This window comes from Chryseomicrobium palamuruense (genome assembly GCF_042649045.1).
Lineage (GTDB): Bacteria > Bacillota > Bacilli > Bacillales_A > Planococcaceae > Chryseomicrobium > Chryseomicrobium palamuruense.
Genome location: NZ_JBHSEF010000010.1, coordinates 1 through 115,343 on the forward strand (window position 1 = coordinate 1; position 115,343 = coordinate 115,343).

At 41.8% G+C, this 115,343-nt stretch carries 109 protein-coding genes and 1 pseudogene (1 of these 110 running past the window's edge); 93 read left to right on the forward strand and 17 right to left on the reverse strand.

Annotated elements, in window-relative coordinates; all coding sequences use genetic code 11:
* The first annotated feature begins 92 nt into the window (after window positions 1–92).
* The 6 genes from istB to ACFO0S_RS03930 all read left to right on the forward strand — a co-directional run bounded on the left by istB (window position 93) and on the right by ACFO0S_RS03930 (window position 5,219).
* On the forward strand, window positions 93–812 hold the full coding sequence (gene istB / locus ACFO0S_RS03905; protein WP_378140420.1) for an IS21-like element helper ATPase IstB: 720 nt from the start codon (window positions 93–95) through the stop codon (window positions 810–812).
* A gap of 763 nt (window positions 813–1,575) precedes the next feature.
* On the forward strand, window positions 1,576–2,202 hold the full coding sequence (gene darT / locus ACFO0S_RS03910; RefSeq protein ID WP_378140422.1) for a type II toxin-antitoxin system toxin DNA ADP-ribosyl transferase DarT: 627 nt from the start codon (window positions 1,576–1,578) through the stop codon (window positions 2,200–2,202).
* 14 nt (window positions 2,203–2,216) lie between these two features.
* On the forward strand, window positions 2,217–2,684 hold the full coding sequence (gene darG / locus ACFO0S_RS03915; protein ID WP_378140425.1) for a type II toxin-antitoxin system antitoxin DNA ADP-ribosyl glycohydrolase DarG: 468 nt from the start codon (window positions 2,217–2,219) through the stop codon (window positions 2,682–2,684).
* The gene (locus ACFO0S_RS03920) at window positions 2,653–3,249 is read left to right on the forward strand and encodes a hypothetical protein (RefSeq protein WP_378140427.1); all 597 of its coding nucleotides are present in this window, start codon (window positions 2,653–2,655) and stop codon (window positions 3,247–3,249) included. Before darG ends, ACFO0S_RS03920 begins: the two co-directional genes overlap by 32 nt.
* Before the next feature lie 579 nt (window positions 3,250–3,828).
* Entirely contained in the window at window positions 3,829–4,971 is a 1,143-nt protein-coding gene (locus ACFO0S_RS03925) for an AAA family ATPase (RefSeq protein ID WP_378140429.1), read from the forward strand.
* The gene (locus tag ACFO0S_RS03930; RefSeq protein ID WP_378140431.1) at window positions 4,968–5,219 is read left to right on the forward strand and encodes a hypothetical protein; all 252 of its coding nucleotides are present in this window, start codon (window positions 4,968–4,970) and stop codon (window positions 5,217–5,219) included. Before ACFO0S_RS03925 ends, ACFO0S_RS03930 begins: the two co-directional genes overlap by 4 nt.
* 663 nt (window positions 5,220–5,882) lie before the next feature.
* On the opposite strand, the gene ACFO0S_RS03935 is transcribed toward ACFO0S_RS03930, so the two are convergent.
* Window positions 5,883–6,569: a transposase gene (locus ACFO0S_RS03935; RefSeq protein WP_378140433.1), complete on the reverse strand. Its 687-nt coding sequence runs from the start codon at window positions 6,567–6,569 to the stop codon at window positions 5,883–5,885.
* Window positions 6,570–6,883: 314 nt separating this feature from the next.
* Here ACFO0S_RS03935 and ACFO0S_RS03940 point away from each other — a divergent pair, with 314 nt between their 5' ends.
* Together ACFO0S_RS03940 and ACFO0S_RS03945 are read left to right on the forward strand one after the other, a co-directional pair.
* Entirely contained in the window at window positions 6,884–8,434 is a 1,551-nt protein-coding gene (locus tag ACFO0S_RS03940; protein WP_378140435.1) for a YifB family Mg chelatase-like AAA ATPase, read from the forward strand.
* A gap of 51 nt (window positions 8,435–8,485) precedes the next feature.
* Complete coding sequence (locus tag ACFO0S_RS03945; protein WP_378140437.1) at window positions 8,486–9,946, forward strand: RNA-binding domain-containing protein; 1,461 nt, start codon at window positions 8,486–8,488, stop codon at window positions 9,944–9,946.
* Window positions 9,947–10,125: 179 nt separating this feature from the next.
* Here ACFO0S_RS03945 and ACFO0S_RS03950 read toward each other — a convergent pair whose 3' ends face one another.
* Together ACFO0S_RS03950 and ACFO0S_RS03955 are read right to left on the reverse strand one after the other, a co-directional pair.
* Window positions 10,126–10,551, reverse strand: a complete 426-nt coding sequence (locus ACFO0S_RS03950; RefSeq protein WP_378140440.1) for a hypothetical protein — start codon at window positions 10,549–10,551, stop codon at window positions 10,126–10,128.
* 14 nt (window positions 10,552–10,565) lie between these two features.
* Window positions 10,566–10,970 (reverse strand): hypothetical protein, encoded by a 405-nt coding sequence (locus ACFO0S_RS03955; RefSeq protein ID WP_378140442.1) that lies wholly within the window; start codon window positions 10,968–10,970, stop codon window positions 10,566–10,568.
* A 136-nt stretch (window positions 10,971–11,106) separates the two neighbouring features.
* Here ACFO0S_RS03955 and ACFO0S_RS03960 point away from each other — a divergent pair, with 136 nt between their 5' ends.
* Genes ACFO0S_RS03960 through ACFO0S_RS03980 form a run of 5 tightly spaced genes read left to right on the forward strand, consistent with a single transcriptional unit; the run spans window position 11,107 to window position 16,700 of the window.
* Complete coding sequence (locus tag ACFO0S_RS03960) at window positions 11,107–11,778, forward strand: hypothetical protein (protein WP_378140444.1); 672 nt, start codon at window positions 11,107–11,109, stop codon at window positions 11,776–11,778.
* 38 nt (window positions 11,779–11,816) lie between these two features.
* Window positions 11,817–12,107, forward strand: a complete 291-nt coding sequence (locus ACFO0S_RS03965; RefSeq protein WP_378140446.1) for a hypothetical protein — start codon at window positions 11,817–11,819, stop codon at window positions 12,105–12,107.
* A gap of 17 nt (window positions 12,108–12,124) precedes the next feature.
* On the forward strand, window positions 12,125–12,427 hold the full coding sequence (locus ACFO0S_RS03970) for a hypothetical protein (RefSeq protein WP_378140448.1): 303 nt from the start codon (window positions 12,125–12,127) through the stop codon (window positions 12,425–12,427).
* Window positions 12,424–16,089, forward strand: coding sequence for a multicopper oxidase domain-containing protein (locus ACFO0S_RS03975; protein WP_378140450.1), 3,666 nt, complete (start codon window positions 12,424–12,426; stop codon window positions 16,087–16,089). Before ACFO0S_RS03970 ends, ACFO0S_RS03975 begins: the two co-directional genes overlap by 4 nt.
* Entirely contained in the window at window positions 16,086–16,700 is a 615-nt protein-coding gene (locus ACFO0S_RS03980; protein ID WP_378140452.1) for an SCO family protein, read from the forward strand. Before ACFO0S_RS03975 ends, ACFO0S_RS03980 begins: the two co-directional genes overlap by 4 nt.
* Window positions 16,701–16,712: 12 nt before the next feature.
* Here the strand turns inward: ACFO0S_RS03980 and ACFO0S_RS03985 are convergent, their stop codons facing one another.
* The 3 genes and pseudogenes from ACFO0S_RS03985 to ACFO0S_RS03995 form a co-directional block, all read right to left on the reverse strand.
* A complete protein-coding gene (locus ACFO0S_RS03985) occupies window positions 16,713–17,729 on the reverse strand; it encodes an LCP family glycopolymer transferase (protein ID WP_378140454.1) in 1,017 nt (338 codons plus the stop codon).
* Between the two features lie 554 nt (window positions 17,730–18,283).
* Window positions 18,284–18,412: pseudogene (locus ACFO0S_RS03990) on the reverse strand (superoxide dismutase); the annotation flags it as partial.
* Window positions 18,413–19,724: 1,312 nt separating this feature from the next.
* Complete coding sequence (locus tag ACFO0S_RS03995) at window positions 19,725–20,447, reverse strand: leucine-rich repeat domain-containing protein (protein ID WP_378140456.1); 723 nt, start codon at window positions 20,445–20,447, stop codon at window positions 19,725–19,727.
* 241 nt (window positions 20,448–20,688) lie between these two features.
* Here ACFO0S_RS03995 and ACFO0S_RS04000 point away from each other — a divergent pair, with 241 nt between their 5' ends.
* The 15 genes from ACFO0S_RS04000 (at window position 20,689) to ACFO0S_RS04070 (ending at window position 33,749) form a co-directional block, all read left to right on the forward strand.
* Window positions 20,689–21,696, forward strand: coding sequence for a LacI family DNA-binding transcriptional regulator (locus ACFO0S_RS04000; RefSeq protein WP_378140458.1), 1,008 nt, complete (start codon window positions 20,689–20,691; stop codon window positions 21,694–21,696).
* Window positions 21,697–22,656, forward strand: coding sequence for a nucleoside hydrolase (locus tag ACFO0S_RS04005; protein WP_378140461.1), 960 nt, complete (start codon window positions 21,697–21,699; stop codon window positions 22,654–22,656). It begins immediately after the preceding gene.
* A gap of 25 nt (window positions 22,657–22,681) precedes the next feature.
* Window positions 22,682–23,281 (forward strand): ECF transporter S component, encoded by a 600-nt coding sequence (locus ACFO0S_RS04010; protein ID WP_378140464.1) that lies wholly within the window; start codon window positions 22,682–22,684, stop codon window positions 23,279–23,281.
* 113 nt (window positions 23,282–23,394) lie between these two features.
* Window positions 23,395–24,144, forward strand: a complete 750-nt coding sequence (locus ACFO0S_RS04015; RefSeq protein ID WP_378140466.1) for an energy-coupling factor transporter transmembrane component T — start codon at window positions 23,395–23,397, stop codon at window positions 24,142–24,144.
* Window positions 24,141–25,004 carry an energy-coupling factor ABC transporter ATP-binding protein gene (locus tag ACFO0S_RS04020; protein WP_378140468.1) on the forward strand — a complete coding sequence of 288 codons (864 nt, stop codon included), beginning with the start codon at window positions 24,141–24,143 and terminating at the stop codon, window positions 25,002–25,004. Before ACFO0S_RS04015 ends, ACFO0S_RS04020 begins: the two co-directional genes overlap by 4 nt.
* Complete coding sequence (locus tag ACFO0S_RS04025; protein ID WP_378140470.1) at window positions 24,997–25,809, forward strand: energy-coupling factor ABC transporter ATP-binding protein; 813 nt, start codon at window positions 24,997–24,999, stop codon at window positions 25,807–25,809. Before ACFO0S_RS04020 ends, ACFO0S_RS04025 begins: the two co-directional genes overlap by 8 nt.
* Window positions 25,806–26,705, forward strand: a complete 900-nt coding sequence (rbsK, locus tag ACFO0S_RS04030; protein ID WP_378140472.1) for a ribokinase — start codon at window positions 25,806–25,808, stop codon at window positions 26,703–26,705. Before ACFO0S_RS04025 ends, rbsK begins: the two co-directional genes overlap by 4 nt.
* Window positions 26,706–27,599 carry a DMT family transporter gene (locus tag ACFO0S_RS04035; RefSeq protein WP_378140475.1) on the forward strand — a complete coding sequence of 298 codons (894 nt, stop codon included), beginning with the start codon at window positions 26,706–26,708 and terminating at the stop codon, window positions 27,597–27,599.
* 386 nt (window positions 27,600–27,985) lie between these two features.
* Complete coding sequence (gene pdxS / locus ACFO0S_RS04040; RefSeq protein WP_378140477.1) at window positions 27,986–28,876, forward strand: pyridoxal 5'-phosphate synthase lyase subunit PdxS; 891 nt, start codon at window positions 27,986–27,988, stop codon at window positions 28,874–28,876.
* A gap of 4 nt (window positions 28,877–28,880) precedes the next feature.
* Entirely contained in the window at window positions 28,881–29,462 is a 582-nt protein-coding gene (pdxT, locus tag ACFO0S_RS04045) for a pyridoxal 5'-phosphate synthase glutaminase subunit PdxT (protein WP_378140614.1), read from the forward strand.
* 298 nt (window positions 29,463–29,760) lie between these two features.
* Complete coding sequence (locus tag ACFO0S_RS04050; protein WP_378140479.1) at window positions 29,761–30,135, forward strand: hypothetical protein; 375 nt, start codon at window positions 29,761–29,763, stop codon at window positions 30,133–30,135.
* A 111-nt stretch (window positions 30,136–30,246) separates the two neighbouring features.
* On the forward strand, window positions 30,247–32,484 hold the full coding sequence (locus tag ACFO0S_RS04055) for a TOTE conflict system archaeo-eukaryotic primase domain-containing protein (RefSeq protein ID WP_378140480.1): 2,238 nt from the start codon (window positions 30,247–30,249) through the stop codon (window positions 32,482–32,484).
* A gap of 196 nt (window positions 32,485–32,680) precedes the next feature.
* Window positions 32,681–33,016: a hypothetical protein gene (locus tag ACFO0S_RS04060; RefSeq protein ID WP_378140481.1), complete on the forward strand. Its 336-nt coding sequence runs from the start codon at window positions 32,681–32,683 to the stop codon at window positions 33,014–33,016.
* 333 nt (window positions 33,017–33,349) lie between these two features.
* Window positions 33,350–33,700 carry a hypothetical protein gene (locus ACFO0S_RS04065; protein WP_378140483.1) on the forward strand — a complete coding sequence of 117 codons (351 nt, stop codon included), beginning with the start codon at window positions 33,350–33,352 and terminating at the stop codon, window positions 33,698–33,700.
* The gene (locus tag ACFO0S_RS04070; RefSeq protein ID WP_378140615.1) at window positions 33,687–33,749 is read left to right on the forward strand and encodes an SEC-C metal-binding domain-containing protein; all 63 of its coding nucleotides are present in this window, start codon (window positions 33,687–33,689) and stop codon (window positions 33,747–33,749) included. Before ACFO0S_RS04065 ends, ACFO0S_RS04070 begins: the two co-directional genes overlap by 14 nt.
* A 113-nt stretch (window positions 33,750–33,862) precedes the next feature.
* Here the strand turns inward: ACFO0S_RS04070 and ACFO0S_RS04075 are convergent, their stop codons facing one another.
* Entirely contained in the window at window positions 33,863–34,363 is a 501-nt protein-coding gene (locus tag ACFO0S_RS04075) for a hypothetical protein (protein WP_378140485.1), read from the reverse strand.
* Between the two features lie 49 nt (window positions 34,364–34,412).
* The gene (locus ACFO0S_RS04080; protein ID WP_378140487.1) at window positions 34,413–35,651 is read right to left on the reverse strand and encodes an AAA family ATPase; all 1,239 of its coding nucleotides are present in this window, start codon (window positions 35,649–35,651) and stop codon (window positions 34,413–34,415) included.
* A 373-nt stretch (window positions 35,652–36,024) separates the two neighbouring features.
* On the opposite strand from ACFO0S_RS04080, the gene ACFO0S_RS04085 reads away from it, so the two are divergent.
* From ACFO0S_RS04085 to ACFO0S_RS04165, 17 genes are all read left to right on the forward strand, one after another.
* Window positions 36,025–37,329 (forward strand): toprim domain-containing protein, encoded by a 1,305-nt coding sequence (locus ACFO0S_RS04085; protein WP_378140489.1) that lies wholly within the window; start codon window positions 36,025–36,027, stop codon window positions 37,327–37,329.
* Window positions 37,305–38,726, forward strand: coding sequence for a hypothetical protein (locus ACFO0S_RS04090; protein ID WP_378140491.1), 1,422 nt, complete (start codon window positions 37,305–37,307; stop codon window positions 38,724–38,726). The genes ACFO0S_RS04085 and ACFO0S_RS04090 overlap by 25 nt, the downstream gene beginning before the upstream one ends.
* Window positions 38,704–39,402, forward strand: a complete 699-nt coding sequence (locus tag ACFO0S_RS04095) for a hypothetical protein (RefSeq protein ID WP_378140616.1) — start codon at window positions 38,704–38,706, stop codon at window positions 39,400–39,402. Before ACFO0S_RS04090 ends, ACFO0S_RS04095 begins: the two co-directional genes overlap by 23 nt.
* Entirely contained in the window at window positions 39,399–42,599 is a 3,201-nt protein-coding gene (locus tag ACFO0S_RS04100) for an AAA family ATPase (protein ID WP_378140493.1), read from the forward strand. Before ACFO0S_RS04095 ends, ACFO0S_RS04100 begins: the two co-directional genes overlap by 4 nt.
* 149 nt (window positions 42,600–42,748) lie before the next feature.
* The gene (locus ACFO0S_RS04105; RefSeq protein WP_378140495.1) at window positions 42,749–42,892 is read left to right on the forward strand and encodes a hypothetical protein; all 144 of its coding nucleotides are present in this window, start codon (window positions 42,749–42,751) and stop codon (window positions 42,890–42,892) included.
* Between the two features lie 974 nt (window positions 42,893–43,866).
* Window positions 43,867–45,105, forward strand: coding sequence for a ribulose-bisphosphate carboxylase large subunit family protein (locus tag ACFO0S_RS04110; RefSeq protein ID WP_378140497.1), 1,239 nt, complete (start codon window positions 43,867–43,869; stop codon window positions 45,103–45,105).
* Window positions 45,106–45,114: 9 nt separating this feature from the next.
* Window positions 45,115–46,455 carry a four-carbon acid sugar kinase family protein gene (locus tag ACFO0S_RS04115; RefSeq protein ID WP_378140499.1) on the forward strand — a complete coding sequence of 447 codons (1,341 nt, stop codon included), beginning with the start codon at window positions 45,115–45,117 and terminating at the stop codon, window positions 46,453–46,455.
* A gap of 6 nt (window positions 46,456–46,461) precedes the next feature.
* A complete protein-coding gene (locus tag ACFO0S_RS04120; protein WP_378140501.1) occupies window positions 46,462–47,106 on the forward strand; it encodes a GntR family transcriptional regulator in 645 nt (214 codons plus the stop codon).
* 16 nt (window positions 47,107–47,122) lie between these two features.
* Window positions 47,123–48,148: a zinc-dependent alcohol dehydrogenase gene (locus ACFO0S_RS04125; protein ID WP_378140503.1), complete on the forward strand. Its 1,026-nt coding sequence runs from the start codon at window positions 47,123–47,125 to the stop codon at window positions 48,146–48,148.
* A 23-nt stretch (window positions 48,149–48,171) separates the two neighbouring features.
* Entirely contained in the window at window positions 48,172–49,194 is a 1,023-nt protein-coding gene (locus ACFO0S_RS04130; RefSeq protein WP_378140505.1) for a TRAP transporter substrate-binding protein, read from the forward strand.
* A gap of 48 nt (window positions 49,195–49,242) precedes the next feature.
* Complete coding sequence (locus ACFO0S_RS04135) at window positions 49,243–49,749, forward strand: TRAP transporter small permease (RefSeq protein ID WP_378140507.1); 507 nt, start codon at window positions 49,243–49,245, stop codon at window positions 49,747–49,749.
* Entirely contained in the window at window positions 49,740–51,014 is a 1,275-nt protein-coding gene (locus ACFO0S_RS04140) for a TRAP transporter large permease (protein ID WP_378140509.1), read from the forward strand. The genes ACFO0S_RS04135 and ACFO0S_RS04140 overlap by 10 nt, the downstream gene beginning before the upstream one ends.
* 10 nt (window positions 51,015–51,024) lie before the next feature.
* Entirely contained in the window at window positions 51,025–51,672 is a 648-nt protein-coding gene (locus tag ACFO0S_RS04145; RefSeq protein ID WP_378140511.1) for a class II aldolase/adducin family protein, read from the forward strand.
* Between the two features lie 288 nt (window positions 51,673–51,960).
* Complete coding sequence (locus tag ACFO0S_RS04150; RefSeq protein WP_378140513.1) at window positions 51,961–52,416, forward strand: HEAT repeat domain-containing protein; 456 nt, start codon at window positions 51,961–51,963, stop codon at window positions 52,414–52,416.
* A gap of 177 nt (window positions 52,417–52,593) precedes the next feature.
* Window positions 52,594–56,256 (forward strand): S8 family serine peptidase, encoded by a 3,663-nt coding sequence (locus tag ACFO0S_RS04155; protein WP_378140515.1) that lies wholly within the window; start codon window positions 52,594–52,596, stop codon window positions 56,254–56,256.
* Window positions 56,257–57,035: 779 nt separating this feature from the next.
* On the forward strand, window positions 57,036–57,242 hold the full coding sequence (locus tag ACFO0S_RS04160) for a helix-turn-helix transcriptional regulator (protein WP_378140517.1): 207 nt from the start codon (window positions 57,036–57,038) through the stop codon (window positions 57,240–57,242).
* Window positions 57,239–57,934, forward strand: a complete 696-nt coding sequence (locus ACFO0S_RS04165; RefSeq protein WP_378140519.1) for a DUF3169 family protein — start codon at window positions 57,239–57,241, stop codon at window positions 57,932–57,934. The genes ACFO0S_RS04160 and ACFO0S_RS04165 overlap by 4 nt, the downstream gene beginning before the upstream one ends.
* Window positions 57,935–58,114: 180 nt before the next feature.
* On the opposite strand, the gene ACFO0S_RS04170 is transcribed toward ACFO0S_RS04165, so the two are convergent.
* Both ACFO0S_RS04170 and ACFO0S_RS04175 read right to left on the reverse strand, forming a co-directional pair.
* Window positions 58,115–59,023: an HD domain-containing phosphohydrolase gene (locus ACFO0S_RS04170; protein ID WP_378140521.1), complete on the reverse strand. Its 909-nt coding sequence runs from the start codon at window positions 59,021–59,023 to the stop codon at window positions 58,115–58,117.
* A gap of 76 nt (window positions 59,024–59,099) precedes the next feature.
* Window positions 59,100–59,795, reverse strand: coding sequence for a nucleotide exchange factor GrpE (locus tag ACFO0S_RS04175; RefSeq protein WP_378140524.1), 696 nt, complete (start codon window positions 59,793–59,795; stop codon window positions 59,100–59,102).
* Between the two features lie 386 nt (window positions 59,796–60,181).
* Here ACFO0S_RS04175 and ACFO0S_RS04180 point away from each other — a divergent pair, with 386 nt between their 5' ends.
* The 16 genes from ACFO0S_RS04180 to ACFO0S_RS04255 all read left to right on the forward strand — a co-directional run bounded on the left by ACFO0S_RS04180 (window position 60,182) and on the right by ACFO0S_RS04255 (window position 76,830).
* Window positions 60,182–61,477: a Zn-dependent hydrolase gene (locus ACFO0S_RS04180; RefSeq protein ID WP_378140526.1), complete on the forward strand. Its 1,296-nt coding sequence runs from the start codon at window positions 60,182–60,184 to the stop codon at window positions 61,475–61,477.
* Between the two features lie 324 nt (window positions 61,478–61,801).
* A complete protein-coding gene (locus ACFO0S_RS04185) occupies window positions 61,802–62,800 on the forward strand; it encodes a LacI family DNA-binding transcriptional regulator (RefSeq protein WP_378140529.1) in 999 nt (332 codons plus the stop codon).
* 13 nt (window positions 62,801–62,813) lie between these two features.
* Entirely contained in the window at window positions 62,814–63,584 is a 771-nt protein-coding gene (locus tag ACFO0S_RS04190) for an SDR family NAD(P)-dependent oxidoreductase (RefSeq protein WP_378140531.1), read from the forward strand.
* Window positions 63,585–63,608: 24 nt separating this feature from the next.
* Complete coding sequence (locus ACFO0S_RS04195) at window positions 63,609–64,793, forward strand: iron-containing alcohol dehydrogenase (RefSeq protein WP_378140617.1); 1,185 nt, start codon at window positions 63,609–63,611, stop codon at window positions 64,791–64,793.
* Between the two features lie 14 nt (window positions 64,794–64,807).
* Entirely contained in the window at window positions 64,808–66,229 is a 1,422-nt protein-coding gene (locus ACFO0S_RS04200) for an aldehyde dehydrogenase family protein (RefSeq protein WP_378140533.1), read from the forward strand.
* Between the two features lie 242 nt (window positions 66,230–66,471).
* The gene (locus ACFO0S_RS04205) at window positions 66,472–67,461 is read left to right on the forward strand and encodes a Bug family tripartite tricarboxylate transporter substrate binding protein (RefSeq protein ID WP_378140535.1); all 990 of its coding nucleotides are present in this window, start codon (window positions 66,472–66,474) and stop codon (window positions 67,459–67,461) included.
* A gap of 56 nt (window positions 67,462–67,517) precedes the next feature.
* Window positions 67,518–68,018 carry a tripartite tricarboxylate transporter TctB family protein gene (locus ACFO0S_RS04210; RefSeq protein WP_378140537.1) on the forward strand — a complete coding sequence of 167 codons (501 nt, stop codon included), beginning with the start codon at window positions 67,518–67,520 and terminating at the stop codon, window positions 68,016–68,018.
* Between the two features lie 32 nt (window positions 68,019–68,050).
* The gene (locus ACFO0S_RS04215; protein WP_378140539.1) at window positions 68,051–69,535 is read left to right on the forward strand and encodes a tripartite tricarboxylate transporter permease; all 1,485 of its coding nucleotides are present in this window, start codon (window positions 68,051–68,053) and stop codon (window positions 69,533–69,535) included.
* 85 nt (window positions 69,536–69,620) lie between these two features.
* Window positions 69,621–70,298: a FadR/GntR family transcriptional regulator gene (locus ACFO0S_RS04220; protein ID WP_378140541.1), complete on the forward strand. Its 678-nt coding sequence runs from the start codon at window positions 69,621–69,623 to the stop codon at window positions 70,296–70,298.
* Between the two features lie 22 nt (window positions 70,299–70,320).
* Window positions 70,321–70,992 carry an aspartate/glutamate racemase family protein gene (locus ACFO0S_RS04225; RefSeq protein WP_378140543.1) on the forward strand — a complete coding sequence of 224 codons (672 nt, stop codon included), beginning with the start codon at window positions 70,321–70,323 and terminating at the stop codon, window positions 70,990–70,992.
* A complete protein-coding gene (locus tag ACFO0S_RS04230; protein ID WP_378140545.1) occupies window positions 70,989–71,897 on the forward strand; it encodes an NAD(P)-dependent oxidoreductase in 909 nt (302 codons plus the stop codon). Before ACFO0S_RS04225 ends, ACFO0S_RS04230 begins: the two co-directional genes overlap by 4 nt.
* 25 nt (window positions 71,898–71,922) lie before the next feature.
* A complete protein-coding gene (otnK, locus tag ACFO0S_RS04235; RefSeq protein WP_378140547.1) occupies window positions 71,923–73,137 on the forward strand; it encodes a 3-oxo-tetronate kinase in 1,215 nt (404 codons plus the stop codon).
* Window positions 73,138–73,170: 33 nt separating this feature from the next.
* Window positions 73,171–73,776: a class II aldolase/adducin family protein gene (locus ACFO0S_RS04240; RefSeq protein ID WP_378140550.1), complete on the forward strand. Its 606-nt coding sequence runs from the start codon at window positions 73,171–73,173 to the stop codon at window positions 73,774–73,776.
* Window positions 73,773–74,435: an aspartate/glutamate racemase family protein gene (locus tag ACFO0S_RS04245; protein WP_378140552.1), complete on the forward strand. Its 663-nt coding sequence runs from the start codon at window positions 73,773–73,775 to the stop codon at window positions 74,433–74,435. Before ACFO0S_RS04240 ends, ACFO0S_RS04245 begins: the two co-directional genes overlap by 4 nt.
* Before the next feature lie 76 nt (window positions 74,436–74,511).
* Window positions 74,512–75,855 carry a hypothetical protein gene (locus ACFO0S_RS04250; RefSeq protein ID WP_378140554.1) on the forward strand — a complete coding sequence of 448 codons (1,344 nt, stop codon included), beginning with the start codon at window positions 74,512–74,514 and terminating at the stop codon, window positions 75,853–75,855.
* 771 nt (window positions 75,856–76,626) lie between these two features.
* Window positions 76,627–76,830 (forward strand): hypothetical protein, encoded by a 204-nt coding sequence (locus tag ACFO0S_RS04255; RefSeq protein WP_378140556.1) that lies wholly within the window; start codon window positions 76,627–76,629, stop codon window positions 76,828–76,830.
* Between the two features lie 142 nt (window positions 76,831–76,972).
* Here the strand turns inward: ACFO0S_RS04255 and ACFO0S_RS14815 are convergent, their stop codons facing one another.
* Window positions 76,973–77,278 (reverse strand): transposase, encoded by a 306-nt coding sequence (locus tag ACFO0S_RS14815; protein WP_465251270.1) that lies wholly within the window; start codon window positions 77,276–77,278, stop codon window positions 76,973–76,975.
* Between the two features lie 605 nt (window positions 77,279–77,883).
* Between ACFO0S_RS14815 and ACFO0S_RS04260 the strand changes: the two genes are divergently transcribed.
* The 28 genes from ACFO0S_RS04260 (at window position 77,884) to ACFO0S_RS04395 (ending at window position 105,884) form a co-directional block, all read left to right on the forward strand.
* Entirely contained in the window at window positions 77,884–78,318 is a 435-nt protein-coding gene (locus ACFO0S_RS04260; protein WP_378140622.1) for a hypothetical protein, read from the forward strand.
* Complete coding sequence (locus tag ACFO0S_RS04265) at window positions 78,239–78,649, forward strand: reverse transcriptase domain-containing protein (protein ID WP_378140618.1); 411 nt, start codon at window positions 78,239–78,241, stop codon at window positions 78,647–78,649. Before ACFO0S_RS04260 ends, ACFO0S_RS04265 begins: the two co-directional genes overlap by 80 nt.
* Before the next feature lie 515 nt (window positions 78,650–79,164).
* Window positions 79,165–80,409 carry a group II intron reverse transcriptase/maturase gene (gene ltrA, locus ACFO0S_RS04270; protein WP_378140558.1) on the forward strand — a complete coding sequence of 415 codons (1,245 nt, stop codon included), beginning with the start codon at window positions 79,165–79,167 and terminating at the stop codon, window positions 80,407–80,409.
* Between the two features lie 232 nt (window positions 80,410–80,641).
* On the forward strand, window positions 80,642–81,073 hold the full coding sequence (locus ACFO0S_RS04275) for a group II intron maturase-specific domain-containing protein (protein ID WP_378140560.1): 432 nt from the start codon (window positions 80,642–80,644) through the stop codon (window positions 81,071–81,073).
* A gap of 711 nt (window positions 81,074–81,784) precedes the next feature.
* The gene (locus ACFO0S_RS04280; RefSeq protein WP_378140562.1) at window positions 81,785–82,768 is read left to right on the forward strand and encodes an ABC transporter ATP-binding protein; all 984 of its coding nucleotides are present in this window, start codon (window positions 81,785–81,787) and stop codon (window positions 82,766–82,768) included.
* The gene (locus tag ACFO0S_RS04285) at window positions 82,765–83,772 is read left to right on the forward strand and encodes an ABC transporter ATP-binding protein (protein ID WP_378140564.1); all 1,008 of its coding nucleotides are present in this window, start codon (window positions 82,765–82,767) and stop codon (window positions 83,770–83,772) included. The genes ACFO0S_RS04280 and ACFO0S_RS04285 overlap by 4 nt, the downstream gene beginning before the upstream one ends.
* Window positions 83,765–84,556, forward strand: a complete 792-nt coding sequence (locus tag ACFO0S_RS04290) for an IclR family transcriptional regulator (RefSeq protein ID WP_378140566.1) — start codon at window positions 83,765–83,767, stop codon at window positions 84,554–84,556. Before ACFO0S_RS04285 ends, ACFO0S_RS04290 begins: the two co-directional genes overlap by 8 nt.
* Window positions 84,557–84,574: 18 nt before the next feature.
* Window positions 84,575–86,161, forward strand: a complete 1,587-nt coding sequence (locus tag ACFO0S_RS04295; protein ID WP_378140568.1) for an ABC transporter substrate-binding protein — start codon at window positions 84,575–84,577, stop codon at window positions 86,159–86,161.
* A gap of 64 nt (window positions 86,162–86,225) precedes the next feature.
* Window positions 86,226–87,158, forward strand: a complete 933-nt coding sequence (nikB, locus tag ACFO0S_RS04300) for a nickel ABC transporter permease (protein WP_378140570.1) — start codon at window positions 86,226–86,228, stop codon at window positions 87,156–87,158.
* Window positions 87,155–88,015: an ABC transporter permease gene (locus ACFO0S_RS04305; protein WP_378140572.1), complete on the forward strand. Its 861-nt coding sequence runs from the start codon at window positions 87,155–87,157 to the stop codon at window positions 88,013–88,015. The genes nikB and ACFO0S_RS04305 overlap by 4 nt, the downstream gene beginning before the upstream one ends.
* 10 nt (window positions 88,016–88,025) lie before the next feature.
* Window positions 88,026–90,893 (forward strand): M14 family metallopeptidase, encoded by a 2,868-nt coding sequence (locus ACFO0S_RS04310; protein ID WP_378140574.1) that lies wholly within the window; start codon window positions 88,026–88,028, stop codon window positions 90,891–90,893.
* A gap of 16 nt (window positions 90,894–90,909) precedes the next feature.
* The gene (locus ACFO0S_RS04315; RefSeq protein ID WP_378140576.1) at window positions 90,910–91,539 is read left to right on the forward strand and encodes a pyroglutamyl-peptidase I; all 630 of its coding nucleotides are present in this window, start codon (window positions 90,910–90,912) and stop codon (window positions 91,537–91,539) included.
* Complete coding sequence (gene pxpB / locus ACFO0S_RS04320) at window positions 91,517–92,230, forward strand: 5-oxoprolinase subunit PxpB (RefSeq protein WP_378140577.1); 714 nt, start codon at window positions 91,517–91,519, stop codon at window positions 92,228–92,230. Before ACFO0S_RS04315 ends, pxpB begins: the two co-directional genes overlap by 23 nt.
* The gene (locus ACFO0S_RS04325) at window positions 92,220–92,984 is read left to right on the forward strand and encodes a LamB/YcsF family protein (protein WP_378140578.1); all 765 of its coding nucleotides are present in this window, start codon (window positions 92,220–92,222) and stop codon (window positions 92,982–92,984) included. The genes pxpB and ACFO0S_RS04325 overlap by 11 nt, the downstream gene beginning before the upstream one ends.
* On the forward strand, window positions 92,981–93,877 hold the full coding sequence (locus tag ACFO0S_RS04330) for a 5-oxoprolinase subunit C family protein (RefSeq protein WP_378140579.1): 897 nt from the start codon (window positions 92,981–92,983) through the stop codon (window positions 93,875–93,877). The genes ACFO0S_RS04325 and ACFO0S_RS04330 overlap by 4 nt, the downstream gene beginning before the upstream one ends.
* Before the next feature lie 398 nt (window positions 93,878–94,275).
* Window positions 94,276–95,295 (forward strand): LacI family DNA-binding transcriptional regulator, encoded by a 1,020-nt coding sequence (locus ACFO0S_RS04335; protein ID WP_378140580.1) that lies wholly within the window; start codon window positions 94,276–94,278, stop codon window positions 95,293–95,295.
* Window positions 95,296–96,252 (forward strand): sugar kinase, encoded by a 957-nt coding sequence (locus ACFO0S_RS04340; RefSeq protein WP_378140581.1) that lies wholly within the window; start codon window positions 95,296–95,298, stop codon window positions 96,250–96,252.
* 8 nt (window positions 96,253–96,260) lie between these two features.
* Window positions 96,261–96,803, forward strand: a complete 543-nt coding sequence (gene hxlB / locus ACFO0S_RS04345) for a 6-phospho-3-hexuloisomerase (RefSeq protein WP_378140582.1) — start codon at window positions 96,261–96,263, stop codon at window positions 96,801–96,803.
* Between the two features lie 12 nt (window positions 96,804–96,815).
* Window positions 96,816–97,829: an ureidoglycolate dehydrogenase gene (allD, locus tag ACFO0S_RS04350; protein WP_378140583.1), complete on the forward strand. Its 1,014-nt coding sequence runs from the start codon at window positions 96,816–96,818 to the stop codon at window positions 97,827–97,829.
* A gap of 54 nt (window positions 97,830–97,883) precedes the next feature.
* Window positions 97,884–98,882 carry a TRAP transporter substrate-binding protein gene (locus ACFO0S_RS04355; protein ID WP_378140584.1) on the forward strand — a complete coding sequence of 333 codons (999 nt, stop codon included), beginning with the start codon at window positions 97,884–97,886 and terminating at the stop codon, window positions 98,880–98,882.
* 69 nt (window positions 98,883–98,951) lie between these two features.
* Complete coding sequence (locus ACFO0S_RS04360) at window positions 98,952–99,446, forward strand: TRAP transporter small permease (protein WP_378140585.1); 495 nt, start codon at window positions 98,952–98,954, stop codon at window positions 99,444–99,446.
* The gene (locus tag ACFO0S_RS04365) at window positions 99,446–100,717 is read left to right on the forward strand and encodes a TRAP transporter large permease (protein ID WP_378140586.1); all 1,272 of its coding nucleotides are present in this window, start codon (window positions 99,446–99,448) and stop codon (window positions 100,715–100,717) included. Before ACFO0S_RS04360 ends, ACFO0S_RS04365 begins: the two co-directional genes overlap by 1 nt.
* A gap of 14 nt (window positions 100,718–100,731) precedes the next feature.
* Entirely contained in the window at window positions 100,732–101,751 is a 1,020-nt protein-coding gene (locus ACFO0S_RS04370; RefSeq protein WP_378140587.1) for a zinc-binding alcohol dehydrogenase family protein, read from the forward strand.
* A 17-nt stretch (window positions 101,752–101,768) separates the two neighbouring features.
* Complete coding sequence (locus ACFO0S_RS04375) at window positions 101,769–102,401, forward strand: bifunctional 2-keto-4-hydroxyglutarate aldolase/2-keto-3-deoxy-6-phosphogluconate aldolase (protein WP_378140588.1); 633 nt, start codon at window positions 101,769–101,771, stop codon at window positions 102,399–102,401.
* Window positions 102,402–102,405: 4 nt separating this feature from the next.
* Window positions 102,406–103,476, forward strand: coding sequence for a mannonate dehydratase (gene uxuA, locus ACFO0S_RS04380; protein ID WP_378140589.1), 1,071 nt, complete (start codon window positions 102,406–102,408; stop codon window positions 103,474–103,476).
* Window position 103,477: 1 nt separating this feature from the next.
* On the forward strand, window positions 103,478–104,311 hold the full coding sequence (locus tag ACFO0S_RS04385; RefSeq protein ID WP_378140590.1) for an SDR family oxidoreductase: 834 nt from the start codon (window positions 103,478–103,480) through the stop codon (window positions 104,309–104,311).
* A gap of 2 nt (window positions 104,312–104,313) precedes the next feature.
* The gene (gene hxlA / locus ACFO0S_RS04390; RefSeq protein WP_378140591.1) at window positions 104,314–104,946 is read left to right on the forward strand and encodes a 3-hexulose-6-phosphate synthase; all 633 of its coding nucleotides are present in this window, start codon (window positions 104,314–104,316) and stop codon (window positions 104,944–104,946) included.
* 203 nt (window positions 104,947–105,149) lie between these two features.
* Window positions 105,150–105,884: a sulfite exporter TauE/SafE family protein gene (locus ACFO0S_RS04395; protein ID WP_378140592.1), complete on the forward strand. Its 735-nt coding sequence runs from the start codon at window positions 105,150–105,152 to the stop codon at window positions 105,882–105,884.
* Between the two features lie 182 nt (window positions 105,885–106,066).
* On the opposite strand, the gene ACFO0S_RS04400 is transcribed toward ACFO0S_RS04395, so the two are convergent.
* Window positions 106,067–106,561, reverse strand: coding sequence for a helix-turn-helix domain-containing protein (locus ACFO0S_RS04400; protein ID WP_378140593.1), 495 nt, complete (start codon window positions 106,559–106,561; stop codon window positions 106,067–106,069).
* A 133-nt stretch (window positions 106,562–106,694) separates the two neighbouring features.
* Here ACFO0S_RS04400 and ACFO0S_RS04405 point away from each other — a divergent pair, with 133 nt between their 5' ends.
* From ACFO0S_RS04405 to ACFO0S_RS04415, 3 genes are all read left to right on the forward strand, one after another.
* Window positions 106,695–107,975 (forward strand): MFS transporter, encoded by a 1,281-nt coding sequence (locus ACFO0S_RS04405; protein WP_378140594.1) that lies wholly within the window; start codon window positions 106,695–106,697, stop codon window positions 107,973–107,975.
* 52 nt (window positions 107,976–108,027) lie between these two features.
* A complete protein-coding gene (locus ACFO0S_RS04410; protein WP_378140595.1) occupies window positions 108,028–109,002 on the forward strand; it encodes an ornithine cyclodeaminase family protein in 975 nt (324 codons plus the stop codon).
* A 293-nt stretch (window positions 109,003–109,295) separates the two neighbouring features.
* Window positions 109,296–110,756, forward strand: a complete 1,461-nt coding sequence (locus ACFO0S_RS04415; RefSeq protein WP_378140596.1) for an aldehyde dehydrogenase family protein — start codon at window positions 109,296–109,298, stop codon at window positions 110,754–110,756.
* Window positions 110,757–110,974: 218 nt separating this feature from the next.
* Here ACFO0S_RS04415 and ACFO0S_RS04420 read toward each other — a convergent pair whose 3' ends face one another.
* On the reverse strand, window positions 110,975–111,181 hold the full coding sequence (locus ACFO0S_RS04420) for an HRDC domain-containing protein (RefSeq protein ID WP_378140619.1): 207 nt from the start codon (window positions 111,179–111,181) through the stop codon (window positions 110,975–110,977).
* Between the two features lie 89 nt (window positions 111,182–111,270).
* Here ACFO0S_RS04420 and ACFO0S_RS04425 point away from each other — a divergent pair, with 89 nt between their 5' ends.
* Window positions 111,271–111,429, forward strand: a complete 159-nt coding sequence (locus tag ACFO0S_RS04425) for a hypothetical protein (protein WP_378140597.1) — start codon at window positions 111,271–111,273, stop codon at window positions 111,427–111,429.
* A gap of 284 nt (window positions 111,430–111,713) precedes the next feature.
* Here the strand turns inward: ACFO0S_RS04425 and ACFO0S_RS04430 are convergent, their stop codons facing one another.
* The 4 genes from ACFO0S_RS04430 to ACFO0S_RS04445 all read right to left on the reverse strand — a co-directional run.
* Window positions 111,714–113,240: a tripartite tricarboxylate transporter permease gene (locus tag ACFO0S_RS04430; RefSeq protein ID WP_378140598.1), complete on the reverse strand. Its 1,527-nt coding sequence runs from the start codon at window positions 113,238–113,240 to the stop codon at window positions 111,714–111,716.
* A 12-nt stretch (window positions 113,241–113,252) separates the two neighbouring features.
* On the reverse strand, window positions 113,253–113,711 hold the full coding sequence (locus tag ACFO0S_RS04435) for a tripartite tricarboxylate transporter TctB family protein (protein WP_378140599.1): 459 nt from the start codon (window positions 113,709–113,711) through the stop codon (window positions 113,253–113,255).
* Window positions 113,712–113,767: 56 nt separating this feature from the next.
* Entirely contained in the window at window positions 113,768–114,793 is a 1,026-nt protein-coding gene (locus tag ACFO0S_RS04440; RefSeq protein WP_378140600.1) for a tripartite tricarboxylate transporter substrate binding protein, read from the reverse strand.
* A gap of 172 nt (window positions 114,794–114,965) precedes the next feature.
* On the reverse strand, window positions 114,966–115,343 hold the 3' portion of the coding sequence (locus tag ACFO0S_RS04445) for a response regulator (RefSeq protein ID WP_378140601.1). Its footprint extends 300 nt past the window's final position; only the last 378 of its 678 coding nucleotides appear in the window; the start codon falls outside the window, past its right edge; it ends in the stop codon at window positions 114,966–114,968.

The window sequence follows — 115,343 nt, forward strand, 5'->3', positions numbered from 1 at the left end:
ATGCAAAATCAAATTTTGCATGGCATTTTCTTTTATAAGAAACAACGTGTTCACTATTTGACGCTTACGTTTGAAAAAGGCGGTGTGTCTTGATGGAACTACTCATACAAGAATACGCAAAGCGATTGAAGCTCAGCTGGATACGTCAAAACTTTGATGAGATCGAGGCTACCTCGAATCAGGAATATCTACTTAAACTGATGGAGGCAGAAGTGCGTCAGCGTGAAGAACGGCGCACAAACCTCCTCTTTACTCAATCGCTCTTACCGCCGTTACCGAGCGTTGAATTCAAATGGGATGATATTGAGTACACTCAAGGGCTGAATCGCGAATACTTTTTAAACAGAGAATTCATGGAGAACAAAGAGAACCTGATTTTCTATGGAGGCGTGGGCACGGGCAAAACCTTTCTATCCACAAAGATCGGCTTAAATGCGATTCAAGAGACTGGATTAAACGTTCGTTTCTACACCATCGCAGGATTGGTGAACAAGTTGATGGATTTACATGAGAGAGGCACTTTGGGGAAGTTCTACAAACAGCTAGAGAAGGTCGATTTATTGATACTGGATGAGCTAGGGTATATCCCGCTACACAAGAGTGGCGCAGAATTACTCTTCCAAGTGATTAGCATGTGTTATGAGAGAAAGAGTCTGATCATTACAACGAACCTACGGTTCAGTGAGTGGAACCATGTGTTTGGAGACCCTATTTTGACCGAGGCCGTAATCGATCGTTTAATTCATCACTCACATCTCGTCGTCTTTAAAAGGCCGAGCAATCGAATGAAAGAATCATTGATGAATAACTAAATATGGTGGAGAGATGCATTTGGCAAGCAACATTTTTAATTGCCATTTCACACATTTCTTAAAAAAAGTACCTGTGCACGGAACAATTCAACACAATTTGCATGAATGAAGAGAGAAGCTTGATATGACGGGCTTTCTCTCTCATATTTATAAAATTGTAGTAAATAAATTGAATCGTTTGATACACAGGTACCTAAAAGGGAAATTCTGGAATGTGTTCAGGTGCCCCAGCTGGAATCCGGGGACGATCTCTCTCTGCGGGGACCTTCTCTATCCGAACGCTGCCTGTCAGTTTTCTCGAACCTCTCCTCCGATCTCCTCTGCCATCCTCTCATCAAACTTCTTCTACACATCCAGATATTCCACTTGCGATAACGCCCTGTTATGGAAACCCCTCTACAGAGCCGTTCATAACTAGCTTCTAGTTCTCGTTGCCGAACGGGTATGATAAAATAACCTTAATAGGTTACAGATGAGGTGGCTTGTATTTCGCAATTGAAAAGTAAGCCACTTTCGCAATCATTAAGTAAGCCACTAAAAATTCTCTGTATCCTTGAAATGTACAAGTGGGCTTTATTTGGAGAAGTGAGCATGATAGCGTAGTAAAGGCGTGAAACTATGTGGCAAGCCTTTCACGAGAGATTCATGCTCACAGAGGCTCCATGTCAAGCCTATTAACACATAAAATCAATTACAGCTCTCGTGCACAGAGTGGCAAATAATTTGAGTAGCGTTTTGGCTTACTTTTCAGTTGCGAAATACAGTGGCTCGTTTGCCCGAAAATACACTGCTATATCATATCACCCATATCACCAATCTACAGTCGATCATTGAACAAGGTGCCTTAATGTCTCATGCACGTATTAGACTAAATACATTATCTTATAAAGACGTAGCCAATCAAGATGTACAATCAAGGAGAAATCGGACAAGAATTCCGGTAGGTACTGGAGGCAACTTGCATGATTATGTGCCTTTTTATTTTGCCCCTCGCTCACCTATGTTGTATGTGCTATATATGCAACAAATTCCTCAAGACGATCTCGTTTACTTGATGACAAATACAGAAGTGGTTCAAAGACAATGTCCGAACTTCGTTTTTACGGATGCTCATGCGATCCGAAGATTGACGAACTTCTTTACAGATCTAGAGGATTTGAACCGAATTGATTGGGGTACGATGCGTGCCACGGTTTGGACAGATACAGATGAGGATCCCAATAGAAAAGCAAGAAGACAGGCGGAATTTTTAGTGCACAATGACGTTCCTCTCTCTGCTTGTATAGGATTTGCTGTATATAGCGTTGAAACGAAACAGAAGGTGGAGGCCATGTTAAAAGAAGCTGGCCTATCGTTGCCAGTTGCCGGTCGTCGTCAATTTTACTTCTAGAGGAGGTGGAGAAAATGATTCAATCCGTCAAAGGCAATCTACTTGAAGACCCAGCAGAAGCCTATGTAAATACAGTGAATACCGTCGGTGTGATGGGCAAGGGGATTGCTCTTCAGTTCAAGCAGGCCTTCCCTGATGTATTTAAACAATATGCGAAAGACTGTAAGAAGGGTCTAGTGGAGGTAGGGAAGATGCATAACGTTCAGGTGGAAGGATTAGCTGCCCCTAAGTATGTGATTAATTTTCCTACAAAAGAACATTGGCGCAATCCATCAAAACTTGAATATATCCAGGAGGGTTTACAAGATTTAGTCAGAGTTGTGCAGGATCTGAAGATCACATCCATTGCATTGCCTCCTCTTGGATGTGGAAATGGTGGACTGGATTGGCAAGTTGTACGACCGTTGATTTTAGAAGCTTTTCAACCCCTAGATGTAGAGGTGCATCTTTATGAGCCTCAAGGTACAACCCCCGATAGATGAGATGATTGTTCGAACAAATAAACCCAAAATGACCATGGGAAGAGCCTTGTTGTTGGCGGCCATGTCTCGTTATGCTGGTCCTGGTTATCGGATGTCGTTGTTGGAAGTTCAAAAGATTGCTTACTTCTTGCGCGAAGTAGGCGCCTTGCCCAAACTTCAGTTTGAAAAAAATCAATTTGGCCCCTATTCAGAAGGGTTGAACCATGTGCTTCAAGTGATGGAAGGTCATTATATACGAGGATATGGCGACAGAACACAAGGGGCAGAAATCTATTTAGTAGAGGGCGCGGCAGAAGAGGCCGAGAAGTTTTTGACGGAAAATGCGGAAGCCTTGAAATATTTACAGCGAGTTGCCGATTTGATCTATGGTTTTGAAACTCCTTATGATCTAGAGTTGTTATCCACAGTTGGATGGATTTTAAAAGAAGAGCCGACTAAGGTAAATGATAAACATTTCGTTCTTCAATCGGTACAAGATTGGAACGAAAGAAAGAAAAGAATATTCCCTGAGAACCACATTCTGCAGGTTTGGGATTACCTTGTGCATGAGGTGAATTTCAATTAAAGGGAAACTAGTGATCGTCTTCTGTAGGCGGTCACTTTTTAGTAAGGTGTATTATAAAGTTTTCTGATATTTAAATAAAAAAGTGATGTAATTTTATGTGTTGGAGAAATTTGCTATATTGATAAGTGGTTAAAAACAGGTGTCACCCAAAAAAATCAGATTATTCTCAACAATTGTATGGATATGCCATATGACCCTTGCTATGACAGGGGTAGCTGGATCTCTATAAATTGTGTGTAAATAGTGTGGGTGACAGGCACCAAATGGGAACCGGAGACATCGAACTTCTCTGGGGACCTTTTCTCTCCGAAATCTATTTATAAATCCTAATAATAATCCGCTCCTTTCGAGCTGCACATCTCTTCTGATCTTCTCTCCTCAATACTCTTCCATTTTCTTTCATACCCCACTTACGATAACGCCCAATTATGTAAACCCATCTAAAGAGGCACATGATTAAATTTATTATAAATGGAGTGAAATAAAAACGTATAATCCGTTTATAATTGTATAATATGTTTAAAAGTCATATAATAAACATAATATATATACGTAAATATCGTATGGAGATGATGTAATGTGAAAATCTTAAAGATGAGGATAGATGGTCTTTTCCTATTTGATGAGGGAATCGACCTCGATTTTGTTGCAAAGCAGCGTGTCACAGAACAGAACGATGCAGGGCTCTCCCACATTTTTGGCAATCTCTATCGACAGAATGTCGTCGGTATCATCGGGATCAACGCATCCGGCAAGACCACGGTCCTCAAGGCGTTGTCCTTCGTGATGGACATCTTTGAAAAGCAAGGGAAGCTGAATGACGAGAAATATGAGTTCCTAGCGAACGAAGAACATTTTCAAGTCGAAGTGTATTTTAAGTTCGAGGGTGACAAGTTGATGAAGATCCAATCGCTCGTCACACGAAATAGACAGGACCAGATGATCTTTGAGGAAGAAAAGATCTGGGTGAAAAAGATAGGCAAGGTGAAAAAACTGCTCTATACATTTTCGGACAAACATCTTCTGAAGGTGAGAAGTAGAGAGGACTCTCCTTATCTGGCTGATGACATGAGTATGATCATTGCCTACATGAAGAAACAGGAACCAAGAGAGATCATCGATCTGATCAGTGAGACGAACAAGAACGTCATGAAGGCGGCTGGGCAGATTCCTGTAGAGATGGTCAATTTTCTGGACAAGAGTATTGACTATTTGACAGAAGAACGGGATGCAAACCACCACGTGACTATCCGTCTGAAGTTCAAGGGACAAGACCAAGAGATCTATTTGACCAATCATCAGCATCTAGAAGCGTACCTGTCATCTGGAACCATCAAAGGACTGAATGTCTTGGCCGCAGTAGAAAAGGTGTTCCGGAGCGGCGGCATGTTGATCATGGATGAGATTGAGAACCATTTCAATAAAGAGGTCGTCCGCACGATTGTAAACTTCTTCCGAAACGAGCGTATCAATCCCAAAGGGGCCATGTTAGTATTCACGACTCATTATTCCGAACTGTTGGATGACTTTGAACGCAATGATAGTATCTATATCTCCCTGAAAGAGGACAAGCTCCGCATCAGAAATCTGAATGATCTGTTCAACCGAAGTGACTATAAGAAGAGCGAGGTCTATCAGAGCAGCTATGTAGGACCGACTGCACCTGCTTATGATGCCTATATGGACTTGAAGAGATACCTGCAACAGGTGCATAGCACATGAGTTCGCACGAACTGATTGCCTGTCTATGTGAGGGAGCAATGGAGAAGGCGATCGTAGAGATCTTACTGGACAACAAGAGGCTAATCTTTGAGCGGGAGCAACTCTTGGAAGAAGAGGTTCTTCGCTGTCGCAGTGCAAAAAACTTTGAGAGAGACCATCTAAATAAGACGACCAATGAGAAAATAACGGTCTACCGTATTCTTGATTCCAAAAAGGAAAATTTTAGTCAAGTCCATAATCTTGTGTAAAAACAACAGGGTAGATGAATTTCCATGAACGGTCCATATGGACCGTTAATTTTTTGATACATCATTTCAACTTTATTCGGAGAGGCGTAGGTGATAGCGTGCTGTTCGCCGCGTGATCCTCTCACGTGGCGCATCACGCTGTCCTCACCTGCGCAGAGGCTCCGTGTCAAGTTAAAATCGGTACCTGTGTACGGAACAATTCAACACAATTTGCATAAATGAAGAGAGAGGTTTGATATGACGGGGTTTCTCTCTCATAACCATAAAATTATAGTAAATAGTCAGAATCGTTTGGTACACAGGTACCTAAAAGGGGAATTATGGAATTTTTCCGCATGAACCAATTGGAGACAGGAAAAAAAGTACCTGTGCACGGAACAATTCAACACAATTTGCATAAAAAAAGAGGAGCTTGATATAAGAGGCTTTATCTCACATATTTATAGAATTGTAGTGAATTGACTGAGTAGTTTGGTACACAGGTACCTAAAAGGGGAATTCTGGAATATTTTCACGCGCATCCTTCAGACTTTTTTAACACTGATTCTCTTCCATCTAGTAATACCTCTGACACCAGTGAAAATTCCCACTTCGCAAAAGTGGGAATTTCTACCTGATAAAAGTAAGGACTCGTGCTCCCTTAAAGCACAATAAGCCCCCATGTTACTCCAAATCATCCCGCTCACCCTCCGCAGCTCCCTGCATCACTCGCCCACGCCACAAGAATCCACCCTTTTCATACAGCAGATCCATCTTCTCATCGACCACCTCGTGCGGGTCCTCATCCGCGAGGAACCTGTTCTGCAACACGAACTGGCAATACCCTAGCCGCGTGTGCGGATACGGGAACGGCATCATCTTTGGGAGAAGGTCCACGTCCAGGAAGCGGGGAGGGTCATTCCGTGTCTCGGCATAGTAGGGGAACGAACTATATGGATAGTCCTCGAGCTGGGTAACCATCGGCACGCTGGTTTCGATCGGATTCCGGTGGATGTATCCACTCGTATGGAGCAGGTCGAGGATACTTGGTACCTCCTTCGCCCAGTACCGCCGCTGGTAGATGCGGCCGACATGACCACGACTGTGACGGTAGACGTCGCTGTAGCGCCGGTTCACAAGGCGCATGATCTTACTGATGTCGCCAGCCTCCGCTCGGATGAGCACGTGGTAATGGTTCGTCATGAAGCAGAACGCGAGCATCCGAAAAGGCACGAGGTCATACGTATAGTCGAATGCACGCATCAACTCCCGCATGTCCCGAGGCGTCTCAAATATGTAGCGCCGATTGTTCCCTCTCAAGATACAATGATAGAAACTGTTCGGATTGAATTCTCGTCTTCGTTTTGGCACTTACTCCACCTCCCATGACTTGTGATAAGTTGAACCATACCACAACCTAAAATTGCGTGCAGGACGTCAAAATTTTATTTTGGAAGGCAAAATCGACTGAAAATGAAATTGTTTGAAGGACTTTTTTGTATGTTGATAAATTCCTCATATTTCTAGAGAAGCACAAATGGCGCCCTGTCTCAGTTTTCAAAAAAGTTGTGTTTCATTCAATCATAATTCGATTTTTACACAATCAAGTTTTCAAATTCAACCCACCTTTTACAAGAATTTTATCGCGTGCTACACTCCTCCAAACAACCCGAGGAGGAACCCCTATGCGTGCCATCTATTCTGTCGGTCTCGAAGGAGCCGAAGGTCACGTCGTCACCGTCGAGGCGATGATTCGCGACGAGAAAGAATCCCTTGTCATCGTCGGTCTGCCCGACGCCACCATGAAAGAGTCAAAGGAACGCGTGCTGAGCGCGCTTCATGCCCTCAACCTGCAGATCCTCGACTCCAAGATCACCATCCAACTGTTCCCGTCCGACCGCCAGAAGCAGGGCACCGGCTTCGACCTTGCCATGATCCTCGCCGTCATCGACCGGGCGCAGAAGAAAGGTCTCGCCATCGGTCCAGAGACGTGCGTGCTGGCGTCTGTCAATTTGTATGGTCAACTGATGCCGTTCCACGGACTCTTATCAGCCATCGACCAAGCACGAAAGCTCGGTTTCAAACGCATCCTCGTCCCGGCCGGAGAGAACTACCGCCTCATTCCGAAAGACGACATCGAACTCGTCGAACTGGAAGATGTCATGCAGACGCTGCGCTACTTGAACGGTCAACCGATCATGCGCCTCACCGACACACCTGACTTTCCTGAGGAGGAAGAGGACACCTCGATGACCGTCGACTTCTCCGCGATCCGTGGCCATAAAGAGCCGAAGCGTGTCCTCGAAATTGCAGCGGCAGGAGGGCATCACGTGCTTTTTAGTGGACCGCCCGGGTGTGGCAAGACGATGCTCGCCGAAGCATTCCATACCATCCTACCGGACCTGGATGATCAAGAAGTGCTCACCGTCTTCAACACGTATCAACTTGCGAAACAAAAACGCGGTGTCTCGAAGCGTCCACCTTATCGTCACCCGCATCACTCAGCATCTTCGACCTCGCTGATTGGCGGAGGAACCTACCCTAAACCAGGAGAAGTGTCGCTTGCGGACCGTGGGGTGCTGTTCCTCGATGAACTCGGCGAATTTCCTAGGAAGACGCTCGATATGCTCAGGCAGCCGATGGAGTCCGGCATCGTCGACATTGCGCGCGTCAAGATGAGCGTCAAATACCCGGCGCGCTTCATCTTGATCTCTGCAACCAACCCATGCCCGTGCGGCTACTTCGGTTCCCACCAGCGCTACTGTACATGCAGCGCGAGCCAGGTCCGTAACTACCAACTGAAAGCGTCCGGACCGCTGAATGACCGGCTCGATTTCATCTTGAACTTGAAGAGCAGCGGTATCCAGGAGACGGCAGAGGGAGAGACCTCCGCCATGATCAGGGTGCGCACGACAACAGCCCGCAAGCTCCAACACGACCGCTACCAAGGACTCTATTTAAATGGTAACGCACCAGCGAAGCTCGTCCTCGAGAATTGCCAGGCGACCGGGTCCCAACTTGAGCGCATCAACGACGCCTGTTATGACAACAAATGGAGCAACCGTTCTCAGCTGAAGCTCATCCGCATCGCCCGTACCATCTCCGACCTGTCCGGAAACGAGGGCCTGACCGATGAATCCATCGAACTCGCCATCTACTACCGTCTCATCATGCCCGTACCGAACGAGCCGAGTGTCGCGGAAGACGACCGGTTGCGGGAAGATGGGGAGGTGTGAAAACACGCGACAAGCAGTATACTTAACGTAACAAGTCTTAGAGGTGAAGATATGGATGCACATCAACTGAAACAATTGATTCGAAAAGGAGAAGGTCAAACAGTCGAATTCAAAGAAGCACATACGAAGCTCAATCGCGATGTCTTTGAAACCGTCTGTGCCTTTTTAAACCGTTTTGGCGGCCATCTTGTCCTTGGTGTACGTGACGATTATCAAATTGTTGGAATTTCCCCAGACCATAAAGAGAAGATTCGTAAAGAATTTACGTCTCTTATGAATAATCCAGACAAACTTAGTCCAATGTTTTATCTATCCATTGAAGAATTTATTCTAGAAGAGAAAACCGTCTTCTATATCTACGTCCCTGAAAGTTCTCAAGTGCACCGGTGCAATGGGAAAATCTATGAACGCAATGAAGACGGAGATTTCAACATCACCGACCAAACCACTCAAGTGGCAGCTCTTTATGCAAGAAAGCTGCATACCTATTCAGAGAACAGGATCTTCCCATTTGCAGATCTCGATGATCTGGAACACGCTCTGTTCCAAAAAGTACGTAACTTAGTCGCATTTCAACGTCCTGATCATCCCTGGCTACAGATGTCCGAGATGGATATTTTAAAAAGTGCAGGCCTTTACCTGAAAGACGTGACATCAGGTAAAGAAGGAGTCACGCTCGCAGGAATCCTATTATTCGGAAAGGAACAGACCATACTTTCAGCGCTGCCACACTATAAGACCGACGCCATCTTACGAAGGAAAAATATCGACCGTTATGATGATCGAGATGATATTCGTGTCAACTTATTAGACAGCTATGAGCGACTCATGGGCTTCATCCGAAAGCATTTAAATGACTCGTTTTACTTAGAAGGCGACCAGCGCATCAATGTTCGTGACAAAATTTTTCGGGAAATTGTCTCCAATCTTTTGGTCCATAGAGAATACAGTCATCCGTTTCCGGCGAAGCTAGTGATTGAAAAAGACCGCGTCTATGCCGAAAACAGCAATAAGCCCCATCAATTAGGAACCATTGATCCGTACGACTTTTCACCTTACCCTAAAAATCCGACGATAGCTAAATTCTTTAATGAGATTGGTCGCGTTGATGAACTCGGCTCCGGGGTTCGCAATACCACAAAGTATACGAAAATCTATTCGGGGGCTACGCCACTCTTCATTGAAGGAGACATCTTTCAAACCATCATCCCGCTGACATCAAGTGGTGAAGTTAGTGGTGAAGATAGTGGTGAAGATAGTGGTGAAGCTAAAGAGACCACGTCGGGCTATCTCGCTACATTGAATCCATCACAAGTAAGGGTGATGGAATTTTGTCATACCCCAAGGACACGTCAAGAGATTCAAACCCATCTTGCCATTACAAGTTCGCGCTATGTAAGGGAGCAAATCTTGCGACCGCTGATTGAGAAGCAGCTTCTCCTCATGACCCTTCCGGACAAACCAACCAGTCCCAAACAAACTTATTATACGCATCCAACTCTTGTCAAATAAGGGCAGGAGTTTTTTTATAAATGCAATTTTTTAGTATAAGAGCTTGTGCGCCTTGACTTGCACCCAGAAAGCGATAATGCTCTGTAAAGCAGTATTGGTGAAGCACCTGCTTGTTTACACCCTAGGAAACCGGTCATTGTATTTGTTCAGAGGCTAGCTTTACCATAGTTAAAAGATTACTACCGGTAGGAGAGTAAGATGATCAGACTCACGAATAGGAAGTAAATCATGGAACCAATTGGTAGCACTAGTTGCCATTCCTGTATAGGGAGACCGCACAACTCCGGGTTGAGCAGAACTTCTCCGAGCATGAAGCCCATTACACTCCCTATACTTCCATTGATCGCTCCAGAAACTGCGGTAGAAGCATATCCTGATACAGCGCCACATATATAGCCTGCCAGCAGGAATAAGCCAAGGCTCCATAACATATCGCCTTTAAAGATCAGCACGAGTGAAAGCGAAGAGGTGAATCCAGCTCCACTGGCGATCACTGTCACAACAGTATGTGTAAAACGTTCTGTTACAATAAATCTCTTTTTTAACAATAGAACAGTATGAAAGATAAAAAGTGCAATGGCTGACAACAAGATCGCTTCCTGCACATTATTCACATCCTTTACGATTTCGCCACAGATGTTAAAGCCAGGACTGTGAGAAAGAGATAGACGATTTCAAGCATGACCGGCAGCATCAAAAACCCCCCTGCCGCTGACCCGATCATCGGTCCCATTAATCCCATCATAAATCCGTTAGAAACTCCGGACAGCGCTGTCTGAATATCATAGAACAGTCCGGTAACAGCCCCGGTAAATGCCCCTGCAACAGCAGCAACCATCGTAAGTAAAACAAAATGAAATGGAAAATAGTCAATGAACACGATTCCTGTCATCAGTCCGAAAAACCCACCTGTCAACATAGCAATATTCATACCAAGATGAAATCCTGTTTGGTCGCGCATTGTGAAAAACTGCTTTAAACAGTAAGCGGTGATACCCACATGCAGGAAAAGGATAAAGGCCATGAGCATTCGCTCCCTTTCATAGATTCTTTTATTGTATGTCCCTTTCTATCTACGCGTTCATCTGCTTCTTCACCCCACTCCAAAAGCCCCCGCACTGCATATAATGAACGTATATGGTAAAGAAAGGAGGGTCCTCGTGAACTCGGATTTTAATGTGAAAAACGGGCTTCTGGCAGACCTTTCATCTCACACAGAATCTTACCCATCCCCAGCCGGAAGAGGAACGTCAGAAGAGATAATACTCAGAAAACGCTACATTGAACTGGCAAATATCTTTTTACAATTAAAATATAATCCTGAAAAAGGGAAAATCTTATTGATGCAGTCATTTCTGGTGGAAAAAAGGAAACAGTCGGTAGAAGTGTTCTATCATAATCAGGCAGTTGTAAAAGGCAGAGTGCAGGATGTCGGCAGAGACTATATGGTTCTTACAAGGTATTTTACCAAGTGCTGGATTCCTTTCAGCGTAATTTCAGAGGTGAAATTACCTTATGGAGCCCCTGAATTTGCGAATACGCATCAATACATTTTTTTTGACAATCAATTGAGAAGGAAACTTCTGAGAAACTTTGGTGCGACTGTATCAAACCGCTCGAAATTAAAAGAGTTGTTTTACAGGGAAACCTTGAAAACCAGCCTGAGTCGGTGGAAGAACAGCAGGCTGAAGGTAGAAATGTTAAACGGTCTGGTCTACAGCGGTAAACTGGTCAGGTCAGAAGATGAGCAGTTACTATTGATCACTAATAACGAAGAGAAAGTCATTCTTTATCATGAAGTAAAAATTATTAAGAAGTCCCGTTTCATGTGATGGTTCACCAGTACGGGACAAAAGAAAGGAAGAATGAAATGGCATCATCAGATGAAAAACGTGCTGAAGCACTTGGTATGATGATTGGTGAATCAATTCTGGTTGTTACAAGGTCCGACCAGCTGAATTTATTCGGTCAGACCTTCAGGCCGGTATTTGCAGGAACGTTACGTGAAGTGGGTGAGGGGCATCTGACACTTGATCCAGTCACAATTAAAATGGTCACTGCACCATTTTTTCAATTTCCAGTTCCCCTCAGTATTCCACTTGAAAACATAGCTCACTTCACACGGAAATTTGCCCCCGATAAAGTGTTTCCACTTACTTAAAAAAGGAGGAATAAAAAGTGGAGCAAGGTCATAAAGCGATGACTTCCAATGACAGACATGAAGAAGGGCTCATACAATTTTTTTCAGCTCATGCAGGTGCTAAAATGCTTGCGATGACTTCTTCGTTTCCATTCTTTTTTATTGGAAGAATCAATCAGGTAATTGATGATTACGTTGTGCTGCGTGTGGAAACGACGAATGTAGCAGAGCTTGAAAACCGCAAATGGCACATTCACCTTCATGATATTGAAGTATTTTATATTGAACGGGAAGGCTGGCCGTCCATTCCCCAGCTGAATGAAACAGGTGGTGGCAGGTGAAACGCTTCTTCCACATTGTTGCCATCCCGATCAGGATTGTACTGAATCAATTCGGCGATCACAATCCTAATGGCATGATGTATGTATTAAAAGAAAATGAAAGGAAAGTAAAACGGCTCGTTAAAAAGAATCCGTTCACCCCTGTAGACCTTGTTCAGCCATTGATGATACGGGCAAATGCAGGGGATGAAATCGAGATATTATTTGAAAATAAATTGCCTGTTGCTGCCGGGATTCATATAGAAGAAGCAGATTATGATGTGATGGATTCAGATGGTGCAGAAGTAGGGTTCAATCGTTCTTCTTTAGTGAAAAAAGGTAAAAAAACCACGTATCGCTTTCGTGTGAACCGCCCGGGAACTTATCCTTTTTCAGATCTCGGGAACCCTTCGAGTTCTGAAAACGGATCGAATGGAAATGGTTTGTTCGGTGCCATTTTTGTACAGAAAAAAGGCTCATGGTGGACCCACCCTGAGACAGGGGGACCTATTACAAGCGGTCCGTTTGCGGATATTCATCATCCTTTTTTACCTTCGTTCCGAGAATATGGATGGGTGTTTCATGATGAAATGGAAACCGATGATTTAACAGGAAATAAACCGATTCATCCGATGACAAATGAACAGAGTGAGTCTACACACGCTGTGAACTACCGCTATGAACCGCTTGGAAACAGAAAGAAACTGATTGATGAAGGCGTCGTCTGTCCGGAATGTGATGGGGAAGAAGTACATCACGATTCATGGGTGTTCGGTGATCCGGCCACGCCGATTTTAAGGGGATATAAAGGAGATCCGGCAGTGGTAAGGCTCGTTCATAGTGGAGTGAAAGAGACGCATGTATTTCATTACCACGTCCATCAATGGCTGAAGGACCCCTCCAATTCAGATTCTGAAATTATAGATGCCCAGAGTATCAGCCCGCAATCTTGGTATGATGTCGAGCCACTTTACGGACTCGGCAGCCTCCAGGGGGCTATTGGCGATGCGATTATTCATTGTCACCTCTATCCTCATTTCGAAGCGGGGATGTGGGGGATGAACCGGATATTTGACACACTCCAGGACGGCACTCAGTATTATCCGGATGGAACTCGGATCAAAGCACTAAAGCCGCTTCCTGATCGTCCGCTGCCTCCAAAGCCGACGAAGGATAAACCTGGTTTTCCGAATTTTATTCCAGGGAAACCCGGGTTTAAAGCACCACGTCCGCCGCTTGGCATTGCAGGAGGAAGAGGCTTAACCGAGCTAGAGAGGAAAGCGGCTATTGCAAATCCGCGTCCGGGTGCAGTATTTACAGATCCATGCGGGTTCAACTCGGAAGCACCGGTGATAGAATACAACGTTTCTGCAATTGAACTTCCGATTATTTATAACCGGCAGGGGTGGCATGATCCGAAGGGAAGAATTTTTGTTCTGGATGAGGATCTCGAAGCTGTGTTAAAAGGGGAAAAAGAACCTGAACCGCTTGTGCTTCATGCAACAGCGGGTACATGTGTAAGAATCCATTTTACAAACCGTTTTCCTGAAATTGCAGGAGGAGATGTGTTTCAGCTGTTTACGAGAACATATGAAGCGGGTTTTCATATTCACTTTTTGAAGTTTGATATCCTTGTCAATGATGGGGGTAATGTAGGCTGGAACTATGATTCGAGTGTGTTGGAAGGCCAGACAATTACCTACGAATATTATGCAGATGTAGAGCTTAAAGCCTGGTTTTTTCATGATCATTTATTTGCTGCACATCATCAGCAGCACGGTGTCTTCGGTGCAGGCGTCATTCATCCCCGCTTCGCAAGGTTTCTTAATTCAAAAACCAGGGAGCCTGTTTTTAAAGGGACTGAAATTACGGTGGTTCATCCATTCATTCCTGACTATCGGGACTTCTCATTATTCGCACAGGACTTCACTCTTTTATATGAACGCGACGGTACACCGATACAGCCGCCGGATTACCCGGGTTCACAGGACGATCCAGGCGTATTCGGCGTAAATTATACGTGCGAACCACTCAAGTTTCGTCTGAACGGTCCGGTTGACCCTGCCTATTCTTTCAGTTCTTATGTCCACGGGGATCCGATCACACCGGTCTTTCATTGCTACAAGGGAGATCCGCTTAGAATCAGACTCATCCAGGGTGCGCATGAAGAATCACACAGTTTTCACGTTCATGGGATGCGCTGGAAAGCAGAACGTCCGGATATCGAGACGAGGTTTGAATCACAAAAGCATATTGGCATTTCGGAATCCTTTACATTAGAAACTTATGCTACACATGCAGGAGATTATCTGTGGACATTTGCTACAGAAGAGGATTTATGGAACGGGCTATGGGGACTGATTCGCGCATTTGATGAACCGGTTGAGGGGCTGATTTCACTAACTGATCAACTGCCTCCATGTGAGCCAGTATCACTCTTATTGCGAGAGCCAGACGGGATTCCACCTGTTAAAGCAGAAGTGATTGGAAGTCCTGCTCCGGCTGAAGCACCCCTCAGACGTTTTGACATCACAGCTTTTCATATGCCACTAACCTACAGCAAACAGGGTGAACATGATCCCTATGGAATTATTTTTGCACACACAGAAGATATAGAATCCATTTTAAATGGTCAGAAAGCACCGGAACCACTCATTCTGCGTGTAAATGCAGGAAAAGAAGTGGAGATTCATTTAACGAACGCTTTAACACCCGGCCGCTTCCCGTATCCGGATGGCATTTGGCCTTATCCTGAAGTGAAAGAACAGGCGTTTTACCCGCCGTCCTTACGCATCTCGCTGCACCCGCAACTCGTGCTGGCTGATGTGAAAACGTCTTCTGGTGAGACAGCGGGATTTAACTTTGATCAGTCTGCAGGACCCGGTGAATCGGTCACTTATCGCTGGTATATTGATCATGCTTTTGGATCAAGCGGATTATGGGATATGACTGATATCAGAAATCACCGTTCACTTGGGACATTTGGTATTTTAATTGCAGAACCACGAGGTACAGAAGTACTGAACCCTACTAGCCTGACCGAAGACAGAAAAGCTTCTTCTATTGTGTTGAAGCACCCATTTTTACCTAGTACTAGAGAGTTTGTGCTGGTCATGCATGACGGTGTGAGGCTTGAAGATAAAAACGGAAAACTGATAGTAGATCCGGCTGATGGCATATTAGGCGAATCAGATGAAGAGGATTTGTTCGATACGTATGATCAGGGTTCAAGAGGCTTTAATTACCGGACGGAGCGACTAGTCAGAAGACTTGCAGAGAATAGTGATCCTGCACGGCTTTTCAGTTCAAAAGAACATGGGGATCCGACCACACCGGTCTTTGAAGCCTACCCTGGTGACCCTGTTACGATCCGGCTTGTTAATCCTTCAGAACGACGCCGCGCCCATACGTTCCACTTGCATGGACACTACTGGAATACGGATGCAATGGACCTGACTTCACAAGTGAAATCATTTGATGGACCAATCATTACGGGTCACTCTGCAGACTTAAAGCTTCATTACGGGGCAGGCGGCTGGAACGGATTATCAGGTGATTATCTTTATCGTTCGGGCAATATCCGCTGGGATCTGGAGCTTGGCATGTGGGGGATCTTAAGAGTGTACGAGCGGATGCAGAAGCATTTTCCGCCTCTCAAAAAGAATAAAGATGATTCACAATGAAAATGCTGAACACGGGATTATTCCTTTTACTGATGGCCACGGGCATCTGGGGTGTCTGGTATTTCCATACCTCACTTCCTGTACTTAAAACCCTCGAGCCGTTTCAGATGACATCTGCTTTAAATGGAGAAAGTTATTCTTCAGACAATGGCCGGCTAAAGGTCGTAGCTTTTTTTTATACGGCATGTCCAGATGTCTGTCCGTTCACCATGAGTGACTTGAAAGAGGTATATGATGAGGTTGAAGGTGGGGATGTATTCGAGGACAAGGTGGAGTTTGTTTCTATTACACTCGATCCGGATGAAGATACAGATGAGCGAATTAAACAATATGCGAATTTCTTCGATGCTGATCAAAAGTGCTGGCATTGGCTTCGGGGAACAGAAGAACAGACTTCTGAAGTTACTGCACAATTCAGCATGAGGCGCATAAAACTAGATGATAATCAAATTGTTCACAGCACAACAATTTATCTAGTTGACCACAATCATCAAATTCGCGGCACTTATGCAATGGCAACGTATAAAGACAGAGTGAACAAAGAAGAATTGATTGAAGATATTTTCAAACTGATTGAAGATAAAACTGGGTTTGGAAAACCCTACTACTAGTTGATGCTTAACTTACTTTTTATTGAAATAAATCTTAGCGGAACGATTAAAAGAGGCTGGTTTTATCCCAGCCTCTTCTTCCAAATTCAAATGCTCTTTTAACTCATCAGAAATCGTTTCCAACTCCTGTTCATCCATTAAATAATACCAAATACCATCGATTCGACTACTTGTGCCCGATTCGAAGTAAAGTTGTTCGATTTGTCCAGCTGCCGAACGATAGTTGGCCTGCACATCTCTTATTTCGGCATACGTCATATTTGTACGAACATTGTCCCCAACAGCTTCAAGAATTGCATTTAACTTTAGAACTGAATTTAAAGAGATCCCTTCACTGATAATAGCTTGAATGACTTGTTTTTGACGGTTCTGTCGTCCGAAGTCACCATCAGGATCCTCGTAGCGCATTCTAACAAATGCTAAAGCTTCTTTACCGTTAAGTCCAATAGAGCCTTTAGGAAAGTGGTACCCCTCTGATTCAAAAGGAAAACCGTTATTCACCTCTATTCCACCAACTGCATCAACGATTTCCTGAAAGCTCTCCATATTGACTTGAACAACATAATCAATGGGAATATCTAATAGTTCCTCGGTTGTTTCCATCGCCATGCGAACACCGCCGAAAGCGTAGGAGTGATTGATTTTATCTTTCATTCCTTTACCCACAATTTCTGTATACGTATCGCGTGGAATACTAACCATTTTAGAAGAACCTAATGTTGGATTCACAGTCATAACGATCATCGTGTCCGAACGACCCGCATCATTTTCTCGCTCATCGACTCCTAAAATCAAGACAGAGAAGGGGAGTGATTTTTCAATTTCCACATGACCATCATCGCGTTTGTCAGAAGCTTCACGGTCTTCGATTGGCTCATAGATTTCTTTTGCAGTATTAGTCACTTGTTGGTAGGTGTAGGCTAAAAATATGGCCAGTATGATAAGAAAAATGACGATGGGAATAACAATCCATTTCCATACCTTACGTTTCTTCTTTTTTCTCTTTTTTACTCGTACTATTTCTTCCACATTGTTACCTCAACTTTCTATTCACTTGCTATAAATAATTGGAAAGAGAAGGTGCTCATGATTCGGCTGCTTCTGTGTAAGGCCTACTTGATTCATCTAGATAAACTTGTGGAGTTTCATCCTGCTAATCCGGTCATTAATCCCAATAGGCGATGTAGATGTGACCACGAGAGGTTAATAAGGTTTTCAAACCCTCTAGTTGTAGGGGTTAATATGTCGCATTACAAATTGGGCCAGGGGGTGTAGACTCAAAGACTCCATCTATTACATAAAAGAAAGAACAAATAGGTAAGTCACTAGTATTTAGCAGGCAGTAAGTTTTTATACCGGAGTACAAGCCTCAGGGACGAGATCGATAGGAAATAAAAAATCAGACGATTGTGAAATGATTTAAATGATTGAAGTTGTCGGCGTGGAGGAAGTGAGTAGACTTTTTTTCAAAACAAGCTTATTTTATTTCTTTATTTATCAGGATTATTCATATCAATTTGATCACTATTTGACGCTTATAAGGAAATTAAATACACAGAAGAAATGGACGGTCCATCCCTATGGTTTAATCCGTCCACATAGATTTTATGATGTTTATCGTGATGTAATCTCATCGTTTCTTCATCAATATAAGGCTCGAGGGCATCATATGCATACGGCAGTGGGGGAAGTGTATGGCCACCGATTGAAACCATCTCAAGGTTATTTTCTGTTCTTATATTTTCAACTTGGTTATTGTCCCCGGTTTTGTCCAAATAAGACACTAATTGATCATACAGTTCGTGAGCACGTTTATAGACATACATATCATGCATATAGTTTCTTTCTGAAAGCACATCTCGAAATTGAATTAGGTGTTCCCGAAACTCATCTAACGTTTTCGAATCAACATCTTCTTGAAATTTATAGACTGACTTATCTAAAGCCATTAAAATTTCTTCACACCACTTTTTTATTGAGGCGATATATCCTTATATGAAAGGCCTCCCCACATTAGTCATTGACAATATATGTACAAAATTAGAAAGGAGTGCTTGCGTTTTTTTGAAGTCATACATCATTAGTGTGGTGTCTGACACCGTATGAACAAATCAGAAGTGGGGAAGGGCTTGCTAGGAAGATCCACACGAATAGCTGGTCAGTTGGGCCGCTGGTCGGGCCTTCAACCGACCCGACTTGGGTGTCTAACCGACTCAACTTGGTTATACAACCGAGCCAATACTCATAAAAGCAATAAATACAGGCATCTGTACAGAAAACAGATGCCCATTTGTGATGCATTGTAAAACAGGTGCCTGTCACCCAAACAACTCAGATTATTCGCTTCAATTATATATATTTTCCAGGCGACCCTTGTTGCAGGGGTCTCTGTATTTTCATAAATTTTTAGTTAGTAGTGTGGGTGACAGGCACCAAATGGTTAAGCTAAACTATATCGCTTGTGCGATATTTTTATTTTTGATTTTCAAATATGATACTTTTGAACACGATATGACAATCCATCATTGGTATGATTAATTTACAGTTATAGAGTTTTACGCCTTCTATTATATCTTCCTCTATCACTGCGTCATGAACAAAAAATCCTAGTCTCCGGGAGTTTGAGGGATACTCCCCTGAGCCCCTTCTAACCAAATATTTATGTGTACATTAAAGCAATCTTTAAAGATAATCCGTGGCTCTCCATCATCCTGAAATTCCATCATAACCGTGTGTTGCAACAGATTATATTGCAAATCGATTAACCTGATACCAATTAAACCATCTTCGCCCAAGATTTTATTCTCAATTTCCTTGGCAGTTAGGATACGATTCGTACCTCCTTATCTAGTTCATCGTTCAAATCAACTCTTCGGTGATAGACTTCTTCTTAAAACGGATAAATGCAATAGAGCGAAGTATCTTGCTCGTCTTTCATACTCGAAAACTCTCCTGAAACTTCCGAAATTGTTTCTCGTACTTTCGAATTCGCGCAATGTCTACCTTTGAATTCAAAAAGGGCTTTCATTTTCCAACTACCATGATGTCTTTGTCTTCGATTGGAGATTCTAAAAGAATATATGGATGGAAGAGTTCACAGTTGGCATTGGCAAGTTTGACTGACAATCGAGCATACTCTTGCGTCGGAAACTGATTCGAAATCGATAATTCCTCGAGTTGGTGAAGGTCCGCGATAGGCTCAAGAGATTCATCTTTCACCCGAATGTTCATTAATGTTAGATGCCGTAAATTCACTAATTTCCGAAGTGGTTCGAGTGTCGGGATAGTGAGTGAATTCCAAATACCGCCATGAAGTTCGAGTACATGTATATCTGGTTGTGTTTGGAGTGCATCGAGACTTTGTAGCTTTGGAAAATCCATGATGGCAAGAGAGTACAGTTTTGGATTTTGCCCGAGATCCCAAAGCGAAGTTGCTTTCGTGTTCCACTGAAGAGAAACCACTTCAAGGTTGTGCAGCGACTCCAAGGGAGACAAGTCACTGACACGCATCTCATAGATATGGAGTTGTTTTGGTTGAATGAGCGAGATGATATTTTCAAACTGTTGCTGGTTCACCGTGTAAATCCAGAGTTTTGTAAGGTTAGTAAAGGTACTTAGCAAATCAAGGTTTTTTGTTTCTCCTTGAATCACTAGATCTTCAATGTCCGTCCTTACACTCTTTAAATCCTTTGTAAATGCGGGTCGTTTCTCTAAGTCAAATAGGTTTCTCGGAAGGTCCACTCTCACATGCGTTTCCCCCATCGTTTTACACTTAGTATAGAAAACTGGTCACCATTACAACTCATACTGGTTAGTGCAGTCATCGAGGTGCCCGATTAGGCAGGGTTGTTTATCATATAAAAATAAATTGTGAGAATACTCTATTTTCTATATTGACAAGTGAAAGCGGTTGCAATAAGATGGAGTGGAATGAGAAAACGTTTTCGTAAAACGTTTTCTTTAAACCGTCTACAAAGGTGGAAGGCCCATGACGAAGTGGACAATTAAAGATATTGCGAAAAAAGCAGGTGTCTCGATTACGACGGTATCGAGAGTGCTCAATCGTAAGGAGGAAGGGATGTCTGAAGAGACCCGCCAGAAAGTATTGCGGGTCATGGAAGAACTGGATTACCAGCCGAATCGGTTAGCGAGGGGGCTCGTGACTAAGCAGTCGAAATTAATCGGATTGATTGTACCGACCATCTCCAACCCATTCTTTCCCGAACTGTGCAGGGGAGCTGAAGACGAAGCTAATGCACACGGCTATAGTTTGGTGATTTGTAATTCCGATGCATCGGCTGAGAAAGAGGAGCATTACATTACCATCTTAAAAGAACAGCAAGTGGATGGGTTGATTCTCTCTAGTCGCTCAGGTCTTTCCTCGACGAGTTTATTGCCGTTCCTGAAAAACGTCCATTATGTCCACTTGGACCGAATGGAAGAAGAGGCTGTGTCCGGTGTTCGCCTCGACAATGAAGCAGGTGGGTATCTGGCGGGGAAGCATTTGTTAGAACTTGGCCATACAAAGATTGGGTGCATCTCAGGTCCGAATGAGATTCGAAATTCTCGTGACCGGGTTGCCGGCTTCACTCGTGCGTTAGCGGAAGCGAACCTTGAACCGGTATGGATCCAAGAAGGAGATTTTTCACTGGACTCAGCGTATCAGCATGCGATGGCAAAGTTGGAGGAAACAGACGTCACAGCCATCTTTACATGCAACGACATGATGGCCTGCGGGGTCTATCGGGCTGCTCATGGAAGAGGAATGGCGATTCCGAAAGAGTTGTCTGTCATTGGCTTCGATGACGTCCCACTCGTATCCGCCTTGATTCCGAAGCTAACCACTATCCGACAAGATACGTACGCCATGGGACGCAAGGCGGCGGCTCTTCTCGTCCAGCAAATCGAAGAAGGCACAACGGACTTTGCGATTTTCGAACCGACCCTTGTTGTGCGTGAAAGTACAGCTTATGTACCGACAGGAGGAAACGACTAAATGAACAAGATTCCCGTAATTATTGATTGTGATCCAGGTATAGATGATGTGATGGCACTCCTCTTAGCGTTTGCCAGAGAAGAGCTCGACATCCGATTAATCACGACCGAACCTGGTAACCAAACACAAGAGAAGACCATCTACAATGCCCGGGCATTTACTAGTTTTATGAAGCAAAATATCGAAATCGCACGCGGTCTGGATACCCCATTCTTTCACCAGTTAGAAGTGGCAGCGGAAGTACATGGAGAAAGCGGTCTCGGTGATATGGTCCTGCCAGCGCCGACGCTACCAGAAAGTTCGCGCTCTGCCATTGATGCGATGAAAGACGTGCTTCAATCCAGTGAAGAACCTATCGTGCTCATTGCGACAGGTCCGCTCACCAATATCGGAGCGCTGTTCCTTGCGCATCCGGAAGTCAAAAAGAAAATCCGCTATATTTCCTATATGGGCGGGGCCGCAGTGGGTGGCAATACGACGCCAACGACGGAATTCAACGTATTTGTTGACCCGCACGCTGCTGATATCGTCTTCCGCTCAGGAGTTCCGATTGTCATGAGTGGACTGGATCTGACCCACAAGTCGTTTGTCACGCTCGAAGAAATTGCCGAAGTCGAAGCACTCGAAACGGAATTCGCGCGTCAAATCAGTTCGCTGATGAAGTTCTACATTCACCATACGAAGCAGACACCGTTCCACGAAGAAAACTATGAGACCAATATTCGCCTGCATGATTTATGCGCGGTCTCGTATGTCGTGACGCCGGAGTTATTTAAAGGGGACGAATACCACGTCGAGATCGAGATTGAAGGACGACTCACACGAGGGACGACGGTTGTGGATTATATGGAACGAACGGGGCTACCGAAAAATGTGAAAGTCTTACATACGGTCGACCGGGAAGCCTTCCGCAAACAATTCTTTCAAGCAATTGAAAAAATGAACCGATTAATCGGTTAATCACAGACAAAGGGGAGAATGTGAAATGAAACGTAGTTTTAAAGATGATTTTAATATGTTGGCGATGTTACTGATTCCGATTGGAGTGGCCATCAACATTGTGGGGTTCACTTTGACGAATACACTGCGTATCCCGATTTTCTTGGATACTATCGGCACGATTTTAGTAGGCGTCATTGCCGGGCCATGGGTCGGTTTATTGACAGGGGTGGTCACGAACTTGATCAATGGTGTGTTTAATCCAGGCTTCATTCCCTATGCGATCACGTCAGCAGCGATTGGGTTGGCGGCAGGATTTTTATCTAAAGGCGGCTTCTTCAAGTCCATTCCGAAAGTTATGGTATCTGGTCTAATCATTACACTGATCGGTGTCGTGGTTTCTGCACCGATCACTGTCTTTGTCTTCGGTGGGGCATCCGGTTCTTCGTCTTCCATCATTACAGCGGCATTTTTAGCTTCCGGCCAAGAAATCTGGACAGCGGTGTTCTCGTCTTCCTTCATTAGTGAGATCATCGACAAATTGGTGTCTGTATTGATTGTGTTCTTCATTGTGAAGAAGATGTCAGACCGTTATCTATCTAAGATGAACTACGGCCACCTGTACATGAAGCGTGGCAATAAGTAAACAGTGACGGCTATCCGTTGACCTCTAAGAATCTGTGTTGCACCTCCGGGACTGCAAACAGGTTCTTCTGCTTTTAAAATCGACCGGTTTCGTCCGGTCAAGGAGGGGAAGTCATGAAACCAAATGTTATCTTGTCGCTTCATCCCATGACAAAACTATTGTTTGTGTTCTTCGTTGGGGTGTCGGTCTTTGTCATTCCGCACTATGCGTTTGCCTATGCGTGGTTCCCAATGCTCACCTTGCTTGCTTGGCTTGCTGGACCGCCTGCGTTGAAGGAATTTCTCCGTTTGACTGTAAAGGCACTGATTGTTTTACTGGCTATCGTATTTTTGATGCAACTGTTTTTCTATCCTGGAGAGACGGTTCTTGGCGAATGGTGGATCTTCCAATGGACGCAAGAAGGCCTGCTATATGGTCTCCAGCTGACGTCTAAGATTTTGGCAATCGGAGCCGCGTTCTTACTGTTCTTCCGAGTCACGGAAATTAAAGATTTTGTGAAAGCCTTGGAAGACCGCGGTATGCCACCCATGGGTGCTTATGTCGTGCTATCCACGCTGACCATTATCCCAGAGATGAAGCGTCAAATGACAACGATTATGGAAGCACAGAAGACACGAGGTGTCGAAACGGAAGGGTCACTTCTCATTCGCATCCGCGCCTTCATTCCGATCTTGACGCCACTCATTTTGTCCTCCATTGCCAGTACAGAAGAACGGGCCATCACATTAGAGTCACGCGCGTTTTCAGCCCCGGTGAAGAAAACAAGTTTGCATTCTCTATCCGCGGGTCCTGCTGACCGTATCGTGCCAGTAGTGCTCGGTTTGTTACTAGTTGCACTGATTGTTTGGAGGGTTGTCTCATGAGTGGAATCATTGAACTGAAAAATGTCTCGTATCGGTATCCGGTTGGGGACGAGAAGGTGCTCAAAGACATTCACTTGTCGATTGAAAAAGGTAGCTTTACAGCCATTGTAGGCAACAACGGTTCAGGAAAAACGACGCTATGTAACACGCTTCGTGGGTTCATCCCTCACTTCTACAAAGGTGAGCTAGATGGGGAGGTCATGATTGACGGCAAATCGATGCTCGATTATCAACTCGGGCAACTGGGTGAGAAAATCGGGTACGTCTTTCAAAATCCGTTCATTCAAATTTCCGGTGTCAAAGAAACGGTCTTTGATGAAGTGGCATATGGGCTTGAAAATCTAGGTGTGGCTGTAGAAGATATTCGCACGCGTGTGGAAGAAGTCTTGACTCTCGTTAAGATTACGCATTTACGTGGCAAAAATCCAAATGAACTGTCAGGTGGGCAGCGGCAGCGAGTTGCTTTGGCGGCAATCATCGTGATGGATCCCGAGCTGTTGGTCATCGATGAACCGACTTCTCAGCTCGACCCAATCGGCACCGAGCATGTCTTTGATATCATCAGACTGATGAAAGAACGCGGGAAGACCATTCTTCTTGTGGAACATAAAATGGACTTGATTGCAGAATATGCGGACCGAGTGATCGTGTTGCACGAAGGAGAGGTTGTTCTAAACGGTCCGGTGCGCGAAGTGTTTGGTAACCCGGATTACGCTAAGTATGGTATTCAATACCCTCATGTGACGGAAGTCGCACTGCAGCTTCAAAAAGAAGGGGTACCCTTGAACTTTGTGCCGATTCGCAACGAGGAACTGGCCGACAGCATTGCACGGAAGAAAGAAGGTGTGCCACATGGCTGAGCTTCGACTAGAGAACGTTCACTTTTCTTACCCGGACGGCACAAAAGCCGTAGACGGGTTGACACTCAAAGTGGCTGCGGGGGAACGGGTGGCGATTGTCGGACAGAACGGGGCTGGCAAGACGACAGCTGTGAAGATGATGAATGGCTTACTGAAACCCTCAGCAGGCGACGTGTATGTCGGGGAGTTGAATACGAAAGACTACACGACCGCTCAGATTTCTCGCCAAGTGGGCTATGTGTTTCAAAATCCAGACGATCAGATCTTCCACAATGATGTGGAATCCGAAGTTCGGTTTGGACCGAAGAACATGGGATTTGATGAGGCGCGCATTGATGACATCACAGAGTGGGCCATGAAGCTATGTGGGATCTATGAAGACCGAGAAGAAAATCCGTACAACTTGCCGTATTCCACACGAAAGTTTGTGACGATCGCCTCGGTGCTTGCCATGGATTCAGATGTCATCATTCTGGATGAACCGACGGCAGGACAAGATCAAGTCGGATTGACGCTGTTAGCTGACATGCTCAAAGATTTAGAGAGACGTGGCAAGACAGTCCTCACGATTACGCATGACATGGAATTTGTCACGACACATTTTGAGCGCATCGTAGTCATGGCGAACCGCCAGTTGATTGCCGACGAATCCGCAGGAACAGTCTTTTATAATGCGGACGTCTTGAACGAGAGCATGTTAAAACCTCCAGCAGTCGCCCAAATGGCGTCACTCTTAGGACTTGAAAAAGGATTGCTTACCAAACCGCAACTCCTTTCCGCTATCCTCAAGAATCAACATCTATGAAAGGGGACACATACGTGAACATTACTGTAGTAGGTAGCATCAATATCGACCTGGTCTATCGCGTTCCCCACATCGTGAAAAAAGGAGAGACGCTCCACAGCACATCTTCTTCGACGCATTTTGGCGGTAAAGGGGCGAATCAAGCGGTGACCAGCAGCCAACTAGGGGCCACTGTTCAGTTTATTGGCAATGTCGGAGAAGATGCATTTGGTGATCAAGCGGTCGAAAACCTTGCTAAGAAAGGTGTGACCACGGATCATATTGGGCGTACCGGGGCCACCGGGCAAGCCATCATTCAACTGTCTCAAACAGGCGACAACGCCATCGTCCTTTTCCAAGGGGCAAACTTTCATGTGACGCCTGAACAAATAGAGAAGCAAAGTGAAGCACTTACGTCTACGGATGCACTTCTGTTGCAGTTAGAAATTCCGGTGAACGCGGTAGAGAGGGCTGCGGAAATTGCGGCACAAGCAGGCAAGGTAGTCGTCCTCAACCCAGCACCCGCCCGTGAACTTTCAAGTGCGCTGTTGCAATATGTGACGATTTTGACCCCGAACGAGACGGAGCTCCATCAACTGACTGGTATCGAGCCAGTGGATGATGCAGAACTGCGTCGTGCCTGTGACCTCCTGCGGCAGCATGGAGTCCAGACGGTCGTGGTTACACTGGGAGCGAGAGGCGCGTATTATGTTTCCGACGAAGGCGCTGGATGGGTGGATGCTATCAAGGCGGAGGTCGTTGATACGACCGGAGCGGGAGATGCCTTCAACGGTGCGCTTGCCGTTGCCATCAGTCGAGGGGAAACTTTGCGCGATGCGATTCAATTTGCCAATCGAGTCGCCAGTTTCGTGGTCACGCAATTGGGTGCACAACCTGAGCTGAAAGTGGCGTTCTAAATGAAATCGATTCTGCTGTTACTGATCCTCAGTCTTCTCTGGGGATCTTCGTTCTTATGGATCAAAGGATTACTCGATGTGCTGTCCCCTGCATCGATTGTTTTTATTCGCTGTGCATTCGGGCTTCTTGTCCTACTGCCTCTGATCTGGAAGATGCGCTTAAAGTTTACGTGGTGGCCAGGCTGGAAGTTTATCGGAATCGTTTCTCTTGGCGCTGCCCTCCCGTGGACTGTTTTATCCATCGCCCTCCAAAGAATCGATACCACAATTAGTGGAATTTTGAATGCGACCACTCCGCTCTTCGCGGTAGTCTTTTCAATCGTGTTATTTCAGACGCGGCCGCTTCGGTCCCAGCTGTTGAGTCTGAGTTTAGGTTTCTTCGCAGTGACGGTACTCCTCTTGACATCGAGTGGAGTCGGTGGTCAGTTTTCATGGCTCCATGCCCTTCTCATGCTCTTTGTGACCGCGTGCTACGCACTGAATTCGATTGGTGTCGGCCGGTATTTCAAGGACGTTCCTGCGTCGTTTCTTGGCTTTTGGACGATGTTGGTCTCGATGGTGTTGAACGGAGTCATTAGTTTAATTTTGCAACCCCGTGCCTTACTTGAACTCGCTCATCCGAACGTCTTAGGTGCGTTTCTTGTCCTCGGATGTCTCTCTTCAGGAGTGGGATACATGATCTTCTATTGGATTACGTCAAACGGCGGCGTGCTTGTTGCGTTGATGGTGACGTTCATCGCGCCATTCGTAACGATTCTTCTTGGTGTCGGCTTACTCGGCGAACCTCTTCACTGGGGCATCGGAGCGGGACTTGGCCTCATGATCTTCAGTTTGATAGCGATGAACTGGGAGACGTTGAAGGCGCGTCGACTGGCTCGTCGAAACATCGTTTGAGAACGAGAGGGAATACAAGTGAAATTTATGTGGTGATCCCCTGCTGTGGCAGGGGATTTTTTGCATGGCACGATTTTTAAAATCAAGAGTGTGGAAGATTTTCTAGAAAGAGCTGCCCCTATTTAAGCCTTTAAATGAGACGATTATGGGGATGAGTTTCGGGCGCTGTCGACGATCCAACTTCAGCTTTCAACCGACCCAACTTGGCTATCCACCGACCCAACGTCCTTAAATCCACCAAATCCAATCACCTTATCTAAAATCCTCCATCTCCATTTCCGCATTAGCAACCAATCTGACCTTATAAATAATTTAGAAACTGACTATTTTAAAGGTGCCAGAATCGTTTTATACTCTTCGTATACTAGTAATGGAGGGTGAATCGAATGAGCGAACAACTAAGAGGAACAGATCGAGTCAAACGAGGAATGGCGGAAATGCAAAAAGGTGGCGTCATCATGGACGTCGTCAACGCGGAACAGGCCCGAATCGCGGAAGCGGCAGGAGCTGTGGCTGTCATGGCACTTGAACGCGTGCCATCTGACATCCGGGCGGCGGGTGGCGTTGCTCGCATGGCTGACCCACGGATCACCGAAGAAGTGATGCAAGCCGTGACGATTCCGGTCATGGCAAAAGCACGCATTGGTCATATTTCGGAAGCGCGTATGCTAGAGGCGATGGGTGTCGATTACATCGATGAATCGGAAGTACTGACACCTGCAGATGAAGAGTTCCATTTAATCAAAAGTGATTTCACTGTGCCGTTTGTGTGCGGGAATAAAGATTTAGGGGAAGCGGCGCGTCGTATCGGAGAAGGGGCCTCCATGCTTCGCACAAAAGGGGAACCAGGTACAGGAAATATCGTAGAAGCGGTTCGCCACTTGCGAAAGCTAAATGCACAAGTCCGCAAAATCATTCATATGAATGACGATGAATTGATGACGGAAGCGAAAAATTTAGGCGCGCCGTACCATGTGTTGCTTGAAATCAAACATTTAGGACGCTTACCTGTCGTCAACTTCGCAGCGGGCGGCGTTGCAACACCCGCAGATGCGGCACTCATGATGGAACTTGGTGCCGATGGTGTCTTCGTAGGATCCGGGATTTTCAAATCGGATAACCCAGAACGCTTCGCACGCGCAATTGTAGAAGCCACCACACATTACCAAGATTACAAACTTCTTGTGGACATCTCAAAAGACTTAGGGATTCCAATGAAGGGCATTGAAATCGGACGATTAGAAGCAAGTGACCGCATGCAGGATAGGGTGTTATAACATGTTGAAAATTGGCGTATTGGCTCTGCAAGGCGCGGTTCGTGAACATGTCACTTCTATAGAGAAAAGTGGGGCCCAGGCGGTTCCAGTGAAGCGGATTGAAGACCTCGAGGGATTAGATGCGCTCGTCTTACCAGGTGGGGAAAGTACCACGATGCGAAAACTGTTGGATCGCTACGAATTACTCGAGCCGATCCGGAAACTTGCGGAAGAAGACGTTCCGATGTTCGGTACGTGTGCCGGCTTAATCTTGCTGGCGCGCACTATCAGCGGACAAGACAGCCACTTGAATGTCATGGATGTGACGGTGGAACGAAATTCATTTGGTCGCCAAGTCGACAGTTTCGAAGCAAATCTTGCTGTTCGAGGCCTAGACGAACCATTTCGCGCCGTGTTCATCCGAGCCCCTCATATTGTGAAAGTAGGAGCATCCGTCGACGTATTAGCAGAACACAACGGACGTATTGTACTTGCCCGCGATGGCAACTTTCTCGGGTGCTCCTTTCACCCAGAATTAACAGACGATAATCGGCTGATGGAGTATTTTATCGGTCTCGTAGAAAAAAGCAATGTGCAATCAGTTTAGTAAACAGACCTATTTTGTCAAACCGACTCTTGCCGATTAGTGGCAGGAGTTTTTGATTCTGCCAGGCATTTCGCCGGCCACACCTCTAAAATTTCTCCCATACATCCCGTCCGCTACACTTTCGGTAATAGGAAAAACATTATATAAGTGCAATCATATTAGTTGGTGTATGACTATAGCCATTCAATAGTTCCACCTTTGTCATCTTTTTGACCCACTGCGGACAAGTTTTTATACCACTCCTGCCATCCAGAGATCCACCCAAATGATTGATTACTACACGTTCGAGGTGATGTGGATGGATGAAGTCATTGCCCATGTAGACTTAAAGCCTCAAGATGGTAACTCTCCATATGTCCTCAATTACATCGAAGGATTCAACAAACAGTTCTCCCCGAAGAACGAAGGCTTTATCACACAAAAAGAGATTGGAAAATGGCTCTCCTGGCGCACCTTTCCGGAAACGCGTGCCAATCGCGACGAATTACTCAAAAGTCTCGGACTCAATTCGTACAACCGCTGGGCTATCGTTCGGAAAACGCATGGCGTCATGGCAGACGACGAGATCTGGCTCCGCTTTAAAGGAGAGAGCTTGACCCATCGTGATGTGTGCCTTCGTAAGTACTTGTACTATCCGGAGGAAAACAATCAATTTCATAGCGAAACTCCCTAGTCCCTTGCAAAGTGCAGGGGAATTTTTTGTGCAAAGATATCAATAAAATAAGCTTCACGCCTCCATTCCTGTATACTAAACCCAACAACTCCAACCCAGCGAGGTGACACAATGTCTCTTGAACACGACTTTCACGCAGCACTCGCAGAAATCAAAAGATTGAATAGCAAACTCGATTATTATCACAAAATCCTTTTAGAAAACGATTTGCTTCCGGCTGAGGAAACCGCTGTTCAGAAAGCTTCTCGTAAAACTGACAAGCAACTTGTTATTGAGAGGCGTCTTCGCATCTACCAGTCTCTATTCAGAGGGCGGGCTGATGTCTATGCGCGCAGATGGACCTCCGGTGAGAAGAGGGGCTATGCACCAGCGACGAATCCAGATGGTTCCTACAAGCTGCTAACACAGGATGCCCTTTACCGGCACCTCTCCGGTCAAGATACGCTTGGCATCTATCCACTCTTGCCGGACGGTGGGTGCTACTTCCTCGCACTCGACTTTGACAAAAAGAACTGGAAGGAAGATATTTCCGCCTTCCGAACAGCACTAAAACAAGCAAATATACACGCAGCCATGGAAATCTCGCAGTCCGGAGAAGGCTGTCACGTCTGGCTGTTTTTCTCAGAAAGCGTCCCTGCTCGACTTGCTCGCCTATTGGGTGAACGATTACTAAAAGAAGCGGCATCTATTCGTGGTGTCCATAAGCTTCCATCATTCGACCGGATGTTTCCAGCACAGGATCAACTAACAGAGAAGGGACTAGGCAACTTGATTGCGCTGCCACTCCAAGGAGAGAGACGGAAAGTGGGGTGCACCGTATTTGTGGATGCTAATTTCCAGGTGATCGCAGATCCATGGGGCTATCTAGAGTCCATTAAGCGTTATTCACGAGAAGAGGTAGAAGGGTTTTTAAATCATGCAGAAAAAGTGAAAGAGCATGAGGGTGATTATGGCAGTCCGGAAGTGGTCTTGCGAGAAGGTCTGCTTGTGCCGAAATCCGCACTCACTCCTACTACTCTTGAAAACTTAAAAAGCTTATGTACGATGAGCAACCCGGAGTACTTCAGAGCGAAACATCTGCGCCTTTCAACAGACCGCATCCCATCGCACATCAAAGGATACCAAGAGACGCCAACGACTTTAGTGCTTCCTAGAGGGAAAGCGGACGAGATTCGCGAGCTGCTTCCGAAGACGATACCTTTCGTCGACCAGCGAGAGTACGGCGAACCGATCGATGCTGATTTTCTAGCAAACCTCTTCCCGCAGCAACAACAAGCCGTCGATCACCTGAAAGAAACTAACTGCGGCGTGCTCTCTGCGACCACCGGTTTCGGCAAGACGGTCGTTGCATCCGCCCTCATTGCGGAGCGAAAAGTGAACACGCTGATCCTTGTCCACAGGAACCAGCTAATCGACCAGTGGAGAGCGTCTCTTGCCTCGTTCCTATCCATTGATCCGAAACACATCGGCCAGATTAGCGGTGGGAAGAACAAGCCGACCGGGATCATCGACATCGCGACCATCCAGAGCATCCGGAACAAGGCGCTCATGCATTCCTACGGCCATGTAATCGTCGATGAATGTCACCACATCTCAGCGTTCACGTTCGAAGACATTTTGAGAAGATTCCGTAGCGCCTACGTCCACGGACTTACCGCGACACCGGTTCGTAAAGATGGTCTGCATCCTCTCATGTTCATGCAGTGTGGTCCCATCGTCTTCAAAGTCGATGCCAAAGACCAATCCGAGATCCGCCAGTTCCACCATCTCTTGCACCCGCGACTGACGGAATTTAAGACGAGCGAAGGGGCGGTGGACGTGACGGACCAACTGATGCACAACGAGAAACGTAATGAGCTGATTTTCAACGATATCCTGAATGCACTCGAACACAAGCGCAACCCGCTAGTCTTGACTGAACGCGTCGAGCACTTACATCTGCTCGTGGAAAAGCTGAAGCCGTTTACTAAGAACCTGATTATTTTGACAGGAGCACTGACGAAGAAGCAGCTGAATGAACAGTTCCAAAAACTCGCGACCATCCCAGCACACGAAGAACGCATCATCCTCGCCACCGGAAAATACGCAGGAGAGGGTTTCGACAATCCACGACTCGATACCCTTTTCCTCACCATGCCCATCACCTTTAACGGCACGGTCGCCCAATACGTCGGCCGCCTCCACCGGGCCTACGAAGGAAAAGAATCCGTCGAAGTCTACGACTACGTCGACCATAAAGATGAAGCGCTCCTTGAGAAATACAACAAGCGCTTGAAGGCCTACCAGTCGCTCGGCTATCTCACGGTGGAGGAAGCGAAGAAGGAGAAGAAGCAATTGAGGTTTTTTTAGATGAGAGAGGTGTTGCTGAGTAAGATGCTGTTGATTGCTATCAAAAGTGTCATGTCAACTCTACTCATCCTCCAAAATCCTCCCTAAACTAACAAGAGCATAAGAAAAGCAGGAGGAGCCACAATGAGCAAACCTATCAGTTGGGAGCAATTAGAACGCGAAGCGGAGTGCCAAGAAAAACGTTGGCGGGCAAGTAGTGGAAAAAGACAGTTCGTATGAGCAGAACTTGAAATGCTACATGAAGAAAAAGCTTGTCGAAGTGGCAAGCTATTTCAGATTGGCAGGCGTCAGTCACATGACGAAGCCCGAACTTATTGACCATAGTGCCGCTCATCAAGAAATAACCAGACACTATTTTCTGCTTCACTTGACGGAGGCACAGTTGGCCCTGTTTTGGGAAGCCAAAGAGCAAGGTTTTATTCCACTTAACAGTCCAGTGGGTCAAAAATCCGGCTGGTGGGGGCGAACAACATTTCTCGTGCCTGGGACGCTAGACGGACAGTATGGACACTTCCTACCGAATGACGTTTAGAAAGTACTAACTCCAATTGTTTAAAAACGAGTATAAGTTGCGTGCAAAACAGAACGACTTTATTCTTACGTTCACATGAGGGCTACTAAACACATTTGGCGTGCTACGATTTTCCGATTTGTATGCCAAGATCCGCGCACTTAGAGTGGTGGAGGGACCAAATCAACTACATCATGTCCGCGACGTCCTATGGATACAACAAGATTACTACGAAGAGTTGCTCCTTCAGGGGAACTTAGTTGTGTCACCCGGAGTCGAACACCCCTATGCCTTATTTGACAAATCAGTGAACGAGTCGATCTAGAGCCGGTCAACGTATCTCCCAAAGATGTCATGAACCGAGCGTATGAGTCCTATATACTTGACGAGCCAGCTTACAAACATTTGGCTAAACATCTCGAGAAGGTGACGGATTTAGCAGAGTACGAAGTCGACATCTTACTGTATGACTTTGTGATGGGATTGAACGACCAACACCCCTTTGCTGAAGTCGTCAATGATTTGCTGAGGCAAGTGAAGCACCAATCCGAGGAAGTTGTGCAACACACCCTTCAACTAATAGAAATTGCATGGAGCACTACGCCTCACTGGGCACTAAAGGGACACACACCAAGTGATTTGATGGTAGATGAAAAGAAGCAGTTGATGCCCGTTCCGCCCAAGATGAGAAGTGGGAAGAAATGAAACCTGTCCTTGTGGGAGCGGGAAGAAATATAAGAAGTGTTGTATGTGAGTTCAGTAAATTTACAAAGTATCAATCGGAAAATTTTAATAAAAATGCGTACCTAGTCATGGGTACGCATTTTTATTGCTATATGGATTCGACAGTCTTTCCTTCCATACTATTTATTTTAGAAGGGAGTATATGGTGAGTTCATTTTTATTAGCTCTAATCTGATGATAAAATTGCAAAGTTTGAACAAGGGTTTGAGGATTAGAAAAATAGCTAGTGATAAATCCTTTGATTTTAATTTTAACTTTTCTCGGGATGAATTTTGGAATGTATTGTTTACAATATTCATTCGGTTTCAAATGTGTTTTCTTGAATTGGCTATAATGCCCCTCAGCAATGATTAATAGAATTTCAATTTCAGGGCGAGTATAACATCCTATTATATCCCCCTCAATTTTTTCATCATATGGATGCTGGATGTGATATCTTTCTTTCGGAGAATCTAATACACGAATGACTTCAACTTTTTGTCCAGTCTCAAATTCCTGGGACAGGTACCGAGTTTCTAACAAGCGTGCATCACGCATATTTTTACTGAATACCTCTCCATCAAGTAAATCCTCCCTAGAAAATTTCAATAGATCATGATCTAACAAGATTTCGATAATCTCCATTTCGGCATTTCCTTCACATATACAGGCCACGAGATTTCCGGTTGTGTGATTATACATGGTCATTCCTCTTTGATGAATTCATCTCAGTTACTCTAGTTTTATCTTGTAAAGACTGATTTATGGACTTCTTTAGATTCATGTAATCATTATACTTTGGAGCTGTACCTAGCAAACCACTTAAATAAACAGCACTTTTTTTCTTATCCGAGCGACTAAGATGATTGGATAGAGGGAATACTTGTATCTTCCCATTCTTCTTTCTAGTGAAATAGATACTATCATTTCGTTCCATATCGTCTAAAATCTCACTGTAGTGAGTTGAAAAAATAAGAGTTGCATGATGTCTATTCATTTTAGATTTGAAAAGATTAATCAGTGTGATAACAATTGTTTTATTTAAATGATTCTCGATTTCATCAATGATGATATAACCGCCTGAATGAAGAACATGCTCAATCTGCATTAACAAATTTATTCCTTTGATCGTACCAGACGACAGATACTTCCAAAGATCCATTACAGAAATGTCTTGGGGGTCTTGGCCAGAAAACTTCACACGCAAAATTAAGTTAGAATATTTACTGACATCATTTGAATTGATAAACTCTAATGATTCTATTGATGAATCTAAGTACTGAATGAAACCTACTGGTATTTCACTTCGGTTAGTAAGTATATTCACATTTGTGTAATCTGTCATATCAAAAACGTAACGTTCATTATCAGACATACGCGCTTCATATAAAATTTTCATAAAGATACTCGTATCTTGTCGAAGATACCCCATTGCTGCTTTTTCTTCAGATTTTCTAGTCAATGAAGGGGGAGTTTCATCAAAGTCTAGCAACTTTTTCTTTGCTATATTTTCTTTAAACGGTTTTATTTTCAACCATTCATCTACAAAATAAAAGTGTCCTAAGTCATTTTTGGCTATTCTTGAAGTGAGCTCATAAAGCTTCATTTGCCAATAATAGTAGGTGGTAATCGAACACTCATCTTCAAATTGACTAAGTATTTCTTCGTTCTTAACGTGTTCTAAAGAATTATTTTCAATAAAAGTATCCAGAATAAATGAAAATATTTTCAATGTAGTCGTTTTTCCGGAAGCATTGATTCCTGAAAACGCCAAAACATTTTGTTTATAAAAACTTCCACTTAAATGTTCAACAACGTGTGTATCAACATCCTCACTGGGCACTCTAGAAGTCGTCATTAAATTTATCTCCAATGTCTTATCTTCATACAATGAAAGACCTTCCATTCGCATTTTCAGTAATTTAATATTCACTGTCCATCACCTCATTCATAAGTATAGCATTGACGTTATAATATATACGAATTTCACGTACGAAATATATTTTATATTTATGAATAATTGGATTTATTAAAACTTCATGTTCACTTAACTACATTCCACAGGTTATAAAACCTATAAAGTAACCTTAACTAATTAGTCTGTTCTTTTATAGTTGAAGGAAAATAGAAACAAATAATTTAATACAAAAAAATTGAAGAATAAACATTTAAAGTTAAAGTAGATGAATAGTGAATAAATTATAAAAAGTAAAACCATAAATGGGACCTTCACTTTTCAAATGGATACATTTATCTTCCACTTTGTTACAATTGTTTTAAAATAGTATTCATACGGGGCGATTAATATGTTTCACGAAAAAGTATACGAATATCTATCTAATTCCATTCTCAAAAGTGGCGAACATCTCGATACAGAGAGCGCAATAATAGACAATAATTTAATTGAATGTAATCTCATTAAACGTACAAATCGAACATTAAGAATTAAAGGGGTAGTCGTCATTTCAACATTCATAAATGAAGATGGGGTAGAAATTCCTGATTCTGAGTTGTTGAGGCTTAAGTTGACACCTAGAAAAAAAGTATCTTTAGAAAAGACAAACAAGCAAACATTTAAATGGTTAGAAGATGGATGGATCTTTAAAGTAGTTCGATTTGAAAATGACGAGAAAACGGTGAAATCTTCTCACTATCAAATGGGTTATAACCTATTTCTCTTTCAACAAATTAAAGCAAGAGAAGAGGTAAAGCATCAATCTCTCAAATTAATCAAACTAAAACAACAAATGGCCAAAATCGCTGAATCAATAGATTGCATATCTAAAGACAAACAGCGGTATGATGGTCTAACTAATATTTCCAGATTATTCACTCAATTAAAAGTTGAACATCTGATGGAGGTGAATTCGCAGTGGTCAGCGCGAAAAACACGAGAGTTTCTTCAATTTATCGTAGCGATAACTGAACTATCTGTAAGAAACGACAGTTTTGATTGGAAAGAAATTGGTGCGATCCACTTTAAAGAAATCGGCGGATCAAAACAATTTGATCACTATAAAAAAGAATTTATCGAGGAGCTCGAGAAGTGGGCGCAAGTATCTAGCTATGAGCTAGGGTTAGTAAGTCTTGGACAAATTGTACCTATATTTTTCTCTGGGGCTATAAGTGGGCACTACGCCGATTATAAATGGGGGCCGCTCCATGCACTGACTGACTTATTAGTAAGTAAAGAAGAATTGAGCACATCTGCTAAAAGATTGTGGCTAGTTGAGAATAGAGCCATTCTCACCCGTTTCTCAGCCCAACCTTACTTTCTTGAGGAGACAATGTCATTGATGATTTCTGTAGATGGACATCTTCGTTCAGCACATAAATCTACTATTTCTCAACTACTACGAAATAGCGAAATTAGTGAAGTGATTATTTGGTGTGACTACGATAAGGATGGACTCATCATATCAAATGAAATCTACAACCTTGTTTCGAATACTGATTTGCACTCAATAAAATGGATATTGCCGAATCTAGAGGTTAGGACTTCAAAATCAGACTACGAAGAATTTGTCATTCCTTATATACAAACGATGCCAAGTGAACAAGAAATGACAACAGGGAGTGTGGATGTATGGAGAAAATGGATTCAAGAATGATTTCAATTTTTAAAGAAGATGATGCCACCCCCCAACTTTCTCAAGCGATGAAAGATGTATCGTCACTCGGTGGTGTATTAAGTGAATTGGGCGCTCAAGAGTTCTTTCAATCCCCAACAGAGATCTTGCGCTTTCTAAGAGTCATTCAACTATTAAATGAAGAAGCATTGGGTCTTGGGGAACCGATTGAGAATGAAGAAATGATTTATTACCGCTATCTAAATCGCTATCAAGACCAGGAGGCACCAACCAAAAAGAGAGTTGAGCAAATCATTTACATTTTATCTAAATACAATTGGATATCTAAACAATCAAGAAGAATCAAAATGAGAGATTTAGGTAAGCGGATGATGGATGCATTAATACGTTTGGCGAATGATTCTTTAGCTTATTATTTACAAGATGATATTGGGAAATCTCTCTTTCAAGCACGACGAGATGCTGCAATTAGTGAAGCCTATGATGATAATGGAATCTCTGGAGGAAATAAAATTGCGAGCATGATCAAAAATGTGGAGGATGCAATTTTATTACTTCGTGAACGGGAACTAGAAATGCTAGCAGATCGGAATGCGCTTCCCCAGCTTGAATTGATTCATAGTCTTATGCAAGAGTTAGAGCAGAAACTTGAAGAGCGATTAAACAAATTTGCTACGTTTGAAGAGAGTTTAGTTTTAACAGACTTGATGCAAAGAGGTACAGGGATTCTAGCAGAAGGCACGAACTTGAGTCTAGGTATGATCAATAAGTATATAAAATTTTCAAGTATTCAAAAAACACCTCTTGCTACAACGATTCATCCAGAGAAACTCCGAAATTTTATTGCGAATATGTTTGATCCCCCTGTAGATTCAGACATTCCAAACGTGTATCAAATGTTTAGTTTCATGGAACAAAACTTCTATGAAGATGAAGCTGTAGATGGGATTTGGATTCCAATAAAACTTGCATCTCCTCTCTCGGCGGGTAGTATTGACGATGCCATTGATTATTTAGAAAACTATGAGCCAACTACGGATCCTATAGAGGAAGATATAGATGAAGTAACATATGTAACAGAAGAGATGAGTGAAGAAGAGCTTGAAGGATTAATGGCTGAAGCGAATTGGATGCTGACAAAACAAATGATCCAAACGGATAGAATTGAAGAATACTTTAAAGAACATGAACAAGCGCCTCTTGAGCAAGTGATTGTTGAAGCGACGAGTTCAGAGTGGGGAGATACCATTAATGCACTTACTGCGGTATCTGCCTTAATTAGTAGTAAAAAAATTGTAGAATTGCCATCTGAACAAACTATGTTTGAAGAAATCCTAAAAGAATGGGAGTGGATGAAGCATGAAGATGGAGGGACCATCATCAAACGCAGAACAAATGAATCTCTTCACGGAAAGTGAAGATTCAGTAAAAACACAAAATGAGCCAAATATTAATCCTTTGAACGAAATGTCCTTGCTAAAAGGAGTGTTGACGCAACAAGAAGAGTTAGCATTTATGAACATTCTCTTCTCGTCTTCTGCATCTATAAGGTCTGGTAATTTTGGCTTGTCTCGAAAGGAAATAGAAAAGATGCTAGATATAACATCTGATGAACAGCTAAAGTCATTTATGGACCGAGTGAATCAGGCCGCTTCGCGCTATTTCCATTTGATTTATGACAAGAAACGAGATCAGTTGGTCATTCTGACAAGGGTACCGGCCTCGCAGGCGCGTAATACTTTGACAAAAGAAAGTTTGGCCATCCTACTTTACATGTTTTATCAGCAGGAAGTATTACAACATGAATATACCCTGTTTGACCGCTTACTAGAGGCACTTGGACATGAATCCAAGAAGGCCAATCAACGAATACTTCTAAATATCGACCCTTTAAAGAAAATTGGTGCGATTGAAGATTATGAGACTGATTCCTCAGAAAGAGCTTTCCAAATTACAACGATTGGAGTCCACATGTTTTCAGATTCCTTTCTTCGTAGAACTGCCGAGTTTAGTCAGTCCAATCAATTAAATAAAGAAGAAGTCCTAAAGTTTTTTAGACGCTATAATTTGTACCGAAAGGAGGAAGGTCAATGATTCCCTGGACGCTCTCGTTTTCTGGAATACGTGATTATCGTCCGGAACAATTAGATTTGTCCGGCAAAGACAGCCATATATTAATAACTGGACCAAATGGGGCTGGAAAATCAACCGTCACTTACTGTATGGGTGCAGTACTTTATTCTTCAAAGCTCGATGTTGAAGGTCTCCGTTCAAGAAACTTATTGCCAGAAGAAACTTGGAATGCCCAAATAGAACTTGTATTTAAAAATGATGGAATTATGAAGATAGACGCAGCAAAGTACATTCAATTTAGAGTGAAACTATATCAGGAGCCTGGGGAACCTATCAAAAAAGAATACTCTATTTCTACGGGAGATGAAATGAACAGATGGGAAACTAATCAAAAATACACTTCTGGAGATAAACAATATAATTTCACTGCCTATAAAAGAAACTTGCTTCATACATATAAAATAGACCCAGACGCCTATTATTTAATTTGGTATCAACAAGAGGTCAATCAATTTGCCACAATGAATCCCGAAGAGAGATTCCGAATTTTTAGCGAAATGCATGGCATTGATAAGGCACAGAGAGAATGGGAAGAAAGTATTGAAAAATTGAAAGAAACAAAAGAAACCTTACGAGCTTCTGAGTTTCATCTGAAAAATAAAAAACTTGAGCTCTCGATACAGCGAAGTCAATTACAACGATTTGAAGAAAATCAACAACGATTAAAGTTAGGAGCACAATCCTATATTCATGCGCTAGTTCAGATAGAAAAAACTATGAGAGAAGAGCATGAGCATCTTCATGCGCTTATCGAAGATCTTACTTATCAGCAGGAAGAACTTTATAGTGAAAAAATCGATAAAGAAGAGCAAATTGAATTGATTGTTTCACATCTCAAAGACCTGGCAACTGAGAAGGAACTAATTGTTGAGCAACAAGAAGAATTAGATAAGGCAGTAGATAACATTCATCTAGAATTAATAGAGATGAAAAATAGTGTGAACTCCCTTGAAGGGGAATTAGAAGAATTGACAATGCGTAAAAACCAGTTGACTCGATCTGAGGATGAAGTGTTCACTCAGTTGTCTGACATCCAAAGAAACTTGAAAGAAACATCAGAAAAATATGATCAGATGCAAGTGAATCTCAGAGAATATAAAGTTCAAGAAGAAGAATGTTTAAGAAAAGTTGTGAAACTAGAGCAGCAAATTGAACAAGATCGAGTCAAGAGCGAAGACTATAGAGTTAGTTTAAATCAGTATATAAGCAGTCATGATGTAAAACAAAAACTTACTTTGCTAAATCAGGAACTCCTCGTCTCTAAAGAGGAGCTTCAAAACTTAAATCAAAATCTCGTCCACTATGAAGAAGAACGAACGTTATTACTGAATAATAAAAATTTTTCGGAACGACAAAAAGAGTCATTCTCTTACTTTAAGAAAGAAAATATAAAAGCGTACTCCTTTCAACAGTTAGTGGAGCTAGATGAGACCGCTCAACTAAAAGATGAACAGCGATTCCAAACAATTAAATATACTATGTTCTTTGAAGGAAGAGAATGCAGTCCCCCTAATGATTTGTACCATGTTCCGTTAATGAAAGTTATACCTCATCGCTCTTTAGATGCTCTTCCAGACCTTCATCTGAAAATAAAAGATGACGTTAGCAGCCAAGCGTATCCACAAGCTATGAAAGTTTTATGGTGGGTGCAACAGCTATTCAAGGACGAGGATGTATATATTAACAATGGTGTTTTACATGACCCTCTCGGATTGCGTGGACCACAAGAAAAAGAAAAGTTTGTTTTGAGTAAAAGAGCTCTTGAATTAAGGAAGCAATTTTTAGACAAAGAAATCCAAAACATCTCGGGTCGAATAGCTACAGTTACGGAAACGAAAGAGAATATTGAAAAACAGATTCCCGATTATCATGCAATCTTTTCGAAAATAAAGCTTGCGGAAGCTTTCTTTGCAGTAGACTATCAGCGAGTTCAAAGAGAGCAGCAGCATGTAAGTGAGAAGGACAGATTAGAGGGGATTCGACAGCGGTCACAGGAAGAAAATCAACAAAGTAATCATATTCAACTTTCTATTAGTCGATTAAAGGATAAGGAAGAAATATTGTTAGAAGAACAAATCTTTTATCAACAGTTAGGGAAGATGAAAGGTAAATATGAAGCATTGCAATCTTTAAAAGTACAACTAGAAAGACTGAAGAATGAGGAAACACAAGCATTGGAAGAATCTGAGAAGGTTTCTGATCAATTAACAAAGATTGAGAAGCAAATACAAAGTAGTAAAAGAAAAGAAAGTTCCTTAGAAGGTGAATTAGATGAGGTAAAGCAGAAAAAGACTAGAATCGAAAAACAACTAAATAATACCCAAGAAGACCTTGATGAGACTGGTAAGCAAATTGTAGGTTATCTAAAAGAAATCACAGATATGCAAAGTTTAGTACCGGAACTTTTTAGAGAGATATCTCAAAAAGAAGACAATCAAAAACTTTCTGTCCCTGCACTAAAACAACAAAGAGAATCAGGAAAGATAATGTTTGACTCCGCAAGAAACGAACCAGATATAGACCCTTCAGCACCTGAAAACTTTAAAACCGCTGAACAGGAATTTAATCGCCTGACGAATGAATTTAAAAGAACAAGTTTACTGGTGGAGCAAGATCAAGAGCGTATGGAGAAGCTCCAAGATAACTTGGAAACTACGATTAATATGCGTGTGGTTGAAATTCAAACAAAATTCCAGTATTACATGAGTCAATTTCAGTTTGAGGGAAAAGTGGAATGGGCATCAACGGAAAAGAAAGGTCGTACTTTATTTTCACTATTTATTAAGGTTCGCAAAGAAGGGCACCGAGGCACTATGGATGATGTAAGTAAAAAAGCTCGTGGAGGCAGAGTAGGAAAGGGAGTCTCTGGCGGTGAGGAATCGCTGAGCTCTTTATTGTTCGCGTTGGCACTATTACAAAATCTTTCGTTTAAACCAGGCTTTATAGTGTTAGATGAGTTTGATAGTGCTTTAGATGAAAGTCGCAAATTAAAAGTATTTGATCTCTATGTGCAAGAACTAAATCGAAAGTTAATCATTCTAACACCTAAATCACACGAAGAGAGCTATTTACATCGCTTCTCCAAAGCTTTAGTCGTCCAACATGACCCATCCATTCCCGCAAGTAAGATTGTGGGGATTAGGAGGAAGGATGAATAGTCATAATATAAGTGGACTTTCTGAAAATTTGTACCGATTGTGTTGACAGAATAAATTTACGTGATATTGGAGAAGGAAGCACCCAATTGAAACAAGAAATCGACTGAGCACAAGTCATCCATTATACTCCAACTAATGACTTTGGTTATGTGGAAACCGATGATGGCCAGAGACAACAGATTTACATATTAGCGATTTGTACATACGATCAGACAGATGAGTATTACTTATTTGCCTGTGATGGAGAATTCAATGTGCTAGGCGATACAGTTCATTCTACTGTCGAGCAATGAATTTTGCAACCGACTACTATGATCAAGAAAATATTACATGGTTAACTGTCTAACAGTATAGACCTTGAGTGGCAAGTGCCTCTCAGGGTTTTTCTTTTTGGAGTGAAATTGAAAGAAAACTGCCTACATGTTGTACATCCATAAAGTCTGCCAATCCGGTTGAATTACCTCGCTTAGTGTGCAATCTTGAATCGTGAAATAAAGTTGATTGCTACCAATCACCTGATCTATTGCTGTCAAAGGTCTTCGAAACTCTTATCGACTACCTTTTTTCGAAAAGACTGTCTAGCTGATGCTGAGTTTTCTGATTACCATGTAACACAAAATCAAGTAAATCAAACTCTTGTCGATTGGTGGCAAGAGTTTTTTGCTGTCTATTTAACTTGATGGATAATATATCCGATCCGTATCCGTATCAATTACAACATCCACTTCAAAATCTTCGACAAAAGGGATTGCATAAAAATTATGCATGCGACAGAACACTTGAGGAAAATCTACTGGTTCTACATACAAGTTTTTAGTTTCTCGATACATCTGTCTGAGTTTTTTACTAGAACAATGTTTACCTACAAGAAGTGCTTGAACAAAATACCCATCCATCAATACAATCATTGAATTCACGACTGGTTGCTAATCAATCTTATAGCTATAAATTTGAGAAAAATGATTACTTATACTCACTTAGTATTCAACATGTCTAGTAAATTGTCCAATGGACGATTAAATGTAGGGGCAGGTCTTACTAGGAAGTCGTTATAGAAGCAGAGGCTTTTAAATTTATCCCTACAAAACACTCTATCAAAAATATTAAAAAATACATATACTCACTTGGTTAATATTCCTAAATGAAACCATAGCCATAAAAAATAAAATAATTTTCTAAATATTGTTGACAAATGAAAGCGGATACATTAAATTAAATCCAAGATATATCTATATTAAATCTATGTTAAAAAATGGGAGTTGGCGCTATGAATGTAGTAGCTACATATTTGATTGAGAGTGCGTTTGATTTACATGAAGTCGCACAAGTCATGGCAGGCGAACAGTCGACAGGCACATTTGTAAAACTGCCTGGAGAAACAGAGTCCTTACATAAGCATCATGCGGCAAAGATCATCTCTGTAAAACAAATAAGTGAGGTAGACAATCCATCTTTGCCTTATGGCCTATCATCAAATAATGGATATAGACAAGCTGAAGTCATCATTGAGTATCCAATCACAAATTTCGGCTATTCTTTGCCTAACCTTATTACGACGGTTGCTGGAAACCTCTTCGAACTTCGTGAATTAACTGGCATCCGCCTAATCGACTTCACTGTACCCACAGTGTTTCAAGAAAAGTATCCAGCCGGGCGATTTGGCATTTCAGGTACACGGCACTTAGCAGGTGTACATGAACGGCCGTTGTTTGGAACCATAATTAAACCAAGTGTGGGACTTCCAAAAGACGAGTACCGGAAGATGATTCGTGAATTTGCAGAAGCCGGAATCGATTTTATCAAAGACGATGAGTTGACGGGTAACCCCCTGTATTTCTCATTCCAAGACCGGGTCGAGATTGCGATGGAAGAAATCAATCGCGTCGCTATGAAGACAGGGAAGAAGACGATGTACGCTTTCAACATCACAGACGAAATTGATCAGATGCGAAGAAATCATGACTGGGTCGTTCAACACGAAGGCACTTGTGTCATGGTAAGCATCAACAGTGTCGGGTACGGGGCGGTTCGCCATCTAGCAAACTACACGGAATTGCCGATTCACGGTCATCGCAACCAGTGGGGAGCGATGACACGTCATCCAATGCTCGGGATGAGTTTCACGGCGTATCAGAAGATTTGCCGTCTCGCAGGGGTCGATCAACTTCATACAAATGGACTAGATAGTAAGTTTGCCGAACCGAACGTCCAAGTTGTGAAATCGATTAACGATTGTCTCGCGCCTATTTTTGCAGATGATGCTGTCATGCCCGTGTTATCCTCGGCACAGTGGGCAGGAAGTGCGCACCCTACGTATCGAGCTGTCGGTTCGACCGATCTGCTTCACTTGGCAGGCGGCGGTATCATCGCGCATCCAAATGGCATTCGAGCAGGGGTAGATAGCTTTGTCGAATCCTGGGAAGCGGCGGTTGCGGGTATTCCTTTTGAGCAACTGGTTAAAGAGAGCCCTGTCGTTCGAGCTGCCTATGAGAAGTTTAAGAAATGAGGAAATAAAATGACATTACTACTAGGGTTTTACGGAGATGATTTTACAGGATCGACCGATGCCATGGAGGCACTGTATTTAAAGGGTTACAAATCGGTCCTCTTTTTAGAAGCTCCTCCAACGCATATTTTAGAAAGCATGCCAACTCTTCAATGTATCGGAGTCGCAGGAACGAGCCGAGCCAAAGACCCGGACGGGATGGAACAAGAATTGCGACCGGTTTTGACACGTTTGCAGGAACTGACGCCGAAGATTGTCCACTACAAAGTATGCTCGACATTCGACTCTTCACCCGATGTGGGCAGTATCGGCAAGGCAATCGAAGTCGCTAATACGATTTATACCGAGCAGTCTCATGTACCCGTCATGGCTGGGGCACCAGCTCTTGGGCGATATACGCTTTTTGGCAACCATTTTGCAAAATCCGGAGACGAGGTCTACCGACTCGACCGTCATCCAATCATGTCGAAGCATCCCAGTACACCGATGCAGGAGGCGGATCTTGGAAAGCATTTGGCACACCAATTATCAGCAGATATTCGTTATTTCACATTAGTCGATAACCAGCCTAGTGAAGCATTAGTAGATTGCTATAAAAAAGCTACAGCAGGTGACGTAGTCATACATGACTGTGTGGATGCGGAGATGCTTAGGCGAAGTGCCCGAATCATTTGGGAGACGCAAGACGCACCGCTGTTCGTCGTGGGTTCGTCAGGAGTCGAATATGGGCTAGCCGATTATTGGGAGTCAGAGACGGATATCTCACCAGAGAAGAAAACGGTGTACCCACTATATGCACAAGACAACGTCCTCGTCATATCTGGAAGTGCCTCTATGATTACGAAGAATCAGATTGATTTCGCAGTGAGTCGAGGTTATACAGCTGTTCGGATTCCGAATGAGATTCTCCAGGGGAAAGATCCTCACGACTTCTTAGAATATATCCAGAACCTGGCGGAGGCAGATAAACGATTGATCCTTTTCACGGCACTAGGGCCCGACGATGAGAACATTCGTCACGTAAAAGCTTATTACGCTGAAAATGGAGCGACGCCTGCAGAAGCAGCAGAAGTCATCGGAACGATTCTCGGGAAGCTGACAAAGACTATCTATTCAACAAACGGCTACGCCCGACTCGTTATTGCAGGTGGGGATACATCCGGGTTTATCACGAAGACCCTAGGTATCGATTCATTAGAAGTCATCCAGTCCATCTCACCTGGGGCACCCCTTTGTATCGGGAAATCATTTTCTCATGGCGAGACGATTGAAGTTGCGTTAAAAGGAGGGCAATTCGGTAGTGAAGCGTATTTCCTAGACGTTCAAAATGCAGCAAGTGAAAGGGAATGATTCAACATGCGAGTGGAAAAACAACCAAAACAACTTTTGAAAGATATTGCCTATGACAAAATCAAAGAACTGATTTTGACAGAAAAGGTTGAGCCGAACCACATGCTCTCCGAGCGTGAGCTAATCGATATTTTAGAGATGAGTAAGACGCCAATCAAGTCGGCACTAATTCGACTAGAGTCCGAAGGGTTCGTCAAGATTTCGTCAAAACAAGGAATCATTGTCTTAGACATCAGCCTAGAACGGATCTTGAACATCTATGATCTGCGTGTAGCGCTAGAGAGTTTTGTCTGCGCAAAGCTGCATATGAAGTTGACGCAGTCAGAAATCGCTGTGCTTCAGGTGGCCATCGACGAGATGGATACAGCAGCAAGCAACAAAGATGTTCACCACTTCACAAAATGGGATCATGAGTTTCATTTGACCATGGCGCGATTGACAGAGAACTATGAAATCGAGCGCGTACTCCTTAACTACAATGATCAGTTAAAACGCATCACATTCAAGCACCTGAAAAAAGACGTAGAGCGAATGGCCCAATTCAATGAAGAACACAAGGCAATCCTCGCCAGCCTATCGGATCCGAAAGGAGAGCCTGCACGACTGATAGAAGAACACTTGATTCAATCTAAACAAAAATTACTCAACTAGGGGCGTGAAAATCAAGATGAAAGCAGTGTACATACAAGACGCGTATCAAGTAGAAGTGCAAGAGGTCGAGGTGCCGAAACTGACCGACCAAGATGTGTTGATTGAAGTGAAGATAGCAGGGATTTGTGGGTCAGACATTCATACGTATAAAGGTCTTCACCCATTTCGGAAGCCACCGGTCATCATCGGCCATGAAATCTCAGGAGTCGTCAAAGAAGTCGGAAAAGACGTCACCCATGTGAAAGTTGGTGACAATGTTACAGTAGAGCCACAAATCGGGTGTGGAGAATGTGTGTATTGCCGAGACGGGCAAGTCAATCTTTGCACTAACCGCACAGCGCCAGGGTTGAATGGGTGGTTCGGTACGATGGCCGAGTATTTTGTGGCACCAAAAGAGACGGTGTTCTTGTTACCAGATACAATGGACCACGTGCAAGGTGTGTTGGTTGAGCCATTAGCCGTCGGTGTCCATGCCATTCGAAAAGGACAGATAGGTGTCGGATCACGCGTCGCTATCTTAGGAGCAGGTCCAATTGGCTTGCTTGCCATGGCAGTAGCCAGAGCATCAGGAGCGACCGTGACGTATGTGACGGACGTATTGGATTATGCTCTCGACGCAGCTAAAGAGATGGGTGCGAGCCATACAAAGAATATTCGAGACAATGCTTCGTGGCATGAGGAGGCTATCAATGAATCTGGAGGATTGTTTGATGTTGTTTTAATCGCAGCTGGCATTCCTGGAATTATTGATGATTCGTTAAAGCTGCTTCGAAAAGGTGGAAAAGTCATCACAATCGCCATGTTTAATGGCACTCAAACATTCGATATCCACAATCTTCAAAATCAAGAAAAAGAAATCATCGGATGTATGACTTACAACTCGGTTGATACAGAAACGGCCATTGAGTTACTAAACACTAATCAGATTATTATTGAGCCACTGATTTCACATCAACTTCACATGGATCAAGCTGGATATGGATTCCAAATTGTCGATAAGAAACAAGACAATTCATTAAAAGTCTTGGTCTCATTTGAATAAAAAACACACTGGGGGAATGGAAAATGTTGAAGAAAGTAGCAGGGGGATTATTTGTAACAGGATTGGCATTAAGCCTAGCAGCATGTGGTGGGGACGAGAACAACGCATCAAGTGCATCACAAGGAGAAACTTCAGGTGAAGTGACGACGCTTCGTCTAGGGCACATCGCCTCTGAAACAGATGCCTGGCATTTAGGGGCTCAAAAGTTTGCTGAGCTTGTGGAGGAAAAAACAGACGGATCTGTAAAAGTAGAGTTGTATGCAAGTTCGACTCTTGGTAACGACCGTGACCTGATTGAAGGGATGCAACTAGGATCAATCGATTTCGCATTAGTTGCAGGAGTTCTGAGTAACTTCTATGAGCCATATTCAATTTTAGAGCTTCCGTACCTGTTTGAAGATACAGATCATCTTGAAGCCGTTTTATACGGAGAAGTAGGAGAACAACTTCAAGCGGACTTACTTGAAAACGCTGACATTCGAGGACTTGATTTCTGGGTGCGTGGACCACGCTTGTTAACGGCGAGCCGTGAAATCCAATCAGCTAGTGAATTGTCTGGCCTTAAAATCCGTGTTCCTGAAATTCCCGCTTCTATTGCAGCATGGGAAGCAATGGGCGCAACTCCAACGCCAATGGCATTTGGGGAAGTGTATTCGTCCCTTCAAACAGGAGTGATTGACGCGCAAGAAAACCCACTAGCTTTAATAGAATCAAACAAATTGAATGAAGTACAAGATTATTTGATGATGACAAACCACGTGTATGGGTACGTGCAACTGACAATGAGTGAGCAGACGTATCAGAAGCTTTCAGCTGATCAGCAAGCGGCAATTGAAGAGGCTGCAGAAGAAGCTACGCAATACGAGAATGAATTAGTGTATGAACTCGAAGCTGAGCTTCTTCAGAAGTTAAAAGATGCTGGAATGACTGTTGTCGAACCAGATATTGCTTCGTTTTCTGAACTAGCAACAACTGTTCATGCAGAGTTTGCAGACGAATCAGATGCACATCGTGCGCTTTATGACAGCATCGTCAATGCAAAATAGACCAGAAGAGGGCTTGTGCCCTTTTCTTGTTCTTTAGGAGGAATCTATGTGTCACTCTATTTGAACCTGGTAGAAAAACTAAATATGGTTGTGAAGTACTTGTTAGGTCTGATGATTGCGACCATGTCGGTCCTTATCCTAACTCAAATTTTCACACGCTTTGTCATTAACTACCCCTTGCACTGGACGGAGGAACTTGCCCGTTACTTGATGATATATAGTGTCTTCTTAGGTGCCGCTGTTGCGATTCGATACAATCGCCTCATCGCTATTGAAGCGATTGCCCAAGCGATGTCTGAGACAAAACGCCTGTGGTTAAAGCGTTTTGTGATGTTGCTCACAATTGTCTTCTCTAGCCTAGTTATCATTTATGGAATAGACATTTTAGGTGCGGTTAAAAATCAAACATCTGCGGGGCTTCGAATCCCGATGAACATCCCGTACTTTGCTATTCCATTAGGTGCTGGACTGATGATTATAAATGCGATTGCAGTCATGATTGATGGTGGCAAATCGCACTATCCGAAAGAAAGCGAGGAAACGACATGGCAATAGTTCTTTTTGTTTCCTTGATTGTTCTTTTCGCTTTAGGCGTTCCTATCGCGATTGCGATGGGACTTGCTTCAGCCATTGCATTGATTTATGAAGGGACGACACCTCTAGTCGTCTTAGTGCAGCGTTCCTTTACATCTGTCGATTCCTTTCCACTCATGGCTATTCCTTTCTTTATCCTTGCGGGAACGCTGATGGAATTCGGAGGAATCTCAAAACGGCTCATCAATTTTGCAAATGCGCTGACTGGTCACTTTGCTGGCGGTCTAGCCATTGTGACTGTTGTGACATCTATGTTCTTTGCTGCCATTTCCGGATCAAGTGCAGCAACTACAGCGGCATTGGGAAGCATCTTAATCCCAGCTATGATATCACGTGGGTATAAACGGAACTTTGCTGGTTCAGTGCAAGCTGTCTCAGGAGAGCTCGGTGTAATTATTCCACCTAGTATCCCTCTGATCTTATATGGGGTAGCTGCTGGAGTTTCAATTGGAGACCTGTTTATGGCAGGTATGATTCCTGGGATTTTAATTGGACTCTCTCTCATCTTCACGATCTACATATTGGCGAAGAAGTACAAATTCCCACGTGAAGAGAAGAAGTCGTTCCCTGAAGTCATGACGGCATTTAAAGAAGCCTTCTTTGCTCTCTTGATGCCAATCATTATTTTAGGTGGTATTTACGGTGGAATTTTCACACCAACGGAAGCAGCGGGAGTGGCAGTAGCGTATGCATTTTTAGTGGGTGTGTTCATCTATCGCGAAATCAAATTAACGCGCCTCGTTCAAATCTTTAGTGAGTCTGCTATCACAACTGCCATTGTCATGTTCATTATTGCAAGTGCTGGGCTTTTCGGCTGGATTTTAACTATGGAAAATGTTCCGAGAGATGTAGCAGCATTCATTACCGGGATTTCGGACAATCCACTCGTCTTCCTTCTATTAATAAATGTGTTCTTATTAATCGTAGGGATGTTCATGGAGACCAATGCGTCAATCATCATTTTGACACCACTGCTTGTGCCAGTTGCACTTCAATTAGGAATTGATCCTGTACACTTTGGAATCATCATGATTGTTAACTTAGCTCTGGGAATGTGTACACCGCCACTTGGCATCAATCTATTCATCTCTGCACAGATTGCCAACATTCGTTTAGAGCAAATTGCACGAGGGATGCTGCCGTTCTATGTGGTGTTGTTGCTTGTCTTGTTACTGATTACGTATGTTCCACAAATCTCACTATTCTTACCTAACCTGTTAGACTGAGGTGATAACAATGGATTTAACTCAACAATTGCAACATGCGGGTAATTATCTGATGAAATACGACCTGGCCTGGGGAAACTCAGGTAATATCAGTGCCCGTGTAGATCAGAACAGCTACCTCGTGACAGCAAGTGGTACATTTATGGGAGAACTGCAAGCAGATGATTTTGTTCAGGTCGGTCTGAATAATATCCATTATCCTGCAACTAAAAAGCCAACGAAAGAGACACCCATGCATACAGCTGTCTATGAGGCACGGCCGGACATTGGAGCTGTCTTGCACAGTTCTCCATTTTACTCCACGCTGTTTGCGTGTACTTCGGAACCACTTGAAGCGAACTATTTCATTGAGTCCATGTATTACCTTCAACGTATCGCGTATGTAGATTATCATGAACCAGGAAGTCAGTCGCTTGGAGATGAAGTCCGAGAAAAAGCCCAACAAGCCAATATTCTTTTCCTCAAAAATCATGGCGTACTCGTGTTCGACTCGACACTTAACGAGGCTCGAATGGCACTTCAAACTCTGGAGCTAACATGCCGTATGGTCGCCACGAGTAAAGCGAGTCACCTTGACCTAAAAGCAATCGGGGAAGCGGATGTTACCCGTTTTTTAGAAGGTGGCGTTTACAAGCCGAAGCGTGTGTGGGGAAAGTAATTTTACGATTGTCTGGTACAAGGAAAATGGGTATTACGAAACCAAAAGAGCTTGCATTCGCAGGCTCTTTTGGCTTTTATATGTGGAGTAAATAATCCGAAACCTACACACTGTGTCCGCTGCCCACTTCCGAAAATGCTCACTCCCGCAATCCCTCCACGGCCTATTCGAATGATGGTATACTAAGGAAGAGATTCATCCTTTTGAATCGTTACCGAAAAAAATCGTGAATCTTCCGCTACTGTAAAAATAGAGCACAAGCTTAGGATTTCATGAGGAGGATATTAAATGACTGAACAAACAAACGAAGCCGTTGTGTCAGAACTCATCGGCCAAGCACGCGACCGCTCAAGCTGGGAAAAGCGCTTAGAAGCATTAAAAGAACTGGAACAGTATGACACACCAAAAGTACGTGAAACAATTATTGGACTTGCCCTACGTGACCGCGTGTATGCGGTGAAGCAGGAAGCTGTGAACATGGCGAACCGCTTGAACTACACAAAAGACGGACAGAAAATCGTCCTCACGAAAAAGAACACAGGCTACAAGAACAGTGATTTCACAAAGGTGTTCCACCAAGTGAAGCGTGATCTAGAGCTTGGAGATTTTGAGTTCGAACTCGAGTCGTTCAAAGAGCAGTTCAAAGAAGTGAACCCAGAGATGTACGATGTGATGCAGTATGAGCACAAAGACGGGTTTGATCAGTGGATGGAAAATAAGTATATGAATTTACCGAAGAAGTAAATGAATGTGTGGCCCCTGCGAAATATTGATGCAGGGGCTTTTTTATGAAAACAAATAATTACTTAGACCTATCAAAAATAGTTATAATCTATCTATAGAAATTAGTCATTATATGCTAATTTAAATGAATCAATTGTTCTCTAAGTCACGCAATCTCACTTGAAAGAAGGGACGCTTGTGCGTAAAAAAGTTATTTATTTACTATTAATCATGTTAACTGGGAATCTAGGGATTCCTGTTTTTACATATGCGACAGAAGCCTCATCAAAAGAACCTGTCCGTGTCATTGTTCAACTAGCAGAGGAGTCGTTAATTGAACGATTGTCACAAAATGGGGAGTCACTGGACGAGAAAACTGTGCAAGAGGTCAATCAACTTATTGACGAAATCGATCGGAACAAGGAAGAAGTAGAAAAAGAAATCATGAACGAAGTCGATTCAGCGGAAATCGAAGAAAGCTTTTCGGTCGTATTGAATGGCTTTGCTCTGATGGTAAATGCCTCTGATATAGACGAATTATCAGATATGGCGGAAGTGAAAGCTATCTATCCGTCTACAGTGATCTCCCGTCCGGCGGCAAGTCCACAACTCGTCTCTTCTAAAGAATTAATTGCCGCACCATCCGCAGGATCAAGTGCCTCAAAAGGGGAAGGCGTCGTTGTCGCTGTGATTGATACAGGAATTGATTACACGCATAAAGACTTTGTATTGTCGAGTCCTTCTGCGGCTAAATTATCACAGTCGAGCGTAGAACAATCTGTGCTAAATCAAAGGGTGGCACCGGGAAGATATTTTACTGCGAAAGTGCCATTCGGCTACAACTACATGGACCGAAATACAGAGGTGCGTGACTTGGCACCGAATGCATCGATGCACGGAATGCATGTGGCCGGAATTATTGGAGCAAATGGCGCGGAAGGGTTCGGTGGCTTACGCGGAATGGCACCAGAGACTCAGCTACTCGCAATGAAGGTCTTCTCGAATAGTGCCAATTCAAATTACACATACAGCGATATCTACATTAAAGCGATGGATGATGCGGTGCGACTCGGTGCAGACGTCATCAACATGTCGATCGGCGACACAGCAGCATTTTCTGCAACCAATGGTCCTGAATACCAGGCCATCGAACGTGCACGAGAAAGTGGTGCAGTGGTTACCATATCTGCTGGAAACTCTGCTCTTTACGGGGAGGGTAAGGTGGATATTCTGGCCTCTAATCCGGACTACGGGATGGTCTCATCACCTGCCATAGCAGAAAATTCGTTAGCTGTCGCATCTTTCGAAAATTCACGTATCAATAATCAACCCAATCCGAATGCGGCGAAGATGAGTGATTTCAGCTCTTGGGGACTAGGTGCGAATCTCGACCTAAAGCCGGAAGTCACTGCTCCAGGTGGCGGTATTGTCTCAACCATCAATAATAACCAGTACGCAATCATGAGTGGGACGTCTATGGCGGCACCACATGTCACTGGTGCAGCAGCTATTCTCGTTTCAAAAGCAGCAGCTCTAGGAGTGACAGGGCGTGATCGAACCAATTATATAGAAGCTCTTCTCATGAACAGCTCGCGTCCGGTAAAGAATGTAGGGAACCAATTCGAATCTCCTCGAAGACAGGGAGCCGGTCTCATCCACATTTCAAACGCCTTGCAATCACAGGTGACTGTTGTGGAAAAGAACAATAAAAAAGGGAAGTTAAATCTTGGCGAAATGAATGTAGGTGTTGTATCGAAAGAGGTCACCATCACCAATCATGGTCCTTCGACACTCCAGTTTACACTAAGTAGCAGTTTCCAAACGGACTCTGTGCGCAATTTGAATGGCCGCAAGGTTGCTGTGCCAACTGAACCTGTGCAACTCAGTAATCAACAAGTGGCAATGGTCAGCGGAAGTCAACTAACTGTAGGCCCTAATGAGTCGGTTTCATTTCCGGTTTCGATTGAAATAAAAGATGTTTCTACTGTAAAGGCACAATTACCGAATGGATTTTACCTCGATGGATTTTTACAATTCACAAGTCCCACCCATGTGCCTTTGACGATTCCGATATCTGGTTTTGTAGGGGATTGGGATCAAGCACCTGTATTTGATCAAGATTATTTTGAATCGGAGAGCCTTTGGAAAAAGCAAGGTCTAAAAAATGATTATGGACAAATGGTGCAGCCGAAAGAGTATCTATTGTCACCAAATAACGACGGGTTATATGAACGTATTTCACCCGTGTATTCCTTGTTGAGAAATGCAAAACGGTTAGAATTTTCGATTGTGGATGCATCAGGGAATCGTGTCGTATTGTTAAATAGTCGAAGCAACGTGGTGAAACACTACAGTTCGACAAATTCGTTTACCGACTTGACGGCCGCAGCGTGGGATGGCAGACGGCAAGGCGCACCAGTTCCGGACGGCACCTATTACTATCAAATGAAGGCGTTGATTGATTATACAGGTGCGGAATGGCAAGTAAAAGAGTACCCATTAATTGTAGATACAACAGCTCCGGCTACGACACTTTCCTATGATTTTAATCAACAACTTCTTACAGTTGCTACAGTGGAAAGGGGTGCAGGAGTAGCTGAGTACTCGGTGTATAAGAATGGTGGTCTTATTGCAGCACAAAGTAATCTAGCCAAGATACCTATTTCTACAATGGCTGGAGATGTACTCCGAGTGGAAACGCGAGACAAGGCAGGGAATCGAAGTTCAGTGGAGCTAGTGGTAAAGGAACCTATAGCTGATGTGGTTGCACAGCCAACACCAACACCAACACCGACACCGAACCCGAACCCGGAAAATAAAATTGTATCAGTGGAAGATATTGCAGAACAGCTAAAGAATCAACAAACGGTTGAATTAACTGCTGAAAAGGAACTTTTAATTGAAAAAGAGGTCTTTGAAGAAGTGTTCAACAAGAAAAGTACTCTTGAACTGACATTTGCAAAAGGAACGGTCCTATTCGATACGAAAACGTTAGGTGAGCTTTCAAGAATGAAGCAGGGATTATTGAAAATCACAGTTTCAGAAATAGCGTTATCAAAGGGGACTCAAGAAGTAGCCATCTCATTTTATATGTCGGACGGTACGTCTGAAACAGAATTACAGCCTTTTGAATCTGCTATACATGTGAAGCTCCCACTTTTAGTGGACATCACTAATTCTACGAAAACAGCGCTGTATCTACTTGAAGGGGACAGGCAGATTTATCAAGGCGGTAAAATAGAGAACGGGATTCTTGATGCGTCTATTTATGGGTCGGGAACGTATGGGGTCATTGAAAAAGATATCACCTTTGAAGATACCAATAAACACTGGGCAAAAATGCAAATCGAAACGCTCGCCTCTCGGTCGATCATTCAAGGAAAGTCTGAAAAAGAGTTCATGACCAATGCCTCCATTACACGAGCAGAATTCGCTGTTCTGTTGACGAGAGCGCTCAACCTACCGACACAAGGTTACCGAGGCATCTTTAACGATGTACCTGCAAGCAAAAGTTGGGCATACCGAGGAGTAGAAGCCGCGTACCAAGCTGGTATTGTGAATGGGATTACTAACGATCAATTCAATCCGGATGCCCGAATTACGCGACAAGAAATTGCTACGATGATCATGAGAGCGGTTCGCTACCAAGATGAAAGTAAGATAAACAATCTAAATGTGCAGCATCAGTTTACAGATGTGCGAACCATTAGTTCTTTCGCCAAAGAAAGTGTCAAACAAGCGAATTCACTAGGGATTATTCAAGGAAGAGCAGGAAACATGTTCGATCCGAAAGCCAATGCGACGCGTGCCGAAGCGGCTGTCATGTTGTACCGAAGTCTATTGGTACTCGACGAATTCTAAGAAGGATAGAGAAAACAACAAAGTACTACAGGATTTTCACAACTCTCCTGACTTTCGAGTTAGGGGAGTTTTTAAACAGGTGCCTTTAAACAGGTGCCAACTTTAAACAAAAGATGGCAATTTACTGTATGTCATCAACTTCATCGAAGGATTCAATAAAAAAGTCTCTTCACAAACAGGAGGTTCCTCACGCAACGTGAAATTAAAAATTACTTTCCTAGCGCACCTTCCCTGAGACACGTGCCAATCGCGGTGAACTCTTGAAAGTCTAGAACTCAACAATTGGATAATTAAGCTAGCGTTCTTAATACACTAAGATTGTTTTCACATATCGATTCACATGTCGTGTATTGTGGGAATCATTTAGTGCATAGGTACCTCGGAACGACGTTGAGAGTAAGAGACTTGACGTATAAATAACTGAAGAGCATTCACAAAACGAAAAAAGGTCTTGCCCGTCATGAAGCCGAAGGTTGAGCGCGGGTATCCAAAACTTTACGTAGAGAAAGTTTTTCAAGCAGATGAAGGCTGTGATTTATGGTACATAAATTTAAAACAATTCACTAGCTCTGAACCAACACAGATTATTCACTAATATTACCTCTATATCTAATTTGGCCCTTGCTGTTGCAGGTTTTTTGTATTTTCATAAATTGTGTGTGGGTTGTATGGGTGACACTAAATAGGAAACATTCCCATTTGTCCAAATCAAATAAAAATGACCAATATAATAGTCAAAAAGAAAATGATGTGTTACAATCATTTCAAGAGGTGAGTGGATGAAGACGAGACTGAAGGAATTGCGTGCGCGGTTCGGTATCAATCAAACGGAACTTGCCAAGCGTGCGAAAATCTCAAGACAAACCGTTAGCCTGATTGAACGGGGGGAGTTCATGCCCTCGTTATTGATCGCTACGAAGATTTCGAGAGTGTTCGATGAACCGATCGAAAAAATTTTTCAATTTGAAGAGGAGGAGTTGCAATGATGAAAGTCATTGGGAAGCTTGGCGTCTATGTGGTGCTCGGAGGTGTGTTTGGCTACTTTTTCGCGATGTTCGCAATGGACCGTGAATCTACGCTCGACTTTTCTGGTTTGGCGTTTCCATTTGTGATAGCACTACTAGTAGTAGTCATAGGATTACTCGCTTTTTCACTTTTTGGCTACATGAAGATTCGTAAGTTGTCGGAGCAAACGTTTAAAGGAGACGAGGAAGACCGTATGGAGGAGAGGATGTACCGACTGTATGCGGATGCCAGTCTAGCTGGGGCGGTTGCCATTGTGGCGAGTCTCACGGGGATGGCGGCTGCGATATTGACGGAAGCGGCGGTCTGGACAGTATTCGTTTTTGCAGCACTACTGCTTCTTGGGACTGTGTTGTCGTTCTTCTTCCCGACGCTTATGAACGTGATGTATCCGGAACGTAATCTTCCGGCCATGTCGGATAAGGACTACACGAAGAAATTGTTGGCGCATTCGGATGACGGGGAGCGGCACATTATGTTAGGCGGGTTGTTCAAAAGTTATCAAACTGCCAATTCCCTGATGTTTCTGGCCATTCTGTTTCTACTTTTCTACTCGCTTGCAACAGGTACGTCTCAGATGGTCGGCATCTTGGTACTCGCCATAATTATCATTAGTACCAATACCCGTTATTCGCTCAGCATTCGAAACAAATAGAGGATCAATTACCCCCTGCCCACGCAGGGGTTTTCCAATTTCGTAGTTAGAGAAATTTTCCTATTTATCAATGGGAGCTAGTGGTCTTTACATGGATCTTCGGCTACAATGCGTAGCTATTAATACGAATCCACAAAAAAACAACGGCACCAGAAAAAATCCCCACCATTGTTCCTTATCTTATTCAATTTTCCCATCCTCTTTCAACACCTGTTCAAACGCTTCGACCACACTTGGATCATAGTGAATTCCACTTAGTCGTTTGATTTCATTCATTGCGTACTCCGCCGAATAGGCATTTCGGTAGGCTCGGTCTTCCGTCATCGCATCAAATGTATCACTGACTGCAATGATTTTCGCTTCCAAAAGAATCTCGTCTTCCTTGAGGCCACGGGGATATCCAGATCCGTCTAGACGCTCATGATGCTGCTCTAGAATCGGCTTAAGCGATTCATACATGGTACCTTCGAGCATCTTTGCACCATCCTCTGGATGCCGCTTCACCACATCGAACTCTTCCTTTGTAAGTTTTCCAGGCTTATTCAAGATTTCTGCAGGAATATCGATTTTTCCGATATCGTGCAAATACGCAGATTCTGTGATTCGGTTCAAGACATTGGTACTCACACGCAGTTTCCGAGCAATTTTCACAGCATACTCCGCCACGCGGTCGCTATGCATATATGTATAGTTATCCTTGGCTTCCACTTTCTTAACAATCTCCATAAGTGAGGAAATTTCCTTACTAACATTCACAAAGGTAGGTTCGGTGACAACCCATAAAACAGTAACCTCAGAGAGCGTCTTGAAAAGAATGGTGTCTATTAAGTTTTGAGCAGAAAAATAATCACCTGGAGAAAAGCAAACCATTTCTCCATCTAATTCACATTCGACTTCGCCCTCTAAAATATAATAAAACTCCATTACATCTGGATTTTCGGAAGGGTAGAGATAAAACAACTTATCTTTATCGATATTTTGAACCAAAACTTCTGCACCGTTTCCCCGGGCAAGCAGTCCAATTTTGCTGACACTATATTCGACTGTTTCAATCGTCGACCCCTTCTTACCAACAGTCAATCCTTCCAAATTAAACACTCCTCCAACTTTTCGTGCAAAAAAAGAGGCTCTGCATAAGAACCTCTTCATCATACCACTGTGTGATTTAGTTTTCACCCACAATTTTAATCGGGTCAATCCACTCTGATTTATATCCGAACTGAACCAATATCCAACTGCACTCCGCGATGACCCCTTTTTCAGCGGCCTTCGCAATGGCGCGCTCCGATATTTCCAGGGTCACATTGTAGCAGTCCTCAATTACTTCGTTCAATTCTTTAATATAATCTTCGGTTTCTTTCACAATCTTAAACTTTCCAGTCAGAGAGGCTTCTAAAACGCGACTTGTCTCAAGCAATTCCTCATCTGTTAAATCTGTTGCATGCAGGAAGTCCGAAACAAATGCATCAATTGCAGGCTGTGCCTCCAAGATATGATCTTTGGTGCGCTTTTGAACCTCAGCAATTTTTGCTTGGAGTTCACCGATTTTCTTCTCGCGTTTAGCCACTTCCTCAGCCGATAAATTTCCTCCGGCTATTTCGGAAGAGAGCTCAGTGATTTCTAGTTCCAATTTCTCAATCTCCACCGCATGTTTCCCACGAATTTTGTTAAGATACTCGTTTGTTAACTTGTCGGCTTTCTCAACTGACTCTGCAATCTTCTTATCAATCTCTGCATTCGCCTTCTCAATGAGAGCCACACCTTCGTTGTACTCTTTATCCGAATACTCCGCGGCAAAAGTAGGTGTTGCTGACATCACTAAGAACATAAATACGCCTATAACCCATAGAACCTTTTTCAACCTGACTCCTCCTCCAATGACTACCATCCGACTAATTGACGACTACTGTCTGACAATTAAGTCTATTTTATGATTCTATCGTCCTGCTGTCAATTCAATTCACAAACTCTTCACAATAAATTAAGAATAGATTGCCTATTATCCTCATTATTTCCCTTTTTAAATGGTTAAAATAACCTTTTTAATATGCCTTTTTTCTTTAAGTGGTAAGCGCCTTCTTAGCAAATTCATATAGTACCCCATTCACTTAGAACTACAGTTTAGATTAAAAGTATTCCCGACATGACAGAGTACAGTGTAGTCTATCATTCCAAGGGGACTCTAGTATTTCCCTAACAGAATTCCTCTGCTATACTTAGCCAAACGAAATAGAAGGAGGAAAAAGAATGTTCAGTTACGAAAGATTAGTAGACACCATACATGAAGTACCTACATATGAAGGAATTGACGCAAAAGAAGTTGCCGAGAAGCTGAATGAACTGATGCAGATTGGGAAAACGCCAGAAGGAGGCATGCACCGCTTTCCTTATACTGATAACGAGCAACAAGCAAAACAGGTCTTCGTTCGCTGGATGGAAGAGATGAACCTGGAGGTGCGGGAAGACGCCGTAGGGAATCTGTTCGGTCTATATAAGGGGCAAGACCCAAGTCTGCCTGTCGTCATGACCGGTTCTCATATCGATAGTGTGCCAAATGGGGGAGCGTTCGATGGGCCTCTCGGATGCATCAGTGGTTTGCTTGCGGTGAAGGTACTTCAGCAGAGAGGAATTCGTCCGCAGCGAGGCATTGAGGTCGTCGTCTTTGTTGATGAGGAGGGTGCGCGCTTCCGCAATGGGATCTTTGGTAGCCGTGTCTTGATGGGGGAAATGACTTTTGAGAACCTGACCCGGTTTGCGGATGACGAGGGCACGGCACTTGTTGATGCGATGCGTGCGAATGGGTTTGTCCCAGAGGACGTGCAGACAGCTGTGAGAAATCCTGACGAGATTCATGCGTTTCTTGAGCTACATATCGAGCAGGGCGTGAAGCTTGAAAAGAACGGAGTGAACATTGGTGTTGTGGAAGGGATTGCGGGGCCTGCATGGGTAATTGTGACGTTTAAAGGAAACACGGACCACGCTGGAAACACGCCAATGGATGCACGGAAAGATACAGTACCCGCTGCGGCAGAACTTATTCTGGCGGTCGAATCCTTCCCTGGTCAAATTAATGACACAGCGGTAGCAACGGTTGGCAAGCTTCAGGTGCTACCGAATGGGTCAAACGTCATTGCCGGAAAGACGGAAGTGACGATCGATGTGCGGGATATTTATGAGGACACGCGAGCTCAGTTGATCAAGAAGATTGAGCAGGAAGCGTATAACATAGCAAGCAGAAGAGGGCTGGCCATTGAAGTGGACACAGATACCAACATTCCTCCTGTCCTGGTACCAAACGAGATTCAGCAAGTAATTCGGGATGCTGCTGATAAGTGCGGGTTGTCAACCATGCCTGTTGTCAGCGGTGCTGGTCATGACGCCATGATTATGGGCAAATATGTCCCGTCCGGTATGGTCTTCGTCCCAAGCCACAACGGTAAAAGCCACTCTCCCGACGAGTGGACTGACCTTGCGGATTGTGTGCGCGGAGTGGCTGTAATGACGGAGGCTTTGAGGAATTTAGCAGAGAGTTACATGGAGTGAATCAAAGAGTAAAATAGTTTTAGATTGTGGTAGAATGTCAATCTCAAAAAATCGAGATATACGCTATTGGAGAATTGAAGTTTTACTTAACGGATTTATAGTTCTGTTAAGTAAAACTACCTTACCTAAAGATGTGGATAAGTAACTATCATTCTAAAAATATAAATAAATTAGAAAGTAATTATTTACAAACAAATCAGAATGTTCTACACTATTATTGAAAACGATTTCAAAAAGGCTATTTTTTTTATAATTTATTGAAAACGATTTCAAAAAGGCTATTTTTTTTATAATTTATTGAAAACGATTTCAAAGGAGGGTTTTATGAAGAGGAAAATAAATATAAAAGATGTAGCTAAATATGCTGGTGTTTCACCTGCTACAGTTTCAAGAGTGTTAAACAATTATCCTCATATTCGACCTGAAAAAAGAAAGCTAGTTGAAAACGCAATACAATTTTTAGAATTTAAACCTGATGAAATCGCTAGAAGTTTAATAACTAAAAAAACAAATACGATTGGTTTGATAGTAGATGATATTTCAAATCCGTTCTTTTCTGAAGCCTCCAAAATTGTTATTAACCAAGCGAGAAAATTGGGCTATGAAATTCTAATTTACGACCTCAGTGGAGATATCGATGTAGAACAAAGTTTAATATTCTTAAAAAATAGAAATATTTCAGGTTTACTTGTAGGGTCAGCAAGTATGGAAGAGGAAAAATTTAATCACTTAAAGGATAGTGGCATTCCCGTAGTCTACTTCAACCGAAGACCTTTAATAACAGAATTTGATACTGTTACTATGGATAATGAGCTAGCATCAGATTTAGCTGTTAATCATCTGGTTTCAAAGGGTCACTCGAATATTGTTTTTATAAGTGGGCCGATACAATTTTCCACTTATTTTGATAGGCTTAAAGGGTTTAAAAGTGCTTATACAAAAAGTGGAGCTTCAGATTTTGAGAAAAATATCTTGACTGGAGCATTTAACGAAGAAGATATTTTCTTGTTTATAAATGAATTATTTAGTACTGATAATACCCCTACTGCCGTTATTGGTGCATCTGATCAAATTGCTATAACAATCTTATCAGCTATTTCTTCATTAAAACTCGAAGTTCCAAAAGATGTTGCGGTTGTAGGTTTTGATAATATATCTATTTCAAAGAATCCCTATATTGGATTGACAACAATATCTCAACAGAAAATAAAAATGTTATCAAAGGCTTTATCAATGTTAATTGAGCGCATTGAGGGAAATGACTCAGAGAATCCGAAACATTTACTGATTTCGCCTATATTAATTGAAAGAAGAACAACTTAAAGGGGGTAATAAATTGAATTTTTTAAATGATTTATTTTCTTTAAAAGGAAAAGTAGCTATTGTTACTGGTTCAAGTAAGGGGATTGGTCGGGAAATTGCTATCGCAGTTGCAAAGGCGGGTGCAGATGTAGCGTTAGTTGCTAGAAATGAAAAAGAATTAAATTCAGTAGTCTTAGAGATAAAAGAGCTTGGCCAACAGGCACTTGCAGTGCCTGTTGATTTACTCGAAACTAGTAGAATTGAAAATGAAATAAAGAAAATAAATGATTACTTTGGGCACATAGATATTTTGATTAACAATGCTGGCGCTAACGTACCAAAACCAGCAACAGAGGTTTCTGTAGATGATTGGGATCGTGTATTAGACATTAATTTGAAAAGTACATTTTTTGTAACTCAAGCTGTTAGCAAATATATGTTACCTAGTAAAAAAGGAAAAGTTATTAATATGTCCTCCCAAATGGCTTTTGTTGGATTCTACAAACGGGCTGCTTATAGTTCAAGTAAAGGTGGACTTAACCAATTGACAAAAGCTTTAGCAATTGAATGGGCTGATCATAATATTAATGTGAACTCAATTGCACCAACCTTTATTAAAACACCTATGACAGAACCAATGTTCCAGGATAAAGAATTTTTAGGCGAAGTAATGGCTCGTATACCACTAGGTCGTTTAGGAGAAACAAAAGATTTAATAGGTGCAGTAATTTATTTGGCATCACCAGCATCAGATTTAGTTACTGGCCATACACTCGTAGTTGATGGTGGTTGGACAGTTTGGTAATCCAAGGAGGAAAGAAAAGTGAACATGACAATTAATAATCAGATTTTCGATTTCCGTATGCCAGGAAATGTTAAAATTGGCGCGAACTCTTTTAATACGATTCACTCAGATATAGAACAATTTCAACCTAAAAATATTTTATTAATTAGTGATAAAGGATTACAAGAGGCGGGAGTGGTTGAAAAAATTGTACACGACTTAAGTCGACATAATATACCTATTCAAACTTTCACTGATATTTCTGGAGAACCATATTTTGAAACTTTGAATTTAGCAATTCAGTTTATTAAAGATAATCAAAGTGACCTTGTGATCGGTATTGGAGGAGGAAGTGCGTTAGACGTAGCTAAAGCAGCAGCATGTCTTGCCAATAAAGAGGAAGACAATATAACTGAAATCCTTCTTGGGCACTCCACGCCACTATCTAAAGGAATCTCTTGTATTCTATTGCCCACGACTTCTGGAACTGGATCTGAAGTAACCATGAATGCCATATTTGGTGATACAAGTAATGGTGTGAAACGAGGGATTGTAAGTCCTTTTTATTTACCAGACGTAGCAATTATTGACCCTATTCTTACCCTTAGTTGCCCTGCGAAAGTTAGTGCGGCATCAGGTGTGGATGCTTTTACACATGCCATAGAATCATATATTGCAAAAAAAGCGACTCCATTAACAAAACTTTATGCGAGAGAAGCAATGGTGAAATTTCCAGCAAATATTACGAAAGCAGTATTTAATGGATCCGATTTAAAGGCTCGAGAAGAAATGTGTTGGGTAAGTTTCTTAGCAGGGGTTTCATTAGCAAATGCTGGAGTAGGAGCTGTACACGCTTTAGCATACCCTTTGGGTGGAAAATATCATGTACCTCATGGAGTAGCGAATGCTTTACTCCTACCCTATGTTTTTAAAGTGATTGGTAAAACTTGTATGGAAGAAATGGTTCATATAGCTAACTATTTACAATTAGGTGATTATACTGACAATCCTCATGAGGCATTGGGTAAAGTTGTAGAATATTTGTTTAACTTGTTAAAAGAATTAGGTCTTCCAAAAACTCTAAAAGAATTAAATGTTAATGAAAATGATTTAGAGCCAATGGCCAATGAAGCTTCAAAAGTTATTCGTTTATTGGAAAATACACCCTACGAATTAAATAAAAAAGAAATACATCAGATTTATATAAATTCGTTTTTCGGTAATGAATAAGGAGGAGTAACATCATGAAGAAAAAAATGTATATTAACGGTGAATGGGTAGATGGTGAAAAATATTCAGAACTATTATCACCTTATAATCAAAAAAAAATAGCAGAGATTCCTATAGCCTCTGAAGCTCAAGTTAATAAAGCAATCCAAGCTGCTTTTAAACATAAAAAAACAATTAGAAATATTCCTGCGCATATCAGAGCGGATATTTTATTAAAGGTTTCTACGTTATTAGAAGAAAAATCTGAGGAAGCAGCAAGAATTTTAGTTGCAGAAAATGCAAAACCAATTAGAGCCGCTCGTGTAGAGGTGGATCGAACGATTCAGACTTACAGATTTGCAGCAGAACAAGCAAAACAGCTCTACGGAGAAACAATTCCAATGGATGCTGCAAAAGGTGCGGAAGCTAAATTTGGATTCACTATAAGAGAACCTTTGGGGGTTATTGCAGCTATTACACCATTTAATTTCCCTTTTAATTTAGCGGCTCATAAATTAGGACCAGCAATTGCAGCTGGAAATACAATTGTTTTAAAGCCAGCTAGTCAAACACCACTGAGCGCAATATTTATTGCAGAATTGTTTGAAGAAGCAGGACTGCCAAAGGGTGTATTAAATGTTATCACAGGAAGTGGTTCTTTAATAGGAGACCTTCTAGTTAAAGATTCACGAATTAATATGATCACTTTTACTGGAAGTCTTGAAGTAGGTAAAAGAATAATAAAATTAGCAGGTTTGAAAAAAGTTACTTTAGAATTAGGATCCAATGCGCCTGTCATTATAGATAAAGTGAAAGATCTCGACAGAGCAGTTACAAAATGTGTAACCGGTGCTTTTGCATATTCAGGACAAGTTTGCATTTCTGTACAAAGAATTTATGTACACACTGAGATTTATAATGAATTTTTAGAGAAGTTTAAACATGAGAGTGAAAAATTAATTGTAGGTGATCCTTCTGACGATAATACCGATATTTCTGCTTTGATTAATCCAAAAGAACTAGAAAGAGCAAATGAATGGATTTCTGAAGCTGCAACTAATGGAGGAACTATTTATTCCGGCGGTTCTATGACTTCCAATTATTTACTGAAGCCTACTATTCTTATTAATGCACCTGAAAACTGTTCATTAGTCAAAGAAGAGGCTTTTGCTCCGATTGTAGTTGTTAAACCATTCGATTCAATTGATTCAGCAATTGAAGAGGCTAACATCTCTCAATACGGTCTTCAAGCTGGTATCTTTACAGATTCTATGCAAACAGCCCTCAAAGCTGTGAAAGAAATTGAATCTGGAGGAGTTCATGTGAATGATGTACCTACTTTCAGAGTAGATCATATGCCGTATGGCGGTATTAAAAACAGTGGTACAGGTAAAGAAGGTATAAAATATTCTACAGAAGAAATGACTGAAATAAAATTCGTATCCTTTACAGAATAATTTTTTAAACATCTGTTGACTTAAAAATTCATATGATGTATATTTTAAACTATCAAAAAATTTTAAACATTTGGTAATCTATTTTTTATTTTTTAATTAATGAAATCGATTTCAATAAAAGGGGTCGATTTCATTTATATAATAATTTGAAACCGTTTTCAAAAAAAAGGGGGGTTAGTAAGGTTTCGTAGCACAAAACGTTTTGAAGAGTATTAATTTAACGATTTATAGGGGGATGGAAAATGAAAAAGCGAGTGTTTGGAACTATTGGATTAGCATCTGTGTTGTTATTAGCGGCATGCGGAGATTCAAATGCAGGAGCGGTAGATGAAAACTACCCAACTAAGCCTATTACAGTAATTCAAGGCTTCGATCCTGGTGGCGGAAGTGATCAATTAGCGCAATTAACGCAACCTTATTTACAAGAGATTTTAGGTCAATCATTTACAAATGAATATGTACCAGGTGCAGCTGGAGCAATTGGCTGGACAAGGTTGGCAACTAAAGCGAAAAATGACGGATACACAGTTAGTATTACGAATTCACCGATGTTAATGACCAATTATATTATGAATTCTGAAATCACATATACGCTAGAGGATTTCGATCCTTTAGCAAATATTGTAACGGATCCTGGAATTATTGTTGTGGCAAAGGATAGCCCGTTTAACACATATGAAGATTTTATGAAACATGTAGAAGAAAATCCAGGAAAAGTTAATATTTCGAATTCTGGTGTTGGTGGAGATGACTTTTTCACTCAGTTGAAATGGTTAAAAGAAACAGGATTAGAAGCGGAATTAATTCCGTATGATGGGGATGGACCATCTTGGCAAGCAGCAGCTGGCGGAGATGTACATGCTAGTTTTAATAACTTAGGTGTAGTTTTCTCCCAAGTGGAAGCTGGAAACCTTAAAGCCTTAGCAGTCTTTAGTGAAGAGAGAATTGAAAGTCTTCCAGATGTACCAACAGTTAAAGAGTTAGGTACAGATGTTGTGTCAGGATCTTCACGAGGCTATAGTGCACCAAAAGGTTTACCAGACAACGTCAAGGAAGAGTTGTACGCAGCATTTGAAGCTTTAGAAGAAAACCAAGAATTTTTAGATGGATTAGAAAAAGTAGGTTTACCACTAGATTTACGAGTTGGTGAAGATTATATTGAGTTCTTAAAAGCAGACGAAGAGATTTCAAAAGAGATATGGGAAGAAGTTAAAAGTCAGTATCAACAATAAATAGTTAAGGGGATGAGAGATTCTCTTCCCCCTTCTTTATAGGAGTGATATGGGAAATGGTGCTCAAACACACTATTGCGACCTCATTAGTATTAATTCTTTGTATTGTTTTCTTCATGCAAACAATAAACTACCCTACTACTGCAGCTAGACTGCCTCAAATTTTGTTAGTGATTATTGCAGCTTTGGCTATCATTATGCTAATGAATGCCATTAGAGCTTCAAAAAACGAGAATGATAAATTTAGTAAAGAAATTAATATACCTGATTCTGAAATTCAGATGAATTCTTCAACTAATAATAAGGTTCAAGAAATTGTTAATGTAAAGCGTGTAGTAATCTTTGGATTATTAATAGCAGGTTACATTTTGTTAATGGAAATCATCGGATATTTTATAATTACTCCTTTATTTGTATTTATATCTCTAATGTATCTAAGGGCTACTACTTTAATATGGGCAATAATTCTTTCAATAGGATTTACAGCCTTTATTTACGGAATTTTTAGCATGTTCTTAAATGTTCCAGTACCACTTGGAATCTTATTTGGGAATTAAATTATTTTATAAATGCAGAAAGGAGCATCTAGATGACTGAGATATTGTCAGGATTAATATATGTATTATCGTTTTATAATTTGTTATTGATTGCAATTGGAATGCTATTGGGAATCTTTATAGGTTCGATGCCAGGACTTTCAGCCACGATGGCAATCGCTATTCTCTTACCACTTACATATGGTATGGAACCTGCATCTGGTATAGCGATGTTAGCCTCCCTATACATGGGTGCGATGTACGGGGGCTCCATACTTGCAATATTGATAAATACGCCAGGTACGCCTGCAGCAGCGGCTACTGGTCTAGATGGTTACAAAATGACCCAAAATGGACAAGCGGGTAAAGCTCTGGGTGTATCGTTGATCTCTTCTTTTGTAGGGGGATTAATTGGAGCGATTGTATTATTAACAATTGCCCCTTTGCTAGGTAAAGTCGCTTTACAAATTGGAGCTGTTGAATTATTTGCAATAGCAGTGCTAGGAGTAACTATTATTTCTTCTCTTGCAGCAGGATCAGCTGTGAAAGGATTATTAGCAGGAACCCTTGGATTGTTAATATCTTTAATAGGTATGGATTCCATTACAGCTACTCCACGTTTTACATTCGGAAATATTTATTTATTTGATGGAATATCATTCGTCGTTGCGTTGATTGGATTATTTTCAATTCCTCAAGCGCTAAAATTAATCGAAATGGATAAACCTGATGTAAAGGTAAATAAAATCAATGACAAAATATTACCGTCATTTAAAGAAATGTTTAAAATGAGAGGTACTCTTCTTCGTTCTAGTGTTATAGGCGTATTTACTGGATTAATTCCTGGTACCGGTGGAGATACGGCCTCTTGGTTTAGCTATAATGAAGCAAAAAGGTTTTCAAAAGAAAAAGAGAAATTTGGAACTGGCCACCCAGAGGGCCTAGCTGCCCCGGAATCAGCAAATAATGCAGTTGTAGGAGGGGCGCTTGTTCCGACTATCACATTAGGTGTTCCAGGGAGTTCTACAACCGCAGTTTTACTAGGTGGGCTGATGATTCACGGGATTTTGCCGGGACCTACTCTAATGACAGAACATGCTGATGTAGCATACACACTGATATGGGCTGTTTTTTTATCATGTTTCTTTATGTTAGGTATTGGATTGTTATATACAAAAGTTGCTGTTGGTGTTACACGTGTCCCTCCTAAAGTGTTAGCTCCAATAATTGTTTTACTTTGTGTAATTGGTACTTTTGCAGTCCATAATAGTATGGTTGATGTCATGATCATGTTTGGATTTGGGATTTTAGGTTATTTTATGGATAAATTAAGTATTCCTGTAGCACCAATGGTAGTCGGTTTGATTTTAGGAGGCATGCTAGATACAAGTCTTCATCAATCATTAAAAATTGGTGGTGGGGATTGGATGATTTTCTTAACAAATCCTGTATCCTTAGTAATCTTATTAATAGCTGGAATTACTATTCTTCAATCAACGCCATTCTTTGGTAAAGTAAAATCTATGATGAAAAAATAGCCGCATTTTATGGTCAAGTATAGGTTATACTTGACCAAAAGAATGATAAAATTCATCAGATGAATTTTAAGTTGGAGGGTTAGTTATGACTAAAATTGATTATCATCAACTTTTAGAAGAATTTGAAGAGAAAATTAAACAGCAAGAGTGGGTCAAAGGTAGTAAATTGCCAACAATAATAGAATTAGCAAAAAAATATCATGTATCTGTTTCGACAGTAAGAGAAATCTACAGGGCTATGGAGTCAAAGGGCTATATCACTATTCAACAAGGAAGAGGGACGTTCGTCACTTTTTCTGCCATTAATCATTCAGAAGATGTTGAAAAATCTTCTTTTTTAGAATTACTAAGAATTACAGAGTTTAGAACAATTATTGAACCAGCTTTTGCTGCTATGGCTGCAAGAGAAGCATATAACAATGAAATCAATCTTATTGTAGAATCAGCTGAAATAATGAAAAATATGGCGCTTAATAATGAAGTGACTACGAGTGAAGATTTAAGATTTCATAGGCTTATCGTTGAAGCTACCCATAATAAATACGCGCTAAAGGTATATGGAGATTTACAAGAAGACTTAAAAAGAATGAGGGCGTATACAAGAAGACCGCATATGGTAGAGAGAGCTGTTCAATATCATCAAATGATTGCAAAAGCGATCTCAAATCGAAATCCAAATGAAGCTAGAATGTTGATGGAATCCCATCTTCAATCTAATAGTGAGCTTGCAATGTACGAATTGAAAGATTCAAACAGTCTTTAAATTATGAGAGGAGTTTATTAAGTTGCGAATAGGTATTATTCATGCTACCCCTAATGCAGTTCAACCGTTAAATGAAGCATTCTCCCAACTTGCTCCAGATTTCACTATTTTTAATTTTGTGGATGAATATCTTCAATATTATGCTAATCAAATTAATGGTATTGATGAGACTGTTTATCAAGAGTTTGTGAGATTAGCGGTGCGGGCCCAGCAAGCCCAAGTGGATTTTATAGTTGTTGCTTGCACAGTCTTAACACCCATAGTAGATGTAGTAAAACCATTTGTAAATATTCCAGTTATAGCTGTAGATCGTCCCATGTTAGAGGCAGCCGTTTCTGGATATGAAAAAATAGGAATTGTAGCTACTAATGCGCCATCAGGTCCAGCTACCAGAGAGCAATTAATTCAATTAGCAAAAGAACTAAATAAAGAGATTAACGTTTTTGTAGAAATTGATGTAGAGGCTATGAAGCAATTAAAATTAGGAAATATTAATGAACATAACACTTTGAATGCACTAGCTGCTCAAAAACTAAAAGAAAAGGGTGCTGAATGTATAATTTTAGCTCAAGTTACTCAAGCCTCTGCTGAAGAAACAGTGAAACAATTTACTAATCTCAAAGTTTTAACGAGCCCTAAAGAAGCTGTAAAAAAAATATTGTCAAATCATAAATTAGGAGATGAATTAAAATGAAAAAATTAAGTTATGTTGGTTTAGGAGTTATGGGATACGGAATGGCTATGAATCTGGCTAAAGGTGAAAAAAGTGGTAAATACAAATTTTTAGCAGTAGACAGAGATGAACACGTCCTACAGAAATTTAAAGAAAAAGGCTATCAATCAACGAATGATATTGGAGAAGCTACTGATAGTGATTATATTTTTTTATGTTTACCTAATTTAGAGATAGTAAAAGATGTAGTGCTTGGTGAAAATGGATTAATACATAAACTAAAACCAGGTCAAGTAATTGTTGATTTCAGTACAATTAGTTATTTAGGAGCAATTGAGATAGCTGAAAAGTGTAAAGAGAAAAACATTGAATTTTTAGATTGTCCAATTTCTGGTCAACAATCTAAAAGTTTAGACGGAACTTTAAGCATAATGTGTGGAGGAAAGGAAGAAGTCTTTAACCAAGTTAAATCATATTTAGATTGTATGGGAAGTCAAGTTCTATACATGGGTGATAATGGTGCCGGTCAACTTACAAAAATGATTAATAACTGTGCGTTAAACATTTGTGTTGCAAGTTTTAGTGAGTTAATGCCAGTAGGGGTTAAACTTGGACTTAATCCGGAAAAATTAGGTGATGTTTTAATGACAGCCACGGGTTCCAGTTTTGCATCTCAAACATTAATTCCCAAAGTTCTTGAAGGTAATTTTGAGCACGGATTCTCACTAGGTAGAGCATATAAAGATATGGAAAGTATGTTTGAAGTCTTGACGAAATCTGAAATCCCGCTTCCAACATTAAGTGGTACAATGCAATCTTACCAAATGGCTCTTCAAAAAGGTTACAGAGATGAGTATAAACATGCGATGGTAAAAGTTTATGAAGAATTGTTAGATGTAAAAGTTCGTAAGGCAAATTACAACTAATACTAAATAAGTAGGTGATTTCAATATGTTGATTGGCTGTATCGCCGATGATTTCACAGGCGCAAGTGATATTGCTTCTTTTTTTAATAAAGGAGGATTATCAGTCGTTTTATTTAATGGAATACCTTCAGAGAATAAGGTTGAAAACGCAGATGTATATGTTATTGCACTAAAAACTCGAACTCTTAATACTTCTCAAGCGGTACAAGATTCTTTACAAGCTATTAGATGGTTAAAAAACCAAGGGGCTAAACAGTATTATGTAAAATATTGTTCAACTTTTGATTCGACACCAAAAGGTAATATAGGCCCGATTTGCGATGCTGTATTAGAATATCTGAACGTACAGTATTCGATTCTAGTACCTTCCCTTCCTGTCAATGGGAGAACAGTAGAAAATGGTCACTTATTTGTGAATGGGGTTCCGCTTGATGAAAGTTCTATGAGAGATCACCCACTAACACCTATGTGGGATTCTGAAATTAGTAATTTAATGAAAGAACAAAGTAAGTATCCTTGTCATGTAATCACACAACCAATACAGCAAGAGATTATTAATTCCTATAAAAGTAGCAACAACTCTAGTCGCTACTATTTAATACCTGATTATAGCACTGACCTTCATGGAGAAAATATTATAAAATATTTTGGGGATTTAAAAGTTATTACAGGTGGAAGTGGATTGGCTGAGCATTTAGGGAGAAGATATTTAACTGATTCACTCACCACAGAATTAGCTAAAAACAATTCAAAAACTATTTTTCTCGCAGGAAGTTGCAGTGAACGGACTAGAGAACAAATTGCTTACTTTAAGGAGCAGGGATATCAAAGCTATTTTATAGATGTTTTAAATTTAAAGGATGCTAAAGAGTCGGCAAAGACTATTTGGTCCGAAATAAAGAATAAAAATGAAGACATATTAATCTACAGTAGTGATACTTCAGAAAATATCCAAAGAAATAGTAATAGTCATTTAATAAGCGAGTTGATCGAAGAAACTTTAGCAGAGCTCAGTAAAATTGCTATTGAAGACGGATTTACAAATATCATTGTAGCTGGTGGAGAAACAAGTGGAGCAATTGTAAAGAAATTAGGTCTTGAAGCATATAAAATAGGTAGAAGTGTAACACCAGGCATTCCTATTTTACAACCACTGGCTAATACTGATATTAGACTCGTACTAAAAAGTGGGAATTTTGGAGAAAAAGACTTTTTTATAAAGGCACGTGCCTATATATAAAGTAGTTGGATTTATAAAAAGGAGGGCCTCACTATGGATTCCTTACAAAAAAAACTTGAAGACGCAGTATGGGTAGCGCGTAGCTTATTTAATCGTAATAAGGCTAGTGGAAGCATTGCAAATCTTAGTTTTAGACATGAAAATTACATCTTTATTACAGGAACTGGAACTTGCTTTGGAAGACTTACTATCGAGGATTTTGCAGTGGTTGATTTTGATGGTAATTCAAAAAATAGTGTAAAACCAAGTAAAGAACTTCCGTTGCATTTAGCAATTTTTAAAGCAAAGAAGAACCAAGATGCAATTGTTCATGTCCATAGTACTTATGGTGTTCTGTGGAGTTTTGTTCCTAATTTAAATTATGAAGATTGTATACCTGATTACACTCCTTATTTAAAGATGAAACTAGGCAAAGTAGGACTAGTACCCTATCGGAAACCTGGGAGCACAGACTTACTTAATGAACTTACTAAAACACTAGATACATCAGACGGTTGGTTGCTTTCTCAACATGGTCCGATAGTACCCGGCAAAACCATATTAGACGCATTTTATGCAATCGAAGAGTTAGAAGAAAGCGCAAAAATAGCTTGGCACTTATATACGAATAATCTAAGTATGCGAGGTGATTCTGTTTGAAGATTGGATTAGTGCATGCCACTATAAATTCTGTTATACCTATATTGAATGCTTTTAAAGAATTACATCCTACGGTTGATATTGTAAATTTCATGGACGAAAGTTTAATATTTGAATTAAATGAAACAAACAATATTACTCATGACATGACAAGAAGATTAATTGAGCAGGTTTCTAAAGCTGAAAACGCGGGAGTAGACGCCATCTTATTAACTTGTTCATCATTTTCTCCTCATGTAAAACAATTTAAACATTTATTTAATGTCCCAATCCTTAGTTCAGATGAAAGCATGCTAGAAAAAGCAGTTCATAGCGGTAAAAAGATAGGTGTAATTGCAACTGTTGAAAAAGCGGGACCTACTACAACTAAGTTACTCTACGACACAGCAGCTAATTTGCATAAAAAGATAGAAGTAGAAACAATTGTAGTGACGGAAGCTTTTCAAGCTCTACAAAAGGGTGACGAAGTGACTCATGACAACTTAATTCATAATGAAATTGATCGATTGAAAAAGACAAATCATGTTATACTTTTAGCACAATATTCTATGTCCAGAGCAATTAAAACTTACCAAGATGACGCTGAAAATATTATAACAGGTCCTGAGGTTGGAGCAAATTCTATAGTAGAATTAGCAACAAAATTTAATAATAAATAAGTTAATTACCGATCTGAACTCAGGTCGGTTTTTTAAAATGGTACCAATTTAAAATACATGTTAGGTGTTGCTGTGGATGGATAAAATCAGAGCCATAAGTTTAATTCTTATGGGTTTAATTTTTCTTTATAACATTTTTATTTCTAATGAATGGCTAAATCTATTCATTAGCATTTTAGCAATTTTAGTATTAATTCTTTATTTTCCAAAACTTATTTATAGTTCCAAGATATTAGTAATAGCGATGAATTTAGCATCTATATATATTTATTTTTATAGCGGAAATCTAATCGAATATTTTGAAGATATCAAAACGAATCTTGCTATATTATGTATATTTATTTTTGTTCCCTTTCTCATAGTTCCTATTAGAAGAGGCGATTATCTTAATGCAATAGACATTGTGTTGAGAAAACTAATAACTAATAGTCAAAGATTATATGGTCTAGTTAAAATATGTGTAATAATAATAGGCGCTATTTTGAATATGGGCAGTTTACACATTCTATATAATTTTACGAATCTAAAATCATATAAGGCATTTGAAGAAGTGCGAATGAAAGCATTGATACGAGGTGTATCACTGGCATTTTTGTGGTCACCTTATTTTGTATCTGTTGCAGTAGTTTTATCATATTTTAATATAGATTGGATTCAAATATTTTTATTTGGAATTATAATAAATATTATTGGAATATTAATTGGTTATAAGGCTGAAATGAATAACAACCTACCTATCAGAAATTTTTCTACTAGTCACAATGAATTTCGTAAAGCAATCAAGAGTATTCTAATTTTGATAGTAAATATTATCTTAGTTACAGCATTAATCATACTTATTGATGGATTTTCAGACGTCCCTATCTTATCTATTGTTCCACTTACTGTCCTTTCCTATTCTATACTCTGGATGATTCTACAAAACAATGCGAGATATATCGTTTTAGATTACTATAAGGAATTGATTGATCGGGGTCCGAAGATGGGAAATGAGGTATCAGTTTTTTTATCTGCAGGTTTGTTTGGTTCGGCTCTATTAACATTAGGATCTGACAAGTGGATTTTAAAAATTTTAGACACTTTCGAAGTAGAAAATGCTATATTACTGATTCCAATTTTAGCACTTTTAATAATTGGTTCATCTTTTATTGGATTACATCCAATTGTCACAGTTTCAACTATAGGAGTTACTTTAAGCCAAGTAACTTATTTTATGGATCAACATTTTATTTTAGCTATTGGAATATTAATTAGTTGGATGGTCACTGTAATACTTTCTCCTTTTTCAAGCGCAAATTTAATTATGACTGGAATAGTGAATCGGAAATCAATGTTTGATAGCTTTAGAATGAACTATAAGTATGCTTTATCTTTATGGGTAATAGCTTATTTTATATTAATAATTTTTAGCATATATTAAAAAATTATATTTAACTTTTGAACTTTGATGTGAGAATCACAGACTATATAAAATGTGCTCATCAAATTTAAAAGTTTTTTAATGAAGATATACCGTGTCTTTATCTTAATCTTATAAATATTTTTTGATGGGTATTTATTAATCATTGAGTCTTAACTATTTAATACCTCATATTAAAGAAATAAAAAATGAGGCTAGGACATAAATAGACTCCGATCCAAGAGATGATAACTCTCATTCTAAAAATGGAGGTTTTTTATTTCGTATCTCTACACTCTGGCAGTATATTTTCTTTCACGGCCTTGAGCGCTAGACCAATGTTGTTCACGATCGTCAGTCTAGTGTGGACCAACAATCGTGTGAAACCTAAATCAGCTTTCAGAAATCCAAAAACTGGTTCCATGTTATTCTTGCGTCGACGATAAATAGATGTCGCTAGTCTTTTCATCTGGAAGCTTGTTCCTTACATATTCTTTTTTGCTCTTCCTCCTACTTTATGTTAACGCTCATGGTTCGGTAGGTTCAGTCCTAAGCCTTAGTGCACTGTGCCCGGAGGGGACAGTCTAAACATCCTGCAAAAGGTTAGACCTTAAAAGTTCTTACGAACCCTCTACGGACCTTTCGTTTACTGATCTGCTAAAAGATCATACGTTTTCTGTTCAGACATTCATGCATTTTTAGGAATCTGTCACCTCATCGTATGTCCACTTGGAAGTCTTAAATGCGTTATTCTTTTAGGAGCGTTTTTACTTTCGCTAGAAATGACTATAGGTGATCAGAGAGACCTTCTTCCCTCTTCTCAATCTCAGCTGCCTGCTCGGCAACGATCTCATCGATTTACTCGGCTCTCGTAGTCAGGTGCTCGAACAACAACGTATCCTCTTTCTCATGTTCTGGCATGATCTTCTTGTTAAAGAGCTCAGTGTAGAGTTGATTGGATATCTCTATGAAGTTTGCCAAGTGTCTCTCGATTAGTGTCTTCCATACAAAAGTGAATTTGTCTGCTTTTGCTTTAATCTTCGTACCATCAATTAAGATAGCTTCTTGGTCAATCAAAATCTTTTGAATCAATTTTACTCGGAACTAAACAAAACAATGACGGATAAGTTCTCGCATGTCAGTGTGAACAGGGAAAAGATTGATGGTGCGGCAGATAGCATGGTGGATGATGTTGGACAAGCCACATCAGAAGGATACTGTCCTTGACCGGGTCCTTAATCTTGCGACCCGTGAAGACAGACTGGGGGTATGCACTTAGTATGAGCTTTAACATCATTCTCTGATAGTAGGCAGGACATCCGCTGTCACGCCGAAAGGAGGTGAAAGCTTTGTTGGGGGTGCTCTTTCTAAATGATGACCAATTGCTAAAGTGGTATCGTTTTGTGCGCTTGGCAGCGCTTTTCTCTGGGATGAAAGTTCCCATCACACTGGAGTGACAGAAGTGTATAGTCGACCGGTAGTGCGAGTATCGCGAGGTGTCGTGCGGAGGACCGGAAGACGAAACTCGGAACAGGTGGCATCTACCATGTTGGCTGGCAGGCAAGGATGACCTAGCAAAACTTAGGGAAGTCCCATCTCACTCTTACTATTGCCTGTGAGTTAAGAGGACTGGATTCGAGGGAAAGAGATTTGACGTGACCCAAGGAGGTCTCATCTTCTCCACCGTAGGTGGTAAGGATTCTACAAACCCGTAATGGACAAGGTGAATTTCATGGAGGGTGAGAAGTCAGAGCAGGGGATAGTAGTGAATAAACCTATTGGAAAAGCCACAAATTTAGGTGACTTGTCATCTGATTGACAAGAGGGTCAGATACTCAAAAGGGTCTGGTTCATGCGAAGCCCGTCTGTCCATGTAAGAACTATCACTGCACCACTCGTTTTACCGTGCTGCTGAGCAGAAGTCGATGAGGTAGATAGCCGTAGAATCGAGACCGAATAGAAAGTAGGTCGCTCAGGGCTAGTACTAGAAGTAATCCGGTCAGTGTATACAAACTATTCAACCGGATAGAGTTAGGAAGGAAAGAGGGCATGCGTAACAAGGATGGAACGCAAGGTAGCCGTGCAGGTACTGGAAAGAAATCAAGATGGTACAGTCTGATGGACAAGGTCTGGTCAATCGACAACCTTGAAGCTGCCTTCAGACTAGTCAAGAGGAACAAAGGGGCAGCAGGTGTAGACAGGGTCAGCATACAAGAATACGAAGTCGAATTGGAACGTAACTTAAGAACGCTCCAATCCTTACTGAGGAAAAAGGAATTCAGAGCGAGACCTGTAAGACGAGTCTATATCCCAAAGGATGATAACCAGTTACGTCCATTAGGTATCCCAACGGTCGAAGACCGTATCGTACAAGCGGCTCTCAAGTTGAAGCTTGAACCAATATTTGAAGAGAAGTTTCTCCCATGTAGTTTTTGGATTCCGCCCTGGGCTGAATGCACACATGGCAGTGGAGCAGATACGTAATGACCTAATGGATGGGTACTTTTTCGTCATCGACGCTGATATCAAGACATACTTCGATTCTATACCACATGATAAGCTCATCGAGCTGTTTCGTGAGGAGGTTGTAGATGGGAGCATCATCGCCCTCATCAGGCAATTCCTAGAGGCAGGTGTCTTGGACGCCAATGTATACAGTGACTCTGTGACAGGTAGTCCCCAAGGAGGGGTCATCAGTCCATTACTCGCTAACATCTACCTTCACCCCCTGGATGAGATGATGACAGAAAGAGGTCATCGAATTACACGATACGCTGATGATTGTGTGCCACGAAAGCAACCAAAGTGTGCGTAAGCACACAAGGAAGCTATGCTGCACAAAAGATGAGAGTAGGCCTCTCGCAATCGCTATACAGGTAGAGGTTGCAAACCACCCTAAGGTGCTGTAGTCAAAAGCTATGGTATTGAGCGTTAGGGAAAAGGCAGGGCTAGACCCTGTCAGGTGAGTACTAAGGAGACGAAAATCATTGAACCGCTGAAGAAGTATCGAAAGCGTATAGATGTCATCAAAACCGAGGGGGAGTCGTTAACTCGGGATGAGTTCGGAAGGAACCTGTTTACTGTCCGTTCGGTGACCGGTATAAAGGCGGCGTGAACTTAATACAGGCTTTTGTGTGGAACGTGGGAACCTACGACATGGATGTTAAGGGAGAGATTTCAAGTGGAAGCCCCACAAGAATCAGAGTACCAATGCCATGTATAGGGGCGGAATAACTCGTAGTAGTGATGAAATCCCCTAACCGGGATGGAGCAAAGGAGTTGTATTATTCAGTTTTACGAATAAGTCAACCATAAACCTGGGAGGAACTTATGAAGAAAACAAAGCCATATGCGATTTCTAAAAACATAGTATATGAAGCCTTCTTAAGAGTTAAAGCAAATAGAGGGTCAGCCGGAATTGATGATGAGTCAATAGAAGAATTCGAACTGAACTTAAAAGATAACCTGTACAAATTATGGAACAGAATGTCGTCAGGAAGTTATTTTCCACCAGCTGTAAAAGCAGTAGACATACCCAAGAAAGCTGGGGGTACTCGAACGCTTGGTATCCCAACAGTTGCCGATAGGATTGCACAAATGACAGCCAAATTATATTTTGAGCCTAAAGTAGAACCATATTTCCATGAAGATTCCTATGGCTATAGACCAGGGAAAAGTGCAATTCAAGCAATAGAGATTACTCGTAAAAGGTGCTGGAAATATAACTGGGTATTAGAATTCGATATTAAAGGATTATTTGACAACATCGATCATGATTTATTAATGAGAGCAGTAGAAAAGCATACACAAAACAAATGGCTAAAGTTATACATCGAGAGATGGTTAAAAGCGCCTTTTCACACAAAGGATGGAACAATTGAACGTACGTCTGGCACACCGCAAGGTGGGGTTATAAGTCCTGTACTGGCAAATCTATTCCTGCACTACGCGTTCGATAAGTGGATGTCAATCTACCATCCAAACAATCCATTTGCGAGGTATGCAGATGACGCAGTCATCCACTGTAAAACAGAAGATGAGGCTAAGGAAGTGCTAGAGTCCCTAAACAAGAGAATGAATGAATGTAAACTTGAACTACATCCAATAAAAACAAGAATTGTATATTGTAAGGATGCAGATAGGAAAGAAGAACATGAAAACATATCGTTTGATTTCCTAGGATACACATTCAGACCAAGGCTATCAAAGAATAGATGGGGAAAGCATTTTGTCAACTTCACTCCTGCCATCAGTAATAAATCAAAGAAGTCTATTCGGCAAAAAGTGAGAGATTGGAAACTGCAATTAAAGGCAGAAAAGGAACTCACAGACCTATCGATGATGTTTAACCCAGCAATTAGGGGCTGGATTAATTACTATGGTAAGTTCTACAAATCTGAAATGTACTCAACTCTAAGGCATATTAATAAAGCCTTAATTATGTGGGCAAGAAAGAAATACAAAAGATTCGCTCGACATAAGAAGAGGGCAGAACATTTTCTAGGTAGAATTGCGAAACAGAATCCCAAGTTCTTCAAACATTGGGAGATAGGTATCAAGCCTACGGCTGAATAATGGGAGCCGGATGAGTCGAGAGGTTCACGTCCGGTTCTGAGAGGGGCTACTGGGGAGGTTCCAGTGGTCTACTTGCCTTGTCAACTGTTGTAAATCGCAGAAAGGGGCGGAGCGTGTACTAAAATCGGTCACGCGACTATTGGAGGGAGGACTGGGACTGACTATCCATCCTGGTAAGACGAGAATCGTGGACAACAGGAGAGACCCTTTCACTTTTCTTGGTTTCACGTTTGTGAACTGCCGCAGTATCAGACCATCTGAGAAGGCACTAGGAAAATTCAAGACGAGAATCAAAGAAGTGACTACAAAGAATATGACGGTTGACGTAGAACATCACATCAAATTTGAAGTCAATCCAATCATAAGAGGATGGGGAAACTACTTCGGAATCGCAGCGGTCAAAAGAGTGTTCGAGACATTGGATGCGTGGATTCGAAGAAGGTTAAGGATGGTCCAATTCAGAAGTTGGCGTAAAAAGAAAAAGCTCCATAAGGAGCTAAGACGAAACAACTGGAAGGGTCCGATGCCCGATATCCGCATGACTAAATGGAGGAGCTCGCGCTCACGTCCCGCGCATATCGCTATTCCCAATGAAAGGTTCAGACAATACCGACTTGTATTCCTACTAGACATTTATAAAAACCTGCATCCCCAAAGGGGATAAGCATGGAGGAGCCGTATGCGATGAACCGCACGTACGGATCTGTGAGAGGCGCATGAATTCATTCATGCGCCTACTCGATTTGGAGTTTTACTGCGAGATCTGCAGATAAATCAAATGTTTCATGTTATTATCTTTAAACCTAGAGACACTTGTTTCCATTTAGATTTATTGTGGTAACTCAATTCTATCTAAAGTTGTCCTTTTAATGTAAAAGAGAACATGTTTCACAGTATCCATTTTGATACGTGCGCTTTCCTCATTTAAAGGAATGGTCTGTCACAGCCTTATTTTCTAGTAAAAAAAATAGACTATCTCTAGCGATTATGTGGGTGGAGTAATGTCAGGGACATTGGAGCAGTTGGCAGGGAAGTAGGCATATAATAGAAATTAGAAGGACTTAGTGATTTTGTATCTCAAAAGAAAAGATAACTTACCTTTATAGGGTAATTCCTAAACATAGATGTTCTCAAATCTTTGAGCGCATCTATGTTTTTTTATGTCAATCTTTAAAACGAAGGAGTGATTCAAATTGAAATTAACAGAATCATTCATGAAATCAGTTGATTTACTTGTTAGTAGATAACACGAATAGATAAAAAAAGTAATGAATTTTCTAAATAATGTTGCAATGTCCGTTTGATGGAGGTATTATAGTCCTAACTAATAATTATGAAATGGCGTTTCACATAATGGAACGAAAGGGTGAACGAAATGTCAACCACCATTCTTGAAGTAAAAGAATTAAAGGTCGGAATTTCTACCGATGATCAAGAAATACATATTGTAAATGGCGTAAATTTCTCACTAGGAAAAGGTGAAGTCCTGGGGATTGTAGGAGAATCGGGATGCGGGAAAAGTCTTACATCCTTATCGTTAATGAATTTATTACCGCCGGGTGTGAAGAGACAGAGCGGAGACATTATAGTAAATTCGAAGAATTTTAGTGAAAACTCAAAAAAACAGTGGAGAGAAGTACGGGGAAAGAAATTAGCCATGATTTTTCAAGAGCCAATGAGTTCTTTAAATCCTGTGTATAAAATAGGCCATCAAATCTCTGAAATGATTTTGAATCATGAAGAAATGACAAAAAAACAAGCCCGTTTACGTGCATTAGAAATGTTAAAGCTAGTGGGAATTCCTCGCCCAGAACAAGTTCTCGATGAATATCCTCATCAATTGTCGGGAGGAATGAGACAACGTGTCATGATCGCCATGGCTCTTTCATGTAACCCTGAGGTTCTCATAGCCGATGAACCAACCACTGCTCTTGATGTGACCATTCAGGCTCAAATCCTAGAATTAATTAAAGATATCCAATCGAAACTAGAAATGTCAGTCATATTAATTACCCATGATTTAGGTGTGGTAGCAGAGACTTGTGACAGAGTAATTGTTATGTATGCGGGCGAAGTAGTTGAAAATTCTCAGATCAATGAGTTATTTGATGCACCTAAGCATCCATATACTCAGGGGTTATTAAATTCTTTACCGGACATTGAAACACAGAAGGAATACTTAGAATCGATTCCAGGAGTTGTGCCTGCGCCTGGTGAAATGCCTGTAGGTTGTCGTTTCGCACCTAGATGTAAATTCGCACATGATCGCTGCTCGATAGAACCTCCTACAATTCAAGTCAATGAGAACTCTCAAGTCAAATGTTGGTTATACGCAAATGAAGAGGGGGGAGTTAAATGACTGTAAAAGAGCCATTATTGGAAATCAAAAATCTTCAAAAACATTTTGTTGTAAAAGGTGGATTGTTTGGAAGGAAAAACTTACAAACGGTCAAAGCAGTTGATGATGTATCCTTTAAAGTTTATCAAGGGGAAACATTCGGAATCGTGGGAGAATCAGGATGTGGAAAAAGTACGACAGGTAGACTTCTATTAAAACTGTTGGAACCAACATCTGGAGAAGTACTCTTTGAAGGGAAAGATATCGCTCACCTATCTCAAAAAGAAATGAGATTGTTAAGGAAAGACTTACAAATTGTATTTCAAGATCCATTTGCTTCATTAAATCCACGTATGAAAGTTTTTGAAATCATAGAAGAGCCGCTTATTAATTTTGGTTATTCCGATAAGAAAGAGCGCAGTGAAATCGTACATGAAATTGCAAGTAAGGTTGGACTTTCGGCGAATCAACTGAAAAGATTTCCACATGAATTTTCAGGAGGTCAACGACAACGAATTGGCATAGCCAGAGCATTAGTTACAAAGCCGAAAATTATTATCGCAGATGAACCGGTATCCGCACTAGACGTATCCATTCAATCACAAGTATTGAATCTATTAAAAGACTTGCAAAAAGAGTTTGGGTTAACCTATGTCTTTATTTCACATGATTTGAGTGTTGTTAAGCACTTTTGTGATCGGATTGGTGTGATGTATTTAGGTAAAGTTGTAGAAATAGCTGATAGGGAGAATTTATACACAGAAGCATTACATCCTTATGCCAAAGCTTTATTATCTGCAGTGCCAAGCCCGCATCCATCAAAAAAGAAGGAAAGAATTATTTTATCGGGCGATGTTCCTAGCCCTTCAAATCCACCCTCTGGTTGTACGTTTCATCCACGTTGTCCATATAAAATGGACATCTGTTCAACAATTAAACCAGAATTACGTGAAGTAAGACCAAACCGTTATGTTTCCTGTCATTTATATAATGAAGTACCTGATAGTGGAGTGACATATGAGTAAAACAATTGAAAAGGGACTTCGTCTATTAGATTTATTCACTGAAGAAAGACCTTATTTACGATTAAACGATATTCATAAGCTAACGGACATGCCTAAGCCTACTCTCTTAAGAATTCTAAGTTCATTTGAAGAGTTGGGATACTTGCAAAGGGTGGCTATCCAAGAAAATGGGCTAGTCAGCGATTCTAAAACATACAGCCTAGGGTTGAAATTTTTAGAAATGGCACAACGTGTGGAAAGTAGATTTGAAATACGAAGTATCGCTTATCCATATATGAAAGAGTTGCAGGAGAAATATAATGAAGCAGTTCAATTAGTCGTAGTTAATCAAGACACTGGCGTGTACATTGAGAAAGTTGAAAGCACACGACCTGTTCGATTGTATACTCGCGTGGGTCGTCAGGCTCCTTTATATGCAGGGGCTTGTACACGAACGCTTCTAGCATTTTTAAATCAAGAAGCACAAGAACGGATATTGTCAGGCGAGTTTATAAAATTTGCAAACGGCACGCTAGAATCAAGACAAGCAATCGAAGAACAGCTTAAGCTCACAATCGAGAGAGGTTATAGTTACAGTGATTCGGAGCTTGAAGAAGGAACAGCTTCACTTGCCGTTCCGATCTTTAACCGTTTTGGCGAAGTCATGTACTCGATTAGTATTGCAAGCTTTTCATCTACGTTAACTCGAGAACGAGTGGACGAGTATATAGATTCCCTATGGGAAGCAGCGGCAAGTATTTCAAAACAACTCGGTTATAAAGAAAGATATCCATATAGTAATTAAAAAAAGGGAGGCAATGAAATGAATAAAAAATTAGTGATGTTAGTTGTAGCACTAGTAGTCTCACTGATTTTAGCAGCATGTAACAACTCTTCTACTTCTTCTGGAGATCAAAATGATGAAGGGGAAGATACAAGTTCGGCGGATAATCCAGTCACTGGAAGAGAGGGAGAGCTTGTCATCGGAGTTGCAGGTGAACCTCAAAACTGGGACCCTATCGATACATTCTTACTTGATTGGAGTACAGTTGCCACATCTGTATTTGAAGGGTTAATAGATCGTTCGTTAGATTTAGAATTACAACCAGGCTTGGCTGAGAGCTGGGAATATTTAGACGATTCAACGATTGAATTTAAGCTTCGTCAAGGTGTCCAGTTCCATAATGGAGAACCTTTTAACGCAGAGGCGGTTAAATTTACATTCGATCGATTATTAGGTGAAGAAGGCCAACAAGGTCCTCAATATTCAAACTACACGTCTATTGACACGGTAGAAGTCATTGATGAATACACGGTTCACATGAAACTAAAGGCTCAAGATCCAGTTTTACTAACTAAACTTGCAGGATATGGTGCTGTCATTGTACCACCTGGGTATATTGCTGAAAATGGGGATGAGCACTTCAACAATAACCCTGTTGGAACAGGTCCATTTAAGATGACTTCCTATTCACGCGATCAAGAAATTGTTTTAGAAAAGAATGAGAACTACTGGAAAGATGGGTCTCCTAAGTTAGATAAGGTCACGTTTAAAGTGATCCCTGAAGCGTCAACGCGTCTTGCTGAATTGCAAACTGGAAATATTGATATTATGAAACGTGTGGAAGTAGCACAAGCAGAAACAGTTAAAGGCGAAGGTTTCTTAGAGCTAGTAGAAGTAGGTACACCTACTGTTCATTCTTTACGGTTTGATGTTGCTGAATACCCTGTAGACGATGTTCGAGTTAGACAAGCGATTAACTATGCAATTGATATTGATGCGATTTTAGAAGAGATTTTAGGTGGCTATGGAAAACCAATCAGTACGTACCAATCCGAACTATCATTTGGAAACAATCCTGATTTGGCTCCGTACGCTTATGATCCTGAAAAAGCGAAAGAACTATTAGCTGAAGCGGAAGTGCCAGAAGGTACTGAACTTGATTTATATATTCCTGGTAACAATGGAAACTTTAAAGAAATTGCGCAAGTAGTAGCTTATTACCTGGAAGAAGTGGGATTGAAATTAAATATTAACACGGTTGATAGTACGACATTAATCTCAGATTTAGTTCCAAGTGGAAATGCAGGACATATGTATTATCAAGGCTGGGGTGGATGGACACTCGATTTTGATAACACTGCGTACTTAATGTATCACGAAGGAGAACAATGGAATCCTTCATTTAAAGATGAAAGAGTAGAAGAACTGCTAGCTGCACAGCGCGCTACAGTAGATCAAGGTGAACGCGAAGTCATCTTTAAAGAACTAACAGAGTTACTTTACGAATTAGCACCAGAAGTAAATGTCTATTCTGCTGTAGATCTTTATGCGGTTAATAAGCGTGTGCAAAACTTCCAACCTCCACATGAGGATCGCTTACGCTTAGAAGAAGTATCAGTTGAATAGTTAAGAAGGAAAAAAGATAGTATGTACATCATGCTATCTTTTTTTATAGAAAGGGTGACATCAAGTGCTTACATATATTGTTCAGCGATTGTTTCATACATTGCTCGTTGTTCTTGCCATCTCCTTTATTATCTTTTTCTCGATACGTTTAACGGGAGATCCGGTTGCCGTTATGTTTTCTGCTGGAGAGCCTACGAAAGAGGCAATTGAAGCAGTACGCCAAAATTTAGGCTTAGACCAACCATTACCGGTTCAATTTGGAATTTTCTTGAAAGGCTTATTCACATTCGATTTAGGAACATCTTTCCGAAGTGGAATGCCTGTTATGGATTTGATATGGGAAAGACTACCTGCTACGCTCGCTCTAGCATTTGGTGGGATGGCTGTTGCTATTTTAATCGCATTTCCAGTAGGTATCATTTCTGCTGTAAAGCGTGGGACAGCAATCGACTTTTTTGGTCGGATATTTTCATTGGTCGGTATTTCTTTTCCTAACTTTTGGCTAGGAATCATGCTTATTCTTATTTTTGCAGTGCATTTAAGATGGCTTCCATCCTCAGGATTTGATGGGTTTTCTTCATTAATATTACCTTCCATAACTCTTGGAATGATCTTGTCAGGAATTTTAGCTAGGTTAGTTCGCTCATCCATGCTTGAAGTAATGAATCAACAATATATTTCAACCGCAAAGTCAAAAGGTCTTGCAGAATGGAAAGTCATTATTTTACATGCTTTTCGAAATGCTTTACTCCCGACCATCACATTTATTGGGTTGCAATTCGGGTCCCTTTTAGGCGGAACGGTAATTATTGAACAAATATTTGCATGGCCTGGTATAGGACGACTTATTATCGATGCGATCAATCAGCGGGACTATCCAGTGATTCAAGGTGGAGTGATATTCTTGGCAATGTTAATGGTATTCGTCAATCTTATTATCGATATAAGCTATACATTGATTGACCCTCGAATCAAGATTGGTGGTGGGAAATCGTGAAGAAGACCACTTCAACTTGGAAATTTATAAAAAAGAATCCTGCTGGAATCCTTGGATTAATCCTTGTAATATTGACCGTAGGAACAGCTTTGTTTGCAGATTGGATTGCTCCGTTTGATCCATCAAAAGCCAGTTTAGGAGCCAGACTCGATGCACCGTCTTGGACGGCTGAGGGGAGTGAATCAGAATATTTTTTGGGTGGAGACCAGGTAGGACGTGATTTATTAAGTAGAATCATGCATGGTGCTCAAATTTCCCTCATGGTTGGATTCTTTGGGGTACTAATTTCACTCGTAATTGGGACAATTCTTGGATTGATTTCTGGATTTTTTGGTAAATGGATGGACAATTTCATCATGCGTGTGGCAGATATACAACTTGCCTTCCCGTTTATTTTATTTGCCATAGTTATTATGAGTGTACTAGGAACAGGAATTTGGAAGATCATTATCATTCTGGGACTAACCTATTGGGTGGGCTTTGCTCGTCTGATTCGTGGGCAAGTCATCTCGCTGAAAGAGCAAGAATTCGTCCATGCCGCGAGAGCAAGTGGAGGAACAAACTTCACTATAATCAGACGACATATTTTACCGAATGTTATGTCCTCTATTTTAGTTCTAGGAACCATGTATATTGCTGAGTTTATACTCTTAGAGGCTTCTTTAACATTTTTAGGACTGGGTGTGGATCCTACGATTCCATCTTGGGGTGGGATGTTAGCAGACAGTCGTAACTATGTGACGACTGCTTGGTGGACTGCTACGTTTCCTGGAATTGCAATTATGTTAACGGTACTTGGATTTAACTTACTTGGAGATTGGCTACGAGATCGATTCGACCCGAATATGAAAGTGTAGGTGCACATCTATGATAAACGATCACTTTTGGCTAGATGAGGACCTATATAGGCACTCTTCAGACGGACTCAGAATAGGATTCGACCTATATATAAATCTTCCTGAAGATATCATGCCAGTTTCAATTATCGATTTTTGTGCGAGAGCTGGCTTTGAAACCAATGCTTTATCTTTGGATTTTTTTGAAAAATCGACTCAAAAATTCGAACTTCACTTTATTCAAAGTGATCAAACCATTTTGTCTAAAGCAGGTAATAAATATACAATCTTTTATGAATCAGAGCGCGAATTAAATGGATTTATTACTAATCTTGCAGCGGTGAGCATGACGGGGAAAGTACAGGACCCCATTAGTATTAGAAGCTTAGATGAAATTTGGAGTTATTCTGGCTTTGGGTATTCTCATGAAGCGTCGCCTGAGAGGTCCCTCTCAATGAATATAAAAATTGATCCTTTGTTGGTAGATCGAGAGGGGCTTATATCTTTAAGTTGTTTTGCAGCTCGAATTAGCTTACTTCATACGCACATACAGTTACCTCTATTGAATGCAGAGGATGAGAGACATATCCTATTTGAAATAAAAGAATCAGAAACGAATGAACTGATTCTACAAAAGAGCAATACGTTGCTGCTTGAATGTAACAAGACTAATTTGAGTGCTGTAGTACGTTCCCTAACCACTTCTAAGCATTGGAGTGAAGGGGGTTCATTTGCTTGGTGGTCCAAAAAAATGGAAATAGACAATAGACTTCAACCTATTGAAATAGATTCTGCCCCTATTCTGCATGAAAAGTGGACAAATACAGGAGAAGTAAATGAATTATTGACGTTGATCGACTCAAAGAAAAAGGAATTATCAGGAGAGGTCATCGTATTTATATCGAAAGATAAAAGAGTACGAGAGTCTTTAGTAGAAAAGCTTCAAACAATAGCGCCGTCAGTTGAAAAGTGGACGATAGTAAATTCGTTTAAGCCGGGGTACTGTTGGATAGAGGAAACGGTTATACCAGAATTAAAGGATAAAAAAGAATCCATAACTAGTATTAAGGTTGTTGCCAAAAAGGAAGTGCCGACTGATAATTTGGAACTTCCTATACGGTGGTTGCAAGAGATGTACCCTATCGACCATTTATTAAGTTCTTCCTTTAACCTGCCCCTATCTGATATCAAGTTGGATTTATCAGAGGCGCAAGATGAAACCTATAGTGTCTATATAAAAACATCTGCAAACTCAGAATGGCGCGAGACACATTCTTTTTCCGTACTTACCTCAACAGTTCCCTATGTTGATCATGAAAGAGTAGCAACTCCTACTACTTCAGGGATATTTGTAAGGGGTAACACGAAATGGTCCGAAACCATTCAAACAGATCGAGAACGCTTTTATTTGTATTATTTACAGCACATTCTTCCTAAACTTGAGAATCTCGTATTACCAGCGGCTATGGGCCAAGGATATACTAGCCCTTTATTTAAACGAATAGAAATTGATGTTTGGATGAACGAAGAAGAAAGAGAACTTGGCATCGATCAGGAAAGAATCTCATCACTAGAAGCCCTTCATGAAGACCTCTACTTTAATACGTTGGATTACTTTGACTATTTGGGGGAGCGTACAACTGGAAAAGGGTATAATGCGCCTGGGGGAATTGTACCCCTTATGCATTTATCTGATGAGACCACGCCTAAAGCAGAAATTAAGGTATATGGATGGCATCAATGTTCAACTCCTCTACCTATAACAAGCTCTCTATCGTTTACGAATGAAGGGCACTTAGAAACTGCGAGTATGAACTATGAAAACAAGGTAATAGACGTACCGATTAAACCTTTTGATTCACCGGAAACATCGTATCATCCAGATGTAGATAAAGAACTTACTAATCCGAACGTATTCATAAAATATGCAGACTTTTCTTTTGAAGGGCATCCAATTCCGGTATTCGAATGGTTTCAGTCAACTGGAGCAGATTTCGTTTCAACGCATAAGCTCTCCATCTATCGGAAAACAATTTTTATTGAAGCCGGTCATCACGCAAACGAGGTTTCAAGTACTCCAGCTGTGTTCGAATTGATTAAGAAGTTAGACGATAACTACGGTGATACGTGGCGTAGTCACTTAAACATTGTTTCCATACCTGCTAGCAACCCAGATGGGTTTACTTTGCTTCAACGTTTAGTGAATGAGCACCCCAAATGGAAACATCACGCGGCGAGATACAACGCAGTGGGTCTGGAATTTGCACACATCCGGTGGCAGGAAACAATTTTTGGTGAAGCTAATGTGTTTCCAGAAGTGATGCGACGATGGGCACCAGATATCATAATTGATGATCATGGAATTCCAAGTCATGAATGGGTCCAACCTTTTGCAGGATACAATAGTCCACCTAGATTCCCTGTTTCTTATTTCTTACCGAGTGCCAAGCTATATGGCATTGGAAGAACGGCAGAATGTGAAGAACTTGCTATTCACAAGAGTAATTTAAATACACTTGTACATGCAGTGAATGATGAATTCGACAAAACAAAAATAGCAGATATGAACAGATATTGGCGCAATCGATTTGAATTGTACGGTAATAGATGGTTGCCCGATGTTTTCCCTCTAGAAACAAGTGAAAATATTAACTTCTATACTCAAATGTCAGTTACACCGACCTATTCTGCTGTAGGGATTTTTAGATACCCTTCGTGGGTAGCGGCTGATATTATTTCAGAAGCAGCAGACGAGGTAGTATATGATGAAGAATTGCGAGACTGTATTGAGGCGCACTGCATATTTAATTTTGCCATTGTAAAAAGGATCATCCATGCGGATATACATCCGATTCGTGAAGGGAATAAGTTGTTTAGACAACGACCTTTAAAACTTTAAAGAGAGAGGTTTTACTATGAAAAAACTATTACTAACAGGCTTCGAACCTTTTTTAAGCTTTTCAGTTAACCCGACGATGAAAATAGTAGAAGAACTGAACGGTCAAACAGTAGGAGATTATACAATCGAGGGAAGAGTATTGACAGTTGATTTTGAAAAAACAGGAACTCAATTAATTCAATTAATTGAAGAAGTACAGCCGGATGCTCTTATTTCTCTAGGTCTAGCTGGTGGCAGATATAAAATTACCCCTGAACGTATTGCGATTAACTTTAATGATGTAGCTGAGACAGATAAAGATAATGCAGGAAACACGCCTATCGATCAACCGATAATTGAGAGTGGCCCGGCTAGTTATTTAACTACTCTACCTGCCCGTAAAATGATTAATCGATTAATTGAAAATGGATATCCTGCAGAAATATCTAATTCTGCGGGGACCTATTTATGTAATAACACGATGTATAATGGGCTTCACTACATGCATACAAATAAAAAAAATGTACCTGCAGGGTTTATCCATATTCCAGCTTCTCATGAGCTTGCACTTGAATATGGGAAGGTCCCAAGTTGGTCTCACAAAGACTTGCTAGAAAGTATAAAAATATGTATCGAGGTTTTAAATGATGAACAGCTCTCGAGCTGACCTTACATTTTGGAGAAGTGGTGAAGATTCTCTTTATATCTATTTTGGTACCACCATTTCAGAAGGAGTATTTAAGAAGGTCGAACAATTAAATTCTTTTTTAGGTTCGTATCCAATTGAAGGAGTAATTGAATGGGTTACTTCCTATACAACGTTAACTATCTATTTTGACAGTGCAGTAGTATCTTTTGAAGAACTACAAGAAAAAATTTCTCGGAGCTTTTTAACTATGGAAACCTTCAACGTATCAAAAGAAGATAATGTTGTTAAGATCCCCGTATGTTATTCGACAACATATAGTCCAGATATGGACCGTGTCATTGAACACACTGGTTTGAGTAAGCAAGAAATAATTCAAAGACATATTCATCCGCTCTACACGGTTTACACAGTGGGTTTCCTTCCAGGGTTTCCGTATTTGGGAGGACTTGATGATGTATTAATTACTCCTCGATTAGCGACACCTAGAAGAGTCGTCCCTGCTGGCTCTGTGGGAATCGGAGGCTCCCAGACGGGAGTGTATCCTGTAGAGAATCCAGGGGGATGGAACTTAATAGGAATGACACCCGTAAAGTTATACGATCCTGAACGGGAAAATCCTTTTCTATGTAAGCCTGGTGATAGAGTGAGATTTTATGAAATAACAGAAGCACAATACCAATCATGGGAGGAGGAGGAGTATGTATATTGATTTAAATGCCGACCTTGGTGAAAGTTACGGCTCATTTCAGGTGGGTAATGACCTAGAAATGTTTAAAACAATAACATCTGCCAATATTGCATGTGGATTTCATGCAGGAGATTACACTCACTTAGCGAAAACGGTGGCAAATGCAAAATCCCATAATGTTGCAATTGGTGCCCATCCAGGATACCCGGACATCCATGGTTTTGGCAGAAGAGATTTTCATTTTTCAAAAGAAGAGATTTACCAAATGATGATCTATCAAATTGGTGCGGTTAAAGCATTTTGTCAAATCGATGATGTTCACTTACATCATGTAAAACCTCATGGGGCATTATATAACAAGGCTGTTACTGATGATGATACGGCTAGCGCCATTGCGAAGGCGATTGCTGATCTTACTCCTACTAGTTTGGTTTATACACTTCCTAATAGCAGGCTTGAGTATTATGCAAACATGTTGGGGTTAAAAGTAGCTAGAGAAGGATTTGCTGATCGCGCGTATCAAAAGGATGGAACACTAGTACCTAGAAGTATTTCTGGTTCCGTTTTAACTGAGATGGAGGATATCAGTGAACAAATCCTTGGTATGATATTTGATAAACGTGTAAAAAGCTTAACTGGAGAATGGGTAGACATTGATGTACAAACGATTTGTTTTCATGGAGATGGTCAATCTGCTGATCGATATCTAACTGAAGTGAAACGTATGTTAGAGGCACGTGGTGTCAAAGTTCAACCCGTCTATACGTTTCTATGAAAAAAGTATTTGAAGTAACCAAAAGTCTTTTGCATTGTTCTTTTCAAGGGGAGAGAAGAATAGGTTTTCGCAAGTTTGGAATTCCCCCGAGTGGCCCTATGGATATGCTTGCATATGAAAAAGCCTGTATTTTAGCAGGGGTTCGTATAGGGGAACCTCTTATCGAAATTATTGGAGGGAACTTCTCTCTAAATATACTGGAGGATTGTGAGATAGCTGTCACTGGCGCTGATCTAAATCACCAATTGGACGGAGAAAAATTTCCTCTTTGGAAGACAATTCGCGTATATAAGGGCCAAACTATTACATTTGGTAATCCAGTGAACGGAATGATTGCCTATTTAGCTTTAGTTGGAGGCTATCAAACAAATTGGTATTTGGGTTCCCCATCTACTTATACGAAAGGGAAGTTAGGAAAAATATTAACAAAGGGAACGATGATTGAGCAAAAGAGCTCAATGAACACAGACTACAAATTATGGTATGCGAAAACGCTCGTGAATAGTCAACGCTCCTTGTGCCCATCAGTTATACCTACATATATGCCTGAAATAGAAGTGCGATATTGGCCATCTTATCATTCACTAAATTTTTCTGAAGAGCAGCTTCAAACATTTCAAAACCAACAATATACGTTTAAAACTGGAAATCGAACAGGGTATTTGTTTGATGGGAATCCGATTTATTTAGAAGACGGACATGATATTCCTTCGGAGGCAACGGAGTTTGGAACGATTCAACTTCCCCCTAATGGAAAACCGATTATTTTAATGTCAGATGCACAGACAATAGGCGGATATGTCACATTAGGAAAAATTGATCCTGCTGACCTGTGGAAAATTGCACAATTGAAACCAGGAGGAAAAGTTAGTTTTCACGAGCAACAAATTTAGTACGCTACTATGTACTAGTCACTCGAATAATTTTAGTTAATGTTGAATTCGAAATCATCGCAAAAAAATCCCGTGGCAACCACCGCGGGATTACCTATGCTAACTTATATAAAACAGTCGTCAAACGACCTTATACTCTAGAAAGTTTTGCTTGAAAAAGGTATTAAAAACTACCTACTACTATCCGTGATGAACTAGTTTTATCCTTGCGGATGCAGGGGCTTTTTACTTTATTAACTTTTAAAAGCATTTTCACTTTCTCAAAAAATAGTCGACATAATAAAACAAATTATTAAAAAACTCTTGCCAGTTGAAAGGGCTTTCATTTATACTAGCAATTAAGCAAGTTACTAAACCGGTTTACTAAACCGTTCTAGTTGTAGATGGAGGCAGGTTCAATGAAGAAAGTTACCATGATGGATGTAGCGAAAGAAGCAGGTGTTTCTAAGAGTACCGTTTCTCAGTACATCAATAATCGCTTTGAATACATGTCTCAAGAAACACGGGAACGTATCGAACAGTCGATCAAAGATTTAGGCTATATTCCAAACTTCATTGCTAAAAGCCTGAAGCAGAAAAAGACGTCCACCATTGGTGTGATCGTCGCCAATATTCTTCACGCCTTCTCGACAGAGATTATTCGGTCCATTGAAGATGTGGCGGGCGAACATCATGTTCACGTATTTGTTTGCAATGCAGATGACAATCCAGAAAAAGAGAAAGAATATATTGAGATGCTACTTGCTAAACAAGTCGATGGGTTAATCATTTTACCGACGGGTGGGAACATTGAATTATATTGCTCACTGAAAAAGATGAAGTTTCCCATCGTCTTTATGGATAGAAAGATTCAGCCTACGCTCTATCCAACCTTGTTACTCGACAACCATTCGGCTGCGGAACTTGCTGTCACTGAATTGATTCGGGCAGGGAATAAGCGAATCGGATTCATCAGTTCGACCATCCTTCCACAAGTGACACCACGTATGGAACGTCTCGAAGGGTATCGTCATACACTCATGCTAAACGATTTACAGGTGAATGAGCAGTGGGTCGTACAAGGGAAAGCGGAGGCTATTCGAGAACAGCTCAGCGAGTTATACGAGTCAGGAAGTTTTCCGGATGCCATCTTTACGGCAAACGACTTATCACTCATTGAATTATTGAAGTTCACAAAGCAACATGCTATCCAGATTCCAGAAGATTTGAGAGTGGTCACTATCGATGATTCACCCTATCTGGATGCGTTCACACCTTCCATTACCGTCGTCAAACAACCGACGTTTGTGATGGGTAAAGAAGCGGCAACATTGTTATTAAAATTGATTAAACACCCGATCTTCAAAGAGGAATATGATGCCAAGCGTTTTACGCCAGAGCTGATTAAACGGGAATCCATTCAAATGGAGCGAATATAAATGGTATCAAAACTAAAAGTGCTCACTATTGGTGATGCAATGATCACAATGAATCCAACATCCACCGGCCCTCTCCGCTTCGTCTCGACATTCGAACGGAAAGTAGGCGGAGCAGAACTAAACTTCGCCATCGGATGTGCACGACTTGGACTCGATACGGCCTGGGTCAGTCGGTTAGGCGACGATGAATTTGGTCGCGTAATTTATAACTTTGCACGAGGTGAAGGTGTTGATGTAGACCACGTCGAATTTGTCGAAGGCCATCCGACCTCCATCAACTTTAAAGAGATTCGTGAAGATGGTTCAGGGAAGACGTTTTATTACCGCTACCACTCACCTGTACTCTCGTTTACGAAAGAACAGTTTACGAAAGAGATGTTTAATCAAGTTGATGTTCTTCATATTTCTGGCGTGTTTATGGCAATTGATCCACAGAATGTCGAATTGATTCAGCATGTAGTAAAACTCGCGAAAGAATCCAATACAACTGTATCATTTGATCCGAATCTACGCTTAAAACTTTGGACCATTGAAGATGCACGAGCGGCATATGCACCTCTATGGGATCATGTGGATATCGTATTAACGGGTCTGGATGAAATCGACTTGCTGCTAGGTCACAATGATAAAGAAAAACTTGCAGCATTTAGCAAGAGGCATCACATTCAAGACTTCGTCATTAAAGACGGCGCAAACGGGTCGATGCTCTTTACCAATGACGAATGGATTCACGTCTCTCCATTTAAAGTTCAACCGATTGATACAGTGGGTGCTGGAGATGGCTTCGATGCCGCCTACATCTATAGTTACTTGAACCAACTTTCACCTGCTGAACGCTTACGTGTAGCAAATGGTGCTGGCGCATTAGTGACAACAGTTTCAGGGGACAATGAAGGGCTGCCTTATCTAGACGAACTAAACCGATTTATCAATCAAGAATCAGTCATAGAACGGTAGGTGGACTTATGAAAACCATACAAACCATCGTCGACGAGATGATAACCGTCAGCAGAGCGGTTCAAGAAGAAGAGTATCTTCAGCTTGTCCAGCTGCTTCAACAAAACAAACGCTTCTTCTTCACAGGAGAAGGGCGTTCTGGATTCATTATGAAAGCGGTTGCGATGCGTATGATGCATGCAGGGAAAACCGTATTTGTCGTAGGAGAAACCATCACACCCTCTATCACACAAGAGGATGTTCTCCTTGTGCTATCAGGTTCTGGCACGACACCTTCAAGTGTACATGTCGCTCAACAAGCCAAAAAATCCGGTGCGACCATCTTTCTAATCACAGCGGATGCGGATGCACTAGAAACAGCACCTTTTTCAAAAGGATTAGTCATTCCCGCTTCAACAAAGTCTCAAAAGCATCATACACGAAAGACAATTCAGCCGTTAGGCAATCAATTCGACCAAGCAGCGCACCTGATTTTAGATGCATCTATCATAGACGCTACACAAGAAACATCCTATGATTCGATGAAGAAAAATCATGCGAATCTTGAATAGGGAGGAAAACAAATGAGTACAGTTACAAAACCTCATCACGAGATCAAATCAATGGTAGTGAATAAATTTATAGCCGCGGGTGTGTCGAATGAACATGCAGAAAAAGTGGCAGATGTGTTGATTCATGCAGACCTAAGAGGCGTCAACTCACATGGCGTCCTTCGTACCGAACACTATTTAAACCGAATCAACGCAGGCGGAATAAAGCCTGACGCAACACCTGGATTTACAGCTACTGGACCTGTCACAGGAGTTGTTGATGGGGAAGATGGGTTTGGACACGTCAATGCAGACCTCGCCATGGACCATGCCATCCAGATGGCGAAGACTGCAGGAATTGGCATGGTGACCGTCGTGAACAGCAGTCATTGCGGAGCGCTTAGTTATTTTGTTGAAAAGGCAGCCAACGAAAACTTGATTGGTATGGCTATGACACATACCGATAAAATCGTTGTCCCATTTGGCGGCAAGGAAGCCTTTTTAGGCACAAACCCAATTGCTTACGGAGTGCCAGCCCGGAATAATAAGCCATTTATTCTCGATATGGCAACGTCCAATGTGGCGCTAGGAAAAATACTTCAACATCGCGAGCTAGGAAAAGACATTCCGGCCGGGTGGGGAGTTGATGAAAACGGCAATTCCGTGACAGACCCACACGCGGTGAAGTCGCTCACACCATTCGGTGGTCCTAAGGGTTATGGATTATCAGTGATTGTCGATATCTTTTCGGGGTTACTAGCTGGAGCCGCTTTTGGTCCGCACATTTCACCTATGTACGAAGGCCTTGATAAGCCAAGAAAACTCGGCCATTATGTCTGTGCCATTAATCCATCGTTCTTCACGACTCTAGATGGCTTCTTAGATTCTATGGATCAAATGATTGATGAACTTCATCAAGTGCAGCCTGCTGAAGGATTCTCACAGGTCCTCGTTCCAGGGGAGATTGAACAACAAAATGAAGAACGCAGCTTGAAAGAAGGAATTACGATCGCGTCTTCTGTCTACGATTTTCTAGCAACACCTTAACTATTGGTACTAATGATTTAGTATATACAACTACATTTTAAGGGGGATTTACACATGAAAAAATTTCGTTGGGTTTCTGTACTAGCAGCTTCTGCATTATTTTTGGGAGCTTGCGGATCAGACAGCAGTTCACAAGGGGAAGAGGGAGTCGAGTCAGTAACATGGAAGTTAGGTCACTTGGCCGATGAAAATCACATCTGGCACAAGACAGCTGAAGAATTTGCTTCTCTTGTAGAAGAAAAGACAGACGGGTCAATCACAATCAACATCTATCCAAGTAACTCGTTAGGTGGAGAGACGGATACGATCAATGCCATCTCTTCCGGAACAGCTGATATGGTCATCTCCGGTGAAACTCTTCAAAACTGGGCACCAAAAGCAGCACTTATGGCAACACCTTATGCATTCCGTGACCTAGAACACGTACAGGCTGTCGTTGATGGAGAAATCGGTCAAGAGATTGCTGATGAAATCAATGAAAAAGCAGGACTTACACCACTTTACTATCATACACGTGCACCACGTAACTTAACGTCGACTGAAAAAATTGAAACACCTGCTGATCTTGCTGGGTTCTCCATGCGTGTTCCGAACGTACCACTATTCTTAAATGCATGGGAAGCAGCAGGTGCGAAACCACAAGTCATGGACTTTAATGAAGTATTTACAGGTATTCAACAAGGCGTTATTAATGGTCAAGAAAACCCTGTTGATTTGATTCAAAGTGGCGCGCTTTATGAAGTGCAAAACTATGTAAACCGTACGGAGCATGTTTACTCTTGGATTTATGTTCTTGTTGGAAATAAACAATGGGAAGCTATTTCTGATGAACAGCGTGCTGCTGTAGAAGAAGCTGCAGCTGAAGCGCAAGCATTTGGCGAAAAGCTTTATGAAGAAGAAATTTCAAAGATCGAAGCCGCTCTTGAAGAAGAAGGCATGGAGTTTGTAGATGTGGATCAAGATGCATTCCGTGAAGCTATGGTTCCAGCAGTAGAAAGCTTCTTAAGTGAAGAGCAGTTGGATCTATACAACCGTATCTTAGAAACAGAATAAGAGGGAATGTAAAGGCACGTTGGACCTTGGTCCTGTGCCTTTCCATTTATCTTAAGAGGAGGTACCCCAATGGGTGTATTAAAAATTGTTACTCGTATCCTAGGTCTCTTAGCAGTGTTGTGTTTAAGTGGACTGATTATTGTCGTTTCTATGCAAATATTGTCACGTTATTTACCTATTTCGTATGTATGGACAGAAGAATTGACGCGCTATTTATTTTTATTTGCTATTAGTTTTGCTGCTCCTCTTGCCTTGTTACGCAATGAATATATCAACGTCGATCTGATTGTTAACCGATTCCCAGAGACGTTTCGCCGGTACTATGAGATTGGCGTTTATGTATTAATTGCATGCATCAGTGCAGTGCTCATTCGAGAAGGTTGGATATTTGTTGAAATTGGAAAATCACAAGCCTCCGCTACGATGCCTATTCAAATGTCCGTTATTCACGCATCCATTTTATTTATGGGAATCGCTCTATTTTTGATGTCTTTAGTGCGAATTGGATTCTTATTTAAGAATAAGAAAAATCCTTACGAAACTACGTACGGAGGGGAACTCTAATGGCGGTACTTTTATTTGTTAGCTTTCTAGTGTTGATTTTCCTAGGTGTGCCCATTGCATTTAGCTTAGGTTTATCTTCGCTACTTTATTTGATAATTGCTGATATTCCATTAACAATTATTCCACAACGTATGTTTGGGGGATTAAATTCCTTTGTTCTCCTTTGTATTCCGGGCTTTATCCTAGCAGGAAACCTGATGAATGCAGGTGGTATTACAGACCGTATCATCGGTTTTGCGGATAACGTATTTGGTCGCGTCCGGGGTGGTCTTGGCCTCGCAAACGTAGGAGCATCTATGGGATTTGCAGGAATTTCCGGGACTGCCCTCGCAGATACAGCGAGTATTGGTTCGATTCTAATTCCAGCTATGAAAAAGCAAGGCTATGGAGCAGGGTTCTCAGTCGCTGTAACAGCTTCTTCTTCCACAATTGGTGCCATTATTCCACCATCTCTTCCTATGATTATTGTAGGGACACTCGCTTCACTATCGATTGGTGACTTATTCTTAGCTGGAACGATTCCAGGGATTTTATTAGGGCTAGGCCTTATGATTCCGGTCTACATTATTTCAGTGAAACGTAATTATCCAAAAGGTGAGAAGAAGTCTCTTAAAGAAGTGTGGTCAAGTTTTACGGGTGCATTCTGGGCACTGTTTATGACGTTCATTATTCTTTGGGGAATACTCGGTGGTTTCTTTACTCCGACTGAAGCCGCTATTGTTGCTGTTATTTATGCATTTATTATTGGGATCTTTGTATACAAAGAATTACCGATTCGTAAAATTCCAGAAATCATGTTATCCACGATGACATCGACTGCAGCAATTATGTTACTTGTTGGATTTGCTAACCTTTTCGGATGGATCATGGTAGCTGAACAAATTCCACAAATGGTTGCTGACTTCATTCTCGGAATTTCTACAAATGGCGTCATTGTTATTTTACTTATTATTGTTTTGCTTTTATTTGTTGGAACATTTATGGAGACGATTGCTGGACTCGTCATTCTTTTCCCAGTATTACTTCCAGTTGCGATGGAAGTAGGGATGGACCCGATTCAGTTCGGAGTAACGATGGTTCTTGCCATGATCATTGGAGTGGTCACGCCACCTGTTGGAGTCTGTCTATTTGTAGCGTCTCAGATAGGAAATGTTTCTATGGGTCATGCAACGAGGGAGCTGCTGCCTTTCCTAGGTGTTAGTATAATTGTTCTTCTCATCGTTGCGTTCGTTCCACAAGTGACGTTGTTCTTACCAAGTCTATTTGAATAAGGAGACAGAAGTCTATGAAAGCTATTCAAGTTCAACAAGCGCATGATTTACGTGTTGCTGAAATCGATAAACCTGCTGTTCAAGGGCCTAAAGATGTTTTAGTCAAAGTAAAACGGGCAGGAATTTGTGGATCTGATATGCACATTTACCATGGTACCAACCCTCTTGCCACGTATCCACGCATGTTAGGACACGAAATCGCGGGAGAAGTCGTTGAAGTAGGTGCGGAAGTAACGGATTTGTCAATTGGAGATCACGTGGTTGTCGAGCCGATTCGCTACTGCGGAGAATGCTATGCTTGTCGAAAAGGACGTCCGAATGTATGTAAAGAGTTGTCGGTATTCGGTGTACACGAAGACGGAGGAATGAGAGAATTCTTCGTCCTTCCTGAACGTCAATTACATAAAGTGAATGCCGACTTACCTTGGGAAGAAGTGGTCCTTGCAGAGCCTTATTCGATAGGAGCACAGGCTGTCTGGAGAGGCAATGTGCAGGCAGGAGATTTCGTTTTTATTCACGGATGCGGTCCTATCGGCATTTGTATTTTAAAAATGGCGAAGCTTGCAGGGGCTACTGTCATGATGTCCGATTTAAAACAAGAGCGACTTGATTTTGCGAAAGCAAATGGGGCAGATGTGGTTGTTTCTCCTTTAGAAGAAGATGTTCTTTCAAAACTGATGGAAGTTACACGTGACGAAGGAGCTAACGTGGTGATTGATGCAGTCTGTTTACCACAGACTGTAGAGCAGTCTATCCATTTGGCTTCTGTTGCAGGAACAATTGTCATTTTAGGGTTTGACGAGCGACCTTCTCAAATCCCACAGTTGCCAATTACGAAAAAAGAGCTAACAATTGTTGGCTCTCGCTTGCAGACGAACCAGTTTGCCAAAGTGGTTTCTCTTTTAAATGAAGGCAAGCTAAGAGAAGAGGGATTGATTACGCACCGCTTCTCGATTGATCAAGCACAAGAGGCATTCACATTTGTAGAGAACAATCCGGACACGGTTCGCAAAGCACTGATCGAATTTTCTTAATGGAGAGGAGGCCAACTATGTTGACGAAATACGAAACATTATTGAAACTGAAAGACCTGAGCGTCGTCGCTGTCATCCGTGGCGCTTCTGCAGAGGAGGCCATTGAAGTCTCGCGTGCAGCTGCGGCTGGGGGAATGAAAGCCATCGAAGTGACCTACACGACGCCGAATGTCGGAGATGCTTTCCGTGCACTTCAAGACGAGGATTGTCTTGTCGGTGCTGGCACAGTGTTAGACGCAGAAACGGCACGCCATGCAATTTTACACGGAGCACAGTTCGTCGTGAGTCCCCATTTTAATCCGGAAATCAGTACCATGTGCAACCGTTATGCGATTCCGTATCTACCTGGTTGTTTGACCATCAAAGAGATGGTGCAAGCAGCGGAGCACGGCCATGAGTTGATCAAATTGTTCCCTGCGAACAATTTTGACCCTTCCTTCATCGCTTCGGTCAAAGGACCCCTTCCGCATGTACACATCATGCCGACTGGGGGAGTCAATCTATCGTCAGTCAGAGCCTGGTTGGATGCGGGAGCATTTGCTGTAGGAGTAGGAAGCGACTTAACGAAAGCCTACCGTTCAGGTGGCGCGCAAGCTGTCACAGAACTCGCAGAAGCTTACGTGGCCTCGGTATCAAAGGAGGGTGAATGATTCCATGAATATGACGTGGCGTTGGTACGGTCGTGGAAACGATCAGATCACCTTAGAACATATTAAGCAAATTCCTAATGTGAAAGGCATTGTATGGGCACTTCATAACAAACCGGCCGGAGAAGTATGGCCACTCGAAGAAATTCAAAGTGAAGTAGAGTACATTCGTTCACATGGGTTTCATGCGGATGTTGTCGAAAGTGTAAATATTCACGATGCGATCAAAATTGGTTCGCCAGACCGAGATGTGTATATTGAAAACTATAAGCAAACGATTCGCCACCTCGGTCAAGCGGGTGTGAAAGTCATTTGTTATAACTTCATGCCGGTCTTTGACTGGACGCGAACGGATCTGTACCATCCTCTACCGGATGGGTCGACGGCTCTTTTCTATGAGAAGAGTAAAGTTCAGGATATTGAACCTTCTGAGCTGATTGAGAAGATTGCAAGCTCGACATCTATGACGATGCCAGGGTGGGAACCTGAACGACTAGCGAAAATCCAAGAGTTGTTCGATGCCTATGCAGACGTGACGGAAGAGAAGTTGTGGGAGAACCTTGCGTATTTCTTGCATGCTATTTTACCGGTTTGTGAAGAGGAAGATATCCAAATGGCGATTCACCCGGACGATCCACCATGGTCGATCTTTGGTCTACCACGCATCATGACAAGTGGCGAAAGTTTAAAACGACTGCTAAAAATCTCGGACTCAAAAGCAAATGGTATTACGTTCTGCACAGGTTCGTTAGGTGCAAATCCATCAAATGATATGGTGGCACTTGCAGGAGAATACCTAGCGCGGTCCCCATTCTCTCACCTTCGTAATGTAAAAATCTTCGAAAACGGAGATTTCATTGAAACGTCTCATTTCACATCGGACGGCTCCGTCGACTTGACCAACGTGGTGCGGGAAATGGCTGATCAAGAGTATACCGGTTATGTTCGTCCAGACCATGGCCGTCATTTATGGAATGAAGAGGGACGTCCAGGTTATGGGCTATATGACCGAGCTCTTGGAATCATGTACTTGAACGGACTTTGGGATGCTTACCAAGCGCGGAAGCGGGAGGTCTAATATGTACACACACGAAAATCTAAACGGTCGAACAGCCGTTATTACCGGTGGTAGTGGCGTACTGTGCTCCGCAATGGCAAAAGAACTTGCGAAACAAGGTGTGCGTGTCGCCCTTCTCAATCGGACAATTGAAAAAGGTCAAGCAATCGCTGATGAGATTAATGCATTTGGCGGTAAGGCCGTTGCCTTCCAAGCAGACGTTCTAGACCGTGCCTCACTTGAAACTGCACGTGATCAAGTTCTTTCAGAATTTGGACAAGTGGATATTCTCATCACGGGTGCAGGAGGAAATCAACCGACGGCTACAACGACAAATGAAGTATTTGGTGAAGGGGACGAATCGCAAACATTCTTTGATATGGATGCACACGCGTTTTCGAAAGTGTTTGATTTAAACTTCACTGGAACGTTTTTAACGTCTCAAGTCTTTGGTAAAGAACTTCTTAAGTCCAAACATCCAGTCATCTTGAACATCTCGTCGATGAGTGCCTATTCGCCAATGACAAAGGTTCCTGCCTATAGTGCAGCTAAAGCATCTATCAACAATTTCACGATGTGGATGGCCGTCCATTTCGCAGAAGTAGGACTTCGCGTAAACGCACTCGCACCAGGATTCGTCTTGACGGAGCAAAATCGAACATTGTTAACCAATGACGATGGAAGCCTAACAGAGCGTTCTCACAAAATCATGACTCATACACCCATGCGCCGATTTGGAAAGCCAGAAGATCTTCTAGGGACGATGTTGTGGCTAGTTGATGAATCCTATTCTGGATTCGTGACAGGTGTCACAGTTCCAGTCGATGGCGGATTCATGGCGTATTCAGGAGTTTAAAGATGAAACTACAACTTGCGCTTGACCGAATGACACGAGACGAATGTTTATCGTTGATTCAAGAAACGTATGAGTTTGTGGATATTGTGGAAATGGGAACTGGGGTCATTAAAGAATATGGGATGGCGATAATAAGGGAAGTTCACAGCCAGTTTCCGGGTAAAACGCTTCTAGCGGACATGAAGACGTGTGATGCTGGGAAGCATGAAGCCAAACAAGCATTTGAAGCGGGAGCTGAGATTGTAACAGCCATGGCATTTTCAGCTGACCGGACAATTGAAGAGATGTTAGAAGTGGCTCAAGAGTACCAGGGAATTATATTGATTGACCTTCTTGGTATTCACGATGTGGTTCGAGTGAAAGAACTATATGCCCTAGGCGTGCGCCACTTTTGCTTGCATAAAGGAAAAGACATGCAGTCGACGAATCATTTGGCAAAGGCAGAGGATTTTGAGCTGGTTCAAGGTCTGGCTGAGTGTACAATCTATATTGCCGGCGGAATCACTCAGGAGACGGTTCATCATTTCAAAGACACCCCAATAGATATATTGATTGTCGGCAGCGGAATCACTGGTGCAAAAATTCCAGCCCAAGCTGCACAACACTTGAAACAAGAAATGCAGAATATTAACTAATGTAGGTAAAGAAGAGAGACCTGTTCTGAATCTGTTGATTCGGACCAGGTCTTGTTTCTGTAATGGGACCAATGTACAGCTTCTTATCATGTGAAAATATAATAGCCTCTAACGATTAGATATTATTATCGCTCTACATAAAATACATTAAATTTATTTATCGGATTATGAAGCGTATAGTGAACATAGAAGAGGTGATTGTTATGGAATACATCTTAATGTTCATTATTGGGCTTGTCGCAACGACGCTTGGGACGCTAGCAGGTGGCGGAGGATTAATCAGTTTGCCTGCTATGCTCCTCCTCGGTGTGCCGGTGCATTCTGCGATTGGAGCAAATAAGGTGTCGAACACAGTAAGTTCGTTCTCAAGTTTCTATTATTTGATTCGAAAAAAGAGAATCACACTGAAAGAATCCGCATGGATCATTCCTGTGAGTTTGACTGGGGGAGTGACCGGAGGTATGATTGCTACAGCCATTCCGGAAGAACAGATGTATCTGGTTGTGACAGGATTACTCCTGTTTGCATTCGTAACTTCATTTCTTGGGAAGAAAGGCTTTTCAGGTGAAGAGTCTCTCACAATCACTAAGAAAAGTGCCGCTGGCTTGTATAGTATCGGTATCTATGATGGCCTCTTCGGACCGGGTCAGGGTACATTGATGCTCTATTTATTCAGTTACTTAAATATCTCCTACATACGTTCTGTCGGATTTGTCCGACTCGCTACTTTTTCAAGCTGCTTCGGAGCAGCCATTACGTACACGATAGCTGGAGAAATTATCTGGCCATTGACAATTGCACTTTTACTTGGTTCCGTGACCGGTGCACAGACTGGAGTACGAATAGCGGAGAAATTAAATCCAGCCTACGTGAAACCAATCCTTCGGGTTGTCACGATTCTCTTGATTGTGCAGATTTTATGGACACAATTTTCTTAAGATATGTTCAAGTTTGGATACATTAAAAATAAATTTTTGATTCTTAAAAGTGATAATTAAAGCCCTGTTCTAGAAACGGCCAGATCAGGGTTGAATAGCGTTTCTAAAACAACTTTAGTTTACTTTTTCGAAATAGGATTCATTTTCTCTCGCAAAACTCTACAATGATCACCCCACACCACTTACCGGGACGACACCACTAAAAACTGAATCGGCTCATCCGTATAGTTGTACCAATAATGCGACTGATTTGACGAGTAGTAGTTGGATTGCCCTTCTCTAAGTATCATTTCTTCCTCATCAAGCTTCAGTGTCAACGTCCCTTTGACGACAAACACAAACTCGTGTCCATGATGAGAAAACGGCTTCCCGTCACTTTCTTTAGGCTCGAGGGTGACGAGAATCGGATGAAAATCCGGGTTAGGGAACGCCACCGCAAGATCTTCGTAATAGAACGAGGCATCTTCAAAGGGACGTTCGGTGCCAGAGAAAAAGAGGCTCGGGTTCACATCCAGCACTTCGGCGATTTTCCGCAGCGATTCAAGTGTCACACTTGATTTTCCGCGCTCTACTTGAGACAGGAAGCTGATGGAAACCCCTGCGCCTTCCGCTAAGTCTTTCAAGGTCATCTTTTTCTCTTTTCGAATTTTTTTTAATTGCTCTCCTACCACATGCACTCACTCCTTCCTCTAATCATTCCGTCTCCATATAAACCTGTCAATAAAAAACATATTGACAGAATAATCTATCTTGTCTAAAATCAAAATTGAAGTCACACTTCAATTTCAGGGGATGAAAAGGGGAAACATCATGGATCAAAAAACTACACGACGAGTTTTGATTGCCAGTCTCGTGGGAAGTTCAATCGAATGGTTCGACTACTTCTTATACGGTACGATGGCGGCACTCGTCTTCAATCAATTATTCTTTGTCAGCGAAGACCCGACTGTTGGTCTTATTTTAGCATACGCGTCGTTTGCCTTATCGTTCTTTATCCGTCCATTTGGAGGCGTCATCTTTAGTCACATCGGGGACCGCATCGGGCGCAAAAAAACGCTCGTCATGACACTGAGTCTGATGGGAGCAGCGACCTTTGCGATGGGTCTGTTGCCTACCTACCAAGCCATTGGTGTTGCTGCACCAATTATCTTGATCACGCTTCGCCTGATTCAAGGGTTAGGTATCGGAGGAGAATGGGGAGGCGCTCTGCTTCTCGCAACAGAATATGCACCGCCGGAACGTCGCGGATTCTTCGGTTCGATTCCGCAAATGGGTGTCACCATCGGTATGGTGATGGGAACGCTCGCGCTTTGGATCATGACACTTTTACCGGAGGCTGCGTTTATGTCATGGGGCTGGCGCGTACCATTCATCTTTAGTGCCTTGCTTGTTGTCTTTGGTCTCTGGATCCGGAAGGGAATTGACGAAACTCCTGAATTTAAGGCGGTTCAAGAAAGCGGTGAAATTCCCAAAGTGCCTATCGTGGAGACTCTTCGCTATCATTGGCGTGAAGTGTTGATTACGATTGGTGCCAAAGTCGTCGAAACGGCACCGTTCTATATCTTCAGTACATTTATTGTTTCGTACGCGACAGCAAACCTTGGCTTCTCTCGCTCAGCGACACTTGGGGCCGTGATGATTGCCACTGTGGTTACGACCATCTTGATTCCAATCATGGGAAGCTTGTCTGACCGCGTAGGTCGCAAGAAGATGTACATCGTAGGAACTGTCTCGATGATGGCTTATGCGTTCCCGTACTTCTGGTTGATTCATCAGGGTAGCGTGGCCTTACTTATCATTGCGACCATCATCGGTCTTGGAATCATCTGGGCACCTATTACGGCTGTTCTTGGAACGATGTTCTCGGAAATCTTTGAAGCTAAAGTTCGCTATACAGGGGTTTCTCTTGGATATCAAATCGGGGCAGCGGTAGCTGGAGGAACAGCGCCCCTTGTTGCGACAGCGCTTCTTGCTACGTTTGAAAATTCCTATGTACCTGTAGCCATCTACATCATGTTCACAGCAGCGGTCTCACTCCTTGCCATCTGGGCAGTCAAAGGCCGTATGCAACAACCCGCTTACAAAGCGTAACATCTTAGCCCGGAAACTCTCCGGGCTCTATTTTTTTGAGGAGGGACCACCTATGCGACTCATCAATGATTCCATCATCCAACACATCTATAAAATGAGACATGCCATCCAGGACGTCGAAGATATGTTAGCGCACATCTCGGAAGGAAGTAACGTTAATCCACATCGTACCGTGATTCCGGTTGATGAAAAAAATGGTTCAGTTCTCTATATGCCAAGTTCTGACGGCACTAACTACGGAGCGGTAAAAGTGGTGTCGATTTTTCCGGAAAACCCGTCGAAGCAGCTTCCGACAACCCAAGGAACCATTCTGCTCACAGAACTCACGACAGGTCGTCACGTAGCACTCGTTGCCGGATCCTACTTAACTCGCCTCCGGACTGGTGCCCTCAGTGCGATTTCCTGTAAACATCTTGCGCGCACAGATAGCAAGATACTTGCCGTTATCGGGACTGGTGCGATGGCCTTTGAACAAGTGCTCGGCATTGTCGAAGTCCTCCCGATTCAGAAAATTTACCTGGTGAACCGTACCACGGAAAAAGCTGAACAATTTGCGGAGCGATTAGAAGCGTATGGCGTCAACGCCCAATTTGAAGTGGTGACTGATGCGGATAAAGCCGTTTCAAAAGCAGACGTGGTGTGCTGCGCGACGCGGTCTACACAAGATGTCTTCTCAGCGAGTGCTGTAAAGCCAGGCACCCATATTATAGGCGTGGGAAGCTACCTACCAGAAATGCGCGAAATCCCTGTAGATATAATTCCGAAAGCGGCTGCCATTTATGCGGACGATGTAGAGGGCGTGCAAGTAGAGGCGGGTGAATTCATTGCAGCAGCAGAACAAGGCGAATGGCGTTTTGACGACTTATCCGGTGCTCTGCATGAATTAGTGGGGCAGGAATATAAACGAAATGCCAAAGCCATCACGATCTTCAAATCCGTCGGTGCCGCTCATTTTGACCTTGCCGTTGCGAAGGGTGTTTACCGTTTAGCGAAGCATCTTGGGGTAGGGGAAGACGTGGAGATGTAAACGATAATTAGATCATTCCCAGAATGATAGTATGAAGTATGGTAAGTCATTCTGGAGGAATTAGTAGTTGACGGAATAAAAGGGCCTTTTCCTCAAACTTCTTTTGACTGGTCTTTATAGTATTATCAAGCTGGGATTAAAGAGGGTGAGGTAAACGGAGTAGAGAATTAAAATCTATCATAGCCTTTCTTCTATAAGTTTCCTAGTAGATATTATTTTGGACTAAAAATGCTTAGTTATTTGCATGAGTGCACAAGATATTATCGATAAGAGAAGGAAGGGAGATAATTTCTATGAATCAATTTATCGAAATAACCAATCAGTTCATTAATGGACAATGGAAAAAGGGAACGGCCAACAAGACCGCAGAAATCCAAAATCCATACAATAATGAAGTGCTTAAAGTAGTAACCATTGCTAGTAAAGAAGATGTGAATGATGCGTATGTTGCTGCTCAAAAAGCTCAAAAAGTATGGGCAAATGTATCACCTGAAGAAAAAAAGAAAGTTTTATTGAAAGCTGCACAATACCTTCAAGATCACGAAGATGAAATCTTGGAAGTACTCGTGAAAGATTCAGGGAGTTCGGTTTTTAAATCTAAATTTGAAATACACGCGAGTGTTGAGGCGTTAAAGGAAGCTGCAGACTATCCTAAACAAACAAATACAGTCACAACACCTTCTGCTATCCCAGACAAAGTTAACCATATCATTCGTAAACCGATAGGTGTAGTCACCTCCATTAGTCCATTTAACTTTCCATTATTTTTATCCATCAGAACCATTGCACCCGCTATTGCCACAGGGAATGCAGTTGTGCATAAACCAGATTTGCAAACATCTATCTCTGGAGGAGTTATCTTTGCAAAAATGTTTGAAGAAGCAGGCTTACCTCCGGGTGCATTTAACTTGATTGTTACAGATGTTACTGAACTTGGCGATTACTTAATCGAACATCCGATACCTAAGTTAATTTCCTTTACAGGTTCAACAGCTGTTGGAAAGCATATCGGGAAGATTGCAGGAGAAAGCTTAAAAAGGGTTGCTTTAGAATTAGGGGGAAATAGCCCATTCTTAGTGCTTGAAGATGCAAATGTTGACGAAGCTGTTGATGCTGCCTTATTCGGGAAATTTTTACACTCTGGTCAAATTTGTATGATTGTAAATCGTATGTTGGTGCATCGTGCAGTCTATGATGAATTTGTTGAAAAATTTGTTAGTCGAGCCACTAAGATTAAGGTGGGGAATCCAGAAGATCCTGAAATTCTTTTAGGACCTCTCATTAACGAAAGACAAATTGAAAAAGTTTTGAATATGGCGGAGATGGCTGAAAAAGAAGGAGCAAGAGTTGCGCTCAGAGGAAAGAGAGTGGGGAATACTGTAACGCCATTTGTATTCACCGATGTATCCAATGATAGTACGATCGCTCAATCCGAAATATTTGGCCCGATTGCAACAATTATTCCTTTTGATACAGAAGAAGAAGGAATTCGCTTAGCAAATGAAACGGAATATGGACTAAGTTCAGGTATTTTTACAAAGGATTTAGAAAGAGGACTAGAAGTCGCTAAACAAATCGAAAGTGGAATGGCGCATGTAAATGACCAGCCAGTTAATGTTGAAGCCGGAATGCCTTTTGGTGGAGAAAAGGGATCAGGTGTCGGTCGATTTGGAGGCCAATGGGCATTTAATGAGTTCACAACTGTTCAGTGGGTCACTGTACAAGAAAAACCAAGACAGTTCCCGTTTGAATGAGGATAAGTAATTGAGTTGGCATCTGAAATGTATTTAGAGATGGTCCCATAGTGACTTTCAATAACGCTCTCGTTGTAAATAAAAAGTGATGAGGATACTGATAATACCGGTAAGCGATAGATTTCAGTGTCAACTTCATTCGTATTAGAAAAGGCTATCCAAGTAGATGATTGTGTAATCTGTCATCTCGCTTGCCATAGCCATTTTTTAGTTGTGTCTTACTTCATATTGACAAGGGTATGTCCTTGTATGATCTTAACAACCTCTACGCCAAACTCTTCCACTTTCTGTTTACCGATTCCATCAATTTTCAATAATTCTTCTAGCGTCTGAGGTTTCTCTTTGACCAGTTGTTCTAACGTTTGATTCTTAAAAATATGATAGGCTTTACGATTTGTTTGTTTAGTAAGGTGAAGTCGAAGAATATGAGAATGGAGAGACTATTTGTTCTAGTTTCGCCTGTTATAATGAGAAAGATAATGAACAGGGAATACATGAGAAAGCAGGGATCTCCATGAAACTATACACACTCGGCGAACTACTCGTCGATTTTACACCGGTGGAGGTGGGAAATCACTCGGTGCCGGTCTATGAACAGAACCCAGGCGGTATTCCTGCGCTTCCGAAGAGAGAAACCATTGATGAGATGGTGACGAAGCATTCGGGAATATAAGGCCGATTGATTTCGTTACTTCCTTAGAATGGTTCATACGAGGAAGGTACGTCATGTATGGTTGGTTGTTGTAAGAAGTTTCGCAGTAAAGGGAATAAGATGAACGATCCCCCTTCTCCTCGCGAGTAAGGGGGTTCTGTTTTAAGAACACCTGAAATTAAATAGCCGGCATACTGTAATAAAAAGTTACGACTGCAACAGCCAATACAAAGCCACTACCAATTACGAGGTAGTGGCTATTACTACATAAAAACCCAGTACCACACGTGGCACTGGGATAAAGTTTACGCTTCCTCACTGACAATGACATTCTTCCCACGAAGGCGCAGAAGAAGGGGAACGATTAGCCACAGCAAGGTGATGATTAAGAACGTTAATGAGAGTGGGTTCGTTAAGAAGATGCTGAACTCACCATTTGAAATTGTTAAGGCACGGCGCATGTTATTTTCAATCATTGGACCAAGTACAAGAGCGAGAACGAGTGGTGCTAGTGGATAATCATGCTTCGCCAGCAAGTAACCGAATACCCCACATGCAAGAAGTAAGAACAAATCAAACGTCGTATATTGCACTGCATATACACCGAAGATCGAGATAGCAATAATAATCGGAAGCAAATACTTTTTCGGTGTTTCGATAATTTTCGCAAACACTCGCACGAGCGGCATGTTCAAGATGAGGAGCATCAAGTTCCCTAAAAACATACTGGCAATCAAGCCCCACGCCACTTGTGGGTGTTCTTCAAATAAAAGTGGGCCTGGCTGAATGTTGTACATAATGAAGGCCCCCATCAATATTGCTGTCGTCCCTGAACCCGGAATTCCAAGTGTCAGGAGGGGAATCATCGCACCGCCAGACGCTGCGTTGTTGGCAGACTCTGGTCCGGCAACCCCGGCAATATTTCCTTTCCCGAAAGAGTCTGGATTTTTACTGATTTTCTTCTCCATGATATACGAGAAGAATGACGCAAGTGTGGCACCGGCACCCGGTAGCACACCTAGGAAGAAACCGAGAAGCGAAGAGCGACCGATTGGCGCAGCACTTTGTTTCAAATCTTCTTTCGTTGGCATGACTTTCGTGATCTTTGCAACAGGCTCATCGTGCGTCTCTTTTTCAAAGATTGTCTTAAACACTTCCCCAAGAGCAAAGAGTCCAACGGCAATCGTCAAGAACTCGATTCCGCTAAATAGAATGGGGGAGTCGTACGTGAAGCGGGCGATACCTGAAACGGCATCAATGCCGATGGTGCCGAGCATTAACCCGACGACCGTCATGATGAGTGCTTTCGTAATCGATTTTCCGGCAAGACCACTGACAGCTGCAAGTCCAAGAAGCATTAATGAGAAATAGTCGGCTGGACCGAAGTCAATAGCAATCCTCGATAAAGGTTGGGCAAGTAGAACCAGACCAATTAAAGAGACGATTCCAGCCACAAAGGACCCGATTGCCGCAATCGCAAGCGCTGCCCCTGCACGACCTTGCCGCGCCATCTGGTAGCCGTCTAGCGTCGTCACAACAGAAGACGATTCACCTGGTGTGTTCAGCAGGATGGATGTCGTCGACCCACCGTACATGGCACCGTAGTAAACGCCTGCGAGCAAGATAATGGAACTCGTGGCGGCCATCTCGACAGGAAGTCCGGACGTGAGGGTAGCTGTGATGGGAATGAGTAAAGCGACGCCACTCATTGGGCCGATTCCCGGTAGAACGCCTACCGCTGTACCGATGATGACCCCGACTAGCGCAAATAAGATGTTGTGCCACTGGAATGCGACAAGAAAGCCGTTAAATAGATAATCAATTGTGCTCATTGTGTCACCCTCCTATATAGGGAAGCCCGGAAGAGAGCCACCTAAAATATATACGAATCCGAAATAAATTACGCCTGAAAAAGCAGCGGCAATGATAAGCGATGACAACCACTTTCCACGTTCAAGTGTTTGAAATGTGACAAACAAAAAGGCAAACGTCGTAATCAAATAACCAAGTGGTTCAAGGAGGACCACATATGTAATTGCAGCGCCTAGAATAATGAAGAATCGTTTGTACTGCGGTGAGGAAAGGGATTCTTCTGAAGCCTTGGCTTCCGCTTTCTTTTTAAAGCTTTCGATGATGAGGAGAATACTGAGGGCAATCAACGCGATTCCAAGGCCCATCGGGAAAATTTTTGGTCCAACAGATGACCCGTATGCGCTGTCGGAGATTTTTAAGGCTTCTGTGAAAAACAGAACGCCGATGATGAAAAATAAGAGGCTCGCTATTTTATCAAAGCGTGCTGTCATCGCTGTTCACCTTCCTAAATAGAGATGTGCGAGCAAGGGCTGCCCGCACACATTCTTTATTTTTGCATATCTAATGCGGTTAAGATTTCAGTAATTACTTGCTCTTGTTCTTCAAGGAATGTTGTGAAGTCGTCGCCTACGCGGTATTCATCCGCCCAACCGTTTCGCTCCAGTTCCGCTTGCCATTCGTCCGTCTTCACCATTTCGTCCAGTTTTTCCGTCCAGTACGCTTTTGCTGTATCAGACATGTCCTTTGGTCCGAAGAGGCCGCGCCAGATCGTGAACTCTGCGTCAATGCCGAGGTCATAAAGTGTTGGAACGTCTTCAAGTCCTTCAAGGTCGATTTTCTCAGGAGACGTCACAGCTAACACGCGCACGTCACCACTCTTTACATAGGAAGTCACTGTGGATACGTCAGTACCGATGGCATCCGCGTTCGAACCAAGAAGGGCAGCCATCGCTTCACCACCTCCATCATACGAAACGTACTTTGCTGTTTTTGGGTCGATGCCGTACTCATATGCAGGCATGATGGTCAGCAAATGGTCCATTGATCCTGGTGCCGATCCACCGGCAAGAGTGATGGACGTTGGATCCTCTTTGATTGCATCCAGTAAGTCTGTCAATGTTTCAAATTCAGAATCCGCTTTTACAACGATGGCACCAAAGTCTTTCGTTAGCTGCGCAAGTGGTGTTGTATCCTTGTATCCGTAAGGGCTATTTCCTTCTGCTTTTAAGTTATTGATCAGGATCGGTGGTGACTTGACCATCAACATGTGATCATTGCTTGCTTCTTTCGTTGCGTACGTAGCCATAAAGACGGCACCCCCACCGCCCGGTTGGTTCTCAACTGTAATGGCTTTGTCCACCAGTTTCGTTTCGCTCATCACTTTGCTGATGGCACGCGCTGTTAAATCCCATCCACCGCCAGCTCCGGACGGTGCTACAATCGTCAAGTTGTTCTTTGGATACACTGCTGCTTCTTTTCCAGATGCTGCATTATCCCCAGCCGAACACGCAGCCAAGCTAAGAAATAGAGCAGCCGATGCGGCAAGTGCCGTCAATTTTTTTCCAACCTTCATGTGAGTTCCCCCTTTTTAGTAAAGCGCTTTCATTTGCTTTCGCTAAGAGTAAATCAATTTCAGAAAATTGCATACATTACATACATATTTTCCTTTTTCTACATTATGTGCATTTTGTTCAATTGTGTGCACGAAAAAATCCTTCCGCTCACATCGTGAGGGAAGGGTGCAATCATTTTAAAAAGTAGCGTCGTTCCGGACGACCAACAGTCCCGTAAACTTGTTCAACTGTCAGCGTCTGTTCGGCTACTAGATGTTCTAAATAACGTCTGGCAGTAGACCGACTCATGCCGAGTTGATTGCCAAGAAATTCAGCAGTGATACCGTCCGGGTGCTCGGTGATTACTTTCGAGACTTTTTCGCGTGTCAGTCGGTCGATACCTTTTGGAGCGTGTGTTTGTTCCGTAGTAGCTGTTTGTTTGAAAAGTTGACGAATTTGTTCTTCGGTGAGTTCTGTCGACGAACTGAACAATTCCTGCTTGCGTCTGTATGACGTCAAGCACTCTGTAAACATCTGCATCGTTAATGGCTTAAGTAAATAATCTTCAAT

Bases quoted from the DNA above. Each gene is read 5' to 3' on its own strand.
- istB (WP_378140420.1), top strand. From the start codon at position 93: ATGGAACTACTCATACAAGAATACGCAAAGCGATTGAAGCTCAGCTGG.
- darG (WP_378140425.1), top strand. From the start codon at position 2,217: ATGATTCAATCCGTCAAAGGCAATCTACTTGAAGACCCAGCAGAAGCC.
- ACFO0S_RS03920 (WP_378140427.1), top strand. From the start codon at position 2,653: ATGAGCCTCAAGGTACAACCCCCGATAGATGAGATGATTGTTCGAACA.
- ACFO0S_RS03930 (WP_378140431.1), top strand. From the start codon at position 4,968: ATGAGTTCGCACGAACTGATTGCCTGTCTATGTGAGGGAGCAATGGAG.
- ACFO0S_RS03940 (WP_378140435.1), top strand. From the start codon at position 6,884: ATGCGTGCCATCTATTCTGTCGGTCTCGAAGGAGCCGAAGGTCACGTC.
- ACFO0S_RS03945 (WP_378140437.1), top strand. From the start codon at position 8,486: ATGGATGCACATCAACTGAAACAATTGATTCGAAAAGGAGAAGGTCAA.
- ACFO0S_RS03955 (WP_378140442.1), bottom strand. From the start codon at position 10,970: ATGGCCTTTATCCTTTTCCTGCATGTGGGTATCACCGCTTACTGTTTA.
- ACFO0S_RS03965 (WP_378140446.1), top strand. From the start codon at position 11,817: ATGGCATCATCAGATGAAAAACGTGCTGAAGCACTTGGTATGATGATT.
- ACFO0S_RS03980 (WP_378140452.1), top strand. From the start codon at position 16,086: ATGAAAATGCTGAACACGGGATTATTCCTTTTACTGATGGCCACGGGC.
- ACFO0S_RS04000 (WP_378140458.1), top strand. From the start codon at position 20,689: ATGACGAAGTGGACAATTAAAGATATTGCGAAAAAAGCAGGTGTCTCG.
- ACFO0S_RS04005 (WP_378140461.1), top strand. From the start codon at position 21,697: ATGAACAAGATTCCCGTAATTATTGATTGTGATCCAGGTATAGATGAT.
- ACFO0S_RS04010 (WP_378140464.1), top strand. From the start codon at position 22,682: ATGAAACGTAGTTTTAAAGATGATTTTAATATGTTGGCGATGTTACTG.
- ACFO0S_RS04015 (WP_378140466.1), top strand. From the start codon at position 23,395: ATGAAACCAAATGTTATCTTGTCGCTTCATCCCATGACAAAACTATTG.
- ACFO0S_RS04020 (WP_378140468.1), top strand. From the start codon at position 24,141: ATGAGTGGAATCATTGAACTGAAAAATGTCTCGTATCGGTATCCGGTT.
- ACFO0S_RS04025 (WP_378140470.1), top strand. From the start codon at position 24,997: ATGGCTGAGCTTCGACTAGAGAACGTTCACTTTTCTTACCCGGACGGC.
- rbsK (WP_378140472.1), top strand. From the start codon at position 25,806: ATGAAAGGGGACACATACGTGAACATTACTGTAGTAGGTAGCATCAAT.
- ACFO0S_RS04035 (WP_378140475.1), top strand. From the start codon at position 26,706: ATGAAATCGATTCTGCTGTTACTGATCCTCAGTCTTCTCTGGGGATCT.
- pdxS (WP_378140477.1), top strand. From the start codon at position 27,986: ATGAGCGAACAACTAAGAGGAACAGATCGAGTCAAACGAGGAATGGCG.
- ACFO0S_RS04050 (WP_378140479.1), top strand. From the start codon at position 29,761: ATGGATGAAGTCATTGCCCATGTAGACTTAAAGCCTCAAGATGGTAAC.
- ACFO0S_RS04055 (WP_378140480.1), top strand. From the start codon at position 30,247: ATGTCTCTTGAACACGACTTTCACGCAGCACTCGCAGAAATCAAAAGA.
- ACFO0S_RS04065 (WP_378140483.1), top strand. From the start codon at position 33,350: ATGAACCGAGCGTATGAGTCCTATATACTTGACGAGCCAGCTTACAAA.
- ACFO0S_RS04075 (WP_378140485.1), bottom strand. From the start codon at position 34,363: ATGGAGATTATCGAAATCTTGTTAGATCATGATCTATTGAAATTTTCT.
- ACFO0S_RS04085 (WP_378140489.1), top strand. From the start codon at position 36,025: ATGTTTCACGAAAAAGTATACGAATATCTATCTAATTCCATTCTCAAA.
- ACFO0S_RS04090 (WP_378140491.1), top strand. From the start codon at position 37,305: ATGGAGAAAATGGATTCAAGAATGATTTCAATTTTTAAAGAAGATGAT.
- ACFO0S_RS04095 (WP_378140616.1), top strand. From the start codon at position 38,704: ATGAATCTCTTCACGGAAAGTGAAGATTCAGTAAAAACACAAAATGAG.
- ACFO0S_RS04100 (WP_378140493.1), top strand. From the start codon at position 39,399: ATGATTCCCTGGACGCTCTCGTTTTCTGGAATACGTGATTATCGTCCG.
- ACFO0S_RS04110 (WP_378140497.1), top strand. From the start codon at position 43,867: ATGAATGTAGTAGCTACATATTTGATTGAGAGTGCGTTTGATTTACAT.
- ACFO0S_RS04115 (WP_378140499.1), top strand. From the start codon at position 45,115: ATGACATTACTACTAGGGTTTTACGGAGATGATTTTACAGGATCGACC.
- ACFO0S_RS04120 (WP_378140501.1), top strand. From the start codon at position 46,462: ATGCGAGTGGAAAAACAACCAAAACAACTTTTGAAAGATATTGCCTAT.
- ACFO0S_RS04125 (WP_378140503.1), top strand. From the start codon at position 47,123: ATGAAAGCAGTGTACATACAAGACGCGTATCAAGTAGAAGTGCAAGAG.
- ACFO0S_RS04130 (WP_378140505.1), top strand. From the start codon at position 48,172: ATGTTGAAGAAAGTAGCAGGGGGATTATTTGTAACAGGATTGGCATTA.
- ACFO0S_RS04140 (WP_378140509.1), top strand. From the start codon at position 49,740: ATGGCAATAGTTCTTTTTGTTTCCTTGATTGTTCTTTTCGCTTTAGGC.
- ACFO0S_RS04145 (WP_378140511.1), top strand. From the start codon at position 51,025: ATGGATTTAACTCAACAATTGCAACATGCGGGTAATTATCTGATGAAA.
- ACFO0S_RS04150 (WP_378140513.1), top strand. From the start codon at position 51,961: ATGACTGAACAAACAAACGAAGCCGTTGTGTCAGAACTCATCGGCCAA.
- ACFO0S_RS04160 (WP_378140517.1), top strand. From the start codon at position 57,036: ATGAAGACGAGACTGAAGGAATTGCGTGCGCGGTTCGGTATCAATCAA.
- ACFO0S_RS04165 (WP_378140519.1), top strand. From the start codon at position 57,239: ATGATGAAAGTCATTGGGAAGCTTGGCGTCTATGTGGTGCTCGGAGGT.
- ACFO0S_RS04180 (WP_378140526.1), top strand. From the start codon at position 60,182: ATGTTCAGTTACGAAAGATTAGTAGACACCATACATGAAGTACCTACA.
- ACFO0S_RS04185 (WP_378140529.1), top strand. From the start codon at position 61,802: ATGAAGAGGAAAATAAATATAAAAGATGTAGCTAAATATGCTGGTGTT.
- ACFO0S_RS04195 (WP_378140617.1), top strand. From the start codon at position 63,609: ATGACAATTAATAATCAGATTTTCGATTTCCGTATGCCAGGAAATGTT.
- ACFO0S_RS04200 (WP_378140533.1), top strand. From the start codon at position 64,808: ATGAAGAAAAAAATGTATATTAACGGTGAATGGGTAGATGGTGAAAAA.
- ACFO0S_RS04205 (WP_378140535.1), top strand. From the start codon at position 66,472: ATGAAAAAGCGAGTGTTTGGAACTATTGGATTAGCATCTGTGTTGTTA.
- ACFO0S_RS04210 (WP_378140537.1), top strand. From the start codon at position 67,518: ATGGTGCTCAAACACACTATTGCGACCTCATTAGTATTAATTCTTTGT.
- ACFO0S_RS04215 (WP_378140539.1), top strand. From the start codon at position 68,051: ATGACTGAGATATTGTCAGGATTAATATATGTATTATCGTTTTATAAT.
- ACFO0S_RS04220 (WP_378140541.1), top strand. From the start codon at position 69,621: ATGACTAAAATTGATTATCATCAACTTTTAGAAGAATTTGAAGAGAAA.
- ACFO0S_RS04230 (WP_378140545.1), top strand. From the start codon at position 70,989: ATGAAAAAATTAAGTTATGTTGGTTTAGGAGTTATGGGATACGGAATG.
- otnK (WP_378140547.1), top strand. From the start codon at position 71,923: ATGTTGATTGGCTGTATCGCCGATGATTTCACAGGCGCAAGTGATATT.
- ACFO0S_RS04240 (WP_378140550.1), top strand. From the start codon at position 73,171: ATGGATTCCTTACAAAAAAAACTTGAAGACGCAGTATGGGTAGCGCGT.
- ACFO0S_RS04250 (WP_378140554.1), top strand. From the start codon at position 74,512: ATGGATAAAATCAGAGCCATAAGTTTAATTCTTATGGGTTTAATTTTT.
- ACFO0S_RS14815 (WP_465251270.1), bottom strand. From the start codon at position 77,278: ATGGGAACTTTCATCCCAGAGAAAAGCGCTGCCAAGCGCACAAAACGA.
- ACFO0S_RS04260 (WP_378140622.1), top strand. From the start codon at position 77,884: ATGCGTAACAAGGATGGAACGCAAGGTAGCCGTGCAGGTACTGGAAAG.
- ltrA (WP_378140558.1), top strand. From the start codon at position 79,165: ATGAAGAAAACAAAGCCATATGCGATTTCTAAAAACATAGTATATGAA.
- ACFO0S_RS04280 (WP_378140562.1), top strand. From the start codon at position 81,785: ATGTCAACCACCATTCTTGAAGTAAAAGAATTAAAGGTCGGAATTTCT.
- ACFO0S_RS04285 (WP_378140564.1), top strand. From the start codon at position 82,765: ATGACTGTAAAAGAGCCATTATTGGAAATCAAAAATCTTCAAAAACAT.
- ACFO0S_RS04290 (WP_378140566.1), top strand. From the start codon at position 83,765: ATGAGTAAAACAATTGAAAAGGGACTTCGTCTATTAGATTTATTCACT.
- ACFO0S_RS04295 (WP_378140568.1), top strand. From the start codon at position 84,575: ATGAATAAAAAATTAGTGATGTTAGTTGTAGCACTAGTAGTCTCACTG.
- ACFO0S_RS04310 (WP_378140574.1), top strand. From the start codon at position 88,026: ATGATAAACGATCACTTTTGGCTAGATGAGGACCTATATAGGCACTCT.
- ACFO0S_RS04315 (WP_378140576.1), top strand. From the start codon at position 90,910: ATGAAAAAACTATTACTAACAGGCTTCGAACCTTTTTTAAGCTTTTCA.
- pxpB (WP_378140577.1), top strand. From the start codon at position 91,517: ATGATGAACAGCTCTCGAGCTGACCTTACATTTTGGAGAAGTGGTGAA.
- ACFO0S_RS04325 (WP_378140578.1), top strand. From the start codon at position 92,220: ATGTATATTGATTTAAATGCCGACCTTGGTGAAAGTTACGGCTCATTT.
- ACFO0S_RS04330 (WP_378140579.1), top strand. From the start codon at position 92,981: ATGAAAAAAGTATTTGAAGTAACCAAAAGTCTTTTGCATTGTTCTTTT.
- ACFO0S_RS04335 (WP_378140580.1), top strand. From the start codon at position 94,276: ATGAAGAAAGTTACCATGATGGATGTAGCGAAAGAAGCAGGTGTTTCT.
- ACFO0S_RS04340 (WP_378140581.1), top strand. From the start codon at position 95,296: ATGGTATCAAAACTAAAAGTGCTCACTATTGGTGATGCAATGATCACA.
- hxlB (WP_378140582.1), top strand. From the start codon at position 96,261: ATGAAAACCATACAAACCATCGTCGACGAGATGATAACCGTCAGCAGA.
- allD (WP_378140583.1), top strand. From the start codon at position 96,816: ATGAGTACAGTTACAAAACCTCATCACGAGATCAAATCAATGGTAGTG.
- ACFO0S_RS04355 (WP_378140584.1), top strand. From the start codon at position 97,884: ATGAAAAAATTTCGTTGGGTTTCTGTACTAGCAGCTTCTGCATTATTT.
- ACFO0S_RS04360 (WP_378140585.1), top strand. From the start codon at position 98,952: ATGGGTGTATTAAAAATTGTTACTCGTATCCTAGGTCTCTTAGCAGTG.
- ACFO0S_RS04365 (WP_378140586.1), top strand. From the start codon at position 99,446: ATGGCGGTACTTTTATTTGTTAGCTTTCTAGTGTTGATTTTCCTAGGT.
- ACFO0S_RS04370 (WP_378140587.1), top strand. From the start codon at position 100,732: ATGAAAGCTATTCAAGTTCAACAAGCGCATGATTTACGTGTTGCTGAA.
- ACFO0S_RS04375 (WP_378140588.1), top strand. From the start codon at position 101,769: ATGTTGACGAAATACGAAACATTATTGAAACTGAAAGACCTGAGCGTC.
- uxuA (WP_378140589.1), top strand. From the start codon at position 102,406: ATGAATATGACGTGGCGTTGGTACGGTCGTGGAAACGATCAGATCACC.
- ACFO0S_RS04385 (WP_378140590.1), top strand. From the start codon at position 103,478: ATGTACACACACGAAAATCTAAACGGTCGAACAGCCGTTATTACCGGT.
- hxlA (WP_378140591.1), top strand. From the start codon at position 104,314: ATGAAACTACAACTTGCGCTTGACCGAATGACACGAGACGAATGTTTA.
- ACFO0S_RS04395 (WP_378140592.1), top strand. From the start codon at position 105,150: ATGGAATACATCTTAATGTTCATTATTGGGCTTGTCGCAACGACGCTT.
- ACFO0S_RS04405 (WP_378140594.1), top strand. From the start codon at position 106,695: ATGGATCAAAAAACTACACGACGAGTTTTGATTGCCAGTCTCGTGGGA.
- ACFO0S_RS04410 (WP_378140595.1), top strand. From the start codon at position 108,028: ATGCGACTCATCAATGATTCCATCATCCAACACATCTATAAAATGAGA.
- ACFO0S_RS04415 (WP_378140596.1), top strand. From the start codon at position 109,296: ATGAATCAATTTATCGAAATAACCAATCAGTTCATTAATGGACAATGG.
- ACFO0S_RS04425 (WP_378140597.1), top strand. From the start codon at position 111,271: ATGAAACTATACACACTCGGCGAACTACTCGTCGATTTTACACCGGTG.
- ACFO0S_RS04430 (WP_378140598.1), bottom strand. From the start codon at position 113,240: ATGAGCACAATTGATTATCTATTTAACGGCTTTCTTGTCGCATTCCAG.
- ACFO0S_RS04435 (WP_378140599.1), bottom strand. From the start codon at position 113,711: ATGACAGCACGCTTTGATAAAATAGCGAGCCTCTTATTTTTCATCATC.
- ACFO0S_RS04440 (WP_378140600.1), bottom strand. From the start codon at position 114,793: ATGAAGGTTGGAAAAAAATTGACGGCACTTGCCGCATCGGCTGCTCTA.